Here is a 112,834-nt window from a genome sequence, read left to right as displayed (position 1 = left end):
ACGTCATGCGCGACGGCGACGTGGTGGAGTTCCGCTTCAACGTCTGATCCGGCTATCCGAGCAGCCCGCCGAGCAGTGCCGCGGGGCCGCCGCTGAGCGGGCCACCGCCGCCGCTGAGCGGGCCGCCGCCGGTGCCGGCGGGCTTCTTGTCGAAGTGGATGAGCTCGTTCGCGTACGTGCCGCCCTGGCACACGGCCTTGCCGCGGCCGACGGGGGAGACCTTGCCGCCCGCCTTCGTGCACTCGCTGTCGGTGACCCAGGAGGGCGCGGCGGCGGCCGGGGAGGGCGCGCAGAGGGCGAACGCGGCGAGCGCGGCGGCGGGCAGGAGGGCGGCGGCGAGGCGACGCATCACATCAGTCCAATCACGGTGGGCTAACTTTCGCTACGCTAGGTTACCGGCGGATCGCCGTCGAAAGCCCATCGTCCGGATGACGAACGCGCAGGCCCTTCCGGGATTATGTGATTCCGGGACAACTGACGCGTCAACCACTTTGGGGCCCTACGCGTCGAATCGTCACGGCGATCACGCTGACTCGGGAGGCCCTCATGATCCGACGCATCATCCGGAAACGACGTCCGGCGCCCACCCTCGCGGGCATCAGCCTGGAGGAGGAGCTGGCCCTGATCAGGGTCGAGCTCATGTACGGACTGCGCGTCAACCGTGAGGCATACCTGCGCAGGAAGGTCGACGAGCGCAACGAGCTGGCCTCCCGCATGCGGGAGCGGGACGCCGCCTCGATGCTCGCCGACCTGCGGGGGTCGCTGGAGCGCGCGGTGTCGCCCACGGTCGTCGACCTGCACAGCCGTCGCCGGGCACGCACGAGCCAGGACCCCGAGCCCGCTTGAGCCGAGACTGTCGTACCCCCAGAAGTGGTGCATAACACCCTCTGTCCTCCTCTCATGCCAAATGCGCAGGTCGTGAGCATCTATGCCTGTTTTGGACAGGAACTCATGTCCGCCGCGCTAGGCGGAAATGGGCGTCTGGCCTGGTCAAATGGTGATTCCGCCAGTAAGTGACGGGAAGCGGCACTGACGCCTGCCATACGGATCCGGTTTGCCGTCAGGGCGGTCATGCCTGCAGCATGGGCGTGGCTTTCCTGGAAGAATGGCGGGACCGGATAGGGTGACTACTTCACCGCGGATGATGGGGATCGGCAACGGACGACACCGCGCCAACCGGGGGGATCGGCGCGAGCGGAGGCGTGATGGCTCGTAGGTCTACCGTCCAGCACGATCCTCGGATCGCTGGCGAGCCCGAGCTTTCCGCGCGCCCGGACATGGCTGACTTCGACGCGCCGCCCTCGCGCAGGCCACGTCGGGGCGGCTGGTCCGGTGGCGGCGGACGGTGGCTGGTCTGGGCCGGCCGCATCATTCTCTGGGCGCTTATTGTGGTTATCGTGGTGAATGGGATTCGTGCCCCATTTGAGCGGTTTACCCAGCAAGAGCCCACGACGACGAATGGCGCCGCCGTGGCGCACAAGGGATTCCCCGCTGACCAGGGCATGGCTTTCGCCGCCCAGTTCGCGGGGGTCTATCTGAATTTCAGCCCGGAAGACGCGGCCAGCCGCACCAGGAAGCTCGCCGCGTTCCTGGCCGAGGGCATGGACGCGCAGATGTGGTGGGACGGCTTCGGCAAGATGGCCGCCGTCGCGATCCAGCCGTACGACATCGAGGCGACCGACGCCCAGAACGCCGTGGTGAGCGTGGCCTTCCAGTCCGGGCCGCGCCGGCTCATGCTGTCGGTCCCGATCTACTACTCAGGCGACGACAACGGCAGGCGGTTCGTCATCTCGGGCCGTCCGGCGATCCTTCCCGCGCCGGCCCCCGCCGACCTGCCGCAGCTCGCGAAGCCGGAGACCGACGACGCTGCGGCGGCCGAGCTCAAGCCGCAACTGGAGGGCTTCTTCAAGGACTACGCCTCCGGCGACACCGCCGGGCTGCAGCGCTACGTGGCCGCCGGGAAGAACCTGCCGAGCTTCGGCAGCGCCTTCACCTTCGCGGAGCTGAAGGACATCGTGGTGCCTGTGGGGGGTGCCACCCGAGAGATCCAGGCGGTCGTGGTGTGGATCGTGCCCAACGGCGACGCTCCGGCCACGCCGAGCGCCACCGACCCGGCCGCCGTGGGTGGGCGGCTGGAGCAGGCCTACCGCCTCACCGTGGAGAAGCAGGGCGACAAGTGGTACGTCGCCGACATCCGCGGCGCTGGTCGGGCCGTTGGATAGACGCACGGCCGCGCTGCTGTTCGGTACCCCCCGGGAGGACAAGAAGTGACGTTGAAGACCGTAGTGCTCACCTTGATCGAAATGACGCCGTCGCCGTCGCCGACCGGCATTGACACCGGAGGGCTCGCCAACTTCCTGCGTGCCTTCTTCGCCCCGTTGTTCCTGGTAGTCGTCTCCGTGGTCGCGCTCTTCTTCCTCTTCACCCGCGAGATCACGCGTTTCGTCCAGTTCCTCATCCTGGCTGTGGCCATCGGAGTGATCTTCTACGTTCCCAACATCATCGAGGTGACGGCGAAGGCGATCGCGGGCGCTCTCGGCATCAAGTAAAGGGTTGAGACCGCTCCAGGGCGGTCATGTACGAGCGGGTGGAGAGGAGGACTGCGTGGACCTGCCCACGTATACGAACATCTGGCGCATCGAGAAGCGGCTCTACAAGCTCTACGACCTTCGCCTCCCGATGCCGCTCCCCATCGTCTGGATCGGCGTGTTCGTCGGGGTGTTCGTGCCGTGGTCACTCCTGCTGATCCTGGTGGGCGTGCCGGTGGCCATGCCGTGGCACGTGCTGTTCCTGGTCCCGCCGGGGATCGTGACGTGGTTGTCCACGCGTCCCGTCATCGAGGGCAAGCGGCTCACCGAGCTTCTGGAGTCCCAGCTGCGCTATCTGGGCCAGCCCAAGGCCTGGTACCGGCTCGCGCCCACCTCCGAGCCCGAGGCGGTCACGTTCTCGGGGCGCATCTGGCGTACCACTCGGGTCCGGGTCAAGGCGAAGGCGGCGCATAAGGCCCGCCAGCCGCAGCGCAGGCGCGAGGGGCAGCGGATCACGGGTCCGCGCCAGGTCCGTCCGGCCGTGGCCGCCGCGGCGGCGGCCGCCCAGCAGGCGCCGGTGGCCGAGGCGCGTACCGGGTGGGGGTCGCGTACCAGGCGGGGCACGGCGCCCGCGCTGGGGTCGCAGGCCGGCCGTCCCGCCCCCGCGTTCGGCCGGGACGTGCCGCTGGTCCTGGTCCCCGGGGATGAGAACGGACCGGCGCTGCCGCCGGTCGAGCATGACGTCGCCGCCGGAGAGCTGGCCAGCCGCGAGCTCACCGGCGGCGCCCTCCCGGCCCGCCCCCGCCGCGCCGCCCCCGACCGCCGCTCCGAACGCGACGCGACCGGCTCCGAGACCGCCGTTCCCGAGTCCGCCGTTCCCGAGGAGCGGGCTGCCTCCGAGGCGGCGCAGCCGGGCGGGCGCAGGGGCTCCACGGGCAGGGCGTCGGGCGAGCGTACGGGCTCCGCTGCGGGCGAGGTGCAGGGTGGCCGTGGGGCGGTCGTGCCGATCCGGCCGGCGGAGGGGCTCAAGCCCGTGGCCGGCAAGCCGATCGACACCGAGGCCCTGCGGCGGTTGCGCCGGCTCGCCGCCACCGCCGACGCGCCCGGTGAGGCGGCGGGTCGAGCGGAAGGCGAGCGCGGCGCCGCAGAGCGCCGCGACGACGTCACCGGACGTCGTGAGAGCACGGACGAGCGTCGCCAGGGCGTCACCGGCCGTCCCGAGGGCGTGGGCCGCGAGGACGAGAACACGACCGCCCGCGACCAGCACAGGAAGGGGCAGCCGCCGCGGGTCGCGCCCGGGACGGTGATCCTGGGCGCGCAGCGTTCCTGGCCCCCGGTCGACCCCGACGCCAAGCCCTTCTCCGGCCCACCCCTCCGCCTTGAGGACCAGATCCCCAACCCCCAGCCCCCCGCCGACACCCCACCCGCAATCGAAGCGGGGCATGTGGGCGAAGCCGGGCATGTGGGCGAGGGCGCGCACGCGGGAGAAGGCGTGCACCTGGAAGAAAGCGCGCACATGGGAGAAAGCGTGCATCCGGGCGAGCAGGCGCGGACGGGCGCGGGTGTCCCGGCGGGCGAGGGCGAGTCCGCAGGCGAAGGCGCTCCCGTCGGGGAGACCGCTCCTGCCGCCGGCACGGACGCTCCGAGGCCCGACGCGCCCGACGCCGAACGGTCCTTCAAGACAGCGCACAAGGCTGCCACCGAAGCCTCCGCCCCCGCCGAAGCCTCCGACCGGGGCGAAGCTCGCACCGACCGTGAAGCCTCCGCTGGCAGCGAAGCTCGTGCCGACCGCGAAGTCTCCGCTCGCGCCGAAGCCTCCCTCCACAGCGAAGCGCCCGCTGACCGCGAAGCCTCCGCCCGCAGTGAAGCCCCCGTTGGTGGCGAGGATGCTGCCGAGCGGCCCGTCTCCGGCGAAGTGCACGCGTCCGCCGGGCAGGATGTCCTCGCTGGGCAGGGCACTCCCGAGGGGAGGGCCGGTGCTGGGAGGCGGGGCGTTTCCGAGGGGGAGGATGCCGCCGCCGAGCGGAGGGCTTCCGCAGAGGTTTCCGCCGACGCGGCCGCCGAACGGCCTGAGGGCGCACGTACGGAGGCACCGGCCGACCGGTCCGCCGGCGATGGAGCCGCACCGGACGAGCAGCCCAAACCTTCCGAGGCGTACGGCGAACCCGGACGGGACGTGGCGGCGCGGCGGCGGCCCGGTGGCGGCAGGCCGGGGGACAGGGCCGCCGGGTTCGTGGCGCCCGTGCCGGTTCCCAGGCCCGGTGAAGGCGGCAGGCCCGCCGAGGGACGGGTGCGCAGGGTCGAGTCCGTGGTGGGCCGGGACTCCGGCGGGTGGCGCAGGATCGCCCAGGTCGTGGTGGGCGGAGGCGGCGTACGCACCGACGGGTCCGAGATCGACGAGGCCAGGGCCAGGGCCGTGTTCGGCGGGAGCCGGCGGATCGTGGTGCTCGGCTGCACCGGCGGCGCGGGCCAGTCCACGACGGCGCTCATGCTCGGCCACACCTTCGCCACCTACCGCGACGACCGGATCGTCGCCGTCGACGCCAACACCGGCGGCACCACGCTGACCAGCAGGATCGAGCCCGAGACGCCGGAGACCCTCACGTCGCTGCTGTCCGGCCTCGACCAGGTCAGCGGCTACCTGACGATGCGAGGCTTCACCACCCGCACCGCCTCCGGCCTTGAGGTGATCTCGGCCGACACCGACGCGGGCGCCGAGCAGCGGCTCGCCGACCGCAGCTTCTTCTCCGACCACCGCCTGGGCGAGTCGATGCGCCTGCTCGACCGCCACTACAAGCTGTCGGTCATCGACCCGGCCGCCGCGCTCGCGGCCCGCATCCTGCCGTACGCCGACCAGCTCGTGCTGGTGGTCCCGGCGAGCGAGGAGGCGGCCGAGGCGGTGGCGATGACGTACGAATGGCTCGACGGGCACGGCTGCGGCGAGCTGCGCAGGCGTGCGGTGATGGTCGTCAACGGCGTGAGCAGGCGGTCGATGGCCGATGTCGAGCAGGCGGAGGCGGTGGCCAGAGGCAGGTGCCGGGCCATCGTCAGGGTCCCGTGGGAGGACGGCCTGGCGCCTGGAGGCGCGGAGATCGTCGACCCCGGTCAGTTGCGCGCGGCCGGACGGCGGGCCTACCTCGCCCTCGCCGGCGTCGTGGTTGCAGGCTTCGCGGTACAGGCACACGGACAGGCCGTCCGACCGAGCGAAGAGGAGTTGGCGAGTGACCCCCCGGGCACGAGAATCGGTGAGCGTTAAGTGAACATGCGAGCAGGTCTGGCCCGTTCATGCGCCGAGGGGGCGGCATGAGCAGGGCGTCCCGAGCGCACCAGCGTCTCGCGGTCCGCTACTTCGACGACCGCATCCTGCTCACGGACACCTGCGCGTGGGCGTACTTCCGGCTTCCGACGGTCAGCTACGAGTTCGTCACGCCGGAGGAGCGCGAGGCGCTGGCCACCAACGTCACGATCGCGCTGGCCGCGATCAGGATGCCCGACGCCGAGGTCCACCTGCGGGTCGCGCACCGCACCTACCCGGCGGCCGAGTGGGCGATGGCGCTCAACGCCACCTCCGACGAGGGGCCGGGCTGGCGCGACTACCTGGAGGAGATGTACCGGCACGTCTGGGCGAAGGACTTCTGGTCGAAGGAGGTCTACCTGGGCGTCCGCCTCGGGCCGCGCGGCAAGCAGCTCGGCAGCGGCGTGCTCGCCCAGCTCCTCGGCTTCTACCAGAAGACCGAGAAGGCGCTCGGCATGGAGGACGACCACGTCCCGGACAGCGAGATCGGCCGCTGGACGGAGTCGGCCGAACGGCTGGGCCGGGCCCTGGCGTCCAGTGCCCTGTACGCCAGGCACGCCACGTCCGTCGAGGTGGCCTGGCTGTTCCAGCACGCCGCCGCCGGAGCGGTCGGCGACCCGCCGTCCTCGGCCAGCCCGAAGCGGCGCTGGGGCAAGGGCGAGATCGAGTCGCTGGTCGAGGGCGAGATCCACAACGGCAGGTCGTTGCTGCGGATCGTGCAGCCGCAGGGCGACTCGTACGTGGCCCACCTGTCGTTCGCCCGCTTCCCCGACCTCATGCCGTTCCCCGACGGCGAGCCGTGGATGCACTTCGCCGACCAGCTGCCCTTCCCGGTGGAGATCTCGTCCAGGATGCGGCTGATCCCGCCGGTCAAGGCGTCGAAGGACGTCGCGCGCAAGCTGGCCCACGCCCGCGACATGGACCACCACATCCGCGAGGCGGGCGCCGAGGCGCCGATCGCGCTGGCCGAGCAGATCGACGCGGCCCGCATGCTCGAACACGGCATCACCAAGGAACGACTGCCCTTCGTGTACGGCTGGCACCGCCTGATCATCTCGGCCCCCACGGAGGACATCTGCGTGCAGCGGGTCGAGGCGGTCGTCGAGCACTACCGCGACATGGGCATCGACGTGGTGAACTCGACCGGCGACCAGTTCTCGTTGTTCTGCGAGACGCTGCCGGGCGAGAAGGTGCGCGTCAACGCCTACGCCCAGCGCCAGCCGCTGCGGACGATCGCGGGCGGCATGGCCACGGCCACCGTCGACCTCGGAGACCGGCTCGACGACGGCAGTGAGGGCTGGCTCGGGCCGTACATCGGGGAGACGGTCGGCAGGGCGCGCAGCATCGTGCACTTCGACCCGCTGCTGGCCGCGAGCCGCAACCGGCCGACCGCCATCGCGATCACCGGCGAGCCGGGCGGCGGCAAGACCACGCTCGCGCTGCTGATGATCTACCAGATGGCGCTGCGCGGGGTCACGGTCGCGGTGATCGACCCGAAGGGCGACGCCGAGTCGCTGGTCCAGCTCCTGGAGAAGCGCGGGCGCAAGGCCAGGGTGATCCCGCTGGGCTCGGCGGCGCCGGGGCTGCTCGACCCGTTCTCGTTCGGCGACGACATCGCGGCGAAGAAGACCATGGCGACCGAGACGTTGCGGCTGCTGCTGCCCCGCATGTCGGAGGAGCGCGAGTCGGCCATGATCCAGGCCGTGGCCGCGGTCTCCAACGGCGCCGACCCGTCGCTGGGCAAGGTGGTCGACTACCTGGAGCAGGCCGACGACCCGGCCTCCAAGAACCTGGGCGCGGTGCTGCGTTCCATGTCGGAGATGCACCTGGCCAGGCTCTGCTTCGACCCCTCCGGCGGCGACCAGATCGACAGCGAGGGGTGGACCACCGTGTTCACCCTGGGCGGCCTGACGCTGCCGGACGTCGCCACGACCAGGGACGACTACTCCTACGAGCAGCGACTGTCGGTGGCCCTGCTCTACCTGGTCTCGCAGTTCGCCCGCAGGCTGATGAACGGCCTCGACCGGCGGGCCCCCAAGGCGATCTTCCTGGACGAGGCGTGGGCCATCACCTCCACGCCGGAGGGCGCCAAGCTGGTCCCCGAGGTCAGCCGCATGGGCCGGTCCAGGAACACCGCGCTCGTCCTGGTCTCCCAGAACGCCGGAGACCTGCTGAACGAGCAGGTGACCAACTGTCTGTCCTCGGTGTTCGCGTTCCGTTCCACCGAAAGGGTGGAGGTGGACCACGTCATGTCGCTGCTCGGCGTGGAGCCGTCGGAGGAGCACAAGGCCGTGCTCCGCTCGCTCGGCAACGGCGAATGCGTATTCCGTGATCTGGATGGCAGAGCCGGGCGCATCGGAGTAGACCTGATCTCCGAAGAACTGCTCCGCTGGCTCGACACGAACCCGACACACGACAAACCAGACGGTGGCGGGCATGATGATCTTCGAGGGGGCGTGGGCAGGGCGCAGGAGGTACGGTCATGAAGATCCGACTATCCCGACGACTGGCGCTGGCGCTCGCGCTCGTCAGTGCCGTCCTCGTGGTTCCGCTGGTGGTGGGCGGTTTCTCCACGCCCGTCGCCGCGGCGCCCTGTGACCTGTCGGGGCCGCTCAACCCCGAGATGATCGGCGGCGGCACCGACGGCATGATCCAGCCGCCGCCTCCCGCGGGCGGCGTCCAGGCCCCGACGACGAACTACGGCCAGTTCGGCATGGCCGGCCAGTTCTGGCAGACCCACGGGCTCGGCTGCTCCGACTACGTCGCCGTGCTCGGCAACATGTGGGCCAACGGCGTCTTCACCGCGGCCAAGGCCATCGACCGGCTGACGATCACGACGTACCAGGCGGCCGCGACGGAAGGACCGCTCCAGTCGATCAAGGACGTCGTCGACGACATCGTCCAGAACCTGTCCGAGGCCATGTACTGGCCGTTCCTGCGGCCGATCGTGATCCTCGGCGCCATCTGGCTCGCCTGGTACGGCCTGATCCGCAAGCGGGCCACCACCACCGCCGAAGGCGTGATCTGGATGGTCCTCGCGGTCACCGTGGCCGTGTGGTTCTTCAGCAGGCCCGGCGACTTCACCGGGCTCGGCAAGGTCGTGACCGACAAGACGGGCGAGGTGGTCAACTCCGCCTTCTCCGGCCTGCCGGGCGCCGGCGGCGCGTCCTGCCTGCCGCCACCCGGCCAGACGAACCCGCAGGTCAAACCGGGCGGTTACGGCCAGGTCGGCACCGCGGGCGTCGACCAGAACGCCGACGCCCTGTGGTCCACGCTGGTCTGCAAGCCGTGGCTGGTGGGCATGTTCGGCACCTCCGACCCGCAGCAGCCGATCGTGCGCGACTTCGGGCGCAAGATGCTGGAGACCCAGTCGATCGCCCCCGCCGTGGCCGGCCAGCCTGCTCCCGACATCGCCGCCCACCAGGCCGAGTACGCCAAGGTCGCCGAGCTGCTCAAGAACGACTCCCGCTACACCGTCTTCTCCGGCCGCGACTGGTCGAGCAGGCTCGGCGTGGCCGTCGGCGCGCTCATCGCGGCGGTGGTGGCCGGATTGCTGATCTTCCTGGTGGCGGTCTCGCTGCTGGTGCTCAAGGTGGGCTTCCTGCTGCTGCTGATACTCGGGCCGGTGTTCCTGCTGGTCGGCGTACATCCGGGCAGCGGGCGCATCATCGCCATGCGGTGGGTGGAGATGCTCGTCGGCACGCTGCTCAGGCAGGCGGTGCTGACGCTCGTGCTCAGCGTCCTGGTCTACGGGTATGCGCTGATCATCTCCACGGCCATGCCGTGGGGGCTCCAGGTGCTGTTCATGGCCCTGCTGACGATCGCGGTGTTCTTCTACCGGCGTCCGTTCCAGCACCTGTTCGCGTCCTTGAGCGGCCACACGGTCACCACCCGCATGCTCGGCGACGCCGCGAGCTCGCCCGTCCTGGAGCGGGCCGCGAACGTGTTGCCGCCGGTCGCCGGGGCCAAGCTCGGCCGGTGGGGCCTGCGCAAGGCCGAGCCGCTCATCAGGGCGGCGGCGGCCGGCAGCGGCGCGGGCGCGGCGGCCGGGGCCGCGGTCGCCCAGGCGCGGATGCGCGGCGAGGAGGGCGAGGGCGTCTCGGCCGGCACCCGCATGCCGGTGGCGGCCGCGCCGCTCGACACCGACCAGCACGGCGGCAAGGCGGGGGCCAGGCCCCCGCTCGAACCCCGCAGGGGCACCGCGCCCCCGCTCAACCTCGGCGGCCAGCCCGGCAGGACGCGCGGCGCCGCGGCCGGCGGCTCCGGTGGCGCGGCGGCGGGCGGCACCGCTTCCGGGGGCATGGCCTCGGGGGCCACGGCCTCCGGCGGCGGTTCCAGCAGCGGTTCCGGCGGCGGTGGCTGGTTCGGCGGGCGGTCGGGCGGCGGATGGGCCTCGCGCGGCGGTGCTTCGGGCGGCTCGCGTAACGGGTCGTCGGGCGGCTCGCGGGGCTCCCGGTTCGGCGGGTCCGGCGGGTCGGGTGGCTCGCCGTCCTCGGGGTCGCGGTCGCGTGGCTCCGGTGGCGGGCTGTTCGGCGGCGGTTCGGGGGCCGGGTCCGGCGGGTCCGGCGGGCTCCTCGGCGGAGGCGGTGGCGGGTCCAGGAACGGTGGCGGATCCAGGAACGGAGGCGGGTCGCGGAACGGTGGCGGGTCCAGGTCCGGAGGGTCTGCGTCCCGGCCGTCCGGTGCGTCGTCGGGGTCCAGGATCTTCGGCTCGGACGAGCCGTCGTCCCGCTCGTCCGAGGCGCCGCCGCTGTGGCTGCGCGGCAGCGGCAACGGCGGTTCGGGTGACGATCCGTCGGTGCCGTTCTGGCTCAAGCCCAACCGAGGCAAGGACTGACCGTGGCTCAGTCCGGTGACAAGCGCGGGCTGGCCTTCGCCGCCATCGTCGTGGTCATCGCCGCGGTCGGCGTCTACCTCACGATGTGGCCCAGCTCGGACGATCCGCCCGAGCAGGCCCCGGCAACGGGCGCGACGTCCGCGTCCGCGCCCACGGCGGCGAGCAAGCCGCTGGCCACGGCCAGCGCCGCGCCGTTCGACGTCTACTCGTACCTGCCGATGAAGAAGGAGCAGCTCGCCGCGGCGGCGGACCTCGCCGAGCGCTTCACCGCCGTCTACGGCACCTTCAGGTACGACGAGGAACCGGCGGCGTACGCCACGAGGGTCAAGACGTTCACCACCGCCGAGCTGGGCAACATCCTCGCCCGGACGCTCACCTCGGCGGGCACCGTCCAGCAGAACCGCGACGACCAGATCGTCTCCCAGGCCACGGCCAGGCTGAAGGAGATCAGGCAGATCGAGAAGACCTCCATCGTCTTCGTCGTGACCGAGACCAGACAGGTCACCGCGAAGAGCGGCAACAGGCAGGACGTCGAGGACCTGGCGGTCACGGTGAGCCAGCTCGGCGCCGACTGGCGGATCTTCGACGTGCTGCCCGCCACCGAGGGCCAGGACGGGGACAGCTAGCGGTGAAGCCCTCCCGAACCCGCCTGGCGCTGCTGCTCGGTCTCGCCGGGATCCTGCTCCTGGCCGCGATCATCATCTCGCCGATGCTGCTGGTCACGATGCCGTCCTTCCTGAACGGCGGCGGCGAGGGCTCGGTCGACTGCGAGGGCGGCACCCAGGTGCAGGAGGTGTCCGACTCGGGCGCCGCCGACATCCCGGGCGAATACCTCGACCTGTACAAGAAGTGGGGCAAGAAGATCGGCGTCCAGTGGACCATCCTGGCCGCCGTGGGCAAGCGCGAGACCGACCACGGCCGTTCCGACCTGCCCGGCGTCAAGAGCGGCACCAACTACGCGGGCGCGGCCGGGCCGATGCAGTTCCTGATCTCGACCTGGGGCGGCAAGGCGCAGATCCCGATCTCCTCGACGTTCAACGGGTACGCCTCCGATGGCGACGGCGACGGCGTGGGCGACGTCTACAACCCCGCCGACGCCATCCTCGGGGCCGCCAAGATGCTCAAGCGTAACGGCGCGCCCGAGAACGTCCGGCGGGCCCTGTTCACCTACAACCGCGCCTGGTGGTACGTCGACCAGGTCGAGGAGATCGCCAGGAAGTACGCCAAGTCGGGTGAGGTGGAGGTGCCGCCGCAGGCCTCCGAGGAGTGCGACGACCCCCTGGTGGCGGCCGCGCCCAGCGACGTCGTGGCCAAGATCCTGCAGTACGCGCTGGCGCAGCGCGGAAAGCCGTACCTGTGGGGCGGCACCGGGCCGGACGCGTTCGACTGCTCGGGCATCATCTACGCGGCCTACCGGGCCGCCGGGCTGAGCATCCCGCGCACCACGTTCACGCAGTGGCCGTTCGGGGTGAAGGTGTTAGCGGGCCAGGAACAGCCCGGTGACCTGGTGTTCTTCAACGCCGGTCCGGGCACGTCGGCCGACAACCCCGGCCACGTCGGGCTGATCGTGTCGAAGGGCAAGATGCTGGAGGCCCGGTGCACGCTCTGCGGGCCGATCAAGGTCACGAGCTACCAGGCGCGCGACAACAAGGTGGGCTTCACCCGTCCCCTGCAGAACCCCGATGTGCTCGACCAGCTCAAGAAGCTGCAGAATCCCGCACTATGAGGATGACGAACGCATGAGCACGATCGTGGTCGCGGCGGTGATCGTCGCCCCCGGCGGCAGGGTGCTGGCCGCCCAGCGCGCCGCGCCCGCCGCGCTGGCCGGAGGCTGGGAGTTCCCCGGCGGCAAGGTGGACCCGGGGGAGAGTGAGGTCGCCGCGCTGGTCCGGGAGTGCCGCGAGGAGCTCGGCGTGGAGATCGCGGTGGGCGCGCGCGTGGGCGAGGACTGGGCGCTGTCGGAGGGGTACGTCCTGCGCGTCTGGCTGGCCACGCTCACCTCCGGCACGCCCGAGGCCCGTGAGCACCTGGCTCTTCGCTGGCTGGGGCCGGGGGAGTACTACGACGTGGAGTGGCTGGGGGCCGATCTGCCGATCATGAAGACCGTGGAGAGTCTGCTCCAGCAGGATTAGACCGTCTCTCTCTGTGACATAACGATTACTACACGTGATTTGTCGCAGTGGGGGAGTGGAGTGATGCGGCGTGGCTGGATCCTTTCTGGAGCGCTGATCCTGGTGGCGTTGCCCTCCGTGCCCGTGGCGGCGGCGGGGGTGACGCTCGTGCTCGAACGCGTGAGCGGCCCCGAGGGGGTGGGGCAGTGGATCAGGACGGGTGACGTCCAGCGTTTCAGGGTCCGGCTCAACGGGATGGGCAAGGGGGCCAAGATCGCGGTGGCGACCAGCCCGGCGGCGGCGTTGTCGGGGTTGGCCTGCCCGTCGTCCTCCGGCGCTTCCCGGCTGTCGGCCGATGGGGCTGAGGATTCCGAGGGTTTTGATGGGGGCGGGCTGGTTCCGGCATCTGAAGGGGAACCCGTGCCGGGGCCGTGGAGCGCCGGAAGTGCGACGGATCCGGATGTCGGGGCGTTCCCGGAGGAACCGGAGAGGTGGCGGCCGGCGCCGGGCCGGCGCCTGACCCGGGCGGAGGCCGGTCGCGGGGCGCCGCAGGTGGGGGCCGACCGGGAGGCGGCACAGTTCGGTCCGGGCGCGCCGGACTCCCCGCAGGTCGGGGCCGGTCAGTGGATGCCGCCGGATCGCGCGGCCCAGGGGATGCCGCGGTCCGAGTCCGGCCAGAGGGCGCCGCGCGCCGAGTCCGGACAGGGCGCGCCGTGGGCTGAGGGCGGTCAGGGCGCGCTGTGGGCCGAGGGCGGTCGGGGCGTTCCTCGGGGTGAGGGCAACCAGGGGATGCTTCCGGCCGAGGGGGGTCCGGGTGGGGGGCAGGGCGGTGGTGGGCGGCAGGCGGCCGGGGTGCTGGCCGCGCGGGCGCTGGCCGGCGAGGAGGGTGCGGCTTCCGGCGGCGGTACGCTGCCCGGCGCGCAGGTCTGCGCCCTTGGGACGGTCTACGGGGAGCGGGCGTTGGACGTGACCTTCCAGGCACCCGAGGGGGCCAAGGAGGTGGTGCTCGCCGCGGTGGCCAGGATGCGGACGCCCTCCGGTGGGCTGACCACCATCAACAGGACCACGTCCATGCAGGTCGCCGAGGAGATGCCGCGCGAGGCCGCCACGATCAGCGGTCAGGCGGTGCCCGTTCCGGCCACGGCTCCCCACAATCGGCGGCGGCCGGGCCGGCAGGTGCCAGGCGCACGGGGGCAGCAGCCGGGTGCCGCCGGGCTTCTGGCGGGGACGGGTGGAGGCGTCGCCGGGCTGGTGCCGGGGGCGGGGGGGAAGGCGCGAGGCGTCCTCCCCGGCGCGGCCGGGACGACGGCGGGAAGGGGCGTCCTCCCGGGAGGGGCCGCAGGCTCGCCGATCACCGGTGGAGCCCGAGGGGCGCTCCCGCGCGTCGGCGGCGGGGGCGTGGCGCGGGCACCGCGGCCGGGAGGCACGGGCGGAACCCTGGGGGCGTTCCCGCGGGCGGGCGGCGTGGGCCAGGGCGCTGTCCCCGGAGCGACCGGCCGCGTGCCCGGCGGCGCGCGGGGGACGGCACAACGCGGCCTCCCCGGCGGCCTGACGGCAGGAAGCCTGCCTGGCGGCGCGGCGAGCGGCTTGCCGGGCGGACTGGCGGGGAGCCTGCCCGGTGGTGCGGCGCACGGAGGGTTGTCCGGCGCGGCAGGGCTGCTGCAGGGCGGGGTGCCCGGGACGACACATCAAAGCCTGTCCGGCGGCGCGGTATCGGGAAGCCTGCCCGGCGGCATGCCACCGGGGAGCGTGGCCGGAGGTGTGGCGCCGGGGAGCGTGGCCGGGGGTGTGGCGCCAGGAGGCGTCGCCGGGGGCATGATGCCCGGTGGCATCCCAGGGGGCATGACGCCTGGAGGCGTGGCGCCGGGGGGCGTCGGTGGTGCGGTGTCGGGGTTCGGCGGGGTGCAGGCGGGGGCGGTTCCCGGCGGCGGGGTGGTGAGCCTGGCGCCGCAGTCGGGGGCCGGGGCGCCGTGGCCGGTGCAGGTCGTGGAGGCGCGGAAACCGATTCGTCCGGTCGCGTACGCCAGCCCGCTGGACGGGCCGCGCGGCTTCTCGCTGGTCATCGGGGCGATCGGCGTCCTGCTGGGGGCCTTGTGGCTGGTTACGCGAGCAAAACGCCGCCATAAGCCGCGAAACGTATGGTAATTCCGTCTTTACTGTTGCTTTGACCCGACTAGTATTCCCTTGACCATGGTTCCGGGACTATGCGGAGGGCTCCGGTGGCACGCACGCGAGCGACGGCCGTGTCCGCGATCGTGCTGGCGCTCGGGCTCACGGGCGCCGGCGTGGCTCCCTTCGTCGGTCAGAGCGCGAGCGCTTCGGTCGGTCGCGCGGCCTTCGACCCGGCCGTGGAGCCGTGCGACGCGGGCCAGACCTGCGATCCGCAGACCACGGTCACGGTCACGACGACGTTAGGCACGCCCACGCCGGAGGAGGCTCCGGAGACGACGATCACCCACACCGTCACCGCGAGCCCGACGAAGACCACGAAGGCCCCGAAGCCGCCCAAGACCACCACGGCGCCCACGCCGCCGCCCGTCCAGGAGACGACGCAGCAGCCGCTGGCGCCCCTGCCCACCGCGCAGACCACGGCCGGGCCACTGCCCACGGAGCAGACGACGGAGCCGTCCGTCGAGATGCCGTCCGTGGCGCCCACGGACCCGCCCACCACGCCCCCGTCGCTGACGGCCGACACCGCCGCGAGCACGGACTCGGTCCAGCTCGAGGTGCGCAACGCCGCGCCGGAGTTCGACCAGAAGTCGCTGACGCAGAAGCTCAGCATCCCGGCGCTGGTGCTGGTCCTGCTCGCGCTGTTCGCGGTGCTCATCTTCGAGGGACGGCTGCGCCGCATGGCCCACGCGGCGGCCGTGCGCAAGGCGGGCCCCCCGATGGGCTCCCCGATGGGCCGCCCGGACGCGCCGCCGCCCGGCTACCCCGCCGGACCCGGTTACGCCACGGCGTCCTTCCCCGCCCCCGGCTACCCGGGCGGCACGGCGTACGCGCCGATCATCAGCTTCGTCCCGATCCAGACCTACCCGACCGGCCAGCCCGGCTACGGCCCGGTCCACCACGACCCGGCCTACCACGACCCGTACGGGTCCCAGGGCGGCTACCCGCCCGAGCCGGCGCCGACCATGCCCGCCACCATGCCGGCGACCGCACCCGAGCCCGTCGTGCTGCACCCGGACGAGTTCGACTCCTACAACGAGCCGCCGCAGCCCGCCCAGGACTACCGTGACCCGTTCGAGCCGCTGATCCCGGCCGAGCAGCCGCCGGGCGACATCCCGCCGGGCGGCGGGAAGCCGTACGAGGACGAGCGGGAGTTCCCGCTCGCCCCGGCGGCGGCGGCCGAGAGCGGCGACTCCGAGCCCTGGCAGCAGGGCCCGTCCCTGTTCGAGCCGAAGCAGCCGGTGCAGCCCCGCCCGCCGGGTCGGCCGCAGGGCGAGCAGCCGGGGCCGCCGGAGGGGTACCAGCCGCCGCCGTACCTGCCGCCGGAGGGGGACGCCGCGACGGTCGTCCAGCCGTTGCCGCCGCAGCCCCCGGAGGGCGCCACCAAGGAGATGCAGGACCCCAAGCACCGGAAGAAGCGCTGGGGCCGCAAGTAGCGGAACGCGGAAGCGGGGGCCGGACGGATCCGGCCCCCGCTTCCGCTGTGTCGCCTACTTGGCGCGCTTGAAGATCTTGTTGCCCAGCCAGACCAGCGGGTCGTACTTGCGGTCGGCCACGCGCTCCTTCATCGGGATCAGCGCGTTGTCAGTGATCTTGATGTGCTCGGGGCAGACCTCGGTGCAGCACTTGGTGATGTTGCAGTAGCCGAGCCCGTGCTCCTCCTGGGCGGACTCCTGCCGGTCGGCCACGTCGTACGGGTGCATGTCCAGCTCGGCGATCCGCATGAGGAAACGCGGACCGGCGAAGGCCGGCTTGTTCTCCTCGTGGTCGCGGATCACGTGGCAGACGTTGTTGCACATGAAGCACTCGATGCACTTGCGGAACTCCTGCGAGCGCTCGACGTCGACCTGCTGCATGCGGTACTCGCCGGGCCGGACGCCCGCCGGCGGGGTGAACGAGGGGATCTCGCGGGCCTTCTGGTAGTTGAAGGACACGTCGGTGACCAGGTCTTTGATGACGGGGAAGGTCCGCATCGGGGTGACCGTGATGGTCTCGTCCTCGGAGAAGGTGGACATCCGGGTCATGCAGCCCAGGCGCGGCTTGCCGTTGATCTCCATGCTGCACGAGCCGCACTTGCCGGCCTTGCAGTTCCAGCGCACGGCCAGGTCGGGGGCCTGCGTCGCCTGCAGCCTGTGGATGATGTCGAGGACGACCTCGCCCTCGTTCACCTCGACCGTGAAGTCCTCGAGCTTGCCCTCGCCGCCCTCACCACGCCAGACCTTGAACTTCGCCTTGTAACTCATTTGGCAATCCCGTCGAACTCGGCCATCTCTTCGTCGGTGAGGTACTTCTTCAGCTCGTCCCTGTCGAACAGGGTGATCAGGTCGCCGCGCATGGACGGCTGGACCTTCTCCACGACCTGGACGTCGTTGCCGTCCTCGGTGGAGCAGACGAGCAGCTTGCGGCGCCATTCCGGGTTCATCCCGGGGAAGTCGTCGCGGGTGTGGCCGCCGCGGCTCTCCTCGCGCAGGAGGGCGGCGCGGGCCACGCACTCGGAGACCAGGACCATGTTCCGCAGGTCGATGGCCAGGTGCCAGCCGGGGTTGTAGATCCGCGAGCCGGCCGCGCCGACCTGGCGCACGCGCTCCTTGAGCTTCTCCACGACCTCCATGGCCTCGGAGACCTCCTCGGCCTTGCGGATGATGCCGACCAGCTCGTTCATCGTCCGCTGCAGCTCGTGGTGCACCTCGTACGGATTCTCGCCGTCGCGCTGGAGGGGCGCCAGGGCCTCCTCGCGGGCCGCGTCCACCAGCTCCTGGACGACCTTGGGACGGGCCTTGAGCCCGTCGACGTAGGCCGCCGCGCCCGCGCCCGCGCGCCGCCCGAACACCAGCAGGTCGGACAGCGAGTTGCCGCCCAGCCGGTTGGAGCCGTGCATGCCGCCGGACACCTCGCCCGCCGCGAACAGGCCGGGCACGGCCGCCGCGCCGGTGTCGGCGTCGACCTCGACGCCGCCCATGATGTAGTGGCAGGTCGGGCCCACCTGCATGGGCTCGGCGGTGATGTCGACGTCGGCCAGCTCCTTGAACTGGTGGTGCATCGACGGCAGCCGCTTCTTGATCTCCTCGGCCGGCAGGCGGGTGGAGACGTCGAGGAAGACGCCGCCCTGGGGGGATCCGCGGCCGGCCTTCACCTCGGAGTTGATCGCGCGGGCCACCTCGTCACGCGGCAGCAGCTCCGGCGGGCGCCGGTTGTTGGCCTGGTCGGTGTACCAGCGGTCGCCCTCCTCCTCGGTGGTGGCGTACTTGTCCTTGAACACCTCGGGGATGTAGTCGAACATGAAGCGCTTGCCCTCGGAGTTGCGCAGCACGCCGCCGTCGCCCCGGACGGACTCGGTGACGAGGATGCCGCGCACGGACGGCGGCCAGACCATCCCGGTGGGGTGGAACTGGATGAACTCCATGTTGATCAGGTTGGCGCCGGCGAGCAGGGCCAGGGCGTGGCCGTCGCCGGTGTACTCCCAGGAGTTGGAGGTGACGACGTACGACTTGCCGATGCCGCCGGTGGCCAGGACCACGGCGGGGGCGTCGAAGAGCAGGAAGTTGCCGGTCTCGCGCCAGTAGCCGAACGCGCCGGAGATGCGGTCGCCGTCCTTCAGCAGGCGGGTGACCGTGCACTCGGCGAAGACCTTGATGTAGGCCTCGTGGTCGCCGTGCGTCTCGAAGTCCTCCTGCTGCAGCGCGACGACCCGCTGCTGGAGGGTGCGGATCAGCTCCAGGCCGGTACGGTCGCCCACGTGTGCGAGCCGCGGGTACTCGTGACCGCCGAAGTTCCGCTGGCTGATCTTGCCGTCCTTGGTGCGGTCGAACAGCGCGCCCCAGGCCTCCAGCTCCCAGACGCGGTCGGGGGCCTCCTTGGCGTGCAGCTCGGCCATGCGCCAGTTGTTGAGGAACTTGCCGCCCCGCATGGTGTCACGGAAGTGCACCATCCAGTTGTCGTCGGAGTTGACGTTCCCCATCGCGGCGGCCGCGCCGCCCTCGGCCATGACGGTGTGGGCCTTGCCGAACAGCGACTTGCAGACGATCGCCGTGCGCTTGCCCTGCTGGCGGGCCTCGATGGCGGCCCGCAGCCCGGCGCCGCCCGCACCGATGACGACGACGTCGTATTCGTGACGCTCGATTTCCACTGGAAGAAGTCCTTTATGCGAACGGGAAGGCGATGACGCCCTTGGCGACCATGCGGACGTAGAAGTCGGCGATCATGACCGAGAACATCGAGGCCCAGGCGAGCTGCTGGTGCTTGGCGTTGAGCTTGGAGACGAACGTCCAGGCCTTGTAGCGCAGCGGGTGACGGGAGAAGTGGTTGAGCCTGCCCGCGGTGATGTGCCTGCAGGAGTGGCACGACAGCGTGTACGTGTTGATCAGTACGGCGTTGACGACCAGGATCCAGGTGCCGAGGCCCTGCGGCTTGTGCACCAGCGCCAGGACGGCGTCGTAGGCCAGGACGAGGCCGATCACGATGGCCGCGTAGAAGAAGTACCGGTGGATGTTCTGCAGGATCAGCGGGAACCGGGTCTCACCGGTGTACTTGCCGTGCGGCTCCTGGACGGCGCACGCGGCCGGCGACAGCCAGAACGACCGGTAGTACGACTTGCGGTAGTAGTAGCACGTGAGCCGGAACCCGCCCGGCAGGCCGAGGATGAGCAGCCCCGGCGGCAGGGTGAACCAGTCGCCGATCGGCGCCCACCCGAACAGCCGCGCGCCCTCGGGGCACGCCGTGGTCAGACAGGGCGAGGCGAACGGGGCGATGTACGGATCGACGAAATAACTGCCGTCGATGATCGCCCACACGCCGTAGATGAGGAACGAACTGAGCCCGAGGAACGTGAGCAGCGGGACCAGCCACCACCTGTCGGTGCGCAGCGTGCGCACCTTCACCTGGGCACGTTGCCTTCTGATCGGGGCTTCGGGCGTCGTCTGGGTCATCGCGGACCTCTCCACCTCCCGCGGACCCTGCACACAGGGGGGTCCGGGTTCGTTTCGCTGGGCGCGCGTACGGCGGGTGCGGTACCGCTCTGGGCGCGCATTGGTGGGGGATACGTTACGACGACCGCATACGATTTTGTGAGCGGGGTCACTCACTTTTTCGATGACCCACTGTGATTCCTGTCACGTATACGCGTCAGGGCCGCGGACCGGGTGCCGGCAGCTTCACTACGGTCACGAAAAAATCATCTATTTGCCGGACAACACGGATAAATTGCTCAAAATCCACCGGCTTCGCGACATAGGCGTTGGCGTGCAGCCGGTAGCTGTGCAGGATGTCCTCCTCCGCCTCGGAGGTCGTCAGGATCACCACGGGGATCGTCCGCAGCGTGGCGTCGGCCTTGACCTCGCTCAGCACCTCCAGGCCGTTCATCCGGGGCAGGTTGAGGTCGAGCAGGATCAGGTCGGGCCGGGGCGCGCCGGCGTAGACGCCCTCCCGCCGCAGGTACGCCATCGCCTGCTCGCCGTCGTTGACCACGTTGAGCCGGTTGCGCACCTTGTTGAGGTCGAACGCCTCCCTGGTGAGCAGGATGTCCCCCTGGTCGTCCTCCACGAGGAGCACGTCGATCGGGCGCCAGTCCGTCATGCGTCGCCTCCCGCCGCCGGCAGCGTCCAGCGGAACGTCGTGCCCTGGCCGGCCGGCGCGGCGTCGAGCCAGAGCTGCCCGCCGTGGTACTCGACGATCTTCCGGCAGAGCGCCAGGCCGATGCCGGTGCCGGGGTAGACGTCCCGGGGGTGGAGGCGCTGGAAGATCAGGAAGATGCGGTCGGCGTACTTGGGGTCGACGCCGATGCCGTTGTCGGAGCAGCTGAACTCCCACATGTCGCCCTTCCGCTCGGCCGCCAGGCGTACGCGCGGCGGGGCCTCGGAGCGGAACTTGACCGCGTTCTCGACGAGGTTCTGGAAGAGCTGGGTGAGCTGCAGCCGGTTGCCCTCGACCACGGGCAGGTCGTCGCGGGTGACGGTGGCGCCGGTGTCCTCGATCGTGGCCGACAGGTTCTCCAGGGCCCGGTCCAGGGCCTCGCCGGAGTCGGTCGGCACCCGTTCGCCGCTCACCCGGCCCACCCGGGAGAAGTCGAGCAGGTCGTTGATCAGGAGCTGCATGCGCTTGGCCCCGTCGACCGCGTAGTGGATGTACTGGCGGGCGCGGTCGTCGAGCTGCGGGCCGTACCGCTGCTCCAGCATCTGGGTGAAGCTGGCGACCTTGCGCAGCGGCTCCTGCAGGTCGTGGCTGGCGACGTAGGCGAACTGCTCCAGCTCGCCGTTGGACCGGCGCAGCTCGTCGGCCTGGTCGGCGGCCCCGCGCCAGGCCGAGACGATGCGGCGGCGCATGGAGTCGACGTGGCTGGACAGCTCGCTCAGCTCGGCCGGCCGGTCGACGCCGAGCCGGTGGTCGAAGTCGCCGGCGGCGACCGTGCGGACCTGCTCGGTGAGCTGGTCGATGGGCTTGAGCACGGCGTACCTGACGACGAACGCCAGGCCCGCCCCGCCCGCCAGCAGCACCCCGAACAGCACGATCAGCGCCACGTTGAGCCGGTCGAGCTGGGCGGCCACCTCGGGCCTCGGCCCCATGGCCCGCGCGTGCGCGATCATCGACATGGTGACCACCATGCCGGTCGCGAACGCGAACCCCGCCAGCACGCCGATGGCCAGGAACCAGCGGGCCGCCGGCAGCCTGCCGAGCCCGGTCGGCAGCTTCGGCGGCGGCAGCGGATGGATGCTCATGCCTTCCTCCTCGACACCAGGACCACCGCGAGATCGTCGCTGAGCGTTCCGGCGTGTTTGATCAGCCGGTCGAGGTCGATCACGCCGTGCTCGCGTACCAGCCCGACCAGGCCCTCGACGCCGAGCAGCTCCTTCTGCCCGCCGACGGCCGCCTCGATCAGGCCGTCGGTGTAGAGCATGATCGACCACTCCTCGCCCAGGGGCACGTCGATGACCGTCCACTCGGCGTCGGGGAAGATGCCGAGCGGCGGCCCCGAGGGCGTGCCGTCCACCACCGCGGGCACGCCGTCGCGGACCAGCACCGGCGGCGGGTGCCCGACCACGCGCATCCGGGCCTGGCGCAGGTCGGGCGTGAACGTGGCCATGCAGAGCGTGGTGAAGATCTCGGGCGCCTTGCGCTCGGCGCGCAGGAGGGCGTCCATCGTGCGCAGCAGCGTGTCGTCGGTCTGCCCGGCCAGCACCAGCGTGCGCCAGGCGATGCGCAGCGCCACGCCGAGCGCGGCCTCGTCGGGCCCGTGGCCGCAGACGTCACCCACCACGACGTGCACCGCGCCGTCGGGGGTCTGGACCATGTCGAGGAAGTCGCCGCCCAGCAGGGTTCCCTGGTTGCCCGGCAGGTAGCGGATCTGGTGCGTGATCGCCTCGGTGCGCAGCAGGGGCACGGGCAGCAGGCCGCTCTCCAGGCGGGCGTTCTCCTTCGCGGTCAGCTCGGCCTCGAACAGCCTGAGCTGGGCCAGGTCGGCGCGCTTGCGCTCCATGGCGTACCTGATCGACCTGGCCAGCAGGCGGGCGTCGATGTCCTGCTTGACCAGGTAGTCCTGGGCGCCCGCCTGCACGGCGGCAACGCCGACGTGCACGTCCCTGAGGCCGGTGAGGACCAGCACGGCCGCGTGCGGCGCGAGCGCCAGCACCTCCTCCAGCGCTTCCAGCCTGCTGGCGTCGGGCAGGGTGAGGTCGACGAGAACGCACTGGATCGTCGGGTCGAGCTTGGTCTTGGCCTCCTGGAGGCTGCGCGCCCAGAAGATCGTCGGTGGTGCCTCGGCCTGGTTGAGCAGTTCTTCGACGAGGAAGGCGTCGCCGTCGTCGTCCTCGATGAGGAGCAGTGTCAGCGGCTCGTTGAGGTTTGCCGTCACACGATGCCTTCCCGGGGGAGTCGGGCTGTTGCTGCTCATTCTGCGATGAGCTCGACCCCTTGCGGAAGCGTGCCTTCCTGGCCGGCCTCGACCACGAAGGCGAGCAGGGTCTCCCGGAACGCCTGCGCGGCCCTGGTCGGCTCGACGTCCTTGCGGTGGGCCAGGGCGATCGTCCGGCTCAGTCCCGGCGGGGCCAGTGGCGTGCCGGACAGCCCCGGCCGCCCGTCGAGCACCATCGACGGCACCACGGCCACGCCGAGCCCCGCCTCCACGAACCGCAGCACCGCGTCCATCTCGCCGCCCTGCACCGAGAACCTGGGCTCGAACCCGGCCTGGCGGCAGGCGGTGAGGGTGGCCTCGCGCAGGTCGTAACCGCGCCTGAACATCACCATCTGCCGGCCGCGCAGGTCCTCGATCCGCAGGTACGGCCCCCGCGCCCGCTCGTGGGAGGGCGCGACCACGACCAGGTTCTCCCGCAGGATCTCCTCGGTGACCAGCGACGGGTCGTCGCTCTGCAGCGGCATGATGATCAGCGACAGGTCGAGCTGCCCCCTCGCCAGCGCCCTGACCAGGTCACGCGAGCCGCCCTCCTCCACCAGCAGCTCCACCCCCGGGTACGCCCGGTGGAAGCGCGCCAGCGCGTCGGCCAGCAGGCCCGCGCACAACGACGGCGTGGCCCCCAGCCGCACCCGGCCCCGACGCAGCCCCGCCAGCTCGGCCACCTCCTGCCGGGCGGTGTCGGCGTCGGCCAGCATCCGGCGGGCCAGCGGCAGCAGCGCCTCGCCCGCGGCCGTCAGCGTGACGTTGCCGCGCGCGCGGGAGAACAGCGGGGCGCCGAGGTCCTTCTCCAGGGCCTTGATCTGCTTGCTGAGCGAGGGCTGGGCGACCCGCATGCGCTCGGCCGCCTGGGTGAAGTGCCTGGTCTCCGCGACCGCGACGAAGTAGGCGAGCTGCTGCAACTGCATGTGATTTTCCTCGCACCGGCCGAGCATTTTTCCTTATGCCGACCGTATAAACCAAGCATCATAGCCGGAAGCTATGGAAACCAGATCCGCGATGACTTGGACGGATCATTGCTGGATACCTAGCGTTCAAACGTGACTGCCACGATAGAGCGCGGCGCCGCCACCGCGCCTGTTAACGCCCCCAAGGGTGCCTCGCCCGCACCGACGTCCAAGAAGCCGAGCCGGTTCCTGAGCTCGTCGAACGGCAAGAAAGTCGTCATGGCCGTCACGGGCGCCGTGATGGTGTCCTTCCTCGTCCTGCACATGCTGGGCAACCTCAAGATCTTCCTCGGCAAGGACTCGTTCAACGAGTACGCCGTCGCGCTGCGCACGCTTCTCGAGCCCATCGCGCCGTACCGGACGGTGCTGACGATCCTGGAGATCGGGCTCGTCGTCTCGGTCGTGCTGCACATGTGGGCCGCGATCTCGCTGGCACGCAAGGCGGCCAAGGCCCGACCGGTCAAGTACGTGGCCAAGAAGTCGCAGGCCAACGGCTATGCCACGCACATCATGCGGTTCGGCGGCCTGACGATCCTGCTGTTCCTGGTCTGGCACCTGCTCGACCTGACCTTCGGCGTCGTCAACCCCAAGGGCTTCGACTCCGAGCCCGCCGACCGCATGGTCGCCGGCTTCGACGCCTCCCGCTGGTGGGTGACCCTCATCTACCTCGTGGCCGTCGTCATGGTCGGCCTGCACCTGCGGCACGGCATCTGGAGCGCGTTCCAGACGCTGGGCTGGGCCAACCGCAGCCGCTACCGCGGCCTGCGCCTGACGGCCGCCCTGGTCTCGGCGGTCCTGGTCATCGGCTTCCTGGCCCCGCCCCTCGCCATCACGTTCGGAGTTGTGAAGTGAAGTACACCGAAGGCTCGGAGATCCGGGACACCAAGGCGCCCGCCGGTCCCATCGAGGAGCGGTGGGAGAAGCGGAAGTTCAGCGCCAAGCTGGTCAACCCGGCCAACAAGCGCAAGCTCAACGTGATCGTCGTCGGCACCGGACTGGCGGGCGGCTCGGCCGCGGCGACCCTGGGCGAGCTGGGCTACAACGTCAAGTCCTTCTGCTACCAGGACACGCCCCGGCGTGCCCACTCCATCGCCGCCCAGGGCGGCATCAACGCCGCCAAGAACTACCGCGGCGACGGCGACTCGATCTACCGGCTCTTCTACGACACCGTCAAGGGCGGCGACTTCCGCGCCCGCGAGTCGAACGTCTACCGCCTGGCCCAGGTGTCGGTGAACATCATCGACCAGGCCGTGGCCCAGGGCGTGCCGTTCGCCCGCGAGTACGGCGGCCTGCTGGACACCCGCTCGTTCGGCGGCGCCCAGGTCTCCCGTACGTTCTACGCCCGCGGCCAGACGGGCCAGCAGCTCCTGCTGGGCGCCTACCAGGCGCTGGAGCGGCAGATCGCGGCCGGGACCGTGGAGATGCACACCCGCCACGAGATGCTCGACCTGATCGTCTCCGACGGCCGGGCGCGCGGCGTCATCGTGCGCGACATGGTGACCGGCGAGATCGAGCGGCACCTGGCCGACGCCGTGGTGCTGGCCACCGGCGGTTACGGCAACGTGTTCTTCCTGTCCACGAACGCCAAGGGCTGCAACACGACGGCCATCTGGCGGGCGCACGAGCGCGGGGCGTACTTCGCGAACCCGTGCTACACGCAGATCCACCCGACCTGCATCCCGGTCTCCGGCGAGTACCAGTCGAAGCTGACGCTGATGTCGGAGTCGCTGCGCAACGACGGCCGCGTGTGGGTGCCGCTGCTCAAGGACGACGACCGGGCCCCCGGGGACATCCCGGAGGAGGAGCGCGACTACTACCTGGAGCGCATCTACCCGGCCTTCGGCAACCTCGTCCCCCGTGACATCGCCTCCCGCGCGGCCAAGAACGTCTGCGACGAGGGCCGCGGCGTCGGCCCCGGCGGGCTCGGCGTCTACCTCGACTTCCGCGACGCCATCGGCCGGCTCGGCCGCGACGCCGTGGAGAAGAAGTACGGCAACCTCTTCGAGATGTACGAGCGCATCACCGGCGAGAACCCGTACGACGTGCCGATGCGCATCTACCCCGCCGTCCACTACACGATGGGCGGCCTGTGGGTGGACTACGACCTGCAGTCCACGATCCCCGGCCTGTTCGTGATCGGCGAGGCCAACTTCTCCGACCACGGCGCGAACCGGCTCGGCGCCTCGGCGCTGATGCAGGGCCTGGCCGACGGGTACTTCGTGCTCCCGACCACGATCGGCGACTACCTGGCCAACGGCCCGTACGGCGAGGTCGACGAGGAGGCCGTGGCCGAGGCGGAGATCAAGGTCCGGACCAGGATCGACCGCCTGATGTCGGTGAACGGCACCCGCACCCCCGACTCCTTCCACCGCGAGCTGGGCAAGCTCATGTGGGACTACTGCGGCATGGAGCGCACCGAGGAGTCGCTGCGCAAGGCCCTGGAGCGCATCCCCGAGCTGCGCGAGGAGTTCTGGAAGAACGTCAAGGTGTCCGGCACCGCCGAGGAGCTGAACCAGGTCCTGGAGAAGGCCGGCCGCGTCGCCGACTTCTTCGACCTGGCCGAGCTCATGTGCCTGGACGCCCTCGTCCGCACCGAGTCCTGCGGCGGCCACTTCCGCGCCGAGTCGCAGGACCCCGACGGCGAGGCCCTGCGCGACGACGAGCACTTCGCGCACGTCTCGGCCTGGGAGCGCACGCCCTCCGGCGAGACGGTGCTGCACAAGGAACCGCTCGAGTACGACTACGTCAAGATGACCCAGCGGAGCTACAAGTGAACCTGACCCTCAAGGTCTGGCGTCAGAGCGCCCCCTCGGACGCCGGACGCATGGTGACGTACCGGGTGGAGGACGTGTCCCCGGACATGTCGTTCCTGGAGATGCTGGACGTGCTGAACGAACGGCTGATCGTGGAGGGCGACGACCCGATCGCCTTCGACCACGACTGCCGCGAGGGCATCTGCGGCATGTGCGGCATGGTCATCAACGGCGTGGCGCACGGCGAGCAGCGCGCCACGACGACCTGCCAGCTGCACATGCGCCACTTCGAGGACGGCGCCGAGATCACCATCGAGCCGTGGCGCGCCGCGCCGTTCCCGGTGGTCAAGGACCTGGTCGTGGACCGCAGTGCGTTCGACCGCATCATCCAGGCGGGCGGCTTCGTCTCGGTCCCGGCCGGCTCGGCCCCGGACGCGCACAGCGTCCCGGTGCGCAAGGAGGACGCCGACGCCGCGTTCGACGCCGCGACCTGCATCGGCTGCGGCGCCTGCGTGGCCGCCTGCCCGAACGGCTCGGCCTCCCTGTTCACCGCCGCCAAGATCACCCACCTCAGCCTGCTGCCCCAGGGCCAGCCCGAGCGCCTGACCCGCGCGAAGGCCATGGTGGACCAGATGGACGCCGAGGGCTTCGGCGGCTGCACGAACACCGGCGAGTGCACGGCGGTGTGCCCCAAGGGCATCCCGCTGGACACGATCGCCCAGATGAACAGCGACTACCTCAAGGCCAACGCCAAGTAGGCAGGTCGAGCAGGCCCCGTCCCGGTACACACCGGGGCGGGGCTTCTGCGTACGGACGGCTCGCGGCACATCTGAAGATTTCCGAACGAGCTGTAACAACGGGGGTGTTCGCCCCACTTCCCGGTGTCAGAAGAACGCACCAGGGACGAAGGGGCTGCGCGGTGACGGATGATTCCCACCGTTTCACCGGCATGTACGACGAATGCCGACAACGGGTGTGGGCCTACGCGGTCAGTCGTGCGGGCCGGCAGGTGGCCGACGAGGTGGTGAGCGAGACGTTCGCCATCGCGTGGCGGCGGCTGGACGACGTGCCGGAGCCGCCGCTGCCGTGGCTGCTCGGCGTGGCGCGCAACCTCCTGCGCGACGACGCCCGCTCGCAGGCGCGCAGGGACGCGCTGGCCGCCGAGCTGAGCTCGTGGACCGAGGACGGCCGCCCGGACGTGGCCGAGCAGGTGACCGAGCGCATGGGCGTGCTGCGGGCGCTGGCAGAGCTGCACGAGGACGACCGTGAGGTGCTCATGCTGGTCGCCTGGCACGGGCTGTCGCCCAAGGAGGGCGCCCGGGTCGTCGGCTGCTCGTCGGCGGCCTTCCGCGTCCGGCTGCACCGGGCCAGGAAACGGCTCGCACGAGCCATGGAGTCCGCCGAACCGTCCCGTCACTACGTGCGCAACCTCAGCGAGGAGTGGTCATGAACCCGATGGACGAACTCCGGGCCGCGCGGCCCGCGCACCTCGGCGACCGGCCGGTGGACGAGCACACCAGGGCCGCCGAGCTCGCGCGCGCCATGTCCGGGCCGCGGGGGTCCCGGCGGCGGCGCGCGGCCGTACGGCCGGTGTGGGGGCTCGCGGCCCTCGCGGCGGGGGCGACCGCGGTGGCCGTCGTGGTGGCGGGGAACGCGGCGCCGGCGCCCCGGAAGCAGGCTCCGCAGGCCGGGCAGAGCGCGTCCGCGACGCCGCGGAAGGTCACGCTGTCGGCCAGGGAGGTGCTGCTGGCCGCCGCGGAGAAGGCCGACCGGCAGCCCGACCGTACCGGCGACTGGTGGTACACCGTGACGGTGAGCAGGCACGCCTACCCCGCCGTCAAGGGCGGATACCTGGTCCTGGACCAGCAGCGCAACGAGGAGTGGACGCCGCGCGCGACCGGCGGCGAGCAGTGGAGCCGCACGCGCAGGCTCGGCGCGGTGCCCGCCGGAGAGGCCGACCGGCTGGCCTGGGAGCAGGCGGGCTCGCCCGCCGGGATCGAGGTGGTCGTGCCGATGAAGAAGGTGGCCCCGCTGACCCTGCGGACCGCCCCCGGGAAGGCCACGACCTCGCACAGCCCCCTGGTGGACGGCGACAAGGTGTTCTGGCTCGGCCGCAACGTCACGATGAAGGACCTGCGCGGCCTGCCGGACGAGCCGGCGAAGCTGAAGAAGTGGCTGCTCGACTCCTACGACGGGCATTCGACCGAGTCGTCCAGCGTGGAGATGTCCGCCGACACCTGGCTGTTCACGGTCAGCGTCGGGCTGATCGTCTCCATGCCGGTGACGCCGCAGGTGCGCGGCGCCGCCTTCCGCATGCTGGCCGGGCTCGACTCCGTCAAGGTCATCGAGAACGTCACGGACGCCGAGGGCCGTACCGGCACGGCCGCGGCCATCCAGCAGAGCGACGAGCGCACCGGCGTGCGGGAGAGCCGCCTGATCTTCGACGAGGCCACCGGGCGGGCGCTGGGCACCGAGAGCGTCGTGGTCGAGCCGCGCGGCCCGCAGAAGGCCCTTGAGCCGGGCACGGTGTCGAGCTCCGAGGCCGTCCTGGAGGCCGGCTGGACGGACGCCGGCCCCAAGCGCTGAGCCCTGCGGCGGCCCGCGCCGTCAGTCGCGCAGCAGGCGCAGGCGGAAGCGGGTCCCGGCCGGCTCGGAACGCACCTGGAGCAGGTCGCAGAGCTGGCGCACCACCCACAGGCCGTGCCCGCGCGGGGCGGTCGGGGCGGGCGGCAGGTAGCCGGGCAGGACGGCCGTCAGCTTGCCCGGGTCGGTGACGTCGCACACGACGGCGTTCCCGTCGGTCCAGATCGCGAGGTCGCCGTGCCCGCCGCCGTGCTCGACGGCGTTGGCGGCGACCTCGTTGACGGTCAGCAGCAGGCGGTCGGTCAGGGCGCGGGACAGGCCGAGCCGTTCGGCGGTCGTCCGCACGTGTCGGCGCACGCGGTGCAGGTCGCCGTCGAAGCGCAGCCCGGTGGCCCCGGGCGGCGGAGGCGGCAGCGGGTCGTGGTCGGAGACGCAGCTGAAGGACTCGGGCTCGACGTAATCGGTGCTGGCGCGGGGGCCGTCACCGGTCAGCAGCCCCGGATGGGTACGGCGGGCGCCGGCGACGATCCGGTCCGGCACCGCGCGCGCGTCGAAGGCGCAGACCATCCAGGCCGGCTGGACGGCGAACGCGGCGTTGACCACCGACTCGTACCGGGTCCACTCGGCCTCCTCGGCCGGTGTGCGGCCGTGCCAGACGGGCTCGCCGAGCACCCTGACGCGAGGATGGGCGTCCCGGTACGCGTCGAGGTAGCGGCCGTAGGAGGCCAGGGTGCGGCCCGGGGCGTCGTACCAGCCGCCGGCCTCGACGAACTCGACCTCGCCCGCGTCACCGCCGAGGGCCCGCGCGAGCAGGTCGATGTTGGCGGCCGTGGTGACCGCGAGCACCCTCTCCCGCGCGGCCAGCCCGTCGCGGCAGAAGGGGACGGCCGCGGCCAGGAAGCCGGCGTCGGTGGAGTAGACGAGCGCCTGGTGGACCAGCGGATGCTCGTCCGGCTGGTCGGCGACGGCGATCATGTGCGCCCCGTTTTCTCCGCGACGGCGAGCTGCTGCCCGGCCATGAGCGGTCGGAGGGGTCGGGCCGTTCTCAACGGTATATCTCCCGGGTGCGCGCATACAGGGTGTATGTCGGCACACCACGGTCACCATAGCCAATGGAGCAGGGAACCGGGCCGGGCTTGCCAAGATCTCCGGGGCTGGGGGCCGTACTAATTCGGTTGCAGGGGGTATGTCGTGTCTGGCCAGATAGATCGTGTTCTTGAAGGCGGCCGGGAGGAGGCGACATGGCGTACAACGAGGTGAGCGGCACCAGGCATCCGCTGCGGATGTGGGCGGAGCCGGAGACGGTCGACCCGCAGGCGATGCAGCAGTTGCGGAACGTGGCCAACCTGCCCTGGGTCCATGGCGTCGCCGTCATGCCCGACGTGCACCACGGCAAGGGGGCGACGGTCGGGTCGGTCATCGCGATGAAGGACGCGGTGTCGCCGGCGGCCGTCGGGGTGGACATCGGCTGCGGGATGACCGCCGTGAAGACGTCGTTCAAGGCGTCGCAGCTGCCCGACAACCTGGCCTACCTGCGGGGGAAGCTGGAGCAGGCGGTCCCCGTCGGCTTCCAGCACCACAAGCGGCCCGTCGATCCCGGCAAGGTGCACGGGATGCGGACGGCCGGGTGGGCGGAGTTCTGGCGCGAGTTCGACGATCTGGCCCCGGCCGTCCGCGCCCGCCGCGAGCGGGCCGAGGCGCAGATGGGCACGCTCGGCGGCGGCAACCACTTCCTGGAGGTGTGCGCCGACGACGAGGGCTGGGTGTGGGTGGTCCTGCACTCGGGGTCGCGCAACATCGGCAAGGAACTGGCCGAGCACCACATCGGGGTGGCCCGCGGCCTCTCCCACAACCAGGGCCTGGTGGACCGGGACCTGGCGGTGTTCCTCGGCCACACCCCGGAGATGGACGCCTACCGCCGCGACCTGTACTGGGCCCAGGACTACGCGCGCCGCAACCGGGCGCTGATGATGGGCCTGGTCTGCGACGTGCTGCGCCGCCACCTCCCCGGCATCACCTTCGACCAGCCCATCTCCTGCCACCACAACTACGTGGCCGAGGAGCGCTACGACGGGGTGGACGTGCTCGTCACCCGTAAGGGGGCGATCCGGGCGGGGAGCGGGGACCTGGGGATCATCCCGGGCTCGATGGCCACCGGCACGTACATCGTGAAGGGGCTGGGGAACCCGCGGGCGTTCAACTCCGCCTCGCACGGGGCGGGGCGGAAGATGAGCAGGACCAAGGCCAAGAAGACGTTCACGGTCAAGGACCTGGAGGAGCAGACGTTCGGGGTCGAGTGCCGCAAGGATCCCGGGGTGATCGACGAGATCCCGGGGGCGTACAAGGACCTGGAGTCGGTGATGGCCGCGCAGCGGGACCTGGTGACGGTCGTGGCGCACCTGCGGCAGCTCATCTCCATCAAGGGCTGAGGCCCGCACGGCCCTGACAGGGGCCGTGCGGGTGCGCGGTCACGCGGGACGGCTCAGGGGTGCGGGGCCGTCCCGGCGCGCTCCGAGGCGCTGCGCAGGACGCAGAACTCGTTGCCCTCGGGGTCGGTGAGCACCGCCCAGCCCGTGCCGTCCGGCTCGCGCAGGTCGGCGATCAGGGTGGCGCCCCGGCGCACCAGGCGCTCGACCTCCTCGTCGCGCGTGGAGTCGGGGCGCAGGCACAGGTGCAGCCGGTTCTTGGCCGCCTTCGGCTCCGGCACCTTGTTGAAGTGCAGGATCGGGCCCTCCTTCAGCATCACCCGCGTCTCCTCGTCACCCGGACGGTCCTCCGGGTGAACCGGACAGCCGGTCACCTCGCTCCAGAACCGGGCGAGCTCGTACGGGTCCGCGCAGTCGATCGCGACGTTCTGCAATACCGACACCATGGCTGGGATCCTGCCCCAAAGCAGGGCGCATGTCGCACGAGACCCGCCCGGTCTTCGACGCCGCTGTGGCGGAGATCACCCGGCTCGCCGGGGTGCCGGGGCGACCCGCCGCACCTGGGCGGTCGTCCTCCGGGCGAGCTGGAAGGTGGTGGATTACGGGGGAACCGAAATCGCATTTGTGTGTTGTTCGCCTGCTGTTCGCTTTCTTGATCACTCGCTGCGCGAAGCTGACGGGCGTTCAAGAGCGACAGTAAGGATGAACATGCGCACGATCACCAAGACGCTCTTCGCCGCCGGCGTGCTCGCCTGCGGTCTGGCGAGCGCCCTGCCCGCACAGGCCGCCGTCGCCGCCGTGGACCCGGCCGGCGTGTGCGGGTCCGGGTTCCGCGTCATCGACTCGCACCCGTTCAAGTCGGGCAGCACGGCGCTGGGCACGATCTACCTGTCCTACAACTCCGGCACCGGCAAGAACTGCGTGGTGACGGTCAACAAGACGCCGTACACCCGGTGGATGCGGGCGACGCTGACCGTGCAGGGCGGCGCGACCAAGACCGACGCCGGTGAGTTCAGGTCGTACGCGGGGCCGGTGATCCTGTCCGCCGTGAACACCTGCGTCAAGTGGGGCGGCGCCTGGGACGAGTCGCCGTACGTGTGGACCAGCGGCTGGAGCCACTGCGGCTGATCGGGGTCGAGGACGTCCGGGCCTCGCCCCCGGGGCCCGGACACCGCGGGACGCGTCAGGCGCTCCAGGCGGCGGTGAGGTCGAGGCGTTCGCGCCACAACTTCTCCCCGCCCCCGCCCGGCTCCCACCGGCCGCAGAACTCCAGCAGGTCGCGGCAGCGCGCCACCATCGACGCCTGCCGCTCGGCCCAGGACGGCACCGGGCCGCCGTAGGCGTCGAAGAAGCGCGGCAGCAGGGAGGCGTGCTCGGGGTGGTGGCTGCGGACGATCCATTCGCACCAGGCGAGGTCCTCCACCGGCCGGCCCGGATGGGCCCACTCCCAGTCGAGGATCGCGGTGGTCTCGAACGTGGCGGGGTCGAACAGCAGGTTCTGGGGCCCGTAGTCGCCGTGCACGATGCCGAGGCGGTGGATGCGGGCCAGGACCCGGCCGCACTCGGCCAGCACCTCGGCGGCGCGGCCCTCGTCGAGCAGGTCCTGGCCGTGGGCGCCGGCCACGAAGCGGGTGGTCAGGCTCGTGGCGGTGATCTGGTGGACGCGCGGCACCGGCAGCCGGCCGCGCAGCCGGCGCAGGTACCTGCTCTCCGTGCTCAGCCTGAAGGCGGCCTCCGGGCCCTGGTAACACTTGACGACCAGAGCGCCGTCGCCGACCGTGCTGTTGGTGTACCCGTGCTCCACAGCCAACGATTCTGACGCACCGGCCCCCGTTCCGGGCGTCGCGGCGCGCTATCGGGACCGGGCCCGATACACGATGTAAGGGCGGAACAAATAGGTGATCGGGGCCGAAAGGGCGTGCACGAGGCGGCTGAACGGGAAAAGCACGAACAACGCCATCCCGATCACGGTGTGCACCTTGTAAAGGATGCTCGCGTGTCCCATCGCGATGGCGTCCGGGTCGAGCACGAAGATGCCGCGGAACCAGGGGGCGACCGTCGTCCGGTAGCTCACCTCGCTCGGGACGAACCCGGCCACCGTCGTCACCACCCCCGCGACGATCGCCGCGGCGAGCACCACGTACATGGTCTTGTCGTTCTTCGTCGTGGCCAGGAAGACGGGCCCGTTCGTCCGGCGGCGGTAGACCAGCAGGACCAGCGCCACCAGCGTGGCCAGCCCGGCCAGGCCGCCCCAGATCAGGGCGTTGGCGTGGTACGCCTCGTTCGACACGCCGATCGCGTCCGTCCAGGAGAGCGGGACGAGCAGGCCCGTCACGTGCCCGATGATCACGAAGATCAGGCCGTAGTGGAACACCGGGCTGGCCACGCGCAGCAGCGGGCTCTCGTAGAGCTGCGACGAGCGGGTGGTCCAGCCGAACTTGTCGTACTTGTACCGCCAGATCAGGCCGCCGATGAAGATCACCAGGGTGACGTACGGCGCGACCACCCACAACATGCTCTCGCCCCAGCTCACCGGTACCCTCCCACGGTCTCGGCCGGCGGCCCGCCGGCGGCCAGCCGGTGCGCCGCGGCGCGCTCGGCGGCCGTGGGCGGCGGCAGGGCCGCGCACACCGCCCCGATCACCTCCGCGTACGGCGAGCCCAGCTCGGACAGGGCCGACAGCAGCAGATCGAGCCCGACGCGGTGCTCCCTCAGCAGCGTCACCCCGGACGGGTCGAGCGCCGCGAACTCCAGTACGACCGGCAGGAAGTCGGGCAGCTCGTCGTCCATCAGCTCCCAGCCGGCCACGCGGTAACGCTGCTTGAGCGCGGCCAGGGACACGCCGCGGCGGCGGGTGTCGCCGTCGGTGTAGTAGGTCAGGTAGAGGCAGCAGCGCCGGTTCAGGTCGAACGTCTCGACGTAGTGCGCGGCCAGGTCGCCCGCTTCCATGTCCGCGATCCGCCCCAGGAACGCCGCGAAGTGCGGCTCGGCGGCCTCCCTGATCAGCGGCAGGCGGCGGTGGAAACGTTCGTCGGGATAGGCGAGCAGGTGCGCGGCGGCCTGCCAGATCACGGCCTTGTTCATGATTTCCCCTTTTTCGGGGGGAAGAGTCCTGCTGGGATGCCCCGGCCGTCCCAGTTGAGGAGGTTCACCCGGTCGTGGGTGATCTCGTCGCTGGTCTGGCGGTCCTTGAGCCCGTGGAAGGACTCGACGGAGACCGGCAGCGGCTTGCCCGACGCCTCGCCGAAGGGGGCCTGCATGCCGGGGCCGCCGTAGTAGTCGAGGCTGCAGCCGGCCTCCTCGACCACGCCGGGCACGTTGCCGTACGCGGTCGGGATCACGTACCGCTCGTCGTACTTGGCCAGGGCCAGCAGGCGGTACATGGCCTTGATGTCGTCCTCGCTCAGGCCGGTGTCCGGCAGGACCGGCTCCTGCCCCAGGTTGACCCCCCGCATGTACGAGCGCATCGCGGCCAGGCGGCGCAGCGCGGCCGTCACCGGCACGGGATCGCCCGCGGTGAACAGCTCGGCCAGGTACTCCACGGGGATGCGCAGCGACTCGATGGCGGCGAACAGGTTGTCCGCGTCCTCGCCGTCGTGCCCGGTGTTCGCCAGGGCGTCCACGACGGGGGAGAGCGGCGGGACGTACCAGACCATCGGCAACGTCCGGTACTCCGGGTGCAGGGGGAGCGCTATGCGATATTTCATGATCAGGTCGTAGACGGGGGACCTGCGGGCCGCCTCGATCCAGTCGGCGGGCAGCCCCGCCGCGGCCACGGCCGGATCGTCGGGGTCGACGAAGACGCCGAGCTGGGCCTCGTACAGGTCCCGCTCGTCCGCCACGGAGGCGGCCTGGCTCACCCGGTCGGCGTCGTAGAGCAGCACCCCGAGGTAGCGCAGGCGGCCCACGCAGGTCTCCGAGCACACCGTCGGCAGCCCCACCTCGACCCGCGGATAGCAGAACGTGCACTTCTCGGCCTTGCCGGTCCGGTGGTTGAAGTACACCTTCTTGTACGGGCACCCCGTCACGCACATCCGCCAGCCCCGGCAACTGTCCTGGTCCACCAGGACGATCCCGTCCTCGGCCCGCTTGTACATGGCCCCCGACGGGCAGGAGGCCACGCAGGACGGGTTCAGGCAGTGCTCGCAGATGCGCGGCAGGTAGAACATGTACGCCTGCTCGAACTCCAGCCTGACCTGCTCCGACACCTTCCCCAGCACCGGGTCGGGGGACGGGTCGCCGCCCAGGTTGTCGTCCCAGTTCGCGCTCCAGCGGATCTTCATGGGCTCGTTGCTGATCAGCGACCGCGGCGGCGCCACCGGGACGTCGTCGGAGAGCGGGGCGCGGGTCAGGTTCTCGTAGTCGTAGGTCCAGGGCTCGTAGTAGTCCTGGATGGAGGGCATGAGCGGGTTGGCGAAGATGTTGGCCAGCTTGCGAAAGCGCCCGCCGGCGCGCAGCGTCAGCCGGCCCCTGCGGTCGAGCTTCCAGCCGCCCCGCCAGCGTTCCTGGTCCTCGTACCGGCGGGGGTAGCCCTGGCCGGGGCGGGTCTCGACGTTGTTGAACCAGACGTACTCGACGCCGGGACGGTTGGTCCAGGTCTGTTTGCAGGTGACGGAACAGGTGTGACAGCCGATGCACTTGTCCAGGTTCATCACCATGGCGATCTGAGCCATGATCTTCATCAGTAGCGCACCTCCTGCGACCTGCGGCGAATGGTGGTGACCTCGTCCCGCTGGTTGCCCGTGGGGCCGAGGTAGTTGAAGGCGTACGAGAGCTGGGCGTAGCCGCCGATCATGTGCGTGGGCTTGATCAGCACCCTGGTCAGCGCGTTGTGGATGCCGCCGCGGCGGCCGGTCTCCTCCGACTTCGGCACGTCGATCAGGCGGTCCTGGGCGTGGAACATGTAGACCGTGCCCTGCGGCATGCGATGGGACACGATGGCCCTGGCCACCACGACGCCGTTGCGGTTGACCGCCTCGATCCAGTCGTTGTCGGCGATGCCGAGCCGGGTCGCGTCCTCGGTGGACATCCAGATGGTCGGGCCGCCGCGCGACAGCGACAACATGAGCAGGTTGTCCTGGTACTCGGAGTGGATCGACCACTTGGAGTGCGGGGTCAGGTAGCGCAGGGTGGCGCTCTCGCCGAAGAGCTCGGCCATGTCCAGCGGCGGGCGGTAGACCGGCAGGGCCTCGCCGTACTCGTGCATCCAGTCGTGGTCGAGGAAGAAGTGCATGCGGCCGGTGAGCGTGTGCCAGGGCTTGCCGTTCTCGACGTTGATCGTGAACGGCGAGTAGCGGCGGTCGTGCGCCTCCTTGCCCGACCACTCCGGGCTGGCCGCGACGTGCGTGGGCCTGGCCTGGGTGTCGGCGAAGACGATGCGGTGGCCCTCGTCCATCAGGTCGTCGAAGCTGCGGCCGGTGCGCCGGGCGAGCTGGCGGAAACCCTGGGCGGCCAGCCTGCCGTTGCTCACCCCGGACAGCGCGAGGATCGTCTCGCACGCCTTGGCGTCGGTGTCCAGCTCTGGACGGCCCTTGGCCACGCCGCGCGGCACCAGGCCGCAGCGCTGGCCGAGCCAGGCGACCTCCTCGTCCGGCATGAAGGTCACGCCCTTGACCTGGAGGCCGAGCTGCTCGGTGAGCGGGCCGAGCGCGGCCAGCTTCTCCGCGACCGCGCCGTAGTCGCGCTCGACCACCTTCAGCGTCGGCTCCGGCGCGCCGGACGCGCGCCCGCCGGGCTGCCCGGTCTCGCCCGGCGTGTCGTGCTGGTACGGGACCACCACGACGTCCTTGCGCACCCCCAGCCGCTCCTTGGCCAGCGCGCTGAAGGCCCTGGCGATGGCGTGGAAGGCCGCGAAGTCCGTCCTGGTCTCCCAGGGCGGCGAGATGGCCGGGTTGAACGCGTGCACGAACGGGTGCATGTCCGTCGAGGACAGGTCGTACTTCTCGTACCAGGTGGCGGCGGGCAGCACGATGTCGGAGTAGACCGTCGAGGATGTCATCCGGAAGTCGAGCGTGAGCAGCAGGTCCAGCTTGCCCCTCGGCGCCTCGGCGTCGGGGTGCTCCAGGTTGGACGTGGCGCCGAGCAGGTGGTGCAGGAAGTACTCGTTGCCCTTGGCCGACGAGCCGAGCAGGTTCGACCGCCACAGGGTCAGCACCCGCGGCCAGTTGGCCGGGTCGTCGGGGTCCTCGGCGGCGTGCCGGAGCCTGCCCTGCCGCAGCTCCTCCAGCGTGTACGCCACGGGGTCCTCCTGCTCGCCCAGCTCCAGCGGGTTGCGGTCGAAGGCGGGCGACATGGGCATCCAGCCGTTGCGCACGGCCTCGGCCACCAGGTCGGCCGTGTGCCTGCCGCGGAACGCGCCGGGCCCGAGCGGCGAGGTCAGCGCCCCCGCGTCGAACCGGTCGTAACGCCACTGGTCGGTGTGCAGGTACCAGTACGGCGTGCCGGGCGCCTGCCGGGGCGGGCGCGACCAGTCGAGCGCGCCGGCCAGCACCGCCCAGCCGCTCTGCGGACGGCACTTCTCCTGGCCGACGTAATGGGCCCAGCCGCCGCCGTTGCGTCCCTGGCAGCCGGTCAGCAGCAGCAGCGACAGGAACGCCCGGTAGATGGTGTCGCCGTGGAACCACTGGGTGGCGCCCGCGCCCATGATGATCATGCATCGGCCGCGGGTGGTCTCGGCCGTCCTGGCGAACTCGCGGGTGATCTTGACCACCCGCTCGGCCGGGACGCCGGTGACCGGCTCCTGCCAGCCCGGCGTGTACGGCTCGGCCGCGTCGTCGTACCCGCCGGGCCAGACCCCCGGCAGGCCCGGCCTGGGGACGCCGTACTGGGCGAGCAGCAGGTCGAACACGGTCGTCACCAGCCGGTCGCCGACGCGGGCGACCGGCACGCCCCGGCGCAGGGCGCCCTCGCCGTCGAAGCGCGGCAGCAGGAGCTGGGCGGACTCGCCGCCGTACAGGGTGAGCTTGGGGTCGACGTCCAGGTCGAGGTTCCAGCGGCCCTCGCCGGAATCGGTCCAGCGGAAGCCGACCGAGCCGTTCGGGACCACCGGCTCGCCGGACCCGGCCATCAGCACGGTCTTCCACTCGGCCGCCTCCTCCGCCGAGCCCAGGTCCTTGGCCGTGAGGAACTTGTCCGGCACGTACGCGTCCCCGTGCTCGCGCAGCGTAACCAGGAAGGGCAGGTCGGTGCAGCGTTTGACGTAGTCGGTGAAGTAGGGCACCTCGCGGTCGACGAAGAACTCCTTCAGCAGCACGTGGCCCATGGCCATGGCCAGGGCGCCGTCCGTGCCGGGACGCACGCTCAGGAACTCGTCGGCGAACTTGGCCGCGTCGCTGTAGTCGGGCGAGACCACCACGACCTTCTGGCCCCGGTAGCGCGCCTCGGCCATCCAGTGGGCGTCCGGCGTGCGGGTGACCGGGACGTTGGAGCCCCACATCATCAGGTACGCGGCGTCCCACCAGTCGGCCGACTCCGGGACGTCGGTCTGGTCGCCGAACACCTGCGGCGAGGCCACGGGCAGGTCGGCGTACCAGTCGTAGAAGGAGAGCATCGTGCCGCCGATCAGCGACACGAACCGGGAGCCGACGGCGTGGGAGACCATCGACATCGCCGGGATGGGCGAGAACCCCGCGACCCGGTCGGGCCCGTACGCCTGGATGGTGTGCACGTGCGCCGCGGCGATCATCTCGACGGCCAGGTCCCAGGTCACCCGGACGAGCCCGCCCCGGCCGCGCGCGCCCTGATAGCTCGCCCGCTTCTCCGGATCGGTGGTGACCTCGGCCCAGGCGGCCACCGGGTCGCCCAGCCGCTCCCGCGCCTCCAGGTAGAGCTGGACCAGCACGCCCCGCGCGTACGGGTAGCGGATCCGGGTCGGCGAGTAGGTGTACCAGGAGAAGGCCGCGCCGCGCGGGCAGCCGCGCGGCTCGTACTCCGGCCGGTCGGGGCCCACGCCCGGGTAGTCGGTCTCCTGCGTCTCCCAGGTGATGATGCCGTCCTTGACGAACACCTTCCACGAGCACGAGCCCGTGCAGTTCACGCCGTGCGTCGAGCGCACCACCTTGTCGTGGCTCCACCGGTCGCGGTAGAAGGCGTCGCCTTCCGTGCCGCCTTTCAGGTAGAGGGTCCGCAGGTCACCACTGGTGGCCGATCTGCGGAGGAACCGACCGGTCTTCAGCAGGAGATCCTCGGCGCTCATACCCCCACTTCATCACAGATAGTGACCCTCTGTTACACAGGGTGTATGTCTGCGCTTCGTAAAGGTCAGGTGCGGAACCTGGCGCTGGCCACGGCGGCCTTCGCCGTGACGTTCTGGGCCTGGAACCTCATCGGTCCCCTGTCGGGCAGTTACAGCAGGCAACTGCACCTGTCCGCGACACAGACCTCGCTGCTGGTCGCGATCCCGGTGCTGGTCGGCTCGCTCGGCCGCATCCCCGTGGGTGTGCTGGCCGACCGGCTCGGCGGGCGGCGCATGTTCGCGATCATCTGCTTCGTGTCGATCGTGCCCGTCCTGTTCGTGGGCTGGTCCGAGTCGTACGGGTGGCTGCTGTTCTGGGGGTTCCTCCTGGGCATCCCCGGCACGTCGTTCGCCATCGGCATCCCGTTCGTCAACGCCTGGTACGAGCCCGCCCGCAGAGGGTTCGCCACCGGCGTGTTCGGCGCCGGCATGGGCGGGACCGCGCTGTCGGCGTTCTTCACCCCCCGCCTGGTGGAGGACTTCGGCCGGTTCCCGACCCACCTGCTCATGGCCGCGGTGCTCGCCCTGATGGGCGTGATCATGATCGGCGGCAGCCGCGACTCGCCCGCCTGGTCGCCCGCCACCGCCCCGGCCCTGCCCAGGATGCGCGAGGCCACCAAGCTCAGGGCCACCTGGCAGTGCGCCTTCCTGTACGCCGTCACCTTCGGCGGCTTCGTGGCGTTCTCGACGTACCTGCCGACCCTGCTCCAGAACGTCTACCACTTCGCCCAGACGGGCGCCGGGTTGCGGGCGGCCGGGTTCTCGATCGCCGCCGTCGCCGCCCGGCCGATCGGCGGCACGTTGTCCGACCGGGTCGGGCCGGTCAGGGTGCTGCTCATCTCGCTGGCCGGGACGGTCGTGATGGCGGTCGCGCTGTCGTTCAGGCCGCCCGCCGAGGTGCCCGCCGGGGCGTGCTTCGTGCTCATCGCCTTCTTCCTCGGGCTCGGCACGGGCGGCGTCTTCGCCCTGGTGGCCAAGCTCGTGGAGGCGTCGAAGGTGGGGACGGTGACGGGGCTCGTGGGCGCGGCCGGCGGGCTCGGCGGGTACTTCCCGCCGCTGGTGATGGGGGCCGTCTACGGCGCGTCCGGGTCGTACACCGTGGGCTACCTGCTGCTCGCGCTGACCGCCCTGGTCACTTTGCTCTACACCGTGCGCACGTTCCGGCACGTGCCCGATCGTTAGCCAGGCGAAAAACCGTTTGCCGGGCCGGTCGATGGCTTGTCAACCTTGTCAGGCTATGCGCTCCCTTCCTGAGGCCGATCCCGGCCTGCCCGACATCCGCAGCCCGTTCCGCTACCTGTGGTGGAACGCGCGGCGTCAGGGGCGTGCCCTGCTCGCCGGCATCGGCTTCGCCACCCTGTGGTGGCTGGTGCAGGCGCTCGTGCCCGCGGTGCTCGGCAAGGGCATCGACGCGGTCACCGCCAAGGACACCGGGGCGCTGCTGACCTGGGCGTCGATCCTGCTCGGGCTGGGGCTGCTGCAGGCCTTCACCGGGATCATGCGGCACCGGATGGCGGTGTTCAACTGGTTGTCGGCGGCCTACCGCACCGTTCAGGTGACCGCGCGGCAGGCCGCCAGGCTCGGGGCGACGCTGCCCAAGAAGGTCTCGACCGGCGAGGTCGTCAGCGTCGGCAACTCCGACATCGCCCACATCGGCAGTTCCATGGACATCCTGCTGCGCGGCGTCGGCTCCGTCGTGGCCATCGTCGCGGTCACCGTGATCCTGCTGACGACCTCGGTCCCGCTCGGGCTGCTCGTGCTGTTCGGCGTGCCGCTCATGGCGGTCGCCGTCTCGCCGCTGCTCAAGCCGCTGCACCGGCGGCAGAAGCGGCAGCGCGAGCTGACCGGCGACCTGTCCACCAGGGCCGCCGACATCGTGGCCGGCCTGCGGGTGCTCCGCGGCATCGGCGGCGAGCACGTGTTCGCCGGCCGCTACGGTGAGGAGTCCCAGCGCGTGCGCCATGCCGGCGTGGGCGTGGCCCGGGTCGAGTCGCTGCTCGAAGGCGCCCAGATCCTGCTGCCCGGTCTGCTCATCGCGGCCGTCACCGGCATCGGCGCCACGTTCGCGGTCGGCGGCGAGATCAGCACCGGCGACCTCGTCGCGCTCTACGGCTACGCCGCCTTCCTCATCGGCCCGCTGCGCACCTTGACCGAGGCCGCTGACAAGCTCACCAAGGGCCATGTCGCGGCCCGCCGCGTCATCCGCATCCTGGCGATCGAGCCCGAGGTCGCCGGCGGCACCGAGACCAGCGGCGGCGGCGTGCTGCGCGACTCCTACAGCGGCGTCACCCTCCAGCCGGGCATGCTCACCGCCGTCGCGGCCGACGCCCCCGAGGAGGCCGCCGCCATCGCCGACCGCCTCGGCCGGTACGCGCCGGGCGACGTCACCTTCGGCGCCGTCGAGCTGGCCACGCTGCCGATGGCCGAGATCCGCGGGCGCATCCTGGTCGCCGGCAACGACGCCCGCCTGTTCACCGGCAGGCTCAGGACCGAGCTCGACGTCCGCGACGCGGCCACCGACGAGGACGTGCGCGAGGCCCTGCACGCCGCCTGCGCCGAGGACATCGTCGAGGCGCTGCCCGACGGCCTCGACGCCGAGGTGTCCGAGGCCGGGCGCGAGTTCTCCGGCGGTCAGCAGCAGCGGCTGCGCCTGGCGCGGGCCCTGGTCGCCGACCCCGAGGTGCTCATCCTGGTCGAGCCCACCAGCGCCGTCGACGCCCACAGCGAGGCCCGCATCGCCGAGCGGCTGGCCAAGGCGCGCGCGGGCCGCACCACCATGATCTGCACGACCAGCCCGCTGGTGCTCGACCGGGCCGACCACGTGGTCTACGTGGCCGGCGGCCGGGTGCTGGCCGAGGGGACACACCGGCACCTGCTGGACGCGTCCCCCGAATACGCCGCGACCGTGACCCGAGGGGAGGGCTGACCGTGGCCCGCGAGATCCTGCCGGTCGCCGACCGGAAACAGGTGCGCGCCTACGCGCGCAGGCTGACGCTGAAGTACCCGCGGCAGCTCACCGTCGCCCTGGCCCTGCACGGCCTGGCCGCCGTCGCCGGGCTCGTCGTGCCGTGGCAGCTCGGCAGCCTGGTCCAGACCGTCCAGGACGGCGGCGAGGTCGACGGGCTGCTCGTGGCCGTCGTCATCGGCGCGTTCCTGTTCCTCCAGGGCCTGCTGGTCCGCTTCGCCGTGCTGGCCTCGGCCAGGCTGGGCGAGAGGGTGCTGGCCGAGCTGCGCGAGGAGTTCGTCGACCGGGTGCTCGGCCTGCCGCTGTCCACGGTCGAGCGGGCGGGCGCCGGCGACCTGATCACCCGTACCTCCCGCGACGTCGACTCGCTGTCCAGGACCGTCCGGCACGCCGTGCCCGAGACGCTCATCGCGCTGGTCACCTTCGTGATCACCATGGGCGCGCTGGTGCTGGTCAGCCCGCAGCTCATGCTGCCGATGCTGGTCGCCGGCCCGCTGATCTGGTTCGCGACCCGCTGGTACCTCCAGCGGGCGCGCGACGGCTACCTGCGCGAGAACGCCGCGTACGCCGACATGACCGAGGGTCTGGCCGAGACCGTCGAGGGCGCGCGGGCCGTGGAGGCGCTCGGCCTCCAGCAACGCCGGCGCGAGCGCACCGACGGCGACATCCGCCGCTCCTACGCCGCCGAGCGCTACACCCTGGGCCTGCGGACGATCTGGTTCCCCGCGGTCGAGCTCGGCTACGTGATCCCGGTGGTCTCCACGCTCCTGGTCGGTGGCCTGTTCTACACCAACGACTGGGTGACGGTCCAGCAGGTCACCGCCGCCCTGGTCTACGCCCAGCAGCTCATCGACCCGCTCGACCGGTTCCTCATGTGGATCGACGAGCTCCAGGTGGGCGGCGCGGCCATGGCCCGGCTGCTCGGCGTGGCCAACGTGCCCGACGACCGCGAGCCCTCCGCCGCCCGCCCGGCCGGCGAGCTGCTGAAGGCCGACGACGTCAGGTACGCCTACCGCGAGGGCCGCGACGTGCTGCACGGCGTGTCGCTGACCGTCGAACCGGGCGAGCGGCTGGCCATGGTGGGCCCGTCGGGGGCCGGCAAGTCCACGCTCGGGCGGCTGCTGGCCGGCATCCACGGGCCGCGTACCGGCGAGGTCAGCGTGGGCGGCGTGCCGCTGGTCGACCTGCCGCTCGACGACCTGCGCGGGCACGTCGCGCTGGTCACCCAGGAGCACCACGTCTTCAAGGGCACCGTCCGCGACAACCTGCTGATCGCCCGCCCCGGCGCGGACGACGCGGCGGTGCGTGCGGCGCTGGCCGCGGTCGACGCGCTCGGCTGGGTGGAGACGCTGCCCGAGGGGCTGGAGACCGAGGTCGGGTCCGGTGGCACGGCCGTGCCGCCCGCGCAGGCGCAGCAGCTCGCGCTGGCGCGGCTGGTCCTCGCCGACCCGCACACGCTGGTGCTCGACGAGGCCACCTCGCTGATCGACCCGCGGGCCGCGCGCGACCTGGAACGCTCGCTGGCCGCCGTGCTGGAGGGCCGTACGGTGATCGCCATCGCCCACCGGCTCTACACCGCGCACGACGCCGACCGGGTGGCCGTCGTGGAGGGCGGCCGGATCACCGAGCTGGGCCCGCACGAGGAGCTGGTCGCCGAGGGCGGCTCGTACGCGGCCCTGTGGGCGAGCTGGCACGGCACCCCCGCCACCACTCCCTAGGCCACGGGCTCCCAGACCGGTCCTTCGGCCGTGTCCCGCGCACGGCCGAAGACCACGTCGGCGAAGTGGATGCCGAAGCCGATCGTGTCGGGTCGCAGCAGCTCCTTGACCAGCCGCCGCCGGTGCACGGTCGACTCCACGCGGTCCAGGTCGGAGCCCGCCGGCCACTCGGGGTGGCGCACCTGCACGGGGGAGTGCAGAGCGTCGCCGAAGGCCAGCAGCCGCTGTCCGCCCGAGGTGATCGTGTAGGCCGTGTGCCCGGCGGTGTGGCCGGGCGCGAACGTGGCCCGCACGCCCGGGAAGATCTCCTCGCCGTCGCCGAACGTCCTGACCCGGGGAGCCATGGTCGTCAGGGCCTCCTCCGGCGTGCCGAAGTCCAGGGTCCGGTGGCGTTCGGTCCATTCCGGCTCGGCGAACAGGTACTCGGCGGACGGGAACGCGGGCCCGCCGGCGGCAGGGTGCCAGGCCCAGCCGATGTGGTCGATGTGCAGGTGGGTGAAGGCCACCGCCTCGACGTCCTCGGGACGGCGGCCCAGCCGGGCGAGGTTGGCCGGCAGGTCGCCGCCGCGCAGCTCGCCGATCAGCGGGTCGGCCGGGTCGTCCGGCTGGTGCACCGGGCCCACCCCCGCGTCGATCAACAGGGCCCGCTCGCCCGCCTCCACCAGCAGGCCGCCGATGCCCGCCACGAGGTTGCCGGTCTCGTCCAGGTGGTCGGCGTGCACGGCCCAGTCGCGCTCGGTCGTGCCCGGCAGCCAGCCGTACGGCTTGAGCCGCACGCTCCCGTCCGGCACGAACGTGACCTTGAGGTCGCCGACCCGCAGCGACCGGAGGGTGGCAGGGCGGCGCAGGCGAAGGCTCTCAGATGTGCTCATGGTGGAAATTTACAGCTAGAACCTTTAAAGCTGCAAACATCCAAGCTTGAGGTAGTTTTGGGATATGACAACGTCCGAAGCCGAAGCGCGGGCCGCGGCCGAGCGGAACCTCTGCGGTCTGGTGGGCACGCTCGCCAGGCAGATCGAGGGGCACGTGAGGGAACGCGCGGCCGCGCTCGACCTCACCACCGCCCAGGCGGTGGCGCTGCGCGAGCTGACCGGCCCGATGACCATGAGCGACCTGGCGGGGCGCATGGGGTGCGAGCCCTCCAACGCCACGTTCGTCATCGACCGGCTGGAGCGGCAGGGGGTCGTGGAGCGCCGCCCCCATCCGGGCGACCGGCGGGCCAAGCTGCTCGTGCTCACCCAGGAGGGCGCCGGCCTGCGGGAGCGCCTGCTGGGCCTGCTGACCGAGGGCTCGCCGCTGGCCGCGCTCACGCCTGAGGAGCAGTCCGTGCTCCAGGGGCTGCTGGAGCGGGCGGCGCCGCGGTAGCGCCCGCGGGGTTGCGATGATCGTCCGGCGCTGTCAGCATCGTCGGAGTGAGCACCTGGCAGCGCGCATGGGAAGGCGTGCTCGCACTTCTCGCCCTGCTGGGCCTGGCGCTCGTCCTGATCACTACGGTGAGTGACCGCCTGCTCGACATCCTCGCCCACGCCGGGCAGCTCGGCCTGATCGTCATGGGGTTCGGCCTGTCGCTGCGCACCGGCACGCCCAATCTGGCCGTGGGCGCGGTCGCCGCCGCGAGCGGCGCCTTCGTGGCGTTCACGGCGGGCGCCGGGGTGCCGTTGCCGCTGGCGATGCTGCTCGCGCTCGTGCTCGCCGGGCTCCTGGGGGCCGCCATGAGCGTGTTCACGATGTTGCTGTCGGCCCCAGCCTGGGCCGTCACGCTCGGGGCCGCCGTCGTGTGCGAGGCCCTGGCCGTCGCGCTGCTCGGCGACGGGGCGATCCCGCTGGCGACCGCCGCGCTCTATCCCGGCCCGCTGGGGTTCGCCGTGTTCGCGGTCGTCTCGATCGCCGGCGGCCTGCTGTGGAACCGGCAGGAGGTGCGCAAGGAGCTGGGCGCCGGCTGGCCCGGCGCGGTGCTCGGCCTCGCCGGGTCGAGCATGCTCGCCGCCGCGGGCGGCATCGCGCTGCTCCTGCGTCTCGGCGCGGCGCCCCCGGGCGACCAGGGGCTCTACAGCACCGTGTTCGCGCTCGCCGCCGTCCTCCTTGGAGGCACCAGCCCGTACGGCGAGCGCGCCGGTGTGGCGGGCACCGTGCTCGGCGTGCTGATCCTGGCCGTGGCGCAGGGCCTGCTCGCCTACCTCGGCGCCCCCCTGTGGGTGTTCCTGGTGGTCATGGGGCTGGTCGTGCTGATCGGTCTGGGGGCGTCGAGGCTGCTCGACGCCCTGCGGACCGCCTAGCCCAGCGCCTTCTTCAGGAAGTCGACCTGGAGCAGGAGCAGGTTCTCGGCCACGACCTCCTGGGGCGTCATGTGCGTCACGCCCGACAGCGGCAGCACGCTGTGCTGGCGGCCGGCCGCGAGCAGCGCCGAGGACAGGCGCAGCGTGTGGGCGGCCACCACGTTGTCGTCGGCCAGGCCGTGGACCAGGAGCAGCGGGCGTTCGAGTTTGGGCGCGTCGGCGAACAGCGAGGAGTTGTCGTAGACCTCGGGCTGCTCGTCGGGGTGGCCCAGGTAGCGCTCGGTGTAGCAGGTGTCGTACAGCCGCCAGTCGGTCACCGGCGCGCCGGCCACCGCCGCGTGGAAGACGTCGGGACGCCGCAGCACGGCGAGCGCGGCCAGGAAGCCGCCGAACGACCAGCCGCGGATGGCCACCCTCGACAGGTCGAGGTCGTCGGGATACTGCTCGGCCACGCCCTGCAGGGCGTCGATCTGGTCCTCCAGCGCCGGGGTCGCCAGGTCGCCCAGCACCGCCCGCTCGAACGCGGGACCGCGGCCCGGCGTGCCGCGGCCGTCGGCCACGATCACGGCGAAGCCCTGCTCGGCGAACCACTGGCTCTCCAGGAACGCGCCGCGCCGGTTGAGCACCCGCTGGGCGTGCGGGCCGCCGTACGGGTCCATCAGGACCGGCAGCCGGCCCGAGCCCTGCTCGTACCAGGACGGCAGCACCACGGCCGTGGCCAGCTCCCGGCGGCCCGAACGCCCCAGCGACACCCGCAGGTCGAGCCCGGGACGCTCGGCGTACGACGGGATCGGGACCGCCATGCCGTCGCGCCGCACCACCGTGGTCGAGACGCCCTCGGCGTCGAGACTCTGCTCCGACAACACGCCGACGCCGCCGGACATCCGCCCCGAGAACACCCCGGACCGGGTCGAGACCGGCAGCAGCGAGTGGCCGTCCCAGGTCCACAGGTGGATGTCGGTCGGGTCGCCGCCGCTGGCGCTGAACAGCACGCTGTCGTGGTCGACGTCGAGCACCGACCGGACCTGCAGGGTGGGCGGCGTGACCGCGCGGTCGCCGACGAACAGCCGGTGGCCGCCCTCCGACGTGGCCACCCAGACCAGCGAGCCGTCGTCGAGGTGCGCCGGCACGCCGGTCACGACGTCGACCCAGGCCGGGTCGGTGTCCTCGCGGACCAGCGTGGACGCGCCGGTCGCCGGATCGACGGAGAACAGCCGCAGCGTCTTCTGGTCGCGCGTCATCGTCACGATCGACAGCGCGTGGTCGTCCCAGGCGGCCGTCGTGAGGTACTCCTCCTCGAACGGCACCGCCACCCGCGACCCGTCGAGCCCGAGCACGAACAGCTCGGTACGGGCGTTGGGCGTGCCGGCCGCCGGGTAGCGCTGGGCCACGGCCGGACGGGAGGGGTTGGCCGGGTCGGCGATGTACCAGGTGTCGACCGGCTCCTCGTCGGCCCGCTCGACCAGCAGCGCGTCGCCCGACGGCGACCACCAGTAGCCGCGCATCCGGTCCATCTCCTCGGCGGCGATGAACTCGGCCAGGCCGTAGGTGACGGTCGGCGACTCCGGCGTGGCGAGCACCTCGCCGCGCCCCGAGTCGAGGTCCTGGACGTGCAGGGCGCCGCCGGTGACGTAGGCGACCTGCCGCCCGTCGGGGGACAGCCGGGGGTCGATGACCGCGCCCGGCGTCTCCAGCCTGCGGGTCTCGCCGCTCGCCAGCTCGACGACGTAGAGCCCGCCGGACAGGGCGAAGGCCGCCCTGGTCAGCGCGGCGTCGGCGCCGTAGGCCACCACGCCGCCGGCCGCCTCACGGCTGCGCTCGCGCCGCGCCCGCTCCTCCGGCGGCAGGTCCTCGTCGTCGGCGTGGAGGGTGCGGGGATCGACCACCAGGCGTTCGACGTGGGTTTCGGTGTCGAGCTCCCACAGGCAGGTGACCGGGTCGGTGCCGGACCTCGTCCGCAGGAAGACCACTCGTCCGCCGTCGGGGGAGATCGTGAACCCCCTGGGCACTCCCAGGGTGAACCGGCGGGTCCTTGCCGACAGTCGCGGGAAGCTCTCACTCATGGGCTCAATCCTGCCAGTATCCAGCCATTGTTACGCTCATGACTATGACTGATCGCCGCCTCCTGCTCGTGCACGCCCATCCGGACGACGAGTCGATCGGCACCGGCGCGACCATGGCCAAATACGTCGCGGAAGGCGCCCACGTCACGCTGGTGACCTGCACGCTGGGGGAGGAGGGGGAGGTCATCCCCGCCGACCTCGCCCACCTGGCGGCCGACCGCGACGACCTGCTCGGGCCGTACCGGATCGGGGAGCTGGCGGCGGCCTGCCAGGCGCTCGGCGTCGAGGACCACCGCTTCCTCGGCTCACCCGGACGCTGGCGCGACTCCGGCATGATGGGCGTCGCCACCAACGACCGGCCGCACGCCTTCTGGCAGGCCGACCTCGACGAGGCGGCCGGCGAGCTGGTCAAGGTCATCCGCGAGGTGCGCCCGCAGGTGCTGGTGACCTACGACGCCAACGGCTTCTACGGCCATCCCGACCACATCCAGGCCCACCGGGTGGCCCGCCGCGCCTTCGAGCTGGCCGCCAAGCCCGACTACGTCCCGGGCGGCCGGCCCGCCCCGCGCCAGGACGAGCCGTGGCAGATCGCGAAGTTCTACCACACGGCCGTGCCGAGGTCCGTCATGCGGCGCACGGCCGAGGCGATGCACGACTCCGGCACCGGCTTCCTCGTCGAGGACGTCGACGACATCCCCTTCGGCAGCCCCGACGAGGACATCACCACCGAGATCGACGCCCGCCCCTGGGTCGGCAACAAGCGGGAGGCCATGCGCGCCCACGCCACCCAGATCACCGTCGACGGCCCGTGGTACGCCCTGTCCAACAACATCGGGCAGGAGGTGCTCGGTGTGGAGCACTTCGTCCTGGCCATCGGCGTGCCCGGCCGGCCGGTGCCCGGGCCGCCGGTCGACGCCGGTGGGCTCGGCGAGCCGCACAACCGCGAGAACGATCTCTTCGCGGGCATCCACTAACCTCGTTCCCCATGGAACATCGCAGCCAGGCGGAGTCGGCGCTGGGCGGGGCGGCGTACGGCATGCTGTTCGTGCTGGGTGTCGTGCTCGGCGTCGTGGGCGGGTTCACGCACCCGCTCGACCAGCAGGGCGCCGTGCCGTGGGTGGCGATCGGGTGGGTGCTCGCACTGTTCCTCCTCCCGCTGGGCGCGGCCAGGCTCATGCGCACGAAGCTGGCGGCGTTCGCGGTCGGGCTCGGCTGGCTGCTGGTGACGATGCCGTTCACGCTCGAACTCAGTGCCGGGGATCTGGTGATCTCTCAGGGTGCGGCGGGGTACGTCTACCTGTATGGCGGCTTGCTGGCTCTTGTGGTGGCGTTCATGTTCTCGCCCTCATCCGGCGGGGGTTCGTGGTTGTTGCGGGGATACCCACCTCCAAAGAATCCGACGTAGAGGCATAAAGTAACGTCGTGCATTCCATAGAGCGGCATGTGGACCCGGGAAACTACCGTAAGGTCGTCGGCCGCTTCGCCACGGGAGTCGCGATCGTCACGACCCGGCTCGGCGACGTGGACCACGCGATGACCGTCAACTCCTTCACGTCGGTGTCCCTCGACCCCCTGCTCGTGCTCTTCTGCGCCGAGAAGGTGGCCCGTTTCCACGACGCGGTGATCGAGGCCGGAGTGTGGGGCGTGTCGGTGCTGCACGCCTCGATGGAGGACGCCTCCCGCTTCTTCGCCCACCGCGGCCGTCCGCTGAACGGGCAACTGGCCCGGTGGGAGCACCATCGCGGGGAGTCGGGGGTGGCCCTGTTCACGGGTGCCCTGGCCACGGTCGAGGTCGCCACGACGGCGGTGTACGACGGCGGTGACCACTCGATCGTGCTCGGCCAGGTGACGGCCCTCGGCACCCCCGCGGACGGCTCGCCGCTGCTCTACCACGACGGCCGGTACAAGAACCTCTGACCCCGCGGCTACGCCTGGCCGGTGGGGCGGGCGTGCTGGTCGAGGGCGGCGACCAGAAGCGCCCGCGCCGACGAGCACATGGTGTCGGCCGCCTGCTGCCGGGTGTATCCGGCGATGTCGGTGAGCCAGACCAGCGACTCGATGCCGGTCGCCGCGCGGATGGCCACGGCCAGGTGGTGGACGTCCAGGCCGGGGTGGGTGTCGAGGAGCGGGGTGAGGGCGTCCTCGATCCAGCCGATGGCCCGGCCGCCGCGCAGGTGCGGCTGTCCGGCGCCCGGTCGCAGGGACAGGCGCAGCGAGGTGCGCAGTTGTGGTTCCCACTCGAGGGTGAGCCGGGTGAAGGCGGTCATCACCAGGTCCAGCCGCGCCACGGGGTCGGCGGGCGGGTCCGGGGGGAGCAGGGAGGTCTGTTCGATCTGCGGGTGCGCGGCGGTCAGCAGGGCGTTCTGGTTGGGGAAGTAGCGGTAGGCGGTGGTGCGGGAGATGCCGGCCGCGGCGGCGGCGTCCTCGACCGTGGGGTCCGCGCCGTCGGCCAGCAGGTGGCGGGCGGCCTCGACCAGGGCGGCGCGGGTGCGGGCCTTCTGCCGGTGGCGGCCGGTCTGCTCATATGGTACCGACATGCCCATCATGGTACCGTCGTCCCATGTAGCTGACTCGCCTTGTGAGGTGGTCCATGAGCGCCGATCCAGTGGTCACGAATCCGGACCTGTACACGGTGATCTTCGAGAACGAACGGGTCAGGGTGCTGCGCTACCGTGACCGGCCGGGCGACTCGACCAGCCCGCACGGCCATCCCGACAGCGTGATGGTCACGTTGTCGTCCTTCAGCCGCCGCCTCACCTCGGGCGGGCAACAGGTCGAGCTGGACCTGGAGGCGGGGCAGGCGCGGTGGGTCGGCGCCCAGGAGCACGCGGGGCGGAACATCGGCGACACCGAGTCGCACGCGATCTTCGTCGAGCTCAAGGAAGGGCCGGGCGGTGTCCTGGCCGGGGGGCCGCTCGGCCCTGCTCCGTGAGGTGACCGGCCGGGTTCAGAACTCGCGGAAGCCCGGCCCCAGGGCACGTACCGACCGGCCTTCGAGGTTCTGCCGTCGCCGCCCGGACCTGGTGCATCGAACGCCTGCTGGCGGGTGCCCCCGCCGGATGCGCGCCTTCGGTGCTTCGCTCGGTCGCCGTTGGCCTGATGCCGCCGGGAGTGCACGGGGCTGAGGCCGTCGGAGGCGATCACGATCGTCTCCAGCCTGCCGTCGTGGTTCTGCCCGGCGGTGGGGAGGGGGCTCGGCGGGCGGTGCCGGTCGTTCTCGAGCCCTCCGTCCGCGAGCGGTTCCCCTGAGATCAGCCGCCCTCGTGCTGCCGGCCGTGCCACGGGCGGGCGTCCTGGCCGCGGGCGAAGACCTAAAGGCGCCCGTCCTGGTTGCGGCTCACGAGGTCTCGGCCGGACGGAGGGCGCTGCTCCCGTGCTCCTCGTCCGCCTCCGCCGCGGTGGGAGTGGGCCGCTCGCGCGGGGGCAGCGGCTGCGTGGTGTAGAAGCGGATCTCGTGGCCGTCCGGGTCGTGCAGGCCGGGCAGGATCCAGCCGATGGTCGCCTCGTGCACGCCGGCGTGGCGGTCGCCGGACGCGGTCAGGTGGGCGGCCAGATCCTCGAGGGCCTGCTTGTCCGGCACGCCGATGGCGAAGTAGTCGAAACCCGCGGCGGCCTTGGCCCGCTCCGGGTCCAGCCGCAGCGCCAGTACGGGACCGCCGTCCGGATGGGCGAGCGCGTAGCCCATCGGCACGCCCTGCTCGACGAACTCGATGTCGATCTCGTACCCGAACCGGGAGCGGTACCAGGCCAGGGAACGGTCCAGGTCGGTGACCGGAAGCTTGAGGTGGTGCACGCCGTCCAGGCGCGGGAGGTGTGACACGGGAATCCCCTCCTTGCAGTTGCACTGCATCGATGCAGTTATACTGCATTTTGTGCCGGACCCCGTCAAGCGCGATCTGCGCGCCGCCCGCATCGCCGCCACCGAGGAGAAGATCCTTACCGCCGCCACCGAGCTGTTCCTCCGCAACGGCTACGCGGCCACCACCCTGACCGCCGTCGCACAGTCCGCCCAGGTCGGGGACCGCACCGTCTACCTGCGCTTCGGCACCAAGGCCGCGCTGCTCAAACGCTGCGTCGACGTCGCCTACGCCGGTGACGGCGCGGCCGTCGACATCACCGGCCGCGACTGGTACGTCCGCGCCGGCACCGCCCCCACCGCCGAGGAGCGCATCGCCGCCCTGGCCGGGGCCGGCCGCCGGATGGCCGAACGCGCCGGCGACCTGCTGGCCGTCGCCCTGCAGGCCGCTCCCACCGAGCCGGACCTGGCCGCCGCCGCCCGGGCCGGCCGCGAGGCCACCCGCGCGAACATGCGCGCCTTCTGGGACAAGATGGCCGCCGACGGGCTCCTGGCGAGCGGGCACGACCTCGACTGGCTGACCGACACCACCGCCGTCCTGGTGCATACGGAGACGTACCTGCTGGGCCGGGAGATGATGAGCTGGGACGCCGACACCTACGAACGCTGGCTCACCGACACCCTCACCCGCCTGCTGACCCCCACTCCACCACCCCACCCCACAAACGCCCCACACTGACCCCCGGGGGCGTACCCGGTCACGAGCCGGAGGGATGGGAGCGGTGGCGCGGCGTCCCTACGGGTTGGCGGCCTGGTGCAGCGGTGGTGCGGCGTCCCGGATGTGAGAGGGCGGTCGCGGTGGGTTGTGGGCGGGGGACATGACTCGGGCCAGGCGTTGAGGCCTGGCCCGGGGTCATGCGTGTTGCCGGTCGGCGGTTACTGGGTGGGGGGCTCCGGCGGGGTGGGGGTGTCGGTGGGGGCGCCGGTGTCCGTGGAGGTCACGGTCGGGGTCGGGGTCTCGGAGGGGAGATCCGTGGGCGGCGCGCACGTCGGGATGTCCGTCGGGACGTCCGTGGGGACGTCGGTCGGGGCGCCTGTGGGGGTGTCGGTCGGGACGTCCGTCGCGGTCGGCGTCGGCGTCGGGGTGGGGGTCGGCGTCGGGGTGTCGCTCGGCGGTGGCGCGGGGGCCTGGGCCGGGGCGTCCGGGACGTCCGGGGATTCCGAGACCGAGGGCGACGGCGTGGCGGTCGGCGGTTCGGACGGCGGAAGCGGGGACGTCGGCGGAGCCGGCTGACAGGTGAACGTCACCGTCTCCGTCGGCCCCGGCACGGTCACCGTCGGGCCGGGCACGGTCACGGTCGGGCCGGGCTGGGTCACCGTGGCGGTCACCGTGGCCTGCTCGGTCACCGTGGACGTCACGGTCGCCGTCGCGCCCGGCGCGGCCGTGGCGGTCGGCGAGACCGTCACGGTGCGGGTCGGCCAGGGGAGCGGCCTGACCTTGACGGCCGGCTTGCCCCTCGCCTTGTACGTGCCCTTGCCCAGCTTCTTCGTGGTCTGCCCGGCCCCGGTGGTGACGGGGATCTGGGCGGTGGCGCTCCTGCAGGACTTGCTCCTGCACACCTTCTGCTTCACGGTGAAGCGGGCCGCTCCGTCGTACTTGACGGACACATTCAAGTACGAGACGCCCTTCTTCTTGACCACCTTCGTCGTGGCGGTGTAATCCCCGACCGAGGGCGTCGCAGTGGGCGTCGCCGTCGGGGTCGCGGCGACGGGTAACGCCACCTGCGCGCCGGAAGGAGAATCGGTTGAACGTAGGGGATCGGTGGCTGATGTCTGGGTGATCGCGACTCCGCCGGCTCCGGCCAGTGCAACAGCGCCGAGCAGCGCGCCCAGGATGGAAAATCTCATAATCCTGCTCTTGTGGGAGATTTCAGGACGCAGATCATTATTCCGACTTGTCAAGATTGGTCAAGACTGAGACGCATGAACAGGCGCTATCGGTTCCGGCGGGCGGTGAACTATCTGAACCTCGCCACCCCGCTCGGCCTACTCATCTCCTTCGTCGGCGGCGCGGCCCGCCGGCCCGGCCCCGACGGGCTCATCCTCGCCTTCGGCTACCGCTACCGCTTCCCCGTCGCGGGCGCGTTCACGGTGGGGAACGTCGTCCTGACCAGGTGGGACGAGCTGGACGACCGGCTCATCCGACACGAAGGACGGCACGCCACCCAGTGGGCCTGCTGCGCCGGACTGCCGATGCTCCCGCTCTACCTGCTGGCCATGCTCCTGTCGGTCGTCGTGTGCGGGCATCAGGCGTCGTACAACGTGTTCGAGCGGCTGGCCGACCTGGACGACGGTGGCTATCCGCGCGCGCCCGTGTGGTGGCGGAGACGACGGCATAACGGCTGACCCATTACCCCGACCTCAATGTTTCGCCTGGCCGAGGCGGGAGCTGAACCGGCCCAGCGCGACGGCCGCGATGGCGAGGCCCGAGATCACCCCGGCCGACAACACCGACGCCGTGGACGGCCCCACGACCGCCACCCCGGCCACGGCCAGACCGGAGACCAGCGCGGCCACCGCGACGTACGCCCAGGTGGCCAGGCGTACGGCTCGCAGCCGCGCACCCTCGGACGGGAGCGTGCGGGACAGCAGCCAGGACAGGGCCGGCAGGAGGAGCACCCCGTGCATGAGCACGGCGTGGGCCGGTTTGAGCGCGGTGGCCACCGTGTAGGCGAGCTGCTGGTTGCCCGTCATCACCGCCACGACGCCACGGGCGATCATCACGCCGCCGAAGACCATGGACGCCAGCAGCGTGGCGAAGCCGGCGCGTACGGCCAGACGGGTGCTCGGGGCGACCTCCGGCGCCGGGCGGAAGGCGGCGACGGTCATGGTGATCGCGATGACGATGAGCGTGATGCCGAACGCGGCCAGCGTGCGGGCGATGGCCGTGTCGAGGGGGGTCTCCATGTTGAAGTGGGACGGCACGCCGCGCCACGCCTGAAGGGTGATCAGCGCCACCTCGACCGTGGAGGCCACCGCGAACGCCCCGAGGACGAACGCGCGGGCACGAAGCCGTAACCACTGGGACACCCAGGTCAGGGTCAGCACGCTCAACCCGAACGACACCCCGAACGTGAACGGCTTGCGCCACGACACGGCCCCCTCCCACGGGCCGCCGGCCACGACGAGCACGCCCAGGTGCGCCAGGCCCACGAGCAGGAGGAAGATCCCGACGGAGTACCAGAGGCGATCGGAGTACCGGAGGCGATTCATGCGGCCATGCTGACAGCGGCCGTGGTCCGGGCGCGTCGGACCACGGTCTGGCCTTCGACTACACCCACGGTCGTACACCGGGCGCGCCACCCGCCCCTCGCCGGCCCGTCCTCCAGCGAAGAGGGGGCGGCGGTGGGGGTCAGGGGGTGAGGGTGAGGGTGTGGACGGCTGCGTTCTTCACGGACTCGGGCTTGGAGTACATCGGGAGCAGGTCGCCCCGCGCCCAGGGTTCGGCCTGGTCCCAGTAGTTGTCGTGGAAGGCGTGCCCCGAGGCGCCCGTCAGGTTGATCCAGCGGGACTTGTCCAGGTCCGACAGGTCGACGACCATGCGCATCGACGGCACCGCCGTGACCCCGTACCCCTTCTGCACGTTCCACCCGGTCGCGTTCACCGCGTCCTTGTTGCCGGGCACGGCGAACGGGCCGCGGTTGAACAGCGCCTCCACGGGCGCGAGGCCCGAGGTGCCGAGCGTGCCGTTGACCAGTTCGAGCTGGTGCAGGTCGCCCCACTTCCAGGACTTGACGTCCGTGCCGAACAGCTCGGACAGCTCCTGGTACGCCGAGGCCATCGCCTGCCGCAGCATGTCGTCGCGGGTCTCGGTGAGGTTCTCGGTGGTCACGTCGTCCCAGAAGGGGTCGTCGGGGGCGGTGAGCAGGTTGGCGACCACGTCGTACCAGCGGTCGCCGCCGGCGGGCCACACCTGCTCGGGCAGGTCGTCGTCGAACGTGAGCATGAGCAGGTGCCGCCACACCGCGTTGTAGTAGGCGGCGGGGGCGGAGTCGAGGCCCTGGGAGTGGTCCCACGTCCGCAGCAGCTCGCGGGCCTGGCGGGCGGCCCCGGCCAGGTCCACCCGCAGCAGGGCGGGCACCAGCGTCCCGGCGAACTCGTTGGAGGTGTCCTGCTGGATGTCCGACATCGTCCCGGCGTCGACCTTGCCCTTGCCGATCGCGGACTCGACGAGCTCGCGGATGCGCTGGGAGCGGTAGCCGTAGGACCAGTCCTTGGTCAGCAGCGGCTGGTAGCGGCGGGGGTCGATGACGGCGTTGTTGGCCGTGACGACGAACCCCTCGGCCGGGTCCTCCACCGTGGGGAGCTGCTCGTAGGGGATGGGCGCGGCCTTCCAGTCGTACTCGCCGGTCCAGCCGGGCACCGGCCAGGTGCCGTCGCCCTTCTCCCGTACGGGGATGCGCCCGGGCGCCTGGTAGCCGATCTTGCCGCTGGTGTCGGCGTAGATCAGGTTCTGGGACGGCACCTCGAACAGCGCCGCCGCCGAGCGGAACTCGGGCCAGTCGCCCGCCTTGTTGAGCGCGAAGATCGCGTCCACGGTCCTGCCGGGGGTGAGGGCGGTCCACTGCAGGGCCACGGCGTTCGCCTCGCCGCTGGGGCGGGCGTCCGCCATCACCTCGTTGATCAGCGGGCCGTGCCGGGTGCTCTTCACGGTGATCGTGACGGGGTCGCCGCCGGCGACCTTGATCTGCTCCTGCCTCGTCTCCAGCTTGACCTGCTCGCCCTTGTACAGGTACGTGTCGCCGTCCACCTTCTCCAGGAAGAGGTCGGCCACGTCCGGCCCGAGGTTCGTGAACCCCCACGCGATCTTGTCGTTGTGCCCGATGATCACGCCGGGCACGCCGGAGAAGGTGAACCCGGTGACGTCGTACGGGCACTGCTCGGACAGCTTCCTGCAGTGCAGCCCGGCCTGGTACCAGACGGACGGCATCTGCGGGGACAGGTGCGGGTCGTTGGCCAGCAGCGGCTTGCCGCTCGTGGTGTGCTCGCCGGAGACCACCCACGAGTTGGAGCCGATGCCCTCGCGCTCCTCGCTGCTCATCGTGCTCGGCACGGCGTCGAGCGTCGCGGCGGCCTGGGAGAGCGCTCGGACGCCGCCGATCCGCGGCTCGGCCTGCTGGTCGTAGCGGCCCTGGGCGAGCGCGCCCTCGCCGACGATCGGGGTGTGGCGGTCGTAGGGGTAGCCGGGGTAGAGCTGGTCGACGCGCTCCTTGGGCAGCTTGGTCAGCGCCAGGGCGCGGTCGATCTCGTCCTCCATGTTGGAGCGCAGGTCCCACGCCATGGCCTTGAGCCAGGCGACGGAGTCGACCGCGGTCCACCTCTCCGGCCGGTACTCGCCGTTCTGCAGCTTGAGCACCGAGTACTCGAGGCTCCGGTCGGAGGCGTTGGGGTTGGCGTCCAGCCAGGCGTTCACCCCTTTGGCGTACGCGGCCAGGAAGTCCTGGGTCTGCCGGTCGAGGGCGGGCAGCTCCTGCTCGGCCACCCGGCGCCAGCCCATGGTCCGCAGCGCCTTGTCGTTGCCGAGCGTGGCCTTGCCGAACAGCTCGGAGAGCCGTCCGGCGGTGGTGTGGCGGCGGAAATCCATCTCGAAGAACCGGTCCTGGGCGTGGACGAAGCCCTGCGCCATGAACAGGTCGGCCGCAGTGTCGGCATAGATGTGCGGGATCCCCGATTTATCGCGATAAATCTCGACTTTTCCGGTTAGACCCGGCAGCCGCAGCGACCCGTCCACCTGCGGGAACGACTTCCGTACCGTGTACACCAGAACCCCGGCCAGCACGAGCGCCAGCACGAGAAGCACGGTCAACACCCGGGCGAACCACCGCAAAGGCCACGGCATCCACGCAAAGGGTCTCACCGATACCTCCATCTTGCCGAACTGGAACAAGTCTGGCAGTACCGGCTCACTGCTCCGGCCGTTTCAGGTGGTCGGAGCGGCCGCGCGCGGGGGGCTCCCGGTCAGAGGGCCCAGCTCTGTCCCTCCGGGGTGTCGGTGACGCGAACCCCCAGGTCGGACAGCTCGTCCCGGAGCCGGTCGGCCGCCGCCCAGTCGTTGGCCTCCACCGCCCGCTCCCGCTGCGCCAGCAGCTCGCCGGCCCCGGCGGGCGGCACCCGCGGCTTGCCGATCTCCGTGGACAGGTCGAGCGCCAGCACCTGGTCCAGGTGCAGGAACGTCTCGAACTTCGACCCGGGCGCGACCGACCCGTCCAGCTCCAGCTCCCGCAGGACGGCCAGCGCCGCCGGGGTGTCCAGGTCGTCGTCGAGGGCCGCCCCGACGCGCTCGGCGTACGACGAGGCCATGGGCGCGCTGGGCGACTCCGACCACTCGGCCACCCGCGCCCGCCACCGCCGCACCGTGCGGTCGGCGGCCCGCAGGACGTCCCAGTCGAGGTCGGGCCGCTCCCGGTAGTGGTGCCCGAGGAAGGCCAGGCGTGCCGCCAGCGGGTCGAGCCCCGCCGCCACCACGTCGGACAGCAGCACCACGTTGCCCGCGGACTCCGCCATCTCGCGCCCGTCGAACAGCGGGCGCTCGCCGTGCACCCAGTGGCGCACCACCTCGTGGCCGGTCGCCGCGTCCGACTGGGCGCGCTCGTCCTCGTGGTGCGGGAATCGCCGGCCGGCGTCGCCGAGGTGCAGGTCGATCCGTTCGCCGAGGAAACGCAGCGACAGCGCCGAGCACGCCACGTGCGGGCCGGGCAGGCCCCGCCCCCAGGGCGCGTCCCGGGCCTGGTCGCCGTGGGCGGGCCGCCACAGGGCCCAGTCGGCGTGGAAACGTTTGTGCGGATCGGCGGCGTCGATCGGGTCGGCGGGCTTGAGGTCATCCAGACGAGTGCCGGAGATCTCCCCGTACGCCGGGAACGTCCGTACATCGAAGTACACCGAACCGTCCGGCGCCGGGTAGGCGTGCCCCCGCTCGACGAGCCCGGCGACCAGCTCGATCATCAGGTCGACCGTCTCCCCGGCGCGCGGCGCGTGCTCCGGCGGCCGCAGGTTGAGCGCGGCCGCGTCGTCCCTGAACGCCTCCTCGTGGACGCGGACCAGGTCGCGCGCCGACGGCTCCTCGCCGGGACGCCCGAGGTCGGCGACGTGCCGGCCGGCCACGACCCGGGTACGCCGCCCCTCCAGGACCCTCCTGACCAGGTCGGACAGCACGTACGTGCGCAGGTCGCCCAGATGCACGCGGCGGTGCAGCGCCGGCCCGCACGTGTACACGCGCACCGCCCGCCCGCCCGAGATCTCCTCGACCTGCCTGGCCCGGGTGTCGTGGATCCGCAACATCACCCGAGCCTAGCCCTCACCCGCCGAGGAAGCCGAGGATGTCCCTGTCCCCGCGCTCGCGCAGCCTGGCCAGCACCTCCTCGCGGGTGGCCGTGTCGGGCAGCCCGATGCGGGCGCCGATCAGCCGCAGCCCCTCCATCTCGGAGTGCACCGGGGCGGTGTAGCCGATGAGGTAGAGCGCCCGGTTCAGCGGCGGCATCGCCACGGCGGCCGCGGGCAGGTAGCGGGTCAGCAGCTCGCCGCCGTCGGAGACGGTCAGGAACACGTGGTCGCCCTCGCTCGCCTTGAAGTCGGCCAGCACGTTGCGGATCGACCCCATGATCGGCTGGTTGTGCCAGCTGATCACCACGTCGCCCGAGGGCGTCGAGGCGGTCAGCGACCCGCCGGGAGCCATGCCCAGGTAGGCGGCGAACCCGGTCGGCAGGGGCGAGCCCGACCCGCGCAGGTGCTCGGCGTTGACGTCCACGCGGTGCCACCACCGTCCGTCGCGGGAGCGGAAGCTGCGCCGCGTCTCCGAGACGTCCTTGCGCGGCTGGTACGGCTCCGACTCCCCGGTCGGCGACGTCCCGGCCACTCTGATCCAGCCCCGCTGCGTGCGTTCGAACCCGGGGCCGCCCGAGTAGGCGCGCACCGAGCTCTCGCTCACGTCGTAGCGGGAGGTCAGGTTCGTCACGATCGTGCTCACCGAGGCCTCGCCGCCGGCCCGCTCGATCTCCCTGGCGATCATCTCCCTGATGCCCAGGTACTCGTCGCCGCCCCACCTGGTCAGCCCGTACTTGTTCCGGTCCACCCGGTGGAAGCGCTCGTCGGCGGTGAGCTGGTTGCGGATGCCGACCAGGCTGTAGTCCTCGCCGATGCGTTCCTGGATCTCCTCGGGCGACAGCGGCGTGCCCGCCACCGCCAGCACCGCCTCGGCCTTCTCGTTGATGCTGCGCGGCCAGGGCACCACGTGCCGGCCGAGCACCCGGAGCTGCGGCACGGCGAGGATCCACCGCTCGGCGACGTCCTCGCGGACGCCGAGCTGGGCCACCATGGACACCGCCTCGTCGAGCGGCCGCGGCCCGTCGGTGAACAGCTGCCGCGTCTTCTCCCGCAGCTCGTCGGCCCCGCCGGAGACCAGCCACCCGTCGGCCTGCTCGTAGCCGGTCAGCAGCGTACGGATGAACCGCCACGCGGGGATGCCCAGCGTGCGCAGGTCGCCGCGGTGCCACGGCACGGCGGCCGCGAGGTCGTCGGCCGGGACCGCCGACCCGAGCCTGCCTCTCAGCCACGTCACGTGCGCCACCAGCGCCGCCGCCTCCGGCGAGCCCAGCCAGGCCTCCACGTGGTCGCGCAGGTCCCGCTCGATCTGCCTGATCCGCTCGCGGGTGACCGAGAAACGCTGCGCCAGCTCGTCGAGCGTGGCGCGCTGCGCCGCGTAGAGCCGGTCGCGGGCGATGGCGCGCTGCCGGTCGTCGAGCGCGGCGAACACCGCGTCGATCAGCTCGGGAAGGGGTTTGTCGGGCCGGGCCGGGACGGGCAGGGCGGCGGGCGCGGGTTCGAGCAATCGCTCGAACACACCGGTGAACAGCTTCTGCACCACGTCCTTGCCCAGCGACTCCGGCGTGCGCTCGGCCTCGGCGGGGTCGGAGAAACGCAGCAGCGGCAGGATGTCGCCGAGCAGCAGGTGCCCCCAGCAGGCCACGGCCAGATCGGCCAGGTGACCCGCCACGGTCTGCGTCCCGACGATCGCGCACGCGCGGTCGAGGGGGATCGCCTGCCACCAGGCCTCGGGCAGCTGGGGCTCCTCCACGATCGGCGCGATCTGACCAGGGGAGGTCCAGCGCAGGGGTGGCGCGAGGTCGCTCAGGCTGAGGTTCATTGAGGTCCAACCGGCAAAGGGAAGATATCCGCAGTTCAGACTATGTGATCAGGGGGACAGAAATGGGCTCCCCCTTCCGGAATGCGAGATATAGAGCATCGTTCGGGCCCGTGTGCAGGCGACGAACAGTATGCTCCGCTCGCGTTGCAGCGCTCGAGCCCGCGCGGCCGGCTCCTCGGGCAGCGATCCGGGCACCACGCCCTCCGCCACGCCGACGAGCGCCACCCGTTCGAACTCCAGGCCCTTCAGATGCTGGAAGGTCGCCACGCGCACGTCCAGCCCGTCCAGAGCGTCCCGGGCGGCGCGAGCCAGCGTGGGGGTGCGCGCCCCGACGGCGATCTCGCCCTCCGGCACGCCGTCCGCAAGCCAGCCGCCGACCGTGGCGCGCAGCCCGGCCAGTTCGGACTCGGGCGTGTCGTACGCCCGGACCACCGGCCGCCGTCCGTTGTGCGTGGCGCGGTATCCGAACAGCTCGGCCACGCCCTTGACCAGGCCGTTCGCCGGGCCGCCGCCGCGCAGCCGGACCACGTAGGACAGGATCTCCTGCGGCAGCCGGTAGGAGATCCGCAGGTCGTGCTGGACGGCCGGGATGCCCACCGCGCCGAGCGCCACCCGCGTGTCGGTCACCCGCTGGTGCGGGTCGCCCACCACGAACAGGTCGTCGTGCGCGTGCGGCGCCGCCGCCCGCAGCAGCCGCCACTGCGCCGGGCTGATGTCCTGCGCCTCGTCCACCACGATGTGCCGGTACGGCTTGCGTCCCGGCTCCACGTCGTCCAGCAGGTCGCCGGTCGTGATCGACAGCAGCCTGATCGCCTCGTCGGTGAGCTGGGCCAGCGACCGGGCCCCCGGGCCGACCAGGGCGGGACGGCGTCCCTCCGCGTCGGCGACGATCCGCATGGCCAGGCGCTCGGCGTTGTCCACCTCGACGCGCTTGCGCACGGTCTCGTCGTCGATCAGCACGTCCAGCCGGCCGGACAGCTCCTCGGCCAGGCTCTGCGAGAACGTCACCAGCAGCACCGGGCCGCTGCCCCGCGCCGCCAGGTGGGCCGCCCGGTGCAGGGCGACGATCGTCTTTCCGGTGCCCGCGCCGCCCACGACCAGCACCGGCTGCTCGTACCGTCCGGCCCTGGCCAGCCGGTGCTGCGTGGGGTGCAGGAACGTGCACCAGTCCGGAGCCCCGAGCACCCGGTCGAGCTCCACCTTGTCGGCGGCGAACACCGCGCGGTCCGGGCTGCGCAGCAGCGCCGCGTGCAGGTCGTCGGGGTCGATCGCGCCCGTCTCCTCGTCGCGGGCGCGCCAGTTGTCCAGCTCGCGCCACGCCTCCGACAGCGTGCCGCCCCGGGCCAGGACGGCCAGCGGCGCGTACTGGGTGGGCGGCAGCAGCGGTTCGAGCGCGGCCACGTCGGCCTCGGTGGAGATCAGCCTGACCAGGGGCAGCGCGTGCACGTCGATGCCGAGCGCGAGCAGGTCGCCGTCGCAGATCTGCTCGAACAGCCGCGAGGGGCGGGCCGACCTGCGTAAGGCGGGTTCGACCCGGTCCAGGGTCTCGGCGTCCCACTCCTCGACGACGCCGATCACGGGGTTGACGCCGTACCGGTGGCGCTGGGCGTACGACCACGCCTCCGGATCGGGCCGCACGGCGAGCAGCCAGTAGACGTCGCGCTGCCGGACCACCACGCCGCGATGCCCGTCGGCCAGGCGCAGCGTGGCGACCTTGGCGTCCCGGCAGCCCCGCACCCGCTCGGGGTGCGGGGCTCCGGAGACGTTCAGCAGGAACCGGCGCAGCGCGACCACGGCGTCCCTGCGCACCGGCTGAGCCAGTGCGCCGAGCTCCCCTGGGAGGTCAGGGCCGATCGCGAGCCGCGGCACGGGCGGTCAGTCCAAGAGGGCGAGCAGGTCGCGGTCGCCGCGTTCGCGGAGCCTGGTGAGCAGGTCGGGCAGCCCGACGGGGCCGGTGAGCCCGATCCTCGTCGCGATCACCCTGGCCGCCTGGTCCCGGGTGCCGCCCGGCGCCGTGTAGCCGACCAGGCGCAGCGCCTTGGTGATGCTCTCGGCGTTCTGGGCGGCGACCGGCAGGTGACGGGCGCGCAGCACGCCCTCGTCCGACAGCGTGAGGAACAGGTGGCCGCCCTCCTTGGCGCCGACGTCCACGAGCAGGCGCTCGATGGACTCCAGCACCGGCCTGCCGTGCCAGGTCATGGTCAGCTCGCCCGCCGCGCTCCTGACCGCCCGGCTCTCACCGGGGGACAGGCCCAGGTAGGCCGCGAAGCCCGTCGGGAGGGCGCACTCGCCGCCGGCGAGCTGCTCGGCGGTCACGTCGATCCGCAGCCACCAGCGGCCGTCCGGCTGGCGGAAGCAGCGCCTGGTCTGGGAGACGTCCTTGAGCGGCTGGTACGGCTTGTTCTGCTCCGCCCCCCCGCCGTTGCCCTCCGCGGGCGGCGGCGCGGCCGGCGTGAACGCCTGGAACTGCGGCGGACCGGGCGGGCCGGCCGGGGGCGGCGGCGCCGGCATGGGTGGCGGCGGCAAGGGCGGCGGCGGTTGCATCGCGCCGAACGCCGAGTGCGGCTGCTGGAACTCCACCGGTGGATTCGGCTGCGCGGGCAGCGTGGCCAGCACGAACTGCCAGGCCGGCACCTCCAGCGCGCGGATCTCCCTGGCGTGCCAGTCGGCCGCGCCGATCAGCTGCTCCTTGGGGGCGGCCGGGCCCAGCGTCCTGCGCAGCTCGTCCAGGTGGGCGCGGTACGGCGCGGCCTCCTCGCTGGCCAGCCACTGGTCGAGACGGACGCGCAGCTCCTGCTCGGTGGCGGAGATGTCGGCCGGGGGGACGGCGAACAGCCTGGCGAGCTGGTCGACCGCCGAGGGCTCGTCGGTGAAGACGCGGTTCTGGGCCACGGCCCAGCTCTTGTCGTCGAGCCCGGCGAACGCGGCCTCGATCAGCTCGGGCAACTCCTCGCCGCCCACCTCGGCGGACTCGGCGTGCGGACCCGCGGCCTGCCCGTTCCCGGGGTGCCCGGCGTGCGCCTCCGGCTCGGGGTGCTCAATGAGCGCCTCGTGCTCGGCGTCGGCCTCGGGCTCGGCGTGTCCGGCCTCGGGTTCGGCGTGCTCCGCGTCCGCTTGGTGCTCGGCGTGCTCCGCGTCCGCTTGGTGCTCGGCGTGCTCGGCCTCGGCGTCCTCGGCCTCCGCGTGCTCGGCGTCGGCCTTGTGCTCAAGGTGTTCGGCGTCCGCCTCGTCGGGCTCGGCGTGGTCGGCGGGTGCCTCGGGTTGTGCGGCCCCGGCCGGCTCCTCGTCCCGCCCCTCGGAAACCTCAGGGACCTCAGGGACCTCAGGGACGTCGGCGGAGCTGTCGGCGTCGGCGGGTTCGTCGTGGTCCGCCGAGGAGAAGGGCTCCGGCTCGCCGCCGACACCCTCCGCCTCCAGCGCGGCCGCCTCCTCGGCGGCGGGCTCGGGCGCGGGCTCCTCGGCGGCGTCGAGCACGGGCTCAGGCTCGGGCCGCGGGACCTCCTCGACGACCGGCTCCGAGTCGGCGTCGAGCACCCGCTCGCCGCCACGGTCAGCCGTCTCCTCGACGGCCTCCTCGGCAGCCTTGTCCTCATGGAACGCGGGCTCATGGGCGACGTCCGCCGCCACGACGGCGTCCGCCGGGGCCGCCGGCACGTGCGCCTCGACCTGCCGCCCACCCGCGTACGGATGCGCCAGCCGGACGAGCACCGCCCCGAACAGCGTGTTGAGCACCGGCCGGGCCTGGATGAACGGCTGGTCCACCAGCTCCCGCCCGGTCAGCGAGAGCAGCCCCGTCCACGACCCGGCGCGGTCGAGCGCGATGGCGACGGCGGGTTCGTCGGCCTCGTCCGGGTCCAGGACGTGCAGAGCCGGCAGGACGTCACCGACGGCGGCGGCCGGCCAGTGCTCCAGCGCGATCTCCGTCAGCAGCTCGCCCAGCGACTCCGGGCCGATGGCCGCGAGCACCAGCGGCATGGGCAGGCTTCGCCACCACGCGTCCGGCAGATCCGGCTGCCCGGTCAGTAGCGTGATCGTCGACGCGTCGCTCCACCTCAACGGTGGAACGAGGTCGCTCAGGCAGAAGTTCATCCCGTTCCGTTCACCAGCCCCTCACGCCGCCGGAGCGGCGCAGCCAACATCTCGCCGCCCACGGAACAGACCATAGTCCGGCAAAACAGCCCTACGCATCATGCACTACGCATCAGCGCCGAACAGCGGCAAAGCGTAGACGCACGTAGTCGGCCATCCAGCCCGTCTCCCTGCGGAGGGCGGGCGCGGCCAGCTCGTTGACCCGTCCGAGCAGGGGGTCGACGATCTCCGGCGGCAGTCCTTCGAGCACGGACGAGGCGAACATGCGCACCCAGTCGGCGGCCCCGCCGGGGCACTCGTCGAGCGGCGTCGGCCGGTCGAAGTACTCCAGCAGCCGGACCACGAAGCCCTCCTGCTCCAGCCGGCGCGCGTACTCGGCGGGCGTGGGGAAGTACCAGGGCAGGTCGGGCTCGCGCAGGCCGTACTCGCGCCAGGCGGTCAGCATCGCGGCGGTCAGCTCCGCGCAGTTGCCCGCGCCGCCCATCTCCGCGACGAACCGGCCGCCCGGCTTCAGCGCCTCGCGGACGCTGGCGATCACGGCGGCGGGATCGCGGCTCATCCAGTGGAGTGCCGCGTTGGAGAAGACGGCGTCGTACGGGTCCACCACGGTGAAGTCGTGGCCGTCGCCGATGATGAAGTCGATCCCCGGGTACTGGGCCAGCGCCTTCTCGATCATCGCGGCGGAACCGTCGATGCCCAGGACGTCCGCGCCTCTGAAGGCGATCTGCGCGGTCAGCACCCCGGTGCCGCACCCGAGGTCGAGCACGCGCTCCCCGGGCTGCGGGTCGAGCAGGTCGACCAGCGGCGCGCCCTGGGTGGAGACGTACCCGAAACTGCTGTCGTAGGCGCGACTGTTCCACCGCTCCAAGCTCGGTGCGTCGTATCGCAAGACGATCAGCTCACATTCGTCAGACATCGGGCCCCCGTGGCCGTGCTGTCCGTTCACTTTAGAGCCTGATCGTCTCTACGACATATCAAGTCACAACGGACTCATCCCACGCTCTTGCTCCATTCCCGCTTGAGGTACGCCTTCGCCGCGTCCGTCTGCGGGATCGTCATGAGCACGGGAGGGCCGGCGGCCTTGGGCAGCCGGGCGGCCTGCTCGGTGTCGAGCTTGCCCTTCATGAGCATGGCCTCGCCGCGCGCCGGACGGGCGTAGCCCTTCTGCAGCAGGTTCTGGCCCTCGTCGGAGAACAGGAACTCCTGCCACAGCCGGGCGGCGGCCGGATGCGGGGCGGTCTTGCTGATCGCCTGGACGTGGTAACCGCCGAACGGCGCGTCGCGCGGGATCGTCACCTCCCACGAGTCGGCGTGGTCGGCGCTGCGGGTCGCGTTGAGGTGGTCCCAGTCGATGATCACATTCGCCTTGGCCGGTTCGACGAGCTGCCCGGCCTGCTTGAGCCGGGCAAACAGGTCCACCCCCTGCCTGGCGTCCGGCCTGGCCCCGGCCTTCATGGACGCGGCCATCACGCCGCCGAACGCCGCCGCCGAGCGCAGCGGGTCGCCGTCGAGCGCGACGCGGTAGCCGGGCTTGAGCAGGTCGGCGAACGAGGCCGGGGCCTTGACCTCGCGCGGGTCGTAGCCGATCGACATGTAGCCGCCGTACACGCCGTACCAGGCGCCCTTGGGGTCCTTGACGTGGTCGGGCAGGTCCTGCCAGCCCGTCACCTTGTACGGCGCGAACTTGTCGGCCCCGTAGACGGCCATGTCCAGAGTGAGATCGAACACGTCCGGCTTGAGCTGGGCGGCGGCGTCGAGCTCACGCCTGCTGCTGGCGCCCGGTTCCAGCTCGTTGACCTTGATGTCGTACTTGTCGGCGAAGGTGTCGATGATCTCGCCGTAGTTCACCCAGTCGTGCGGCAGGCCGATCACGGTGAGCTGGCCCTCGCGCTTGGCGGCCTCGGCCAGGCGCCCCATCGTGCCGAAGCCCTGCTTCAGCGAGGCGGCCCGGACGTTGAGCACCGGCAGGTCCTTGGACCCCTCGGATGTGGACTGGGACGTGGACGCGCCGCATCCGGCGCTGGCGAGAACGGCTGCTACGGCGGCGCAGATACGTACGGTCACACAACGAATACTTACCGTTACTTCGCCCGAGGTCGAGGAGGCGCGACCGGAACGACCTTGGCCGCGACCAGCGTTTCCTCGTCGATCTCCACCAAAGTGCCGTCCCGCTTGCGAACTCTCAACACGCCGCCCGTCCAGGATTCGAGCACGCCGACGGCGTCTCGGAAGCCTTCAGGGACGCGTCTTCGAGTGGTGATCCGTGCGCCTATGTCCTGAGTTGTGATCGCGACGACGAGGCGTGCGGCCATGAGTTTGCCACCCTCCGTTTCGGCCAGCTGGCAAGCACGGCAATACTAGGGCGTAGCAAACCGCGGTCAGAGTCATGCCATGGTGCGGAGAAAAAGGAGCTCGAGGTGACCTACGTCATCGCGCAGCCTTGCGTGGACGTCCTGGACAAGGCGTGCATCGAGGAGTGCCCCGTCGATTGCATCTACGAGGGCGAGCGCATGCTTTACATCCACCCCGACGAGTGCGTGGACTGCGGCGCGTGCGAGCCTGTGTGCCCCGTCGAGGCCATCTTCTACGAGGACGACCTTCCCGAGCAGTGGAAGGACTTCTACAAGGCGAACGTGGACTTCTTCGAGGATCTCGGCTCGCCGGGAGGCGCCTCGAAGGTCGGCAAGATCGAGAAGGACCACCCGGTGGTGGCCGCGCTGCCGCCGCAGGGCGAGGACCACTAGCGAGTCGCGTGCGCCGGGGCCGTCCACGTCGGGCGGGCCCCGTGCGCCCGTGTCCGCGGCAGGCGTGTACGGCCCCGAACGACCCTGGAGAACCGTGAACAAGCTGCCCGACTTCCCCTGGGACCGGCTCGAACCGTACAAGGAACGTGCCCTGGCGCATCCCGACGGCATCGTCGACCTCTCGGTCGGCACCCCCGTCGACCCGGTGCCCGAGGCCGTCCAGCAGGCCCTGCGCGATTCCGCGGACAGCCCCGGCTACCCGCTGACCCACGGCACGAAGGCGCTGCGCGAGGCCGCCGCGGGCTGGCTGCGGCGCCGCCACGGCGTCACCGTCGACCAGCAGGACGTCCTGCCGCTGATCGGCTCCAAGGAGTTCGTCGCCTGGCTGCCGACCTACCTCGGCGCCCGGCGGGTGGTCTTCCCCGAGCTGGCCTACCCCACCTACGACGTGGGCGCCCGGCTCGCCGGCGCAACCGCCACCGCCTCCGACAGCACGCTGTCGGTCGGCCCCGAGCACGTCGACCTGCTCTGGATCAACTCCCCGGGCAACCCGACCGGGCGCGTGCTGCCCGCCGAACATCTGCGCAAGGTGGTCTCCTGGGCGCGCGAGCGCGGCACGGTCGTGGCCTCCGACGAGTGCTACATCGAGCTCGGCTGGGAAGAGCAGCCGGTCTCCATCCTCCATCCCGACGTCTGCGGGGGCTCCCACGAGGGGCTGCTCGCCGTCCACTCGCTCTCCAAGCGCTCCAACCTGGCCGGCTACCGGGCGGGGTTCGTGACGGGCGATCCCGTCCTGGTCAAGCGGCTCCTGGAGACGCGCAAGCACGCCGGCATGCTCATGCCGAAGCCGGTCCAGGACGCGATGACGGTCGCGCTCGGCGACGACACGCACGCCGAACGCCAGCGCGAGCTCTACTCCGCGCGGCGCGCCGTGCTGCGTCCCGCGCTGGAACGGGCGGGGTGGACGATCGACCATTCGACCGCCGGTCTGTACCTATGGGCGTCGAATGGGCAGAACGCCTGGGATCAAGTGAGTAAGCTTTCCGAAATCGGGATTTTGGTCGCGCCGGGAGACTTCTACGGATCGGCTGGTGGACGGCACATCCGCGTCGCGATGACCGCCACCGACGAACGCATCAGTGCGGCCGTGCGCCGCCTCCAGTAGGATCGCCCGTCGTAGCGCACGGACAAATTGAAAAAGGCGTCTGCCGAGACAGACCGCGAGTGGAGCGAGCTGATCGATGAGCATGACCTCCATGGTCGTACTCGGGCTGAGCATCGCCACCGTCCTGTTGTTGCTGGGGGCGTTCGTGGCCACCATGCGGCAGGACAGGAGGGGCCGGTCGAGCGCGCCGCCGCCACCGGTCGAGGTCGCTCCGGTCGAGACCCCGCTGCCGGCGCCGGTCGAGGCCCCCGGGCATGCCGGCACCGACTACGCCGACCCTCGCACGATCCAGGTCGCCGACCGGATCGAGGTGCACGGCTCCCCCTACCGGGTGCTCGGCGCGATGCACGTCTCCTGGCAGGGCCAGCAGTGGATCGAATACCTGCTGCGCGACGTCGCCCGCCGCCGCCTGTGGCTCTCGGTCGCGGTGCGCGAGGGCAAGGCCGCGGGCGAGGCGTCCCATCTCGAGGTGCTGTTGTGGACCGAGGTGCCGACGCAGGGCATGGTCCCGGCCAAGAGCATGCTGATCATGGAGGGCGTGGAGTTCTTCCCGATCCAGCGCGGCACCGCGGCCTTCAGGAGCGAGGGCGAGACCGGCAACCCCGAACGCGGCCTGCTCGACTTCGCCGACTACCACGCCTCCGACGGCCGCCTGCTCTCCTTCGACCGCATCCAGGGCCACGCCTGGACCGCCAGCTACGCCCAGCCGCTGCCGCCGGGCTCGATCACCATCATCACCCGCGCCACCTGACGTCCGCGCCGGAGCTGCGGCGGGAGGTCAGGACAGCTCGACCTCGCCGTCGCCGGCCTGGCCGCCCTTCTTCCAGCCGTCCGCGTCGACGTCGTTGACCCAGGTCGCGCCGCTGTAGCCGACGCGCCGCAGCTGGTACTTCTCCGCGTACGCCACCGACCAGGACGCCACCAGCCAGCCCCGCTTCTTCGTCGTGATCGCCGGGTCGCCGAGCGCCCTGGCGAGCTGCTTGCGCGCCTCGGCGGTCCTGGCCTGCGGCGCGGGCGTCTGCTTGGGCGGCGGATACCAGCAGTGGACGGACCTGGGCACCCGGCCGGTGAAGGCGGCGGCCAGGATCTTGGCGTCCTGCTCGTGCTGCGCGTACGCGTAGCCGCCCGCGGACCGCTGCACCTCCTGGGCCGCCTCGGCCAGCGGCAGCTTGCGGTAGTTCTTGACCTTCACCAGGGCGGCGAAGAACTTGTTGCTGGCGTAGACCGGGTCCATCAGCTGCTTCTTGCGCCCCCAACCCTGCGACTCGCGCTGCTGGAACACGCCCACCGAGTCGCGGTCGCCCCACGAGAGGTTGCGCAGCTTCGACTCCTGCAGCGCGGTGCCGTACGCGATCACGACGGCCCGCTCGGGCAGGCGGCGGCGGGCCGCGACGGCGGCGATGGTGGCCGAGACCTGCGCCTGCTCCGGATCGAGGGTCAGGACGCCCTCGGGGGTGCGCACCATGCAGAAGGCCTCCGGGAGGACCAGCGGCGTCGCCCGCTTGAGCAGGAGGTAGAGCCCCACGGAGACGCCGACGGCGAGGACCACGACGATGATCGCGATGGTGATGACTCCACGGGAGAAGCGCAGGCGCACCCTGAAGAACCTACCCGGCCGGATAAGCTCCGTGGCCATGAGTCACGTGATGTCCCCGGTGGTGGACGAGCTGTGGGAACGACGCGCGGAGCTGTCCCCGGCCGACGTGGAGGCGCGCATCCAGGTGGTCGGCGCCGTCGACCTGCTGGACAAGGGTGAGGCGAGGGTCGCCCGCCTGGTCGGCGGCGAGGTCGTGGTGGACGAGCGGGCCAAACGCGCGATCCTGCTCGCCTTCCGGCTGCTGGGCATGGCACGTTCCCAGGTGGGCGACTTCCAGCACCACGACAGGGTGCCGCTCAAGACGTCCTTCGAAGGGGTGCGGGTGGTGCCGGGCGCCATCGCGCGCTGGGGCTCGTACCTGGCGCCGGGGGTGGTGCTGATGCCGTCGTTCACGAACATCGGCGCGTACGTGGACTCGGGCACCATGGTCGACACGTGGGCCACGGTGGGCTCATGCGCCCAGATCGGCAAGAACGTGCACCTGTCCGGCGGAGTGGGCATCGGCGGCGTCCTGGAGCCGCCGGGCGCGGTGCCGGTCGTCGTGGAGGACGACGCGTTCATCGGCAGCCGCTCGATGATCGTCGAGGGCGCGCGGGTGGGCCGGGGCGCGGTGATCGGGGCGGGCACGATCCTGTCCGGCACGATCCCCGTGATCGACGTCCAGACGGGCGAGGAACTGGCCCGGGGCAGGGTGCCCGACTGGTGCGTGGCGGTCGGCGGCACGCGGCAGAAGGAGTTCCCCGGCGGCACGTTCGGGCTGCCGTGCGTGCTGGTGATCAAGCGTCTGGAGCCGGAGCAGCGGCACGACAAGGCGGCACTCAACGAGGTGCTGCGCGAACATGGAGTGAACACCTGATGCTGGACCTGACACAGGACGTACGCACGCTGACCGCCGCGATCGTGGACATCGAGTCGGTGAGCGGCGACGAGAAGGCCCTGGCCGACGCGGTCGAGCGGGCGCTGTCCGCGCTGCCGCACCTGAAGGTCGACCGCTCCGGCGAGACGATCGTGGCCCGCACCGACCTCGGCCGGGCCGAGCGGGTGCTGATCGCGGGCCACCTCGACACGGTCCCGGTCGCGGCCAACCTGCCGAGCCGGGTGGAGGGCGACCTGCTCTACGGCTGCGGCACCTCCGACATGAAGGCGGGCGTGGCGGTCGCGCTGAAGCTGGCGGCCACCGTCCCGGCCCCCAACCGCGACGTGACGTACGTCTTCTACGATTGCGAGGAGATCGAGGCCGAGCGCAACGGCCTGACCAGGGTCGCCAGAGACCACCCCGAGTGGCTGGCGGCCGACTTCGCGGTGCTGATGGAGCCGACCGACGGCGAGATCGAGGGCGGCTGCCAGGGCACCCTGCGCGCCGACGTCACCGTGACCGGCAAGCGGGCCCACAGCGCGAGGTCGTGGTTCGGCGTCAACGCCGTCCACGGCATCGAGCCGGTGCTGGCCAGGCTCAACGCCTACGAGGCGCGGCTGCCGGTGGTCGACGGGCTGGAGTATCACGAGGGGCTCAACGCGGTCGCGGTGAGCGGCGGCGTGGCAGGCAACGTCATCCCCGACGAGTGCGTGGTCACCGTCAACTACCGCTTCGCCCCCGACCTGACGGTCGAGCAGGCCGAGCAGCACGTGCGCGAGGTGTTCGAGGGCTACGAGGTGAGCTTCCTCGACGCGGCGCCCGGGGCGAGGCCGGGCCTGACGCATCCCGTGGCCGCCGCCTTCGCCGCCGCGGTCGGCGGCACCCCGCGCGCCAAGCTGGGCTGGACGGACGTCTCCCGCTTCTCCGCGCTCGGCGTCCCGGCCGTGAACTACGGCCCCGGCGACCCGAACCTGGCGCACCAGCAGGGCGAGTACGTGTCGCTGCCGAAAATCACGGAGAGCGAGCGGGCCCTGCTGAACTGGCTGACAAAATGAAAGTGGCTTTCCTCGCCGGCCATTTGGCGGGGAAAGCCACTTTCAGTCCCGAGCAGCACCCTCGGCAGTTAGACGCAGGGGGGTCGAAATTCGGTTCCCTGCTTTTCCCAAGATTTTTTCGGAGCCTTCATCTGGCCTTCGACCTGGGCGTTCATCCTCGAAGTGCCCGCTTAGGCGGGCGCGGCCCGGGTCGGGAACGGCACCGCGGGCCGGTACGGAGAGGACTAGCGTGACCACCATGGAACAGAAGCAACGAGCCGAACGCCGTCAGGGGCAGGCGGTCGTGCGCGGGAGTCTCGTCCCCAGCTCCACCCACGACCAGCGGCTGCTCGACCGGCAGGGCCCGTCCGACTGGGTGCACATGGACCCGTGGCGGGTGCTGCGCATCCAGGCCGAGTTCGTGGAGGGGTTCGGCCAGCTCGCCGAGCTGCCCGCGGCGATCACGGTCTTCGGCTCGGCCCGCACCCCCGAGGGCACCCCCGAATACCAGATGGGCCGGCGGCTCGGCCGGGCGCTGGCCGAGTCCGGCTACGCGGTGATCACCGGCGGCGGCCCCGGCGTCATGGAGGCGGCCAACCGGGGCGCCTCCGAGGTCGAGGGCGCGGTGTCCGTCGGGCTCGGCATCGAGCTGCCGTTCGAGCAGCGCATGAACGACTACGTCGACCTCGGCATCGAGTTCCGCTACTTCTTCGTGCGCAAGACGATGTTCGTCAAGTACTCGCGCGGCTTCATCGCCCTTCCGGGCGGCTTCGGCACGCTCGACGAGCTCTTCGAGGCGCTGACGCTGGTCCAGACCCACAAGGTCACCTCGTTCCCGGTCGTGCTGATGGGCTCGGAGTTCTGGGGCGGCCTGCTCGACTGGATCAAGAGCACCCTGCTCGGCACCGGCAAGATCGCCGCCCAGGACCTCGACCTGATCTCCGTCACCGACGACCCCGACGAGGCCGTGCGGATCATCGCCGACTCCGACCGGGCCCGCTCCCACCAGCGGGAGGAGGAGCTGGAGGCCGCCGCCGCCCAGACCGCGGAGCCCCAATAGGCTGTCGGCCCGTGAACATCTGCGTCTTCTGCGCCTCCAGCCTCCGCATCGACAGGAAGTACGTCGACCTGGCCCGAGAGGTGGGCGCCGAGCTCGCCAGGCGTGGTCACACGCTGGTGAGCGGCGGCGCCACGGTCTCGTGCATGGGCGCGGTCACCTCCGCCGCCCGTGCCGCCGGCGGGTTCACGGTCGGCGTGATCCCGCAGGTGCTGGTGGACATCGAGGTGGCCGACACCGACTCCGACGAGCTGATCGTCACCGACGGCATGCGCGAGCGCAAGGGCGTCATGGACGCCCGCTCCGACGCCTTCCTCGTGCTGCCCGGCGGCATCGGCACCCTGGAGGAGCTGTTCGAGATCTGGACGGCGCGGGTGCTCGGCATCCACGACCGCCCGCTGGTGATCCTCGACCCCTGGGGCCTGTACGAGCCGCTGCGGCAGCTCGTCTCCGGCATGCACGCCGAGGGCTTCACCCGGGCCGACGTCTTCGACGCGATCTCCTGGACGACCACGGTCGAGGAGGCGTTCGCCCACCTCGAGGCGCGTCCGCAGCCGGTCCGTCCGAGCGTCGCCGAGCTGGGTGAGGCCACCGGCTGACCAGCCCGCCCCGATTGCCCGCACTTGTGGTAGATCGCTGAACGTGCTCGTCCATATGAGTACGATGCCAATGTGCTGGTCATACTCGCCATCGCCGCGATCGCCATCCTGGCCTGCGTGGTCCTGGTCTCCCTCGGCAGAGGCGGGGAGCTGACCGAGTTCCCGCCGGACGTCCCGCCGCTCGACCTGCCCGAGGCCGGACAGCTCACGGCGGTCGACTTCATGGCGCTGCAACTGCCGGTCAACCTGGTCGGCTACCACACGCAGAGCGTCGACGAGACCCTGCGCCGGGCCGCCCAGGCCATCAGCGCCCGCGACACCAGGATCGCCGTCCTGGAGCAGCGGGTGTCGGAGCTGCTGTCCAGCCGGCTGCACGCGCGCCAGGAGATCTACGCCACGCCCGGCGCCGGGCTGCGCACCGACCACGAGCCCGAGGCGCCCACCGCGCCCAGGGAGCTGCCGGAGTCCGGCGACCCGGTCACGTCGAGCGGCGCGACGGTGGAGTGGGCGGGCGAGCCGGAGCTGCGCGACCCGTCGGAGGAGCCGGACTGGCGCGTCCCCGAGCAGGACGAGCCCAAGACCGACGAGCCCAAGACCGACGAGCCCGAGCAGGACGAGCCCGAGAAGGACGCCGACGACCCCGTGGGCGCGACCCTGGGCAAGGACAAGGACGAGGACGAGCGCCCGTGACCGAACTCATCCGGTGCACCTGGCCGGGCATGGGCGACCCGCTGTACATCACCTACCACGACGAGGAGTGGGGCCGCCCGGTCAAGGGCGACGACGAGGTCTTCGAACGCGTGGCGCTGGAGGCGTTCCAGTCGGGCCTGTCGTGGCTGACGATCCTGCGCAAGCGGGAGAACTTCCGCGCCGCCTTCGACGGCTTCTCGACCGTCAAGGTGGCCGCCTACACCGAGCGCGACGTCGAACGGCTGCTCGGCGACGCCGGGATCGTCCGCAACCGGGCCAAGATCGAGGCCGTCATCGGCAACGCCAGGGCCGCGCTCGACCTGCCCGAGGGCCTGTCGGAGCTGGTGTGGCGGTTCGCCGACCCCGACGCGCCGGTGCCCCGGACGATGGCCGACGTGCCCGCCATCACCCCCGGCTCCAAGGCCCTGGCCAAGGAGCTGCGCAAGCACGGGTTCAGGTTCGTTGGCCCGACCACCGCATACGCGCTGATGCAGGCGATCGGGCTGGTCAACGACCACATCGAGGGCTGCCTGGCCCGCTGAGCGCCGCCGCTCAGCGGCCCCTGAACACCGGCCGTTCCTTGGCCAGGAAAGCGCGGGTGGCGTCCTGGTGGTCCTCGGTGGCCACGCACGCGTCCTGCAGGTCGGCCTCCAGCGCGAGCGAGTCGGCCAGCGAGTGCGTGGCGGAGTGGGCCAGCGCGCGCTTGGTGGCGGCGTAGGCCGCGGTCGGCCCGGCGGCCAGGCGTACGGCCAGCTCGTGGGCGGTCTTCGGCAGGTCGTCGGCGGGCACCACGCGCGTGACCAGCCCCAGGTCGAGCGCGGCGGACGCGTCGAGCGGCTCGCCGAGCAGCAGCAGCTCGGTCGCACGGGCCCGGCCGACCAGGCGCTGCAACGTCCAGGACGCGCCGGAGTCGGGGGCCAGCCCGATGCCCGCGAAGGCCAGCGCGAACTTGGCCTTGTCGGAGGCGACGCGCAGGTCGCAGGCGAAGGCCAGGGCCGCGCCGGCGCCCGCGGCGACGCCGTTGACCGCCGCCACGACCGGCTTGGGCATGGTCGCGATCAGCTCGACGATCGGGTTGTAGTGCTCGCGCACGGTGTCGGCCAGCCCGCGGCCCGCGGCCAGGTTGGCGGCGTGCTCGCGCAGGTCCTGGCCGGCGCAGAAGGCCCGGCCCGAGCCGGTGAGCAGCACCGCTCTGACCTCGGGGTCGGCCGCCGCCCTGCCCACCGCCGCCAGCAGCGCGGCCTTGACCTCGGCCGTGAGCGAGTTCATCGACTCCGGCCGGTCGAGGGTGAGGGTGGCGACGGCGTCGGCCATGTCGTAACGGATCACATGAGCTCCCTGTCGACGAACGCGGCGGCTGCGGGCAGCAGCCTGGTGGCCTCCTGCTCGAAGAACGTGCGGGCCTTCTCGCCCGGCCAGCCCGCGGGCAGCAGCTCGGCCGGCAGCCCGGGGTCGCGGAACAGGAAGTTGCGCCAACCGTGCACCAGTCTGCTCCTGGTGGCGAACACCCGGTCGGGCGGGGCGTCCTCGGGCAGGGTGCTGATCAGCGTGACAGCTTCGGCGTGCCAGTGCTCGTACGCCTCGCCGATGGCCGCCAGGTCCCAGGCCCGCGCCACCAGCTCGCGCGGGTCGCCCTCCAGCGCCGCGTCGAACCGGTCGGCCCGCACGCCCTCGCCCTCCAGCAGGTTGTCCAGCTCGATGGAGGAGCGCGGCCCGATCCACGTCGTCTCCGACAGGCAGGCGTAGCCGAGGAAGGTCAGGTCGGCCCTGATCCGCTCGCGGCGCTGGCGCTCCCTGACCGGCTCGAAGACGATCACGTGCCAGCGGCCGTGCCAGGCGAGTGTCCCTGATCGGTAAATTCTCAACGCTGCCTCATCAAGGCGCCTGACACACTTCGGGGTGAGTCCGTAGCCGGCTCCCTGAGGCAGCCGCAGCGGGCGCAACCAGCCCTGCCGGACCATCCGCGAGACCGCCGTGCGGACGGCCGGAGCGGCGATTTCCAGGGGGTTCATGAGCCGTACGAGCGCGGCCACGGTCGCCTGCCCACCGCGCGAACGCAGGTGGTCTCCGTACAGGTCGAAGAGAGCGGCGCGAGCGTGCACGAAGTCCAGTTTGGACGCCATCGCCTGCCTCGACAACGCATTCTGGGAGGAGATCGTTACCCATGAGGGCTCTCGATGCGGGAGAATAGGACATCACAGAAGACGTGAATGCGCCGACCACCCCCTCGGGCGGTCGGAAATCGCGGGCCGCGGGAGCCCAAGGCAGGAAGGGATGCACGCATGGCGGCGATGAAGCCGCGGACCGGCGATGGTCCGCTCGAGGTCACCAAGGAAGGGCGCGGCATAGTCATGCGGGTCCCTCTCGAAGGTGGCGGCCGGCTCGTCGTGGAGATCTCCGCCGACGAGGCAAAGGCGCTCGGCGAGGCGTTGAAGAACGTCGTCGGCTGAGCGCTCCCGAGACAACCTGATCCTCCGACCCTGGCGTAAGTCCGGCGCCAGGGTCGCTGACGTTTGGAGGGCTCCGTGCCCATCGAGACCACCGTCACCGCGGTCGCCGAGGTTCGCGAGGGTGCCGAGCTGCTGGCCGTGCCCTACACCTCCGACCTGCGTCCCTCTGTCGAGCCGTACGTCGAGCTGCACCTTCCGGTCGCCGACCTGCTGGCCCACTACGAGGCCAAGGGGGAGGCGGGGGAGATCGTCGAGGTCCCGGTGGCGCGGGCGGGCGGCGTCGGGCGCGTGCTCCTGTACGGAGTGGGCGACGGCTCGCCGCGGGCGCTGCGCAGGGCCGGCGCGGCGCTGGCGCGCAAGGTCAAGGGCCGCGACACGCTGACCGTGGTGCCGCCCGAGGGCGACGTCGCGGCGTTCGTCGAGGCGGCGCTGCTGGCCGGATACACCTTCAAGATCGGCAAAGAGGGCAGGAAGGGCGTGCGGGCGATCGAGTTCGCCGGCGCCGACGAGGAGCCGGTGCGCCGGGCCGAGGTCGTGGCGGAGGCCGTCGCGCTGGCCCGCGACCTGGCCAACATGCCGTCCTCGGTCAAGCATCCCGCCTGGCTCGCCGAGCGCGCCGCCGAGCAGGGCCTGCCGGTGCGGGTGTGGGACGAGGAGCAGCTCCAGGCCGAGGGGTTCGGCGGCATCCTGGCCGTCGGGCGCGGCTCGGTCCGGCCGCCCCGGCTGATCCAGCTCTCCTACGTCCCCGAGCAGCCGGCCGAGCGGCACGTCGTGCTGGTGGGCAAGGGCATCACGTTCGACTCGGGCGGCCTGTCGCTCAAGCCGACCGAGAACATGAAGACCCAGAAGACCGACATGGCGGGCGGCGCGGTGGTGATCGCCGTGCTGGCCGCGCTGGCCCGGCTGGGCGCCCCCGTACGCGTGACGGGCCTGATCGCCGCCGCCGAGAACATGCCGTCCGGCACCGCCCAGCGTCCCAGCGACGTCATCAGGCACTACGGCGGCCGCACGGTCGAGGTGCTGAACACCGACGCCGAGGGCCGGCTCGTGCTGGCCGACGCGCTCGCCTACGCCGACGCCGAGCTCGACCCCGACGCGGTGGTGGACATCGCCACCCTCACCGGGGCCATCTCCGTGGCGCTCGGCCGGAACGTCGGCGCCGTCTACGCCTCCGACGAAGACCTGGCCGCCCAGCTCCTGGCCGCCGGCCAGGCCAGCGACGACCGGCTCTGGCGCATGCCGCTGATCGACGACTACGCCCCGGCCCTGGAGTCCTCGATCGCCGACCTGGCCAACGTCGAGAGCGGCTCCCGCTACGGCGCGGGGTCCATCACGGCGGCGCTGTTCCTGCGGGAGTTCGCGGGCAAGCGCCCGTGGGCGCACCTCGACATCGCCGGGGTCGGCCGCAGCACGGTCGACGAGGGCACCCTGACCAAGGGCGCGACCGGGTTCGGCGTGCGCGTGCTGCTGGAGTGGCTGACCCGGGGCTGACCCGGGGCCCGGCTCTGGCTAGTCGGCGATCTTCACGGCGGCCAGCAGGCCGTCGCCGAGGGGCATGAGCACCGACCGCAGCCGGTCGTCGCCCTGCACCAGCTTGCCCAGCTCGCGCAGCGAGACCGTGTCGGGGTCGCGCTGCGTGGGGTCGGCCACCCGGTCGTGCCACAGGGCGTTGTCGAAGGCCACCACGCCGCCGACGCGCAGCAGGCGCACCGCCTCGGCCAGGTAGTCGGCGTACTCCTGCTTGGCGCCGTCGGCGAAGACCATGTCGTAGCCGCCGTCGGACAGTCGGGGCAGCACGTCGAGCGCCCGTCCAGAGATCAGCCGCACCCGCCCGCCGGAGAAGCCCGCCTCCGCGAACGCCTGCCGGGCCAGCCGCTGGTGCTCGGGCTCGACGTCGACGCTGGTCAGCGTGCCGTCGCCGCGCATGCCGCGCAGCAGCCACAGCCCCGAGACGCCGCAGCCGGTGCCGATCTCGACGACCGACTTGGCGTTGACGACGGTGGCGAGGAAGCAGAGCGCCGCCCCGCCCCCGGGAAGGATGGGCACCGCACCCATCTCCAGCCCGCGCTGACGCGCCGCGTGCAGGATCTCATCCTCGTGATGGAACTGCTCCGCATAGGCCAGAGTGGCCTCCACCGGACTGGTCATCGGCCTCCTCCCCCCACTTTCGTGCGATTGGTCACCGATCGCAGCCTAGGGGAGTCACGCCTGCACGGGAACTCAGGACGGTCCGAAGGCGTTGCAGGTTTAAACGGGCTTTGCCGGTCCGGAAGGCAGGCAGTGCGCACGAAGGGACGAAACCAGGCACTATGACGGTAGCGGTGGTCCCAGAGAGAGGAGTGCTGGTGGACGAAAGCGACCACCAGGCGGATACTCCCGTGTCGTCTGATTGGACGCCTCCCACATGGGAGGAAGTGGTGCGGACTCATTCCGCACGCGTGTACCGGCTGGCGTACCGGCTTACCGGCAATGTCCACGATGCCGAGGACCTCACGCAGGAGGTCTTCGTCAGGGTCTTCAGGTCGCTGTCGAGCTACACCCCCGGCACGTTCGAGGGCTGGCTGCACCGGATCACGACGAACCTGTTCCTCGACATGGCGCGGCGCAAGCAGCGCATCCGGTTCGAGGGGCTGGCCGACGACGCCGCCGAGCGGCTGCGCGGCCGTGAGCCGTCGCCGGCGCAGGCGTTCGACGACGCCCACCTGGAGCCCGATATCCAAGCCGCCCTCGACGCGCTCGCCCCCGAGTTCCGGGCCGCGATCGTGCTGTGTGACATCGAGGGCCTGTCCTACGAGGAGATCGCGGCCACGCTCGGCGTCAAGCTGGGTACGGTCCGAAGCCGTATTCACCGTGGCCGGGCGCAGTTGCGGGAGGCGCTCGACCATCGAGCCCCCCGTACTACCCAACTCCCCCCGACCGTGATCAGTGGGGAGGAAGTCTGATATGGCTCATCTAGGAGAACGCGTTTCGGCGCTCGTCGACGGAGAGCTGAACCACACCGAGCGCGATCGCGCGCTCGCCCACCTGACCTTCTGTGCTGACTGCCGGCGGGAGGTCGAGTCGATGCGGGCGCTGAAGTCGCGCCTGCGCTCGCTCGACGGCCCGGCGATGCCGGCCGATCTCACCATGTCGCTGCTGCGCATGGCGGAGCCGGGTGGGCCGCTGCCGCCGAGGGAGCGCCCTTTCCCTACCCGTACGTTCGGGGGGGTGCCCATTCCTGGGCCCCACAGCATCGCGCCCCTGGACAACCGCCCGCGCAGGGACGCCACCGCTGGGGCCTCGGGCCCTGGGCGGGGCGGTAGGCGGCGCGGCGCGTACGTCGCGGTGGGCGTGGTGTCCGCCGCGGTCGCACTCGGCACCTTCTTCGCGGTCTCGGGCACAGGGCCCCAGACCTCGCCGCCGCCGGTCGAGCTCTGGCGGGTCCCGCACTCGCCGGCCACCAGCGCGCCGCCGACCGCCACGCCCTGAACCGGGGGCTCGCCTGGGATACTCGGGTGGCGTAGTCGACGATGCTTGGGGCATACGATCTGGGTTCGGGATTTGTCACAAACAAAGCCTTTTATGACCCTCGTATGCCGCCAGAACGAAGATTGCGGTGGCCGAGCAAGGAGTGGTGAGACGTAGATGACCGACGAGACGCGCCCGGGCGAAGGACGCACGACGTCGGACTTCCCCGAGCCACAGGGCCGGCCGGAGTTCCTGCCCGCCGACGAGCCGGGCGAGCAGGCGGACCGTCGGTCCGACCCGCCCGCCTCGTTCGGCGCGTCCTGGGGCGACCCGTCGGGCCGCCCTGACAGCCAGGGTGCGTCGCCGTACGAGTCGCCCGGCCGCTCCGACGGCCCGGGTGCGTCGCCGTACGAGTCGCCCGGCCGTACCGACAACCCGGTGTCGCCGTACGAGTCGCCGGGCCGTTCCGATGGCGTGCCGCCGCACGACGGGGGGACGCGGGCGTACGAGGGCCCGTCCTTCGAGAGCCCCGCCGGGCCGCACGGGTTCCAGAGCCCCGGCGGCACGCGGACCTACGAGACCCCCTCCTTCGGGCCGGCGGAGACCGGGCCGCGGCCGATGCAGCCACCGCCCTTCATGGGTGCGTACGGCGGCAACCAGCCGCCGCCGCCGCGGCAGGCCCTGGGCATGGGCCCGGGATGGGCCCCGCCGCCGCCCCAGGGCGGGCCCGGCGCGGGCGCGATGCCCAGGCGCGGGCTCAACGTCGGCGTGCTGATCGCGATCGCCGTGGTCATCGCGCTGGTGGCCTCCGTGCTCGGCAGCCTCGGCACGTACCTGCTGACCAGGTCGGGCAGCAGCGGCACCGACCCGTCCTACAGCCTCGGCCCGGCCCCGACGGGCGCGACCAACAGGGCGCCCGACTCGGTGGCCGGCGTGGCCGCACGGGTCCTGCCCAGCGTGGTCTCGCTGGAGGTCGGCAACGGCACCAACACCGAGGGCGCCTCCGGCTCCGGATTCCTGATCAAGAACGGCTACGTGGTGACCAACAACCACGTGGTCGCCATGGCCGCCAAGGGCGGCGAGATCCGGATCATGTTCAACAACCGCAAGACCACCGCGGGCCGCATCGTCGGCCGCGACCCGGGCTCCGACCTGGCCGTGGTCAAGCCCGAGGAGACCTTCGGCACGCCGGAGATCACCCTCGGCAACTCCGACCAGGTCGTGGTGGGCGACCCGGTGATCGCCATCGGCTCGCCGCTCGGCCTCAGCGGCACGGTCACCACGGGCATCGTCAGCTCGCTCAACCGTCCGGTCATCGCCGGCGACGAGACGGGCGCCGCCACCGAGGAGCCCGCCTACATCAGCGCCATCCAGACCGACGCCGCCATCAACCCCGGCAACTCCGGCGGCCCGCTGGTCAACGGCCGGGGCGAGGTGGTCGGGGTGAACTCGGCGATCGCCACGCTCAGCCGTTCGGTGAACAGCCAGAGCGGCAGCATCGGCCTGGGCTTCGCGATCCCGGTGAACCAGACGCGGCGGGTGGCCGAGGAGCTGATCACCACGGGCAAGGCCAAGCGTCCCAAGATCGGCATCGTGCTGGACAAGGACTACAAGGGCCAGGGCGTGCGCATCGCCTCCGAGCCCGCCGAGGGCCGTCAGCCGGTCGACGCCAACGGTCCCGCCGACAAGGCCGGGCTGAAGGCGGGCGACGTCATCCTGGAGGTCGACGGCCTGGCGCTGCAGGACGGCAACGAGCTGATCGCGTTGATCCGCAGCAAGGCGCCGGGCGCCAAGCTCACGATCAAGTACCAGCGTGCCGGCCAGGAACGCACCGCCACCCTCACCATCGTCGCCGACGATCAACCGGCTCCCACCCCGTCCTGAGTGATATGACCCATGGGGGACGGTTCAGCCACGGGCTGGAGCCTTTAGTCTGTGGAGAGGATTGTGGACTGCGGGTAGGAGCGTACGGTGTTCGGACTCGGGTGGATGGAGGTCGGAGCGCTGATCGTCATCGCGCTCCTGGTCTTCGGTCCTGACAAGTTGCCGCAGGCCGCCTCGCAGGCGGGCAAGACACTGCGCAACCTGCGGCGCATGGCCAACAACGCGCGCGACGACCTGCGGGCGGGCCTCGGGCCGGAGTTCCAGAACTTCGACCCCGCCGACCTCAACCCGAAGAACTTCGTCCGCAAGCATCTCCTCGACGAGCTGGAGGACGACTGGAACGGCCGCCCCAGAGATCTGGAGCCAGCCGCCGTCGCGTCCTACGACGCCCCTGAGCCGCCGTCGGAGCTCGGCATTGGCGAGCTGCCCCCCTACGACTCCGAGGCCACCTGACACGCCCTGCAGACGCGCGACGGGCCCGCTCAGCTTTCGCTGGGCGGGCCCGTCTTCCGTGGGAGGGTCAGGAGCGGTTGGGCGAGAGGCCGAGCTGCATGCCCTTGATGCTGGAGGAGCGCTTGCTCAGACCGGCGGCGATCTTCCGCAGCTCCGCGGCGGCGGGCGAGTCGGGGTCGGTCAGCACCAGCGGCTTGCCCTCGTCGCCGCCCTCGCGCAGGCGCAGGTCGATCGGCACCTGGCCGAGCAGCGGGACGCGGGCGCCCAGCGTACGGGTCAGGGCGTCGGCGACGGTCTGGCCGCCGCCCTCGCCGAACACGGCCACGCGCTCGTCGCAGTGGGGGCAGGGCAGCCAGGACATGTTCTCGATGACGCCGGCGATCTGCTGGTGGGTCTGGGCGGCGATCGAGCCGGCCCGCTCGGCCACCTCGGCGGCGGCCTGCTGGGGCGTGGTCACGACCAGGATCTCGGCCGACGGGAGCCGCTGCGCCACCGAGATGGCGATGTCGCCGGTGCCCGGCGGCAGGTCGAGCAGCAGGACGTCGAGGTCGCCCCAGTAGACGTCGGCCAGGAACTGGTGGAGCGCCCGGTCGAGCATCGGGCCGCGCCACACGACCGGCGTGTTGCCCTCGGGCTTGAACATGCCGACCGAGATGACCTTGATGTCATGCGCCGACGGCGGCATGATCATGTCCTCGACCTTGGTGGGACGCTCGGCGGCGCCCAGCATGCGAGGAATGCTGTGACCGTAGATGTCGGCGTCGACGATGCCGACCTTGAGGCCGTTGGAGGCCATCGCGGCGGCCAGGTTGACGGTGACCGACGACTTGCCCACGCCGCCCTTGCCGCTCGCGACGGCGAAGACGCGGGTCAGCGAGCCGGGCTGGTTGAAGGGGATCTCCTTCTCCGGGCCCCGGTCGCCCCTCAGCTTGGTCTGCAGGACCTTGCGCTGCTCGGTGCTCATGACGTCGAGCTCGATCTGGACGTCCGTCACGCCGTCGACCTTGCCGACCGCCGTCTTCACGTCGCGGGTGATGGTGTCCTTCATCGGACAGCCTGACACGGTGAGGTAGACGCCCACCCGGACCGCGCCGTCGGGGGCGATCTCGATGCTCTTGACCATGTCGAGGTCCGTGATCGGGCGACGGATCTCGGGGTCGATGACGGTGGCGAGGGCGACCGTCACCTGTTCCTGGGTTGGTGCCATCGAAGTCTCGGCACGAGGGAGTGCCGTCCCTCCTTAGTCGGTCTATGTGTGACAGGCGCTGAAAGCCAGTGAGAATGCCCCTCCATGGTATGAACCCGGGGGGCCGCTCGGTTAATCCGCGCTGTTAGGTGTCTGTGCAACAACGTCTAAGGTTACTGCGTGACTCTGCTGCGCGACGAGGGGCTCACCGCCGAGGAGCTGGCGGTCTGGCGGATGTTGCAGCGGGCCCAGGTGCGCATCGCGCGCCGCCTGGAGGCCGAGCTGCTGGTGGCCCACGACCTGCCGCTGGCCTCGTACGAGGTGCTGGCGCAGCTCGCCGAGGCGCCGGGGCGGCGGCTGCGGATGAACGACCTGGCCGACCGCGTGCTGCTCTCGCGCAGCGGGCTGACCAGGCTGATCGACCGGTTGCAGCGGCACGGGCTGGTCGGGCGGGAGGCGTGCTCCGACGACGCCCGGGGGCTGTTCGCGGTGCTGACCGAGCCGGGCGCCGCGCGGCTGGCCGAGGCCACGCCGACCTACGTGCGCGGGGTCAAGAACGAGTTCCTCGACCTGCTGGGCGCGGGCGACATCGGCGAGGTGCGGGCGCTGCTGGCCAGGCTCGACGTCACTGACGTTTGTTGAGCTCCTCCAGCAGCCGGCCGAGCTCGGCGCGCAGGTAGTCGCGGGTGGCGACCTCGTTGAGTGCCAGGCGCAGGCCGGCGATCTCACGGGTGAGGTACTCGATCTCGGCCTGGTTGCGGTCGGCGGACTCGCGGTCCTGCTCGTACTGGATGCGGTCGCGGTCGTCCTGGCGGTTCTGGGCGAGCAGGATGAGCGGCGCGGCGTAGCTGGCCTGGAGCGACAACATCAGCGTGAGGAAGATGAACGGGTACGGGTCCCACTTGAGCGCCGGCGGAGCGGCGATGTTCCAGATCACCCAGATCGCCACGAACACCGTCATGTAGACGATGAAGCGGGCCGTGCCGAGGAAGCGGGCGATGCGTTCCGAGAGGCGGCCGAACGCCTCGGGGTCGTAGTGCGGGCGCAGCGAGCGGCGCAGCGCCCGAGGCTGGTCGAGCCGGTCAGTGGTCACGGTCGTCCCCCTCGCGCCAGTCGTCGGGAAGCAGGTGGTCAAGGACGTCGTCGACGGTCACCGCGCCGACCAGCCTGCCCAGCTCGTCCACGACCGGGGCGGCGACCAGGTTGTAGTTGGCCAGGAAGGCGTGGACCTGGCGCAGGGTGAAGTCGGGCCTGATCGGGTCGAGCGAGGGGTCGAGCACGCGGCCGAGCAGCGTCGAGGGCGGCTCGCGCAGCAGCCGCTGGAAGTGCGAGACCCCCAGGTACGTGCCGGTCGGCGTCTCGGTGGGCGGCCTGGTCACGTAGACCTGGGCGGCGACGGCGGGCGGCAGGTCCTGCTGGCGGATGTGGGCCAGCGCCTCGGCCACCGTCGCGTTGGGCGGCAGGACGACCGGCTCGCTGGTCATCACGCCGCCGGCGGTGTCGTCGGCGTAGGTCAGCAGCCGCCGCACCGGGGCCGCCTCGCCGGGCTCCATGAGCGCCAGCAGCCTGGCCGCCTGGTCCTCGGGCAGGTCGTGCAGCAGGTCGGCGGCGTCGTCGGGGCTCATCTCCTCCAGGACGTCGGCGGCCCGCTCGGGTTCGAGGGTGCCGAGGATGCCGATCTGGTCGTCGGGCGGCAGCTCCTCCAGCACGTCGGCCAGGCGGTCGTCGGCGAGCTCGCGGGCGATCTCGATGCGCCGCTTGCTGGGCAGCTCGTGCAGGGCGCTGGCCATGTCGGCGGCGCGCAGCGACTCGAAGGCGGCGATCAGCCCGGCCGCGCCCTGGTCCTTCTGCAGGGTGTCGAAGCCGGACACCTCGGTCCAGCCGACCGTCCTGGGCTCGCGCCGGCGGCCCTTGAAGAGCGCGACCTTGGTGATCTCCCACCGGGACGGCAGGGTCTCCTCCATGGCGACGTCGTAGACGGTCATGGGCTCGTCGCCGACGCGTACGGACAGGTCGAGCACCTCGCCGATGACCAGGGTCTCCGAGGCGCGCTGCTCGAACCTGCGCATGTTCAGCCGCCCGGTGAAGACGACGGCGCCGGCCTCGATGCGGCGTACGCGGGTGATCGGCAGGAACACCCGGCGGCGCGGCTGCACCTCGACGACCATGCCGTGCACCTGGGGATTGCCGGTGATGCGCAGACCTACCACGACGTCGCGGACCCGGCCGATCTGATCGCCCGTGGGGTCGAAGACGGGGGTCCCCGCCAGCCGGGCCACGAAGATCTTCACGTGGGCCAGGCTAACAGTGAGACGCCGTTGCGCCCCGGTTGCCTGGCATGTCAGTATCAAACGCATTTAACGCTGATTACTGGGCACTAGGGGTAGACCATGAGGCTGGCGGGGCTCGCACTGGCATTCGTGTCGTCGTGTTGTTTCGCGTTCTCCGGGCCGATGGCCAAGTACCTCATCACCGCCGGACTGGCGCCGGTCGAGGCCGTCTGGACCCGGATGGCGGGCGCCGGGCTGCTGCTGGTCGCGGTGCTGGCGGTGGTCAAGCCGCGGGCCCTGCGCATCCCGCGGGCCCGGCTGCCGTTCCTCGGGCTCTACACCGTGATGGCCGTCGCGGGCGTGCAGTCGCTCTACTTCGTCGCGATCACCCGGCTGCCGGTGGGGATCGCGCTGCTGCTGGAGTTCATGGCGCCGGTGATGGTGGTGGCCTGGGTCAGGCTCGTCCGCAAGGTACGCCTGGCCGGGGCTGCGTACGTCGGCGCGGTGATCGCGTTCGTCGGCCTGGCGATCGTCGTCGAGGCGTGGCAGGGCATGCGCCTGGACGCGGTCGGACTGCTCCTCGGCCTGCTGGCCGGGGCGTGCTGCGCCGGTTACTTCCTGATGGGCGACAGCATGGGCCCCGACATCGACCTGCTCGGCCTGGTCGCCTGGGGCATGGTCGGCTCGGCCGTCGTGCTGATCCCCTTCGCGCAGCCCTGGGACATCCCCTGGGAGGCCTTCACGGTCTCCGTCGCCCCGCAGGGCGGCACGACCCTGCCGGTGCTGGGGGCGTACCTGTGGCTGGTGCTGGTGGCGACCGCGCTGGCGTACATCCTCAGCATGAACATGGTGCGGCGGCTGTCGGCGGCGGTGGGGGCGACGGTCGCCTCGCTGGAGGTCATCGGCGGCGCGGTGGTCGCGTGGGCGCTGGTCGGCGAGACGCTGGGGATGTTCCAGATCGTCGGCGGGCTGATCGTGCTGAGCGGCGCGCTGCTCGCCCAGACCGCCACCTCGGGCGGCGCGCCGGCCCCCGTCCCGGACCGGCCGGCCGAGGTCACCGCCCAGGTGTGAGCCCGGCCGCCGTGGGGTCGCCGCGTGGCGGGTGCGGGTCGCCGCGGCCGGGCGTCAGCGTTCCGGCGTGAGGCGCAGGACGGTCGAGTCGCGGGCCCAGCGCTCGGTCAGGTGCTCGCTGTCGGGGGCGTTGAGCCGCTCCTTGGCCAGCACCGCCACGGCGTCGGCCGCCGCGGCCTGGTCGACGACCGAGACCGCCGCGTCGAACTCCACCAGCCGCGCGCCGTTGTCCTTGCTGCGCAGCGTCACGCGCACCCGGTCGAGCGCGCCGAGCCCCGGCAGGTCCTGCTCGCCGCCGCCGGTCACGAGGTAGATGGCGCCGTCGTGCCAGGCGTGCCAGGCCAGGCGCGGGCGGTCGAGGGCGAGCCAGAGGATGCCGGACTTCTTGGCGCCCTCCTCGATGGCCGCGATGTCGTCGCTCACGATCAGACTGTAACCCCCCGAACCGCTCGGGGCCCGCGCGCGTTTCACCGGTATGCGGTCGTTCATCCTCGTGCTCGCCCTCGTCGCGGGCTGCGGCGCCACCGGCCCCGAGCCGCCGTCCGCCTGCGGAACCTCCGCCCGTACCGGCCCGCTGGACACGCGCGTCCTGCGGCAGACCGTGTACGACTACCCGGCGTCCCCGACGCCCGAGGCGCTCGCCGGGAAGGTGGAGACCGTCGTCACCGGCCACGTGACGGGCTGGGTCGCCGGGCCCGTGGTCGAGGAGGGCATCCCGGGGGACCGCACCCGGTACGTCGTCATGCGCTCCCGGGTCGGCGAGCGGCTCAAGGGCGCCGCCTCGGACGTCGCGGACGTCGCCTTCTACCAAGGGGCGGCGGTGGACGACGAGGGCACGCCGGTCCACAGCGTGGCCGACTTCGCGCGCGCGGTGCCCCCGGGCACCCGGGTGCTGCTGTTCATGAACCGCGCCAGACCGACCGGCAAGGTCGTCGAGGGACGTTCGGTCGCCTATTCCACGCCCCCGCAGGGCGTGATCCTGCACGAGGTGACCGACGACCCCGGCGGCCGGGCCGTCGGCGGCCGGGACGAGATCTTCTCCTCGACCGGCTGGAACCAGCCGTGCGGCATCGACGGCCTGATCGCCCGCCTGCGCGCCCACGGATTCACCGGCTGAACACTTTGCCCTTTTCTGGTGTCCGCCGGGTGCGGTGCCGGGGAGAACCGCATTCATGGGGATCGTCTCTCGCGGTTTCGCCGGAAAACACTTCCGGCGTCCGCGGCCGGAGCTGGCCGGGCGGGTGCCGCCGGGGCAGTACCTGGCCGAGGGATTCCCCGTGCTCACCGCGGGGGCGACGCAGCACGTCCGGACCGAGCGGTGGTCGTTCACCGTCAGGGGCGGTGCGGGCGAGCCCACCTGGACGTGGACGGACCTGCTGTCGCTGCCCGCCGAGCAGATCACCGTGGACATCCACTGCGTCACCCACTGGAGCAAGCTCGACACCACCTGGACGGGCGTGTCCCTCGACCGGCTGCTGACCGGCGCCGACCGGGCGGCCGGGTACGCCCTGGCCGTCAGCTACGGCGGCTACGCCACCAACCTGCCGGTCGAGGAGATCGTGGACGACAAGGCGTGGCTGGTCTACGCCTACGAGGGCGCGCCGATCCCGCCCGAGCACGGCGGCCCGGTACGGATGCTGGTGCCCGCCCACTACCTGTGGAAGAGCGCCAAGTGGATCCACGAGCTGTGGCTCATGGACGAGGACCGCCCCGGCTTCTGGGAGCGGTCCGGCTATCACAACTTCGGGGACCCATGGCGGGAACAGCGGTACTACGACGACTGACCTGGCAGCCGGCCACGATCGCCGAGGTCGTCCCGGAGGCCGACCAGACGCGTACGCTGCTGCTCGACGTGCCCGACTGGCCGGGACACCGCGCCGGTCAGCACGTCGACGTGCGGCTGACGGCCGACGACGGCTACCAGGCGACCCGGGCGTACTCGCTGGCCGGCGCGCCCGGCGAGCGGCCCGCGATCACCGTGGCCAGGGTGGCGGGGGGTGAGGTGTCGCCGTACCTGGTGGAGGTGGCCGAGGCCGGCGACCAGGTGGAGGTGCGCGGCCCGATCGGCGGCTACTTCGTGTGGGAGCCCATGCCGGAGCGGCGGCCGCTGCTGCTGGTCGCGGGCGGGTCCGGCGTGGTGCCGCTGCGCTCGATGCTGCGCCACCGCGCCCGGCTCGGCGACGGCACCCCGGTACGGCTCATCTACTCCGTACGCGACCCCGGCCAGGTGATCTACCGCGACGAGCTGGAGTCCGCCGGCGGCGAGGTGACCTTCGTCTACACCCGCTCGGCCCCCACCGACTGGCCCGAGCCCGTGGGCCGGGTGGACCGCTCGCAGCTGGTCCGGCTGGCCTGGCCGCCCGCCCACGAGCCGCTGGCCTACGTCTGCGGCCCGACCGCGTTCGTCGAGCACGTCGCCGCGATCCTCACCGCCCTGGGCTACCCGCCCACCGACATCCGCACCGAGCGGTACGGCTAGGAGAGACACCATGCAACAACCCGTGGACGGCAACGCCGCGGCAGGCCCGCTGGCCCAGTTCTTCGGCCGGGACATGACGGCGGCCCAGGGCGTCTGCGCGCAGTGCGGCATGAACGGCCCGCTCGGGGAGGCCACCGTGTACGGCCCCGCCCCCGGCACCGTGCTGCGCTGCCCGAACTGCGACAACGTGCTCATGACCCTCGTGGAGGCGCCGGGCCGGATGATGGCCGCGATGCCGGGACTCGGCCTGCTGGAGACGCCCGTGCAGGGAGGTGGCTGACCGTGGCCGTCGTCTCCAAGGGCTTCAAGGGGCGCGGCGGGCACGACGACCGCCTGCCGCCCGGCCAGTACCTCACGCCCGGCTTCCCCGTCCTGTCCGCGGGCCCGACGCCCAGCGTCGACACCGCCGGCTGGACGTTCACCCTGGTCACCGAGGCCGGCCGGGAACGCGTCTGGACCTGGGACGAGCTGCTCGACCTACCCCAGAGCGCCCCGCACACCGATCTCCACTGCGTCACCGGCTGGTCGAAGTTCGACACCGACTGGCAGGGCGTGTCGATCGACGTCCTGCTCGACGACGTGGACACGGGGGCGGAGTTCGCGCAGGCGTACTGCCACGGCGGATACACGACCAACCTGCCGCTCGCCGACCTGCGCGACGGCAAGGCGTGGATCGTCCACACCTTCGACGGCGACCCGCTGCCCGCCGAGCACGGCGGCCCGGCCCGGCTGCTGGTCCCGCACCTGTACCTCTGGAAGTCCGCCAAATGGGTCAAGGGCCTGCGGCTGCTCGACCGCGACCGGCCCGGCTTCTGGGAACGCGCCGGGTACCACAACTACGGCGACCCGTGGCGCGAGCAGCGCTACTGGAACAGCTGATCGTCCCCATAGACGGGGGACGCCTGCCGCGGGCCGCCCCGCAGCCGTTAGCGTTGGCGCATGCGCTCACGTCGTTCCGTGCTCTCCGTGCCGGGCAGCAACCCCCGCTTCCTGGAGAAGGCCCAGACCCTGCCCGCCGACGAGGTCTTCCTCGACCTCGAGGACTCCGTCGCGCCGCTGGCCAAGGACGAGGCCCGCAAGAACGTCGTGACCGCGCTGCGCGAGGGCGACTGGACCGGCAAGACCCGCGCGGTCAGGGTCAACGACCTGACCACGATGTGGACGTACCGGGACGTGATCGAGGTCGTGGAGGGCGCGGGGCAGTTCCTCGACTGCCTGATCCTGCCCAAGGTCCAGGACCCGACCGAGGTCGTCTGGCTCGACACCCTGCTGACCCAGATCGAGCGGTCGATGGGCTACGAGGTGGGCCGCATCGGCATCGAGGCCCAGATCGAGAACGCCCGCGGCCTGGTCAACGTCGACGCCATCGCCGGGTCGTCCAGGCGGCTGGAGGCCCTGGTGTTCGGGCCCGCCGACTTCATGGCCTCGATCAACATGCGCACCCTCGTGGTCGGCGAGCAGCCGCCCGGCTACGAGGAGGGCGACGCCTACCACTACATCCTCATGCGCCTGCTGATGGCCGCCAGGATGCACGACCTCCAGGTGATCGACGGCCCCTACCTCCAGATCAAGGACGTCGAGGGCTACCGCCGGATCGCCCGCCGGGCCGCCGCGCTCGGGTTCGACGGCAAGTGGGTGCTGCACCCCCTGCAGGTGGAGGCGGCCAACGAGGTGTTCTCGCCGAGCCAGGAGGACTACGACCACGCCGAGCTGATCCTGGAGGCGTACGAGCACTACACCACCGTGGAGCGGCGCGGCGCGGTCATGCTGGGCGACGAGATGATCGACGAGGCGTCCCGCAAGATGGCCCTCGTCGTGGCCGCCAAGGGCAGGGCGGCCGGGCTGTCCAGGACGAAGTCGTTCACACCTTGACGCCCACCGCGGTGAAGAACCACAACGACGAGGTCAGCCAGAGCCCGACCAGCGCCGTGAACGCCAGCCCGCCGAACACCGGCAGCGTCCAGCCCGGCGCGTCGCGCTTGGGCAGGGCGAGCATCTTCGCCGTGAACACGCCGTAGAAGAAGCAGCCGAGCAGCGAGTGGGCCAGCACGCGCGGCACGTCGAACTGCAGGCCCAGGGCGTACAGGCAGTGGAAGGCGACGGGGATCGTGAGGAGGAACGCCAGCCGCCCCGACCAGCGGTGGACGCCGTCCGGGAGCTCGATCCCCAGCCTTCCCCACATCGACAGCGCCGAGACCACCTGGACGATCGCCAGCGCGAACGCCCCGGTCGTCAGCCACGCCTTCATCGGCAGCGCGCCGGAGAACCCGGCCGGGCCGACCGCGAACCCCGTGGGCGTGTGCGCCCGGCCGTACACGCCGAGTCCCAGCGCCACCAGGCCGCCGGCCAGCAGCGGGATCAGGAGCACGGCGGCCGTCCGGTGCGACGGCCGGTGGATGGCGGTCATTGCATCTCCTCGATGAAGCCGTCCACGTCCTTCGGAAGGACCGTGGCGCCGGCGACGGTCACGGGGGTGGTGGGCCGCCCGGCGTCCAGGCCGGGGATCTCCACCTGGTCCTGGCCCAGGAACGCGGCGCCGACCTGGTCGTAGCCGCCGCCGGGGCGCGGGACGCGGATCCAGCCGGCCCGCAACTTCGCGCCCCTGACCTGCGCGGTCGCCCGGTACAGCCCGGACGGCCGGACCACGGCGGGCGCGGTGAAGCTCCACCGCCCGCCGTCGACGGACAGGCTGCCCCTGGCGCGTCCGCCGCCGAGCGTGGCGGTCAGCCGGGCCGTGCCCGGGCCCTTCAGCACGGCCTTCCCGCCGGCCTCGCCACCCTTGAACCAGGCTTCCGACCTGCCGTCGCAGAAGTAGCCGACGGCCTTGCCGTCGCGGACGGAGATCGCTATCAGGCCGCCGTTGCCCTTGACGTACCCGCCGTAGTCGGCCTTGGGGATCTTCGCGGCCTCCGTGGGTGCGGGCGACACGGACGGCGACACGGACGGCGACACGGACGGCGACACGGACGGCGACACGGACGGCGACACGGACGGCGACACGGAAAGCGACGCGGACGGCGCGGCGGCGGCCTCGGTCGGTGACCCCGCCGCCGCCGTGTCGGCCGGTGTCGCGGTGACGCTGGCGACGCCCAGCCCCGCGGCCAGGACCGCGCCCGCCGCCAGGGTGATGAAAGGTCCCAGCCTTGACATGGACTGCTCCCAAAGTCGGAAGGGTCGAAATGCCGTACGACTCCGAGCATCCGCCCAAAGGGGTGGGCCGTCTGTGAACTAATGCTCACCCGGCAGACAGAATGTATGGATGCAGGAGAACCCTGGACCGAATCCGCCGTATGGCAGTCAGCCGCCTGGGCCGCCCGTCTATCCTTATGGGCCGCCGCCCGTGCCGCAGCAGCGGTCCTGGTTCCTGCCCACCCCGCAAGGGGTGCGTTACGACCATCTCGCCCGCACTCCGGCGAACGAGCCGTGGCGGGCCGTCGTCGGCACGATCGTCGTCGGCGTCGGGTTCTTCGTCATCGGCACCGGCGTGCTGCTCGTGGGCAAGGCCGCCGAGCTGATCCTCGGCCTGCCCGTGCCGACCGACCCCGGGCAGATCTTCGGCGATCCGGTGTTCGGGCTGGTGATGGTGCTGCTGTCGATCGCGGCCGTGCTGCCGCTCGTCTTCGGCACCGCCGCGCTCGTCCAGCGCCGCAGGCCCGGCACGCTGTCGTCGGTCGCCGGACGGCTGCGCTGGACGTGGTTGCTGCGCTGCCTCGGCCTGGCCGCGCTGGCGCTGGTGCTGGGCCAGATCGCGCAGGTCACGGCCCTGTCGTTGTCCGGGGAGGGGTACTCCGACCTGTTCGGCTGGGTCGGCTGGGGGCGGTTCCTGCCCGCTCTCGTGGTGATCGTGCTGCTGGTGCCGTTCCAGGCGGCGACCGAGGAGTACATCTTCCGCGGCTGGTTCATCCAGGCGGTCGGCGTGCACGTGCGCAATCCGGTGTGGGCGATCCTCATCGGGTCCCTGCTGTTCGCGTCGCTGCACGGCTACTCGTGGGTGGGGCTGCTCGATGTGTTCGCCTTCGGCGCGGTGATGGGCTGGCTGGCCGTACGGACCGGGGGGCTGGAGGCGCCGATCGCGTTGCACGTGATGAACAACATGCTGGCCTTCGGGCTCAGCGCGGCCTCGGGCAGCCTGGAGGACGCGCTGGACCAGGGCAAGACACCCATCCCGTGGCAGGCGCTGTCGGGAACGGTGGTGCAGCTCGGGGTGTACGCGATTGGTGTGTTCTATATATCCAAAAAGCGGGCAATTAGTGACATTTCTGGATAAATCAGGCGAGAGGTGCGGGAAATCTCGCTAGAGAGGTCTCGCCAATCCGGCTCAGGCATGCTGGTCTGGTTCCTGTGGGACAGGCGAGGGTGTCACGGAGGTGATCGTTTTGGTGGGACGGGGTAGAAAATAGGCGCATAAGGTGGGACGGGATTTGTGGAACGGTCCGTAAGAAACGGCCCGTTCGCTCACCGTTTCCCCGCGCAACCCGGTTGACCAGGTCCGATTCGACGGGTTCCACCTGTACGACGAGTTCGACTAGGAGGTGCGGCGCGTGGCCTCCGGCCCCAGCGATCCGCCACGGCGACCGCCGGACGACGACGACCCGCGTCCTGAGGACGCCGCGGAACCCCCCTCTCCCGAGCACCCCGGAACCTCATCAGGGCAGCCCGGGACCTCCTCCGAGCAGCCCAGGACCTCCTCCGAGCAGGCCGGGGCCTCTTCCGGGGAGCCCAGGATCCGCCACTCCCCGCCCGGGCCCACCGACGACCGGGCCCGGGGCTTACCCTTGACCTCCCCTTGGGGCATGCCGCCGTTCGCGTCCCCGATCCCGGAGGAATCGCCGCAGGAGCCGCCCAAGGGGCGCAGACCGTACAGCTCGCCGACGGCCGAGCCCGAGGTCGAGCCGCGCCGCCGCCCCCGGCGCATCGTCAACCGCCCGGACAAACTCGTCGCCGGCGGCCCGCCCCGCCAGGAGCCGCCCGCAGCGCCCCCGCCCGCAGCGCCCCCGCCCGCAGCGCCCCCGCCTGCCGCACCCCCGCCCGCCGGGCCCTCGGCCCGGCCCGCCGACGGCGCCCAGGAGGGCACGGCAGCCGCGGGGCCCTACCGCGAGCCGCCCTACCACCTGCCGCTCCCCGCCGACGAGGCCCCCAGCTCCGCCACACAACCCCCGCCCCCACAGCCCGAACCCCCCGGCCCCCAGGCCCCCGGACCGCACGACCCCGAGTCCCGCGATCCCGAGTCCCGCGATCCCGAGTCCCGCGATGCCGCCTCCGGCGATCCCGGGTTCCGGGCCGCCGAGCCGGAGGGGGCCGGTGAGGAGGACACCGAGGTCAGGCGGGTCGGCCGCCCGCCCGGCGGGCGTCCCACCAGACCGGACCTGCTGGTCGCCACGGGCCCGCCGCGCCCCGGCGGCGCCGGCGGCAGGCACCACAGAGGCCCGGCCCCGGCCGCCGTACGCAGGTCCAGCCCCGTGCACCGGGGCAGCAGGGCCGCCCCCATCGCCCTCACCATGGCCCTGGCGCTCCTGGTGGCCACGGGGGTGCTCGTATGGCGCTGGAGCGACACCGACACCACCGGACTGCGCCTGGAGGCCGGTACCGGCCGTTCGGGGGACGACCTGTTCACCGTCCCGGCCGCCGGCGTCGGCACCAACCAGAAGCTCAACGACATCGTCGCCGTCGGCCGCGCGGTGGTCGCGGTGGGCAGCGACACCACCAGCCCGACCCCGCGGCCGCTCTTCCTGTTCTCGCCCGACGCCGGCAAGCACTGGCAGCTCGGCCAGGTGAGCGGCGCCTCCACGCCCATCGTCCAGCGCGTGGTCGGCGGCGACGGGCGCTGGCTGGCCAGCGGCGGCGACGGCCCGTCCGGCGAGCGCGGCCTGTGGACCAGCGTCGACGGCTTCAGCTGGACGACCGTCGACGCGACCGGCATGGCCGCGTTCCGGCCCGGCGACCAGATCTACGACATCGCCAGGACGGCCTCCGGCTTCGTCGCCGTCGGCGCCACGCCGGGGGAGGGCGGCCCCGGCCCGGCGGCCTGGCGCTCGTCCGACGGCCGGCTCTGGGAGCGCGTGGAGACCAGGGGGCTGGACGTCCAGGAGATCAGGGCGGTCGTCGCCCAGGGCGACACGGTCGTGGCCGTCGGCCGCCCGGTCGAGGGGAGCGGCTCGCGGGTGCTGCGCTCGTCCGACGGCGGACGCGGCTGGCAGGCGACCGGCTTCCAGCTCCCCGAGGCCGAGCCGCGTACGGGCACGGTGGCCGTGCTGCCCAAACGGTTCGTCCTGGTGCCGACCAGGCAGCGTACGGTCGACGGCGACGTACGCGTCTACTGCTCGCCCACCGGCGCCCAGTGGTCGCAGTGCGGTTCCATCGGCGGTCTGAGCGGCGAGAGCCCCGGGGTGGAGTCGCTGGTCTCCTACCGGTCCGGCGTGGCCGCGATCAGCCAGGCCACCTTGGGCAAGTACACGGTCCTGACCAGCGCCGACGGCCGTGGCTGGGCCAAGCGGGCCGACCTCGGCGACCTGTCGGGCGCCACGCTGCGCGGGTTCACGATCTCCGACGGCGGCACCCTGTTCGCCGGCGGCGACCAGGCCGCCTCCGACGTCGACAACCAGCTCGTGCTGATGACCGCGCCGCCGCGCGGCGCCGCCGCCCGCGTCCAGCTCGGCCAGGTCGAGGGCCTGACCAGGGTCTCGCGCGAGACCACCCGCCTCGCGGCCGCCGGCGGCCGGTACGTCGCGGTCGGCGCCGCCTCCGGCGACGCCGGCCTGTGGACGATCAGCAACTGGCAGCGCTGGAAGTCGATGAGCCTCGGCGGCCCCGGCAGGCAGATCCTGGAGGACGTCGCCCACGGCGGACGCGGCTGGCTGGCGGCCGGCAGCACCCAGACGAACCTGGCCGTCACCGACCCCCTGCTCGTCACCTCCGACGACGGCGAGAACTGGCGGCGCGTGCCGGTCTCCGGCGACCTGGCCCGCGACCGCGACCGGCCCTACCTGGACACCCACGCCGTCGCGGCGGGCAAGAAGGGGTACGTGCTGGCCGGCGAGACCCACGACCAGGCGGGCTCGGTGGCCGCCGCCATGTGGTTCACGCCCGACCTGCGCAAGTACACCCGGTCCAGGAAGCTGCCCCAGGGCGGCTCGGGCGTACGCGTCCACGACGTGATCGCGACCCAGGGCGGCTACGTCGCGGTCGGCGGGGCGGGGGCCGCCGACCGGGAGAACAGCGTGGTCTGGTTCTCCGACGACGGCGTGAACTGGAGCGCCCGCAAGCGGGTCACCCCGCCGGACGCCACGTCGGCCGGGCTGCGGCAGGTCACGACGTACCACGACAAGCTGGTCGCCATCGGTACGGCCGTCACGGACGGCTCGCGCCGCGCCTTCTCCGCCGTGTCCGACGACGACGGCGAGAGCTGGACGACGGCCTGGCTGCCCGCGGACCAGGCGGCGGCCGTGCACGACCTGGCCGCGGGCGACCAGGGCCTGGTGGCGGTCGGCTGGCACGGCGTCCCCGGCGAGGGCGACAGCGCGGCCTGGGTCTCCCAGGACGGCCTGTCGTGGAACCGCATGGCCCTGACCAGGGACCGGCTCTCCGGCCTCGGCATGCAGGCCCTGACGGCCGTGGCGATCAGCGGCACGGAGGTGGTGGCGCTCGGCAGATCCACGACGTACGACACCGACCACCTGATCCTGTGGACCTCCAGCCTCACCGCCAACCGGTGAGCACGCCCCACTCGGTCAGGCAGCCGAGCAGCCCCTCGGTGAGCGGGAGGAGCGCCAGCTCACCGGGGCCGCACCAGCGCACGTCGGCGGCGTCGTCCCCGGCCACGGGCACGCCGCCGGCGGAGGTCGCCAGGTAGTCGCGGATCACGTACGTGACGCCGCCCGGCCCGGGACGCTCCACCGTGCCGGCCAGGCGGCCCACCTCGACGCGCAGCCCGGTCTCCTCCATGACCTCGCGGCGCACGCCGTCCGCGTCGGTCTCGCCGGGCTCCAGCCGGCCGCCCGGGAGCGACCACAGGCCCATCCCCGGCGGGCGGCCACGCCGGACGAGAAGAAGCTGGTCAGAGGCGTCGAAAATGATCGCGCCGACACAATTTACGCGCACATGACCAAGATTACGACGGGATAACGGGTCCCGGTCTTGACGCGACCGTGCCGGAGGAAGCACCGTGGGTAGCTGTGAGAGCGGCTCCTACCTGCCCAAGGTGCTTCGGCCCGCTTCACGGGTCGAGCGCCCTGTCCAGTGCGTTCCATTGCGACACGCACGGCGACGTCCTGCCGTACCAGCCTCCGAGACCGCCTACGGGCGAATCGCTGGAGGCCATGCGGAAACGCTCGGTGGTGCCCGTGTGGCTGCCCTGGCCATTGCCGCCCGGCTGGACGGTGACCGGGTTCGGCGAGGTCGGCGACGACCGTACCGGCTCGCGGGCCAGCGTGGTCGCGCTCAGCGGGCCCTCGCCGATCGAGGGGCCGGCCGACCTGCTGGTCATCGCCGAGGAACCCGGCGTCGGGCTCGGCGCGACGTTCGCGGGGCTCGACGGGCCCGACCCCGGCGAGGGGTTCGACTCGGGGCCGCCCAACGCGAAGATCGAGGTGCTGGGGCACCCCACGGCGATGTGGTGCCTGGCCGGCATCGACGACCGGGCCGTCTACGCCGGTGAGGCGCTCGGCAACTGGTTGTGGACCATCGCCTGGCCCGCTGAGGCCGGCTGCATGATCGCGCTGGCCGAGCTGTCCCTCCAGGACGCCCGCGACCGCGAGTTCGAGGTGCCGTTCGGCGGGTTCTCGCCGCTGCTGGAAGACTGAGGGCCTGGAAATCCGGCGCCTGGAGGATCGGGCGCGGGGCTGAGCACAGGATCGCCTCCCCCGGGCGGCCGGTTGGGGGAGCGGTGTCCGGGGTCAGGTTCTTCGTCGAGGCGTTCGTGACGATGTTCGTGATCATGGACCCGCCGGGCGTCATCCCGCTCTTCCTCGCCTACACCTTCGGCCGCACCCCCGCCGAGCGCAGGCGCATCGCCTGGCAGGCCGCGGTGACGGCGTTCTGCCTGGTGGTGGTGTTCGCGGTGTTCGGGCGGGCCATCCTGTCGTACCTGCACGTCGAGGTGCCCGCCATGCAGATCGCGGGCGGCCTGCTGCTCCTGCTGGTGGCCCTGGAACTGCTGCGCGGCGCGGCCGAGCCGCGCACCGACACCGTACGCTCGAACGTCAACGTCGCCCTGGTCCCGCTCGGCACGCCGCTGCTGGCCGGGCCCGGCGCGATCGTGGCGACCATCGTCTTCGCCCAGCAGGCCGAGGGACGCGCCGACGGGCTGGCCGCGCTGATGCTGGCCATCGCGGCCGTGCACATCCTGCTGTGGCTGTTCATGCGCTTCTCGGTCAGCATCATCCGCGTCATCAAGGAGAACGGCGTGGAGCTGGTCACCAGGATCGCCGGCCTGCTGCTCTCGGCACTCGCCGTGCAACTCATCATCAACGCGATTCGCGCTCTCATGCAGACGGGCTAAAGTTCGGAAGCGTGACAGCGCGTATCGAGCGAGTGGTGACCGAGGGCGTCGTCGACATCGACGGCACCGAGCACAAGGTCGAGAACAACACCTGGATCATCGGTGACGACGACGAAGTCATCGTCATCGACGCGGCGCGTGACGCCGGGAAGATCCTCGAGCAGGTGGGCGAGCGTGAGGTGCTGGCCGTCATCTGCACCGCGGGCCTGCCCGACCACGTCGGCGCGGCCATCGAGGTGGCCAGCAGAGACGAGGCGGTCGTCGCCCTGCACCCCAAGGACAAGCCGCTGTGGCGGGAGACCTGGCGGGAGACCTGGCCCGACATCGACATGGAGGACGACGGCGTCTTCGGCGTCGCCGACGTCCAGCTCGACGTCATGGAGACGCCCGGCGTCTCGCCCGGCGGGATCTCGCTCTACTGCGAGGCGCTGGGCGCCGTCTTCACCGGCAAGGCCCTGCAGGCCGACGGGCCGGGCAAGCTCGGCGGCGAGTACCCGGCGCTGGCCGACCAGCTCACCTCGATCGGCGGCCGGCTGTTCACGCTCCCCGCCGACACGCGGGTGCTGGCCAACCACGGTGACGAGGTCACCGTCGGCGACCTCGAGCCGCACTTCGACGACTGGGTGTCGGGCTCGCTGACCCGCGACCCGGCCGCCGCCCGCGACGACGAGGGCCCGCTGACCGACGGCACCAGGATCTCCGGCATCAAGCTCGGCCCCGGCGACGAGTAGGTGTACGACCAGCTTCCGCTGGACGGGATGCCGCGGCGGCTCTACGCGTGCACGCCGTCGCGGTTGAACACCTGGCTCGACTGCCGCCGCCGCTACCGGTTCACCTACCTGGACCGGCCACAGCCCTCCAAGGGGCCCGCCTGGGCGCACAACAGCGTCGGCGCCAGCGTGCACAACGCGCTGGCGGCGTGGTGGCGTGAGCCGTACGAGCGGCGCACGCCGCTGACGGCCGCCGTCCTGCTCACGAACGGGTGGATCACCGAGGGGTTCAGGGACGCCGAGCAGTCGGCCGAGTGGCTGGGGCGGGCCCGCGACCTCGTGTCCGGATATGTCACGACGTTAGATCCCGCTGACGATCTGGTCGGCGTCGAGCGCACGGTCGCCACGCGTACCAAGGTGGTCGCGCTGTCCGGGCGCATCGACCGGCTCGACCGGCGCGGCGACGAGCTGGTCGTGGTCGACTACAAGACCGGCCGCCGCCCGCTGACCCAGGACGACGCCCGCTCGTCCCTCGCCCTGGCCACGTACGCCATCGCGGCCTCCACGATGATGCGCACGCCGTGCCGGGCGGTCGAGCTGCACCACCTGCCCACCGGCGAGATCGTCGAGTGGCGCCACACCGACGAGTCGCTGGGCCGGCACCTGCGCCGGGCCGAGGAGATCGCCGTCGAGGCCGCCACCGCCGACGACCGCTACCGCGCCGTGATGGGCGCCCCCACCTCGACCAAGCGCGCCGCGCCGGGCCGGGGGGCGGGCGAGCGTCCCGTCGTGGGTCCGGCCCAGGTTCCCGCCGAGCTCGACACGGTGTTCGCCGCCAGTCCCGGCCCGCTCTGCTCGTGGTGCGACTTCCGCCGCCACTGTCCGGAGGGCCAGGCCGCCGGCTCCGACCGCAACCCCTGGGACGGCCTGGCCGACTGATCCCCGGCGAAGCGGTCAGGCGGCCCGCGCCGGCCAGCGACGGGGGTCGGTCAGGCCCTTGAGCCCCTTGCCCACGTCGTAGCCGGCCGCGCCGAGCCGGGCCCGCGCGCCCGCCAGCATCGCCCGCGTCGACGGCATGAACGCCCGGTCGTGCACCGGCTCGGGCAGCGCGTTCATGCCCAGCCGGAACGCCCTCAGCGCCGCGGTGACCGTCGCCGGGGGCACCTCGGGCAGCACGCCGTACATGCGGCGGGCCCACTCCGGCAGCGTGTAGTAGCAGAGCGCGCCGAAGGGGAAGTAGGCCGGTTTGCCCGGCGACAACATGCGCAGCTCGCGCGGCAGCCGGGGCCACAGCAGGAACCGCACGGTCGCCGCCGCCTCCTCGGTCACCCGCAGAGCGGGCCGGGCCTGCTTGAAGTAGGCGTCCATCTCGGCGCACGAGCCCGGCACGTCTTCGGGGTGCAGCCCGACGTAGGAGGCGCTCCTGCGCTGCTCACGCAGGTAGCGGTCGGCCTGCCGCTCGTTCAGCCCGAGCCCGCCGCGCCTGGCCACCTCCAGGTACGACGACACCTCCGCGCAGTGGACCCACAGCAGCAGCTCCGGATCGTCCACCCGGTGCGTGCGCCCGGTCCGCGGATCGGTGATGCGCAGCGCCTTGTGGATGCCGCGCACCCGCCTGCCGATCTCGTCGGCCTCCGCCGGGCTGCCGAACGTCACCCGGCCCACGAAGTCGGCGGTGCGGCGCAGGCGGCCGAAGGGGTCGTCCTGGAAGGTGGAGTTCTGCCAGACGCCGAGCATGGCCAGCGGGTGCAGCGCCTGCAACATCAGGCCGCGTACGCCGCCCACCCACATCGAACGGTCGAGGTGCACCTGCCAGGTCGCGCTCCGCGGCGCCTGGACGACGAGTTCGTCCGTCATAGTAAGTGAATGATTACATGGCATTGGACCTTGTGTCCAAATAGTGCTTCTCGGCCGCGTTCCAGAACCTGACCAGCGCGGCGGCCGTCGTCTCCGGCGCCTCGACGGCGGGGGAGTGGACCGCGCCGGGCACGACCACGCAGTCGGCGCCGAGCCGGGCGGCCGTCTCCGACTGGGTCTCCGGTGACCAGCCGTCGTCGTGCTCGCCGTAGAGGACCAGGGTGGGGATCTCGATCTGGCGCAGCTCGTCGGTGCGGTCGTGGGCGTGCAGGACCTGCTCGGCCATGCGGGCCAGGCCGGTGGGGGAGTTGGTCAGCAGCCGCTTGCGCAGGAACGCCATGATCTCGTCGGAGACGTCGGCGGCCAGCGCCTCGGGCTCCATCCGGTGGTGCCAGAGGTGTTCGAGCCCCAGCGCCGGGATCTCCTCCATGATCTCCCGGCCGTTGCGCGCCCGCCGGCCCTCGATGGCCGCCGGGCCCGAGCTCATCAGCGTGAACGAGGCGAACCGGGTGCGCCCGTCGATCACCGCCTCACGCCCGACCAGTCCGCCGAAGGAATGGCCCACCAGGTGCACGGGGTCGCCGCCGCCGATGGCCTGGGCCAGCAGATCGACGTCGGCCCCGAGGGCGGCGCAGGTGTAGGCGGCGGGGTCGTCGGGGCCCGGCGTCTCGTACTGGCCGCGCAGGTCGACGGCCACCACCCGGCGGCCGGACTGGGCCAGGGTCATCAGGACCGCGATGAAGTCCTCCTTGCTGCCGGTCAGGCCGGGGACCAGGAGGGCGGGCCAGCGCTCGACCACGCCGCTGCCCGGAAGCGCCTCCAGAGCCGCGAACGCGCCATGGGGCGTTTCGAGCTTCTGCGGCGTCACACCGGGTGGCAGGTCGAGGAATCGCGGCGTACTCACGTGGGGCAACAATACCCAGAGGTCAGCGCCTCGACACCGGCAAAGCTTCGACGCTGGGGCGAGTTGTGGGGAGTTGTGAGCTTTGCGGCTTTCGCGCTTCCGAGGTGGGTGGGCGACGTCCTCGTCCCCAGTGGCTCGTGGCGCGCCCTGAGGCGGCCTCTCGGCTCCCGTGGTGCCGGGTGGGCGCATGTGTCGGCCGGCGCGTCCGCGAGGCCCTGAGGGGCGCGTACGGCTCCCTCCCGGCGCTGGAACCGTACGGACGAAAGGCGCTGGAGTCGTACGGACGAAAAAGGCGCGCACCCCGTGAACGGGGTGCGCGCCTTGTTCCGTTGTCGCTAGCCCGCGCGACGGCGGTTGCCGCCGCCGCCACCGCCACGGGACTGGCGGCGCTGCTGCTTGCGCTCGGTCGCCGCGGACGGCGCGATGTCATCGTCGTCCGTGGCCAGGTCGGGCGACTGGAAGATCACCGCGAACGGGCTCGGCGGGATGATCCGCTCCGGCTCCTGGCGGACCGGCGGCGGAGGCGTGGCCAGGAAGCTCGGCTCCGGCACGGACTTCACCACCGGCTCGGGCGCGACCTCGGCCGCACGGCTCCGGACCGGCTCCGCGGGAGCGGCCTCGGCCGGACGGTTCCGCGCGGGCGCCTCGGCGGTCTCCTCGCGCGGACGTGTGTCCGCGGCCTGGGGCTGGTCGGCCTTGCGGGAGCGGGTCCGCTTCACCGGGGTCTCCGGTGTCTCGGCCAGCGCCTGCTCGATGGCCGACGACGCGGCCCCCCTGCTGCGGACGCGCGTGCGCTTCGGCTCGGCGGCCGCCGTCTGGACCTCGTCGGGCGTGAAGATGGCGGGAGTCTCCTCCGTCTTGGCGGCCACGATCTCGACCTCCGGCGTCTCGGCGGGTGCGGTTTCGGCCAGTTCCCTGCCGCCGCGGGTGCGGCGACGCTGGCGCTGGGCGCGGGCCGGGCGTTCCTCGCGCTCTTCACGTTCCTCGCGCCGGCGGTTGCCGCCGCGGGTGCGGGCCCGGCCGGTCTCACCGAGGTCCTCGATGCGCTCCGCGGACAGCCCGGCACGCGAACGGCTCGCGTGCGGCAGCACGCCCTTGGTGCCGGCGGGGATGTTCAGCTCGGTGTAGACGTGCGGCGAGGTGGAGTAGGTCTCCTCAGGCTCGGCGAAGTCGAGCCCGAGCATCTGGTTGATCATCTTCCAGCGGGTCAGCTCCTCCCACTCCACGAACGTGACCGAGATGCCCGTGCGCCCGGCCCGGCCGGTACGGCCGATGCGGTGCACATAGGTCTTGTCGTCGGAGGGGCAGTCGTAGTTGACCACGTGGGTGACGTCGTCGATGTCGATGCCGCGGGCCGCCACGTCGGTGGCCACCAGCACGTCGATCTTGCCCGCCCGGAAGGCCCGCAGCGCCTGCTCGCGCTGGCCCTGACCGAGGTCGCCGTGGACGGCCGCGACCGCGAAACCACGCGTGTCGAGCTGCTCGGCGACCATGTCGCAGGCTCGCTTGGTCTCGCAGAAGACCATGGTGAGCCCGCGGCCCTCGGCCTGGAGCAGCCGGGCGACGATCTCGATCTTGTCCATCCGGTGGGCGCGCCAGACGATCTGACGCACCTGCGGGGTGGTCTCGCCCTCGCCGCTCTCCATCTCCGCGCGTACGTGGGTGGGACGGTTGAGGTATTTGCGGGACAGCGTGACGATCTCGCCCGGCATCGTGGCCGAGAACAACATCGTCTGCCGCTCCGCGGGGATCAGCTTGAAGATCCGCTCGATGTCGGGCAGGAAGCCCAGGTCCATCATCCGGTCGGCCTCGTCGAGCACGAGGGACGTGACCTGGCTGAGGTCGAGGTGCTTCTGCTTGACCAGGTCGAGCAGGCGGCCCGGGGTGCCGACGATGACGTCGACCCCGGCCTTGAGCGCCTCGATCTGCGGCTCGTACGCCCGGCCGCCGTAGACGGTCAGGACTCGGGAGCCGAGCTTGCCGGCCGCGGTGACCAGGTCTTCACTGACCTGGACGGCCAGCTCGCGGGTCGGCACGACGACCAGCCCGCGGGGCTTCTTGCGGTTCTTGCGCGGCTTGCCGATGCTCTGGAGCATCGCGATGCCGAACGCGTAGGTCTTGCCCGTGCCCGTGCGCGCCTGGCCGATGAGGTCCTGGCCGCTCAGGGCGAGCGGGAGCGCCATCTCCTGGATGGGGAACGGTGTGACGATACCCTCGGTCTCGAGGGCATCGGCGATTTCTGGTGTGACTCCGAGGTCTCGGAAAGTCGTCAGCGTGGCCTGCCTCAGTCTCAAATGAAGGCGGGCCTGCCGGGACCAACGGGCGGAAAACAGCCCCCGTTACGTGGGTCCTCGCGGTAGAGCCAGCCCTCTCGCGTCATCAGCGACCGCGCACCCGGGGAATCGGGGGTTATCGGGGGAATCCCCCGAACTAACACAGTGCGGTCGCACTTTCACAGAGCAGTGTACTCGATACCACAACGCTGGCCGAGCTCGCTTATGTTCCCGCATATTTCGGGAAGTACGCTGCCTCCATGAACGAGTCTCCTGGAGTCGTCGACCTGCTCGGAGTTCTAGCTTACGCCGAGCTCAGCGCGTACGCCCGGATGACCGAGGACGCCGCCACCCTGGCGCCCTCGCTCGCCGACCGCGCCGCGCTCAGCGAGCTGGCCGTGGCCGAGTACGCCCACTTCCGCCTGCTGCGCGACCGCCTGGCCGAGCTGGGGGCAGATCCGGAGGAGGCGATGGCGCCGTTCGTGGCGGCCCTGGACGCCTGGCACGCCCAGACCCGGCCGGCCGACTGGCTGCAGGCCCTGGTCAAGACGTACGTGGGGGACGGCATCGCGCTCGACTTCTACCGGGAGGCCGCCCGCCACCTGGAGCCGTCGATCGTCAAGCTGGTGGACGAGGTGCTGGTGGACGAGGCGCGCTCGCAGTTCGCCGTCGAGCGGGTCAGGGCCGGGATCGAGGCCGATCCGACGGCGGGCGGACGGCTGGCGCTGTGGGCCCGGCGGCTCGTCGGCGAGGCGCTCAGCCAGGGACAGCAGGTGGCGACGGCCCGGCCGGAGCTGGCGTTGCTGCTGGTGGAGTCGGCCAGGGCGGCGGGTGGCGAGACGCCCGACATCTCACGCCTCTTCGCAACGCTCACGGAGGCCCACAACAAGCGGATGGCCACCCTCGGCATCTGACTCTCGGCCGCGTCTGCCAGGTGTTGAAGCAGACCGGTCTGGTTGTGGGGCGGCGCGGGGGTACGAAACGGTTGTACCGTCCCAGGCATGAGGGCCTCGCGCCGCTACGGCAGTTCCTTGACGAGATGTGGGCCGAATCGCTGGACTTCGCGCGTCGTGTTGCGGAGGGGAAGCGCGGGGTGCCCGACGAGCGAGCCGAGACGGGATCACGCCGAACAGCACCGCCACCATGTCCGGGGCTGCCGCCTCGGACGACCGAGCGGCCGTGGGGCATGTGGCCCGTGAGGGCTGCGGCGCAGGTCGTGTGATGCCTGCGAGCAAGGCGATCCTTGAGGCAGATGGTGCTGCAGTGACTCCTGTGGCCTGTGAGGCGTACGCGCGTGGTCCGTGCCCGCGGGGCTGGTGAGGGTACGGCTGGTTGTGGCCGTACCCTCGTTGTTCCGCCTGTGGGGTGGTTAGAGGGTGCCGCCGAAGCCGACCGGCCTGGCCTCGTCCTCACCGATCTCGACGAAACCGAGCGAGGCCACCGGCACGACCACGCGCCGGCCCTTGACGTCGGTGATGGCGAAGACGCCGCGATCGACCGACAGCGCGTTCCTGATCTCCTCTTCGACCTGCTCGGCGGAGAGGTCGGTCTCGACAACGAGTTCGCGGTGTACCGAGCGTACGCCGATCTTGACTTCCATCGTGGCTCCCTAGTCGACTGGGTTAGCGCTCGGTTCCATCGTCGCCGCTCGAAGGCCCGCAGGCGGTGAATGATCGCGCCCAGCGAACGGGTTATGCCGTACGCGGAAAACCGCTGATCCCGCGCCAGGCGAGCCGCGCCATGAGCTGCTCGGCCGCGTCCTTGGGGATCGAGCCCTGCGCGGTGACCCAGTAGCGGGCGCTCACCTCGGCCATGCCGACCAGGCCGACGCCGAGCAGGTGGGCCTCGTCGCTGGTGCAGCCGGTGTCCTCCTGGATGACCGCGCTGACCATCTCGGCGCACTCCTGCAGGGACCGCTCCACCCGCTGGCGCACGGGCGCGACGTTGCGCAGGTCGGACTCGAAGACCAGCCGGAACGCCTCCCCCTGCGTGGAGACGAAGTCGAAGAACGCGCTGAACGTGGCCTGCACCCGCAGCTTGTTCTCGTGGGTGGAGGCCAGGGCCTCGCGGCAGCGGTTGACCATGTCGTCGACGTGCAGGTCGAGCAGCGCGAGGTAGAGCTCCAGCTTGCCGGGGAAGTGCTGGTAGAGCACCGGCTTGCTGACCCCGGCCCGATCGGCGATCTCGTCCATGGCGGCCGCGTGGTAGCCGTTCTCCACGAACACTTCCTGCGCGGCGCTCAGCAGTTGCCGGCGTCGGGCCAGTCGGGGCAGCCGGGTGCCCCGGGGCTTCGCGTCCGGGGTTGCGGTCACGCGGGTCTCCATTGGTCTCTCAGCGAACTGTGCCGACATCCTACGTGCGGGTAGCCGACACCTCGGCGGTCATCGTCATACGCGCTCGGTCTGGCGGGCGGCCCGTGCTCAGCGGTAGTCGTCGTCGTCGTAGTCCACGACGCGGTCCTGGTCGGCCGCGTCGGCGGGGTCGGCGTCGAGCGGAAGCTCGCGGCGCGCCCCCTCGGTGTCCTGGCGCAGCTCACGGTGCTGCTCGGCGGCGTCGGCCTCGGGCGTCTCCGGCGACAACTCCTCTTCCTCCTCCTCGTCGTAGACGCTTTCGTCCCCGCGGGTGTCCATTTCCGACATCTTCGGTCCCCCTCTTGGTGTGGACGGGTCCAGACTACGCCCGGCCGAAAAGGTCGCCGTGCTTCTCCACTCTGGCGAGTACGTCAGGGGCGGTGAACACCAGGTCCTCGGGGTGTTCACAGTCCTCGACCTCCTTCCACAGCAGCGGCGTCGAGACCGTCGGCCGCTCCCTGGCCCGCAGCGAGTACGGCGCCACGGTGGTCTTGGCCGGGTTGTTCTGGCTCCAGTCGATGAACACCTTGCCCGGCCTGGCCTTCTTGGCCATGACGCTGACGATCTCTTTGGGGTGCTCCTTCTCCAGGACCTGGGCCAGCCTCTTGGCGTACGCGGAGGGCTCCTCGCGGCAGTCCCAGTCGGCGTAGAGCTGCATGCCCTTGTTGCCGCTGGTCTTGGGCCTGGCGTCGAGCCCCTCGCCCTTCAGCACCTCGCGTAGCGTGAGCGCCACCCGGCAGCACTCCACGATGGTCGCCGGCGCGCCCGGGTCCAGGTCGAACACGAGCGTGTCGGGCGGCAGCGCGGCGCCGTCCTCGTCCACGCGCCACTGAGGCACGTGCAGCTCCAGCGCGGCCAGGTTGGCGTAGTAGGCGAGCGTCGGCAGGTCCTCGATGACGGCGAAGTCGATGCTCTCGCGGTTCTTGGTGCTGCCGGGGGCGGGCAGGTTGACCTTCCTGACCCAGTCGGGCGTGTGCTCGGGCGCGTTCTTCTCGAAGAAGAACTGGCCGGTGACGCCGTTGGGGTACCGCTTGACGGTCAGGGGCCGGCCGGCGAGGTGCGGCAGCAGGACGGGGGCCACGCGGCTGTAGTAGTCGATGACCTCGGCCTTGGTGAAGCCGATCTCGGGGTAGAGCACCTTGTCCAGGTTGCTCAGCGTCAGCTCGCGCCCGTCGACCCTGACCGGCACCTTCTTCACAGCGTCACCTCCGCGGGGAGCTTGTCGGCGCGCAGCCCGCGCCACACCGGATGTCTCAGCCGCAGCTCGTCGGTCCACATCGTGTAGCCCACCTCCCCGACGAGATCGGGCCTAACCCACCGATTCCTCCACGGGACCGCGTTCGTGAACGGGCTGCGCGGGATCTCCAGGGGCTGGAGCGCCTGGTGGAGGTCGTCCAGGATGGCGTCGGTGAACCCGGTTCCCACGTGGCCGACGTACGTCAGCCCTTCACCGGTGAAGACGCCCATGACGAGCGAGCCGATCCCGCCGGCTCTGCGGCCCTTGCCGGGTTTCCAGCCGCCGATCACGACGTCCCTCGTGCTGAGGTGCTTGACCTTGATCCACCATGGCGAGCGCACGCCCGGCCGGTAGGGGGAGTCGAGGCGCTTGGCCACCACCCCCTCCAGGCCCTGCTCCCGCGTGGCGGCGAGCAGGTCGGAGTCCCCGGGGAAGTACGGGGGGGCGCCGACGTCCAGCTCGTCGAGGAGCGCGCGGCGGTCGCGGTAGGCCAGGTCGAACAGCGGCCTGCCGTCCAGGCAGAGCAGGTCGAAGGGCATGTACGTGACGGGGTAGAGCTCCAGCACGGCCGGTTCCGGGTCGGTCAGGTGCATACGGTGCTGGAGCCGGACGAAACTGGGCCTGCCGCGCCGGTCCAGCGCCACGACCTCGCCGTCGAGCACGGCGTTCTTGACCCCGAATCCCGATATTTCGGGGTATCGCCGGGTGTACTCCACGCCGTGCCGTCCCGTCACCCTCAGGACGCCGTCGAGGTGCACGAGCGCGCGGATGCCGTCCCACTTGACCTCCAGGCCGTACCGGTCGCGATCGGAGGGTAGTTCCCCAGGTACGGCCAGCATTGGTTCAATCGGGTATGGCATTGGTTGCCCCATGACGGGTATGTGCCCATATGGTGAGCCCGCTACTGCTGAGGAGTGCCCATGCGCAGCATCTGGAAAGGTGCGATCTCCTTCGGGCTGGTCACCATCCCCGTGAAGCTCTACTCGGCGACCGAGCAGAAAGACGTCAGCTTCCACCAGGTCCACCGGGACGACGGCGGCAGGATCCGCTACAAGCGCGTATGTACGGTCGACGGCGAGGAGGTCCCGTACGCGGACATCGCCAAGGGGTACGAGCTGGCCACGGGCGAGATGGTGGTGCTCACCGACGAGGACTTCGAGGATCTGCCGCTGAGCACGTCGCGCAGGATCGACGTCCTGCAGTTCACCCCGGCTGCGCAGATCGACCCCATTTACTTCGCCAAGTCGTATTACCTGGAGCCCGACGCGCAGGGCGCGAAGCCGTACGTGCTGTTGCGTGACGCCCTGGAGAGCTCGGGACAGGTGGCCGTGGTCAAGGTGGCGTTGCGGCAGCGGGAGTCGCTGGCCACCCTGCGCGTACGGGACGGGGTGTTCGTCCTGGAGACCATGTTGTGGCCGGACGAGATCCGCGCCCCCGACTTCGAGTTCCTGGAGGAGGACATCGAGGTCCGGGCGCAGGAGCTCAAGATGGCCGAGTCGCTGATCACCACCATGGAGTCGGACTTCGACCCGAGCGAGTACCACGACACGTACCGCGAGGCGTTGCAGCAGGTGATCGAGGCGAAGGTGGCGGGCAAGGAGGTCGTGGCGGCGCCGGAGGAGGAAGAGGCGGGGCCGGCGGTGGACCTCATGGCCGCCCTGCGCGCCAGCGTCGAGGCCGCGAAGCGGGAGCGGACCGGCGAACCGGCCAAACCGAAGAAGGCGGCGGGCGGCGGCAAGTCCGCCAAGGCGTCGAAGGAGGCCGAGGAGGCCAAGGAGGAGGAGAAGGCCCCGCCGAAGCGCAAGGCACGCAAGTCCGCTTAACCGATCCGTTCCCCCGCCATCCTGGCGCAGGTCGCGGCCTGTCGAGCACGGCCGATTCCCCGTCCTGCCGGACTGCCGCGCATGCCCGTTTCCTCGTCCTGGCCGCAGGCGCGCGGGGCCCGCCGTCGACGTCGAGGACGGTCGCTCTCCTGACGGGCCCGGGTGCCGCCCTCGTCACCGGCCTGCCCGCCGCCATCATGTTGACGACCCTCTGGACGCCGCGAAGGGCCGTGCGACGGCTTCACGTCGATGGCCACCGATGCCCAGCGCCCCAGGTCGCGGGCGCCCCTTCCCCTTCCCCGACACCAACGGCGGCGTTGCGGCGACGCAGGGGCGCCGCCTGCCCGCATGGCCGCAGCGGTGCGGCTGATCGCCGGTGCCGCGACCGAACCGCCGGTGACCAGGACGACTCTGCCGCTCGACAGCTGCTGCTCGGGTTCGTGGACGCCCTTGTCTCCCTGCGCCGGCCTCAGCGGTGGGCTGGCGGCTGGTGAGAGGCGAGGGCGGCGGTGGCACGGCGGTCGCGCCGTAGCGAGAAGAGCACGACATGCGGACCCACGCGACGGCAAGGGGAACGCGGCGAAAGGGCGGCGACGGCGAGGGCGGCCGTGGCGAGGCGGATCGACCAGGATTCGCGTCTGGGACGAGCCTCCCACCTGGCGAGAGGCCCGCCCGGGGTGGATGTGGAAGGTGTCGCTCGGGTGGGACGGGGCGCGAGAAGCCCTGGCCAGGACGGGGCGGTATGAAGGCACACGAGCCGTCGTAACCGGACAGGCACGCCCAGAGCGGGTGGAGCTGGGACGAGGCCGCGTAGTAAAGGCGCGCGCAGGGCGGGCGGTGTGTAGGCGCGGGCTGTCGGAGACGAGAGGCGCCCTCGGAATGAAGGTGCGACTTGGAGGACGGGCTGGCCCGTGTGTAGGCGCCTGGGGAGTGCGGAGATGCGGCTGGGGTGGCTGGCGCGGTGTGGAGGCGTGCGCGGAGTGGGGTGGTGAGGGCCGTGCGCGGGAGCGCGGTGGTGTGGGCCGCGTGCGCGGAGTGGGGTGGTGTGGGGCGTGCGCGCAGGGTGGGGTGGTGTGGGGAGTGCGCAGCGCGGACGGTGTGGAGGCGCGGGCGTGATGAGGGGCCCGCTCGTAGGCGGCCTCGCCTCTGCCGAGCAGGCGGGTGTGGGGGACCACGGCCTCGCGCAGGGCGTCGATCTCGTACGCGAGCTGCGCCGGGTCAGACATCCCTGGACGTTTGTTGTCAAGCAGCGAGGTCGTTTGATCGGTGCGACCAGGCGGTTGCCTGGTCGTAGGGGCTGTGGGTTTTGAGGC

Annotated in this window: 109 protein-coding genes (1 of these 109 cut by a window edge); 61 read left to right on the top strand and 48 right to left on the bottom strand. The window is 71.7% G+C overall.

The window, feature by feature from the left end:
• Positions 1-47, top strand: the 3' portion of a protein-coding gene (gene ychF / locus ABZ459_RS25030; RefSeq protein WP_357974518.1) for a redox-regulated ATPase YchF. Its footprint begins 1,030 nt before the window's first position; 47 of the gene's 1,077 nt are visible here — the last part of the coding sequence; the start codon falls outside the window, past its left edge; it ends in the stop codon at positions 45-47.
• Positions 48-52: 5 nt separating this feature from the next.
• Here the strand turns inward: ychF and ABZ459_RS25025 are convergent, their stop codons facing one another.
• Entirely contained in the window at positions 53-349 is a 297-nt protein-coding gene (locus ABZ459_RS25025; protein WP_357974515.1) for a hypothetical protein, read from the bottom strand.
• A 197-nt stretch (positions 350-546) separates the two neighbouring features.
• Between ABZ459_RS25025 and ABZ459_RS25020 the strand changes: the two genes are divergently transcribed.
• The 11 genes from ABZ459_RS25020 to ABZ459_RS24970 all read left to right on the top strand — a co-directional run bounded on the left by ABZ459_RS25020 (position 547) and on the right by ABZ459_RS24970 (position 16,376).
• A complete protein-coding gene (locus ABZ459_RS25020; RefSeq protein WP_352352934.1) occupies positions 547-846 on the top strand; it encodes a hypothetical protein in 300 nt (99 codons plus the stop codon).
• A gap of 431 nt (positions 847-1,277) precedes the next feature.
• The gene (locus ABZ459_RS25015) at positions 1,278-2,222 is read left to right on the top strand and encodes a conjugal transfer protein (RefSeq protein ID WP_357974512.1); all 945 of its coding nucleotides are present in this window, start codon (positions 1,278-1,280) and stop codon (positions 2,220-2,222) included.
• A gap of 81 nt (positions 2,223-2,303) precedes the next feature.
• Entirely contained in the window at positions 2,304-2,549 is a 246-nt protein-coding gene (locus tag ABZ459_RS25010; RefSeq protein ID WP_357974902.1) for a hypothetical protein, read from the top strand.
• A 55-nt stretch (positions 2,550-2,604) separates the two neighbouring features.
• The gene (locus ABZ459_RS25005; RefSeq protein WP_357974509.1) at positions 2,605-5,784 is read left to right on the top strand and encodes a TcpE family conjugal transfer membrane protein; all 3,180 of its coding nucleotides are present in this window, start codon (positions 2,605-2,607) and stop codon (positions 5,782-5,784) included.
• A gap of 47 nt (positions 5,785-5,831) precedes the next feature.
• Entirely contained in the window at positions 5,832-8,309 is a 2,478-nt protein-coding gene (locus ABZ459_RS25000) for an ATP-binding protein (protein ID WP_357974506.1), read from the top strand.
• Complete coding sequence (locus tag ABZ459_RS24995) at positions 8,306-10,660, top strand: type IV secretion system protein (RefSeq protein WP_357974503.1); 2,355 nt, start codon at positions 8,306-8,308, stop codon at positions 10,658-10,660. Before ABZ459_RS25000 ends, ABZ459_RS24995 begins: the two co-directional genes overlap by 4 nt.
• Positions 10,661-10,662: 2 nt before the next feature.
• A complete protein-coding gene (locus ABZ459_RS24990; RefSeq protein ID WP_357974500.1) occupies positions 10,663-11,286 on the top strand; it encodes a hypothetical protein in 624 nt (207 codons plus the stop codon).
• 2 nt (positions 11,287-11,288) lie between these two features.
• Positions 11,289-12,386, top strand: a complete 1,098-nt coding sequence (locus tag ABZ459_RS24985; RefSeq protein ID WP_357974497.1) for a bifunctional lytic transglycosylase/C40 family peptidase — start codon at positions 11,289-11,291, stop codon at positions 12,384-12,386.
• 13 nt (positions 12,387-12,399) lie between these two features.
• A complete protein-coding gene (locus tag ABZ459_RS24980; protein WP_352352927.1) occupies positions 12,400-12,792 on the top strand; it encodes a (deoxy)nucleoside triphosphate pyrophosphohydrolase in 393 nt (130 codons plus the stop codon).
• A gap of 63 nt (positions 12,793-12,855) precedes the next feature.
• Positions 12,856-14,916, top strand: a complete 2,061-nt coding sequence (locus tag ABZ459_RS24975; RefSeq protein WP_357974494.1) for a hypothetical protein — start codon at positions 12,856-12,858, stop codon at positions 14,914-14,916.
• Positions 14,917-14,990: 74 nt separating this feature from the next.
• A complete protein-coding gene (locus tag ABZ459_RS24970) occupies positions 14,991-16,376 on the top strand; it encodes a hypothetical protein (RefSeq protein WP_357974492.1) in 1,386 nt (461 codons plus the stop codon).
• Between the two features lie 54 nt (positions 16,377-16,430).
• Here ABZ459_RS24970 and ABZ459_RS24965 read toward each other — a convergent pair whose 3' ends face one another.
• The 7 genes from ABZ459_RS24965 to ABZ459_RS24935 all read right to left on the bottom strand — a co-directional run bounded on the left by ABZ459_RS24965 (position 16,431) and on the right by ABZ459_RS24935 (position 23,748).
• Positions 16,431-17,183 carry a succinate dehydrogenase/fumarate reductase iron-sulfur subunit gene (locus tag ABZ459_RS24965; RefSeq protein WP_352324162.1) on the bottom strand — a complete coding sequence of 251 codons (753 nt, stop codon included), beginning with the start codon at positions 17,181-17,183 and terminating at the stop codon, positions 16,431-16,433.
• Entirely contained in the window at positions 17,180-19,066 is a 1,887-nt protein-coding gene (locus ABZ459_RS24960; protein ID WP_357974490.1) for a fumarate reductase/succinate dehydrogenase flavoprotein subunit, read from the bottom strand. Before ABZ459_RS24960 ends, ABZ459_RS24965 begins: the two co-directional genes overlap by 4 nt.
• A gap of 13 nt (positions 19,067-19,079) precedes the next feature.
• Positions 19,080-19,865: a hypothetical protein gene (locus ABZ459_RS24955; RefSeq protein WP_357974488.1), complete on the bottom strand. Its 786-nt coding sequence runs from the start codon at positions 19,863-19,865 to the stop codon at positions 19,080-19,082.
• A gap of 196 nt (positions 19,866-20,061) precedes the next feature.
• The gene (locus tag ABZ459_RS24950; protein WP_357974486.1) at positions 20,062-20,511 is read right to left on the bottom strand and encodes a response regulator; all 450 of its coding nucleotides are present in this window, start codon (positions 20,509-20,511) and stop codon (positions 20,062-20,064) included.
• The gene (locus ABZ459_RS24945) at positions 20,508-21,650 is read right to left on the bottom strand and encodes an ATP-binding protein (protein ID WP_357974484.1); all 1,143 of its coding nucleotides are present in this window, start codon (positions 21,648-21,650) and stop codon (positions 20,508-20,510) included. The genes ABZ459_RS24950 and ABZ459_RS24945 overlap by 4 nt, the downstream gene beginning before the upstream one ends.
• The gene (locus ABZ459_RS24940) at positions 21,647-22,783 is read right to left on the bottom strand and encodes a fused response regulator/phosphatase (protein ID WP_357974482.1); all 1,137 of its coding nucleotides are present in this window, start codon (positions 22,781-22,783) and stop codon (positions 21,647-21,649) included. The genes ABZ459_RS24945 and ABZ459_RS24940 overlap by 4 nt, the downstream gene beginning before the upstream one ends.
• Positions 22,784-22,818: 35 nt before the next feature.
• On the bottom strand, positions 22,819-23,748 hold the full coding sequence (locus tag ABZ459_RS24935) for a LysR substrate-binding domain-containing protein (protein ID WP_357974480.1): 930 nt from the start codon (positions 23,746-23,748) through the stop codon (positions 22,819-22,821).
• Between the two features lie 132 nt (positions 23,749-23,880).
• Here ABZ459_RS24935 and ABZ459_RS24930 point away from each other — a divergent pair, with 132 nt between their 5' ends.
• The 5 genes from ABZ459_RS24930 to ABZ459_RS24910 all read left to right on the top strand — a co-directional run bounded on the left by ABZ459_RS24930 (position 23,881) and on the right by ABZ459_RS24910 (position 29,126).
• The gene (locus tag ABZ459_RS24930; RefSeq protein ID WP_357974476.1) at positions 23,881-24,639 is read left to right on the top strand and encodes a succinate dehydrogenase cytochrome b subunit; all 759 of its coding nucleotides are present in this window, start codon (positions 23,881-23,883) and stop codon (positions 24,637-24,639) included.
• A complete protein-coding gene (locus ABZ459_RS24925) occupies positions 24,636-26,561 on the top strand; it encodes a fumarate reductase/succinate dehydrogenase flavoprotein subunit (RefSeq protein ID WP_357974473.1) in 1,926 nt (641 codons plus the stop codon). Before ABZ459_RS24930 ends, ABZ459_RS24925 begins: the two co-directional genes overlap by 4 nt.
• The gene (locus ABZ459_RS24920; protein ID WP_357974469.1) at positions 26,558-27,298 is read left to right on the top strand and encodes a succinate dehydrogenase/fumarate reductase iron-sulfur subunit; all 741 of its coding nucleotides are present in this window, start codon (positions 26,558-26,560) and stop codon (positions 27,296-27,298) included. Before ABZ459_RS24925 ends, ABZ459_RS24920 begins: the two co-directional genes overlap by 4 nt.
• Before the next feature lie 161 nt (positions 27,299-27,459).
• Complete coding sequence (locus tag ABZ459_RS24915; RefSeq protein ID WP_357974466.1) at positions 27,460-27,990, top strand: RNA polymerase sigma factor; 531 nt, start codon at positions 27,460-27,462, stop codon at positions 27,988-27,990.
• Positions 27,987-29,126 carry a CU044_5270 family protein gene (locus ABZ459_RS24910; RefSeq protein ID WP_357974463.1) on the top strand — a complete coding sequence of 380 codons (1,140 nt, stop codon included), beginning with the start codon at positions 27,987-27,989 and terminating at the stop codon, positions 29,124-29,126. Before ABZ459_RS24915 ends, ABZ459_RS24910 begins: the two co-directional genes overlap by 4 nt.
• A 21-nt stretch (positions 29,127-29,147) precedes the next feature.
• On the opposite strand, the gene ABZ459_RS24905 is transcribed toward ABZ459_RS24910, so the two are convergent.
• A complete protein-coding gene (locus ABZ459_RS24905; RefSeq protein WP_357974460.1) occupies positions 29,148-30,098 on the bottom strand; it encodes a sensor histidine kinase in 951 nt (316 codons plus the stop codon).
• A 266-nt stretch (positions 30,099-30,364) separates the two neighbouring features.
• Between ABZ459_RS24905 and ABZ459_RS24900 the strand changes: the two genes are divergently transcribed.
• Complete coding sequence (locus ABZ459_RS24900; RefSeq protein WP_357974457.1) at positions 30,365-31,552, top strand: RtcB family protein; 1,188 nt, start codon at positions 30,365-30,367, stop codon at positions 31,550-31,552.
• Positions 31,553-31,605: 53 nt separating this feature from the next.
• Here ABZ459_RS24900 and ABZ459_RS24895 read toward each other — a convergent pair whose 3' ends face one another.
• The gene (locus ABZ459_RS24895) at positions 31,606-31,995 is read right to left on the bottom strand and encodes a VOC family protein (protein WP_357974454.1); all 390 of its coding nucleotides are present in this window, start codon (positions 31,993-31,995) and stop codon (positions 31,606-31,608) included.
• Between the two features lie 262 nt (positions 31,996-32,257).
• Between ABZ459_RS24895 and ABZ459_RS24890 the strand changes: the two genes are divergently transcribed.
• Complete coding sequence (locus ABZ459_RS24890; protein WP_357974451.1) at positions 32,258-32,677, top strand: spore-associated protein A; 420 nt, start codon at positions 32,258-32,260, stop codon at positions 32,675-32,677.
• 55 nt (positions 32,678-32,732) lie between these two features.
• Here ABZ459_RS24890 and ABZ459_RS24885 read toward each other — a convergent pair whose 3' ends face one another.
• The 5 genes from ABZ459_RS24885 to ABZ459_RS24865 are packed head-to-tail and all read right to left on the bottom strand — an operon-like array spanning position 32,733 to position 39,743.
• Positions 32,733-33,353 (bottom strand): phosphotransferase, encoded by a 621-nt coding sequence (locus tag ABZ459_RS24885; RefSeq protein WP_357974448.1) that lies wholly within the window; start codon positions 33,351-33,353, stop codon positions 32,733-32,735.
• A gap of 48 nt (positions 33,354-33,401) precedes the next feature.
• A complete protein-coding gene (gene narI, locus ABZ459_RS24880; protein ID WP_357974445.1) occupies positions 33,402-34,082 on the bottom strand; it encodes a respiratory nitrate reductase subunit gamma in 681 nt (226 codons plus the stop codon).
• The gene (narJ, locus tag ABZ459_RS24875) at positions 34,079-34,633 is read right to left on the bottom strand and encodes a nitrate reductase molybdenum cofactor assembly chaperone (RefSeq protein ID WP_357974442.1); all 555 of its coding nucleotides are present in this window, start codon (positions 34,631-34,633) and stop codon (positions 34,079-34,081) included. The genes narI and narJ overlap by 4 nt, the downstream gene beginning before the upstream one ends.
• On the bottom strand, positions 34,630-36,231 hold the full coding sequence (gene narH, locus ABZ459_RS24870) for a nitrate reductase subunit beta (protein ID WP_357974439.1): 1,602 nt from the start codon (positions 36,229-36,231) through the stop codon (positions 34,630-34,632). Before narH ends, narJ begins: the two co-directional genes overlap by 4 nt.
• A complete protein-coding gene (locus ABZ459_RS24865; protein WP_357974436.1) occupies positions 36,231-39,743 on the bottom strand; it encodes a nitrate reductase subunit alpha in 3,513 nt (1,170 codons plus the stop codon). Before ABZ459_RS24865 ends, narH begins: the two co-directional genes overlap by 1 nt.
• A 45-nt stretch (positions 39,744-39,788) precedes the next feature.
• On the opposite strand from ABZ459_RS24865, the gene ABZ459_RS24860 reads away from it, so the two are divergent.
• Genes ABZ459_RS24860 through ABZ459_RS24850 form a run of 3 tightly spaced genes read left to right on the top strand, consistent with a single transcriptional unit; the run spans position 39,789 to position 44,465 of the window.
• Positions 39,789-40,964, top strand: coding sequence for an MFS transporter (locus tag ABZ459_RS24860; protein WP_357974433.1), 1,176 nt, complete (start codon positions 39,789-39,791; stop codon positions 40,962-40,964).
• Between the two features lie 55 nt (positions 40,965-41,019).
• The gene (locus ABZ459_RS24855) at positions 41,020-42,708 is read left to right on the top strand and encodes an ABC transporter ATP-binding protein (protein ID WP_357974430.1); all 1,689 of its coding nucleotides are present in this window, start codon (positions 41,020-41,022) and stop codon (positions 42,706-42,708) included.
• Between the two features lie 2 nt (positions 42,709-42,710).
• The gene (locus tag ABZ459_RS24850) at positions 42,711-44,465 is read left to right on the top strand and encodes an ABC transporter ATP-binding protein (protein ID WP_357974426.1); all 1,755 of its coding nucleotides are present in this window, start codon (positions 42,711-42,713) and stop codon (positions 44,463-44,465) included.
• Here the strand turns inward: ABZ459_RS24850 and ABZ459_RS24845 are convergent.
• Positions 44,462-45,337: an MBL fold metallo-hydrolase gene (locus tag ABZ459_RS24845; RefSeq protein ID WP_357974423.1), complete on the bottom strand. Its 876-nt coding sequence runs from the start codon at positions 45,335-45,337 to the stop codon at positions 44,462-44,464. The genes ABZ459_RS24850 and ABZ459_RS24845 overlap by 4 nt on opposite strands.
• A 64-nt stretch (positions 45,338-45,401) precedes the next feature.
• Here ABZ459_RS24845 and ABZ459_RS24840 point away from each other — a divergent pair, with 64 nt between their 5' ends.
• Positions 45,402-45,830, top strand: a complete 429-nt coding sequence (locus ABZ459_RS24840; protein WP_357974420.1) for a MarR family transcriptional regulator — start codon at positions 45,402-45,404, stop codon at positions 45,828-45,830.
• Positions 45,831-45,877: 47 nt separating this feature from the next.
• Positions 45,878-46,741, top strand: a complete 864-nt coding sequence (locus ABZ459_RS24835) for a hypothetical protein (protein WP_357974417.1) — start codon at positions 45,878-45,880, stop codon at positions 46,739-46,741.
• Here ABZ459_RS24835 and ABZ459_RS24830 read toward each other — a convergent pair.
• Positions 46,738-48,804, bottom strand: a complete 2,067-nt coding sequence (locus ABZ459_RS24830; protein ID WP_357974413.1) for a prolyl oligopeptidase family serine peptidase — start codon at positions 48,802-48,804, stop codon at positions 46,738-46,740. The genes ABZ459_RS24835 and ABZ459_RS24830 overlap by 4 nt on opposite strands.
• A gap of 44 nt (positions 48,805-48,848) precedes the next feature.
• Between ABZ459_RS24830 and mshB the strand changes: the two genes are divergently transcribed.
• The 3 genes from mshB to ABZ459_RS24815 are packed head-to-tail and all read left to right on the top strand — an operon-like array spanning position 48,849 to position 50,721.
• Entirely contained in the window at positions 48,849-49,778 is a 930-nt protein-coding gene (gene mshB, locus ABZ459_RS24825) for an N-acetyl-1-D-myo-inositol-2-amino-2-deoxy-alpha-D-glucopyranoside deacetylase (RefSeq protein ID WP_357974410.1), read from the top strand.
• Between the two features lie 11 nt (positions 49,779-49,789).
• The gene (locus tag ABZ459_RS24820; protein WP_357974407.1) at positions 49,790-50,209 is read left to right on the top strand and encodes a DUF6113 family protein; all 420 of its coding nucleotides are present in this window, start codon (positions 49,790-49,792) and stop codon (positions 50,207-50,209) included.
• A gap of 17 nt (positions 50,210-50,226) precedes the next feature.
• The gene (locus tag ABZ459_RS24815) at positions 50,227-50,721 is read left to right on the top strand and encodes a flavin reductase family protein (protein WP_357974404.1); all 495 of its coding nucleotides are present in this window, start codon (positions 50,227-50,229) and stop codon (positions 50,719-50,721) included.
• Positions 50,722-50,729: 8 nt separating this feature from the next.
• Here ABZ459_RS24815 and ABZ459_RS24810 read toward each other — a convergent pair whose 3' ends face one another.
• Positions 50,730-51,341: a TetR/AcrR family transcriptional regulator gene (locus tag ABZ459_RS24810; protein ID WP_357974401.1), complete on the bottom strand. Its 612-nt coding sequence runs from the start codon at positions 51,339-51,341 to the stop codon at positions 50,730-50,732.
• 53 nt (positions 51,342-51,394) lie between these two features.
• Between ABZ459_RS24810 and ABZ459_RS24805 the strand changes: the two genes are divergently transcribed.
• Positions 51,395-51,736, top strand: a complete 342-nt coding sequence (locus ABZ459_RS24805) for a hypothetical protein (RefSeq protein WP_357974398.1) — start codon at positions 51,395-51,397, stop codon at positions 51,734-51,736.
• A 405-nt stretch (positions 51,737-52,141) separates the two neighbouring features.
• Here the strand turns inward: ABZ459_RS24805 and ABZ459_RS24800 are convergent, their stop codons facing one another.
• The gene (locus ABZ459_RS24800) at positions 52,142-52,624 is read right to left on the bottom strand and encodes a VOC family protein (protein ID WP_357974395.1); all 483 of its coding nucleotides are present in this window, start codon (positions 52,622-52,624) and stop codon (positions 52,142-52,144) included.
• Positions 52,625-52,676: 52 nt separating this feature from the next.
• On the opposite strand from ABZ459_RS24800, the gene ABZ459_RS24795 reads away from it, so the two are divergent.
• Positions 52,677-53,339 carry a helix-turn-helix domain-containing protein gene (locus ABZ459_RS24795; protein ID WP_357974392.1) on the top strand — a complete coding sequence of 221 codons (663 nt, stop codon included), beginning with the start codon at positions 52,677-52,679 and terminating at the stop codon, positions 53,337-53,339.
• Between the two features lie 197 nt (positions 53,340-53,536).
• Here the strand turns inward: ABZ459_RS24795 and ABZ459_RS24790 are convergent, their stop codons facing one another.
• Complete coding sequence (locus ABZ459_RS24790) at positions 53,537-54,508, bottom strand: hypothetical protein (RefSeq protein ID WP_357974389.1); 972 nt, start codon at positions 54,506-54,508, stop codon at positions 53,537-53,539.
• A gap of 75 nt (positions 54,509-54,583) precedes the next feature.
• Here ABZ459_RS24790 and ABZ459_RS24785 point away from each other — a divergent pair, with 75 nt between their 5' ends.
• Entirely contained in the window at positions 54,584-55,006 is a 423-nt protein-coding gene (locus ABZ459_RS24785) for a hypothetical protein (protein ID WP_357974386.1), read from the top strand.
• A 15-nt stretch (positions 55,007-55,021) separates the two neighbouring features.
• Here the strand turns inward: ABZ459_RS24785 and ABZ459_RS24780 are convergent, their stop codons facing one another.
• The 9 genes from ABZ459_RS24780 to ABZ459_RS24740 all read right to left on the bottom strand — a co-directional run bounded on the left by ABZ459_RS24780 (position 55,022) and on the right by ABZ459_RS24740 (position 68,200).
• Complete coding sequence (locus ABZ459_RS24780) at positions 55,022-55,873, bottom strand: hypothetical protein (RefSeq protein ID WP_357974383.1); 852 nt, start codon at positions 55,871-55,873, stop codon at positions 55,022-55,024.
• Positions 55,874-56,012: 139 nt separating this feature from the next.
• Positions 56,013-58,499, bottom strand: a complete 2,487-nt coding sequence (locus ABZ459_RS24775) for a penicillin acylase family protein (RefSeq protein WP_357974899.1) — start codon at positions 58,497-58,499, stop codon at positions 56,013-56,015.
• A gap of 119 nt (positions 58,500-58,618) precedes the next feature.
• Positions 58,619-59,938 (bottom strand): cysteine--tRNA ligase, encoded by a 1,320-nt coding sequence (locus tag ABZ459_RS24770; protein WP_357974380.1) that lies wholly within the window; start codon positions 59,936-59,938, stop codon positions 58,619-58,621.
• A gap of 16 nt (positions 59,939-59,954) precedes the next feature.
• Positions 59,955-61,799 carry a sigma factor-like helix-turn-helix DNA-binding protein gene (locus ABZ459_RS24765; RefSeq protein ID WP_357974377.1) on the bottom strand — a complete coding sequence of 615 codons (1,845 nt, stop codon included), beginning with the start codon at positions 61,797-61,799 and terminating at the stop codon, positions 59,955-59,957.
• Between the two features lie 48 nt (positions 61,800-61,847).
• Entirely contained in the window at positions 61,848-63,668 is a 1,821-nt protein-coding gene (locus ABZ459_RS24760) for a UvrD-helicase domain-containing protein (RefSeq protein ID WP_357974374.1), read from the bottom strand.
• A gap of 6 nt (positions 63,669-63,674) precedes the next feature.
• Entirely contained in the window at positions 63,675-65,774 is a 2,100-nt protein-coding gene (locus ABZ459_RS24755; RefSeq protein WP_357974371.1) for a hypothetical protein, read from the bottom strand.
• 226 nt (positions 65,775-66,000) lie between these two features.
• A complete protein-coding gene (locus tag ABZ459_RS24750) occupies positions 66,001-66,777 on the bottom strand; it encodes a methyltransferase domain-containing protein (protein WP_357974368.1) in 777 nt (258 codons plus the stop codon).
• Between the two features lie 101 nt (positions 66,778-66,878).
• Positions 66,879-67,952, bottom strand: a complete 1,074-nt coding sequence (locus ABZ459_RS24745; protein WP_357974365.1) for an extracellular solute-binding protein — start codon at positions 67,950-67,952, stop codon at positions 66,879-66,881.
• Between the two features lie 17 nt (positions 67,953-67,969).
• Positions 67,970-68,200 (bottom strand): hypothetical protein, encoded by a 231-nt coding sequence (locus ABZ459_RS24740; RefSeq protein ID WP_357974362.1) that lies wholly within the window; start codon positions 68,198-68,200, stop codon positions 67,970-67,972.
• Between the two features lie 105 nt (positions 68,201-68,305).
• Here ABZ459_RS24740 and fdxA point away from each other — a divergent pair, with 105 nt between their 5' ends.
• From fdxA to ABZ459_RS24725, 3 genes are all read left to right on the top strand, one after another.
• On the top strand, positions 68,306-68,632 hold the full coding sequence (fdxA, locus tag ABZ459_RS24735; protein WP_106240826.1) for a ferredoxin: 327 nt from the start codon (positions 68,306-68,308) through the stop codon (positions 68,630-68,632).
• A gap of 94 nt (positions 68,633-68,726) precedes the next feature.
• On the top strand, positions 68,727-69,797 hold the full coding sequence (gene dapC, locus ABZ459_RS24730; protein WP_357974359.1) for a succinyldiaminopimelate transaminase: 1,071 nt from the start codon (positions 68,727-68,729) through the stop codon (positions 69,795-69,797).
• A 76-nt stretch (positions 69,798-69,873) separates the two neighbouring features.
• Entirely contained in the window at positions 69,874-70,548 is a 675-nt protein-coding gene (locus ABZ459_RS24725; RefSeq protein ID WP_357974356.1) for a DUF4178 domain-containing protein, read from the top strand.
• A 27-nt stretch (positions 70,549-70,575) separates the two neighbouring features.
• Here ABZ459_RS24725 and ABZ459_RS24720 read toward each other — a convergent pair whose 3' ends face one another.
• Complete coding sequence (locus tag ABZ459_RS24720; protein ID WP_357974353.1) at positions 70,576-71,433, bottom strand: hypothetical protein; 858 nt, start codon at positions 71,431-71,433, stop codon at positions 70,576-70,578.
• Between ABZ459_RS24720 and ABZ459_RS24715 the strand changes: the two genes are divergently transcribed.
• The 6 genes from ABZ459_RS24715 (at position 71,432) to ABZ459_RS24690 (ending at position 76,172) form a co-directional block, all read left to right on the top strand.
• On the top strand, positions 71,432-72,250 hold the full coding sequence (locus ABZ459_RS24715) for a 2,3,4,5-tetrahydropyridine-2,6-dicarboxylate N-succinyltransferase (RefSeq protein ID WP_352325370.1): 819 nt from the start codon (positions 71,432-71,434) through the stop codon (positions 72,248-72,250). The genes ABZ459_RS24720 and ABZ459_RS24715 overlap by 2 nt on opposite strands.
• The gene (gene dapE, locus ABZ459_RS24710) at positions 72,250-73,305 is read left to right on the top strand and encodes a succinyl-diaminopimelate desuccinylase (protein ID WP_357974349.1); all 1,056 of its coding nucleotides are present in this window, start codon (positions 72,250-72,252) and stop codon (positions 73,303-73,305) included. Before ABZ459_RS24715 ends, dapE begins: the two co-directional genes overlap by 1 nt.
• Positions 73,306-73,543: 238 nt before the next feature.
• On the top strand, positions 73,544-74,344 hold the full coding sequence (locus ABZ459_RS24705) for a TIGR00730 family Rossman fold protein (RefSeq protein WP_357974346.1): 801 nt from the start codon (positions 73,544-73,546) through the stop codon (positions 74,342-74,344).
• An 11-nt stretch (positions 74,345-74,355) separates the two neighbouring features.
• Positions 74,356-74,940 (top strand): TIGR00730 family Rossman fold protein, encoded by a 585-nt coding sequence (locus ABZ459_RS24700; protein WP_357974343.1) that lies wholly within the window; start codon positions 74,356-74,358, stop codon positions 74,938-74,940.
• A gap of 72 nt (positions 74,941-75,012) precedes the next feature.
• Positions 75,013-75,630, top strand: a complete 618-nt coding sequence (locus tag ABZ459_RS24695) for a hypothetical protein (RefSeq protein ID WP_357974340.1) — start codon at positions 75,013-75,015, stop codon at positions 75,628-75,630.
• Positions 75,627-76,172: a DNA-3-methyladenine glycosylase I gene (locus ABZ459_RS24690; RefSeq protein WP_357974337.1), complete on the top strand. Its 546-nt coding sequence runs from the start codon at positions 75,627-75,629 to the stop codon at positions 76,170-76,172. The genes ABZ459_RS24695 and ABZ459_RS24690 overlap by 4 nt, the downstream gene beginning before the upstream one ends.
• Before the next feature lie 10 nt (positions 76,173-76,182).
• Here ABZ459_RS24690 and ABZ459_RS24685 read toward each other — a convergent pair whose 3' ends face one another.
• Both ABZ459_RS24685 and ABZ459_RS24680 read right to left on the bottom strand, forming a co-directional pair.
• Positions 76,183-76,944 carry an enoyl-CoA hydratase-related protein gene (locus ABZ459_RS24685; protein ID WP_357974896.1) on the bottom strand — a complete coding sequence of 254 codons (762 nt, stop codon included), beginning with the start codon at positions 76,942-76,944 and terminating at the stop codon, positions 76,183-76,185.
• Positions 76,945-76,955: 11 nt separating this feature from the next.
• Complete coding sequence (locus ABZ459_RS24680) at positions 76,956-77,753, bottom strand: PaaX family transcriptional regulator C-terminal domain-containing protein (protein WP_357974334.1); 798 nt, start codon at positions 77,751-77,753, stop codon at positions 76,956-76,958.
• 159 nt (positions 77,754-77,912) lie between these two features.
• Between ABZ459_RS24680 and ABZ459_RS24675 the strand changes: the two genes are divergently transcribed.
• Positions 77,913-78,080, top strand: coding sequence for a DUF3117 domain-containing protein (locus tag ABZ459_RS24675; protein WP_020545024.1), 168 nt, complete (start codon positions 77,913-77,915; stop codon positions 78,078-78,080).
• 75 nt (positions 78,081-78,155) lie between these two features.
• Entirely contained in the window at positions 78,156-79,571 is a 1,416-nt protein-coding gene (locus ABZ459_RS24670) for a leucyl aminopeptidase (RefSeq protein ID WP_357974332.1), read from the top strand.
• 18 nt (positions 79,572-79,589) lie between these two features.
• Here the strand turns inward: ABZ459_RS24670 and ABZ459_RS24665 are convergent, their stop codons facing one another.
• Complete coding sequence (locus ABZ459_RS24665) at positions 79,590-80,228, bottom strand: O-methyltransferase (protein ID WP_357974329.1); 639 nt, start codon at positions 80,226-80,228, stop codon at positions 79,590-79,592.
• A gap of 161 nt (positions 80,229-80,389) precedes the next feature.
• Here ABZ459_RS24665 and sigE point away from each other — a divergent pair, with 161 nt between their 5' ends.
• The 4 genes from sigE to ABZ459_RS24645 all read left to right on the top strand — a co-directional run bounded on the left by sigE (position 80,390) and on the right by ABZ459_RS24645 (position 83,864).
• Positions 80,390-81,022: an RNA polymerase sigma factor SigE gene (gene sigE / locus ABZ459_RS24660; RefSeq protein WP_352325382.1), complete on the top strand. Its 633-nt coding sequence runs from the start codon at positions 80,390-80,392 to the stop codon at positions 81,020-81,022.
• 1 nt (position 81,023) lies between these two features.
• A complete protein-coding gene (locus tag ABZ459_RS24655; RefSeq protein WP_357974326.1) occupies positions 81,024-81,548 on the top strand; it encodes an anti-sigma factor in 525 nt (174 codons plus the stop codon).
• A 156-nt stretch (positions 81,549-81,704) separates the two neighbouring features.
• Positions 81,705-83,411 (top strand): trypsin-like peptidase domain-containing protein, encoded by a 1,707-nt coding sequence (locus ABZ459_RS24650; protein ID WP_357974323.1) that lies wholly within the window; start codon positions 81,705-81,707, stop codon positions 83,409-83,411.
• A gap of 87 nt (positions 83,412-83,498) precedes the next feature.
• Positions 83,499-83,864 (top strand): sec-independent translocase, encoded by a 366-nt coding sequence (locus tag ABZ459_RS24645; RefSeq protein ID WP_357974320.1) that lies wholly within the window; start codon positions 83,499-83,501, stop codon positions 83,862-83,864.
• A gap of 67 nt (positions 83,865-83,931) precedes the next feature.
• Here the strand turns inward: ABZ459_RS24645 and ABZ459_RS24640 are convergent, their stop codons facing one another.
• On the bottom strand, positions 83,932-85,071 hold the full coding sequence (locus ABZ459_RS24640) for a P-loop NTPase (RefSeq protein ID WP_357974317.1): 1,140 nt from the start codon (positions 85,069-85,071) through the stop codon (positions 83,932-83,934).
• Between the two features lie 159 nt (positions 85,072-85,230).
• On the opposite strand from ABZ459_RS24640, the gene ABZ459_RS24635 reads away from it, so the two are divergent.
• On the top strand, positions 85,231-85,692 hold the full coding sequence (locus ABZ459_RS24635) for a MarR family transcriptional regulator (protein WP_357974315.1): 462 nt from the start codon (positions 85,231-85,233) through the stop codon (positions 85,690-85,692).
• Here the strand turns inward: ABZ459_RS24635 and ABZ459_RS24630 are convergent.
• Together ABZ459_RS24630 and ABZ459_RS24625 are read right to left on the bottom strand one after the other, a co-directional pair.
• Complete coding sequence (locus ABZ459_RS24630) at positions 85,676-86,143, bottom strand: DUF1003 domain-containing protein (protein ID WP_357974312.1); 468 nt, start codon at positions 86,141-86,143, stop codon at positions 85,676-85,678. The genes ABZ459_RS24635 and ABZ459_RS24630 overlap by 17 nt on opposite strands.
• The gene (locus tag ABZ459_RS24625; protein ID WP_357974893.1) at positions 86,133-87,335 is read right to left on the bottom strand and encodes a CBS domain-containing protein; all 1,203 of its coding nucleotides are present in this window, start codon (positions 87,333-87,335) and stop codon (positions 86,133-86,135) included. The genes ABZ459_RS24630 and ABZ459_RS24625 overlap by 11 nt, the downstream gene beginning before the upstream one ends.
• 105 nt (positions 87,336-87,440) lie before the next feature.
• Here ABZ459_RS24625 and ABZ459_RS24620 point away from each other — a divergent pair, with 105 nt between their 5' ends.
• On the top strand, positions 87,441-88,391 hold the full coding sequence (locus tag ABZ459_RS24620) for an EamA family transporter (RefSeq protein ID WP_357974308.1): 951 nt from the start codon (positions 87,441-87,443) through the stop codon (positions 88,389-88,391).
• A 54-nt stretch (positions 88,392-88,445) separates the two neighbouring features.
• Here the strand turns inward: ABZ459_RS24620 and ABZ459_RS24615 are convergent, their stop codons facing one another.
• Positions 88,446-88,814, bottom strand: a complete 369-nt coding sequence (locus ABZ459_RS24615) for a hypothetical protein (RefSeq protein WP_352319219.1) — start codon at positions 88,812-88,814, stop codon at positions 88,446-88,448.
• A 52-nt stretch (positions 88,815-88,866) separates the two neighbouring features.
• On the opposite strand from ABZ459_RS24615, the gene ABZ459_RS24610 reads away from it, so the two are divergent.
• From ABZ459_RS24610 to ABZ459_RS24585, 6 genes are read left to right on the top strand one after another with little or no spacing between them, the layout of a single operon-like run.
• A complete protein-coding gene (locus tag ABZ459_RS24610) occupies positions 88,867-89,508 on the top strand; it encodes a hypothetical protein (protein ID WP_357974305.1) in 642 nt (213 codons plus the stop codon).
• 55 nt (positions 89,509-89,563) lie between these two features.
• The gene (locus ABZ459_RS24605) at positions 89,564-90,175 is read left to right on the top strand and encodes a molybdopterin-dependent oxidoreductase (protein ID WP_357974302.1); all 612 of its coding nucleotides are present in this window, start codon (positions 89,564-89,566) and stop codon (positions 90,173-90,175) included.
• Positions 90,145-90,870 (top strand): ferredoxin reductase, encoded by a 726-nt coding sequence (locus ABZ459_RS24600; protein ID WP_357974299.1) that lies wholly within the window; start codon positions 90,145-90,147, stop codon positions 90,868-90,870. Before ABZ459_RS24605 ends, ABZ459_RS24600 begins: the two co-directional genes overlap by 31 nt.
• Positions 90,871-90,880: 10 nt before the next feature.
• Positions 90,881-91,150: a DUF6510 family protein gene (locus tag ABZ459_RS24595; RefSeq protein WP_352319227.1), complete on the top strand. Its 270-nt coding sequence runs from the start codon at positions 90,881-90,883 to the stop codon at positions 91,148-91,150.
• Positions 91,151-91,152: 2 nt separating this feature from the next.
• Positions 91,153-91,749: a sulfite oxidase-like oxidoreductase gene (locus tag ABZ459_RS24590; protein WP_357974296.1), complete on the top strand. Its 597-nt coding sequence runs from the start codon at positions 91,153-91,155 to the stop codon at positions 91,747-91,749.
• Positions 91,750-91,809: 60 nt separating this feature from the next.
• Positions 91,810-92,742 (top strand): CoA ester lyase, encoded by a 933-nt coding sequence (locus ABZ459_RS24585; RefSeq protein ID WP_357974293.1) that lies wholly within the window; start codon positions 91,810-91,812, stop codon positions 92,740-92,742.
• Here ABZ459_RS24585 and ABZ459_RS24580 read toward each other — a convergent pair.
• Entirely contained in the window at positions 92,732-93,277 is a 546-nt protein-coding gene (locus ABZ459_RS24580) for a DUF6529 family protein (RefSeq protein WP_357974290.1), read from the bottom strand. The two genes, ABZ459_RS24585 and ABZ459_RS24580, sit on opposite strands and share 11 nt — an antisense overlap.
• Positions 93,274-94,020 carry a hypothetical protein gene (locus ABZ459_RS24575; RefSeq protein ID WP_357974287.1) on the bottom strand — a complete coding sequence of 249 codons (747 nt, stop codon included), beginning with the start codon at positions 94,018-94,020 and terminating at the stop codon, positions 93,274-93,276. The genes ABZ459_RS24580 and ABZ459_RS24575 overlap by 4 nt, the downstream gene beginning before the upstream one ends.
• Positions 94,021-94,210: 190 nt before the next feature.
• Here ABZ459_RS24575 and ABZ459_RS24570 point away from each other — a divergent pair, with 190 nt between their 5' ends.
• Positions 94,211-95,137 (top strand): CPBP family intramembrane glutamic endopeptidase, encoded by a 927-nt coding sequence (locus ABZ459_RS24570; protein ID WP_357974284.1) that lies wholly within the window; start codon positions 94,211-94,213, stop codon positions 95,135-95,137.
• Positions 95,138-95,663: 526 nt separating this feature from the next.
• Positions 95,664-98,582 carry a hypothetical protein gene (locus ABZ459_RS24565; protein WP_357974281.1) on the top strand — a complete coding sequence of 973 codons (2,919 nt, stop codon included), beginning with the start codon at positions 95,664-95,666 and terminating at the stop codon, positions 98,580-98,582.
• Here the strand turns inward: ABZ459_RS24565 and ABZ459_RS24560 are convergent.
• Positions 98,566-98,967: an NUDIX hydrolase gene (locus ABZ459_RS24560; protein ID WP_357974278.1), complete on the bottom strand. Its 402-nt coding sequence runs from the start codon at positions 98,965-98,967 to the stop codon at positions 98,566-98,568. The two genes, ABZ459_RS24565 and ABZ459_RS24560, sit on opposite strands and share 17 nt — an antisense overlap.
• Positions 98,968-99,014: 47 nt before the next feature.
• Between ABZ459_RS24560 and ABZ459_RS24555 the strand changes: the two genes are divergently transcribed.
• From ABZ459_RS24555 to ABZ459_RS24540, 4 genes are all read left to right on the top strand, one after another.
• Positions 99,015-99,668 carry a DUF6758 family protein gene (locus tag ABZ459_RS24555; RefSeq protein ID WP_357974275.1) on the top strand — a complete coding sequence of 218 codons (654 nt, stop codon included), beginning with the start codon at positions 99,015-99,017 and terminating at the stop codon, positions 99,666-99,668.
• Between the two features lie 83 nt (positions 99,669-99,751).
• A complete protein-coding gene (locus ABZ459_RS24550; protein ID WP_357704315.1) occupies positions 99,752-100,366 on the top strand; it encodes a MarC family protein in 615 nt (204 codons plus the stop codon).
• Between the two features lie 11 nt (positions 100,367-100,377).
• Complete coding sequence (locus ABZ459_RS24545; protein ID WP_357974272.1) at positions 100,378-101,097, top strand: MBL fold metallo-hydrolase; 720 nt, start codon at positions 100,378-100,380, stop codon at positions 101,095-101,097.
• A complete protein-coding gene (locus tag ABZ459_RS24540; RefSeq protein ID WP_357974269.1) occupies positions 101,098-102,015 on the top strand; it encodes a PD-(D/E)XK nuclease family protein in 918 nt (305 codons plus the stop codon).
• Between the two features lie 15 nt (positions 102,016-102,030).
• Here ABZ459_RS24540 and ABZ459_RS24535 read toward each other — a convergent pair whose 3' ends face one another.
• The 3 genes from ABZ459_RS24535 to ABZ459_RS24525 form a co-directional block, all read right to left on the bottom strand.
• Positions 102,031-102,933 (bottom strand): oxygenase MpaB family protein, encoded by a 903-nt coding sequence (locus tag ABZ459_RS24535; RefSeq protein WP_357974266.1) that lies wholly within the window; start codon positions 102,931-102,933, stop codon positions 102,031-102,033.
• A gap of 13 nt (positions 102,934-102,946) precedes the next feature.
• Complete coding sequence (locus tag ABZ459_RS24530) at positions 102,947-103,837, bottom strand: alpha/beta hydrolase (RefSeq protein WP_357974263.1); 891 nt, start codon at positions 103,835-103,837, stop codon at positions 102,947-102,949.
• 335 nt (positions 103,838-104,172) lie between these two features.
• The gene (locus tag ABZ459_RS24525; protein WP_357974260.1) at positions 104,173-106,020 is read right to left on the bottom strand and encodes a DEAD/DEAH box helicase; all 1,848 of its coding nucleotides are present in this window, start codon (positions 106,018-106,020) and stop codon (positions 104,173-104,175) included.
• Between the two features lie 350 nt (positions 106,021-106,370).
• On the opposite strand from ABZ459_RS24525, the gene ABZ459_RS24520 reads away from it, so the two are divergent.
• A complete protein-coding gene (locus ABZ459_RS24520) occupies positions 106,371-107,024 on the top strand; it encodes a ferritin-like fold-containing protein (protein WP_357974257.1) in 654 nt (217 codons plus the stop codon).
• Between the two features lie 455 nt (positions 107,025-107,479).
• Here ABZ459_RS24520 and ABZ459_RS24515 read toward each other — a convergent pair whose 3' ends face one another.
• The 5 genes from ABZ459_RS24515 to ligD (ABZ459_RS24495) all read right to left on the bottom strand — a co-directional run bounded on the left by ABZ459_RS24515 (position 107,480) and on the right by ligD (ABZ459_RS24495) (position 110,537).
• On the bottom strand, positions 107,480-107,710 hold the full coding sequence (locus tag ABZ459_RS24515) for a DUF3107 domain-containing protein (protein ID WP_352319257.1): 231 nt from the start codon (positions 107,708-107,710) through the stop codon (positions 107,480-107,482).
• A gap of 91 nt (positions 107,711-107,801) precedes the next feature.
• Entirely contained in the window at positions 107,802-108,422 is a 621-nt protein-coding gene (locus ABZ459_RS24510) for a TetR/AcrR family transcriptional regulator (protein WP_352319259.1), read from the bottom strand.
• 108 nt (positions 108,423-108,530) lie between these two features.
• A complete protein-coding gene (locus ABZ459_RS24505; RefSeq protein ID WP_357974254.1) occupies positions 108,531-108,740 on the bottom strand; it encodes a hypothetical protein in 210 nt (69 codons plus the stop codon).
• 43 nt (positions 108,741-108,783) lie between these two features.
• Complete coding sequence (gene ligD, locus ABZ459_RS24500) at positions 108,784-109,659, bottom strand: non-homologous end-joining DNA ligase (protein WP_357974251.1); 876 nt, start codon at positions 109,657-109,659, stop codon at positions 108,784-108,786.
• Entirely contained in the window at positions 109,656-110,537 is an 882-nt protein-coding gene (gene ligD / locus ABZ459_RS24495; protein ID WP_357974248.1) for a non-homologous end-joining DNA ligase, read from the bottom strand. The genes ligD (ABZ459_RS24500) and ligD (ABZ459_RS24495) overlap by 4 nt, the downstream gene beginning before the upstream one ends.
• A gap of 81 nt (positions 110,538-110,618) precedes the next feature.
• On the opposite strand from ligD (ABZ459_RS24495), the gene ABZ459_RS24490 reads away from it, so the two are divergent.
• Complete coding sequence (locus tag ABZ459_RS24490; protein ID WP_357974245.1) at positions 110,619-111,521, top strand: Ku protein; 903 nt, start codon at positions 110,619-110,621, stop codon at positions 111,519-111,521.
• Positions 111,522-112,834: the final 1,313 nt, after the last annotated feature.

The organism is Nonomuraea sp. NPDC005692, from assembly GCF_040631115.1.
Classification (GTDB): domain Bacteria; phylum Actinomycetota; class Actinomycetes; order Streptosporangiales; family Streptosporangiaceae; genus Nonomuraea.
This window is presented reverse-complemented; position numbering and strand designations above follow the sequence as displayed.

Bases quoted from the DNA above. Each gene is read 5' to 3' on its own strand.
- ABZ459_RS24575 (WP_357974287.1), bottom strand. From the start codon at position 94,020: ATGTCAAGGCTGGGACCTTTCATCACCCTGGCGGCGGGCGCGGTCCTG.
- ABZ459_RS24830 (WP_357974413.1), bottom strand. From the start codon at position 48,804: ATGAGTGAGAGCTTCCCGCGACTGTCGGCAAGGACCCGCCGGTTCACC.
- ABZ459_RS24790 (WP_357974389.1), bottom strand. From the start codon at position 54,508: ATGAGATTTTCCATCCTGGGCGCGCTGCTCGGCGCTGTTGCACTGGCC.
- ABZ459_RS24600 (WP_357974299.1), top strand. From the start codon at position 90,145: ATGGCGGGAACAGCGGTACTACGACGACTGACCTGGCAGCCGGCCACG.
- ABZ459_RS24515 (WP_352319257.1), bottom strand. From the start codon at position 107,710: ATGGAAGTCAAGATCGGCGTACGCTCGGTACACCGCGAACTCGTTGTC.
- ABZ459_RS24905 (WP_357974460.1), bottom strand. From the start codon at position 30,098: ATGATCGCCGTCGCCGACCAGCCGGACGAGCATCCGCTGGTCCACCAG.
- ABZ459_RS24890 (WP_357974451.1), top strand. From the start codon at position 32,258: ATGCGCACGATCACCAAGACGCTCTTCGCCGCCGGCGTGCTCGCCTGC.
- dapE (WP_357974349.1), top strand. From the start codon at position 72,250: ATGCTGGACCTGACACAGGACGTACGCACGCTGACCGCCGCGATCGTG.
- ABZ459_RS24840 (WP_357974420.1), top strand. From the start codon at position 45,402: ATGACAACGTCCGAAGCCGAAGCGCGGGCCGCGGCCGAGCGGAACCTC.
- ABZ459_RS24945 (WP_357974484.1), bottom strand. From the start codon at position 21,650: ATGAGCATCCATCCGCTGCCGCCGCCGAAGCTGCCGACCGGGCTCGGC.
- ABZ459_RS24505 (WP_357974254.1), bottom strand. From the start codon at position 108,740: ATGGACACCCGCGGGGACGAAAGCGTCTACGACGAGGAGGAGGAAGAG.
- ABZ459_RS24975 (WP_357974494.1), top strand. From the start codon at position 12,856: ATGCGGCGTGGCTGGATCCTTTCTGGAGCGCTGATCCTGGTGGCGTTG.
- ABZ459_RS24755 (WP_357974371.1), bottom strand. From the start codon at position 65,774: ATGCCGCTGGTGCTCGCGGCCATCGGCCCGGAGTCGCTGGGCGAGCTG.
- ABZ459_RS24705 (WP_357974346.1), top strand. From the start codon at position 73,544: ATGGAACAGAAGCAACGAGCCGAACGCCGTCAGGGGCAGGCGGTCGTG.
- ABZ459_RS24535 (WP_357974266.1), bottom strand. From the start codon at position 102,933: ATGACGGACGAACTCGTCGTCCAGGCGCCGCGGAGCGCGACCTGGCAG.
- ABZ459_RS24715 (WP_352325370.1), top strand. From the start codon at position 71,432: ATGAGTCACGTGATGTCCCCGGTGGTGGACGAGCTGTGGGAACGACGC.
- ABZ459_RS24950 (WP_357974486.1), bottom strand. From the start codon at position 20,511: ATGACGGACTGGCGCCCGATCGACGTGCTCCTCGTGGAGGACGACCAG.
- ABZ459_RS24580 (WP_357974290.1), bottom strand. From the start codon at position 93,277: ATGACCGCCATCCACCGGCCGTCGCACCGGACGGCCGCCGTGCTCCTG.
- ABZ459_RS24820 (WP_357974407.1), top strand. From the start codon at position 49,790: ATGGAACATCGCAGCCAGGCGGAGTCGGCGCTGGGCGGGGCGGCGTAC.
- ABZ459_RS24565 (WP_357974281.1), top strand. From the start codon at position 95,664: ATGCCGCCGTTCGCGTCCCCGATCCCGGAGGAATCGCCGCAGGAGCCG.
- ligD (WP_357974248.1), bottom strand. From the start codon at position 110,537: ATGCTGGCCGTACCTGGGGAACTACCCTCCGATCGCGACCGGTACGGC.
- ABZ459_RS24910 (WP_357974463.1), top strand. From the start codon at position 27,987: ATGAACCCGATGGACGAACTCCGGGCCGCGCGGCCCGCGCACCTCGGC.
- ABZ459_RS24665 (WP_357974329.1), bottom strand. From the start codon at position 80,228: ATGACCAGTCCGGTGGAGGCCACTCTGGCCTATGCGGAGCAGTTCCAT.
- ABZ459_RS24865 (WP_357974436.1), bottom strand. From the start codon at position 39,743: ATGAGCGCCGAGGATCTCCTGCTGAAGACCGGTCGGTTCCTCCGCAGA.
- ABZ459_RS24525 (WP_357974260.1), bottom strand. From the start codon at position 106,020: ATGGCGCTCCCGCTCGCCCTGAGCGGCCAGGACCTCATCGGCCAGGCG.
- ABZ459_RS25010 (WP_357974902.1), top strand. From the start codon at position 2,304: ATGACGCCGTCGCCGTCGCCGACCGGCATTGACACCGGAGGGCTCGCC.
- narH (WP_357974439.1), bottom strand. From the start codon at position 36,231: ATGAAGATCATGGCTCAGATCGCCATGGTGATGAACCTGGACAAGTGC.
- ABZ459_RS24520 (WP_357974257.1), top strand. From the start codon at position 106,371: ATGAACGAGTCTCCTGGAGTCGTCGACCTGCTCGGAGTTCTAGCTTAC.
- mshB (WP_357974410.1), top strand. From the start codon at position 48,849: ATGACTGATCGCCGCCTCCTGCTCGTGCACGCCCATCCGGACGACGAG.
- ABZ459_RS24860 (WP_357974433.1), top strand. From the start codon at position 39,789: ATGTCTGCGCTTCGTAAAGGTCAGGTGCGGAACCTGGCGCTGGCCACG.
- ABZ459_RS24785 (WP_357974386.1), top strand. From the start codon at position 54,584: ATGAACAGGCGCTATCGGTTCCGGCGGGCGGTGAACTATCTGAACCTC.
- ABZ459_RS24780 (WP_357974383.1), bottom strand. From the start codon at position 55,873: ATGAATCGCCTCCGGTACTCCGATCGCCTCTGGTACTCCGTCGGGATC.
- ABZ459_RS24980 (WP_352352927.1), top strand. From the start codon at position 12,400: ATGAGCACGATCGTGGTCGCGGCGGTGATCGTCGCCCCCGGCGGCAGG.
- ABZ459_RS24955 (WP_357974488.1), bottom strand. From the start codon at position 19,865: ATGACCCAGACGACGCCCGAAGCCCCGATCAGAAGGCAACGTGCCCAG.
- ABZ459_RS24675 (WP_020545024.1), top strand. From the start codon at position 77,913: ATGGCGGCGATGAAGCCGCGGACCGGCGATGGTCCGCTCGAGGTCACC.
- ABZ459_RS24725 (WP_357974356.1), top strand. From the start codon at position 69,874: ATGAGCATGACCTCCATGGTCGTACTCGGGCTGAGCATCGCCACCGTC.
- ABZ459_RS24490 (WP_357974245.1), top strand. From the start codon at position 110,619: ATGCGCAGCATCTGGAAAGGTGCGATCTCCTTCGGGCTGGTCACCATC.
- ABZ459_RS24680 (WP_357974334.1), bottom strand. From the start codon at position 77,753: ATGGCGTCCAAACTGGACTTCGTGCACGCTCGCGCCGCTCTCTTCGAC.
- ABZ459_RS24610 (WP_357974305.1), top strand. From the start codon at position 88,867: ATGCGGTCGTTCATCCTCGTGCTCGCCCTCGTCGCGGGCTGCGGCGCC.
- ABZ459_RS24770 (WP_357974380.1), bottom strand. From the start codon at position 59,938: ATGTTGCGGATCCACGACACCCGGGCCAGGCAGGTCGAGGAGATCTCG.
- ABZ459_RS24805 (WP_357974398.1), top strand. From the start codon at position 51,395: ATGAGCGCCGATCCAGTGGTCACGAATCCGGACCTGTACACGGTGATC.
- narJ (WP_357974442.1), bottom strand. From the start codon at position 34,633: ATGAACAAGGCCGTGATCTGGCAGGCCGCCGCGCACCTGCTCGCCTAT.
- ABZ459_RS24935 (WP_357974480.1), bottom strand. From the start codon at position 23,748: ATGCAGTTGCAGCAGCTCGCCTACTTCGTCGCGGTCGCGGAGACCAGG.
- ABZ459_RS24765 (WP_357974377.1), bottom strand. From the start codon at position 61,799: ATGAACCTCAGCCTGAGCGACCTCGCGCCACCCCTGCGCTGGACCTCC.
- ABZ459_RS24775 (WP_357974899.1), bottom strand. From the start codon at position 58,499: ATGCCGTGGCCTTTGCGGTGGTTCGCCCGGGTGTTGACCGTGCTTCTC.
- ABZ459_RS24595 (WP_352319227.1), top strand. From the start codon at position 90,881: ATGCAACAACCCGTGGACGGCAACGCCGCGGCAGGCCCGCTGGCCCAG.
- ABZ459_RS24855 (WP_357974430.1), top strand. From the start codon at position 41,020: ATGCGCTCCCTTCCTGAGGCCGATCCCGGCCTGCCCGACATCCGCAGC.
- ABZ459_RS24655 (WP_357974326.1), top strand. From the start codon at position 81,024: ATGGCTCATCTAGGAGAACGCGTTTCGGCGCTCGTCGACGGAGAGCTG.
- ABZ459_RS24845 (WP_357974423.1), bottom strand. From the start codon at position 45,337: ATGAGCACATCTGAGAGCCTTCGCCTGCGCCGCCCTGCCACCCTCCGG.
- ABZ459_RS24740 (WP_357974362.1), bottom strand. From the start codon at position 68,200: ATGGCCGCACGCCTCGTCGTCGCGATCACAACTCAGGACATAGGCGCA.
- ABZ459_RS25025 (WP_357974515.1), bottom strand. From the start codon at position 349: ATGCGTCGCCTCGCCGCCGCCCTCCTGCCCGCCGCCGCGCTCGCCGCG.
- ABZ459_RS25020 (WP_352352934.1), top strand. From the start codon at position 547: ATGATCCGACGCATCATCCGGAAACGACGTCCGGCGCCCACCCTCGCG.
- ABZ459_RS24720 (WP_357974353.1), bottom strand. From the start codon at position 71,433: ATGGCCACGGAGCTTATCCGGCCGGGTAGGTTCTTCAGGGTGCGCCTG.
- ABZ459_RS24585 (WP_357974293.1), top strand. From the start codon at position 91,810: ATGCGCTCACGTCGTTCCGTGCTCTCCGTGCCGGGCAGCAACCCCCGC.
- sigE (WP_352325382.1), top strand. From the start codon at position 80,390: ATGACGGTAGCGGTGGTCCCAGAGAGAGGAGTGCTGGTGGACGAAAGC.
- ABZ459_RS25015 (WP_357974512.1), top strand. From the start codon at position 1,278: ATGGCTGACTTCGACGCGCCGCCCTCGCGCAGGCCACGTCGGGGCGGC.
- ABZ459_RS24620 (WP_357974308.1), top strand. From the start codon at position 87,441: ATGAGGCTGGCGGGGCTCGCACTGGCATTCGTGTCGTCGTGTTGTTTC.
- ABZ459_RS24650 (WP_357974323.1), top strand. From the start codon at position 81,705: ATGACCGACGAGACGCGCCCGGGCGAAGGACGCACGACGTCGGACTTC.
- ABZ459_RS24900 (WP_357974457.1), top strand. From the start codon at position 30,365: ATGGCGTACAACGAGGTGAGCGGCACCAGGCATCCGCTGCGGATGTGG.
- ABZ459_RS24605 (WP_357974302.1), top strand. From the start codon at position 89,564: ATGGGGATCGTCTCTCGCGGTTTCGCCGGAAAACACTTCCGGCGTCCG.
- ABZ459_RS24965 (WP_352324162.1), bottom strand. From the start codon at position 17,183: ATGAGTTACAAGGCGAAGTTCAAGGTCTGGCGTGGTGAGGGCGGCGAG.
- ABZ459_RS24895 (WP_357974454.1), bottom strand. From the start codon at position 31,995: ATGGTGTCGGTATTGCAGAACGTCGCGATCGACTGCGCGGACCCGTAC.
- ABZ459_RS25000 (WP_357974506.1), top strand. From the start codon at position 5,832: ATGAGCAGGGCGTCCCGAGCGCACCAGCGTCTCGCGGTCCGCTACTTC.
- ABZ459_RS24810 (WP_357974401.1), bottom strand. From the start codon at position 51,341: ATGTCGGTACCATATGAGCAGACCGGCCGCCACCGGCAGAAGGCCCGC.
- ABZ459_RS24640 (WP_357974317.1), bottom strand. From the start codon at position 85,071: ATGGCACCAACCCAGGAACAGGTGACGGTCGCCCTCGCCACCGTCATC.
- ABZ459_RS24685 (WP_357974896.1), bottom strand. From the start codon at position 76,944: ATGGCCGACGCCGTCGCCACCCTCACCCTCGACCGGCCGGAGTCGATG.
- ABZ459_RS24995 (WP_357974503.1), top strand. From the start codon at position 8,306: ATGAAGATCCGACTATCCCGACGACTGGCGCTGGCGCTCGCGCTCGTC.